The organism is Halorubrum lacusprofundi ATCC 49239, from assembly GCF_000022205.1.
Lineage (GTDB): Archaea > Halobacteriota > Halobacteria > Halobacteriales > Haloferacaceae > Halorubrum > Halorubrum lacusprofundi.
Genome location: NC_012029.1, coordinates 2,522,340 through 2,637,025 on the forward strand (window position 1 = coordinate 2,522,340; position 114,686 = coordinate 2,637,025).

Here is a 114,686-nt window from a genome sequence, read left to right on the forward strand (position 1 = left end):
CGCTCGAAGTAGCGACGAACGGATTCGACCGACTGGGTCTCGACCAGCTCGGTCGCACGCCGGAGCTTCATCACCTCGGCGTGGGTGGACATCCCTTTGTACCCGTCCGACTGGTCGTTGTCCATCATCTTCTTCAGCTTCCCGCGCATCTCGTTGAGGTCGCGCTGGGAGAGGTCGGGGCTTGTCTTGTTCGTCACGCCGAGCGACTTCAGCTTCTCCAGTCGGTCGGTTATCACCTCGTTGAGGGCGTCGCGGATCGCGATGACCTCGTCGGGGAGCGTGACCTGCTCCCACTGCACGTCGGTGTCGTGGGTGTACTCGTCGACGTCGGCGTCCTCCTCGGTCATCACTTCCACGTTCGAGAGCCCGAGGTTCTCACAGACCGTCTCGATCTCCTCGGTGTCGCCGCCGGGCGAGGCCGACATCCCGGTGACGAGCGGGTCGGCCGCGTCGGCGTGGTAGCGCTCGGCGATGTAGACGTACGCGTAGTCGCCGGTCGCGCGGTGACACTCGTCGAAGGTGCAGTGGGTCACGTCGCGCAGCGAGATCCGGTTGCCGACCAGATCGTTCTCGACGACCTGCGGAGTCGCGATCACGATCCGGGCGTCGTTCCAGAGCGCGGCGCGATCGTCGGGTTTCACGTCGCCGGTGAACACGACGATCTCGTCGTCCGGAATCGAGAGCGCCTCGCGGTAGAAGTCGGCGTGCTGCTGGACGAGGGGTTTTGTGGGGGCTAAAAAGAGCGCCTTCCCGCCGACTTCGTGGAGGCGCTCGGCGGTGACGAGCAGGCTGACCGTCGTCTTGCCGAGACCGGTCGGGAGACAGACGAGTGTGTGTTCGTCGGCCGCGGCGTCCGCGAGCTGGAGCTGGTAGCGGCGCCGCTGAAGGAAGTCGTCGACGAGCAGGGGTCTGTCGATGCCGGTGGCCTCAGTCGCCATCGGCGGGGCTTCGCCGCCGTCGGCCTAAAGCCTTCGCGAACCGGGGTGAAAGTTAACAGTCACCGGATCGCTCCTCTCGGAGCTTCTCCGGCACGTTCTCGTCGACCAGGTTCGCCCACTCGACGAGCCGGTCTTCGGATGGCGTTTGCGCACTCATCACACGACTGATCTCAGTGGTTCGTATTAACACTTACCCCGATTCCGCGCGAGTTGGGGGGCGTCGGGGGCGAGACGGGCCGGATCGAGGCGGGCGCCCTCGGGCCGACTCGCACGCTTTTTACGGTTCACGTGCGTCCGGCCGGCATGAGCAACCTCGACGAGTTCCTCGCGGGCGAGCGGCTCGACGACGTGGTCTTCTACCTGAGCGACGCGTATCTCGACGACGACTCCCGGCTCCGCAACGTCGGCACTGAGACTGACGGTGGGGTTCGGCTGATCCTCGACGGGGAGACCGGTCGGTCCGCGTTTCAGGCCGGAACCGGTATGGGCGCGATGGAGTTCGCGAAGACGGCGATGGGCGCCGAAGGCGAGATCGCGCGATTGCTCGACGACGGGGCGTGTCCGTTCACCGAGGAGAATCCCGACGACGATCACGAGATCCGGTTCATCTTCGCGTTCGCGGAGGCGCAAAATGAGGAAGTCGGCGGGCTCTACGCCGAGGGCGACGTGATCCACGCGTACGCCCACTGCACCTGTGGGGAGAGCTACTCGCACAAGTGGGTCATCGGCGACCGCGACGGCGAATAGACCACCCGCGGTCGACCCGTTAACGACCTACTCCTGTTCGGGCGCGTCGTTTTTCGGAACGGACCCCTCCACGAGCGACTGGTCGGCGTACTGTTCCCGGAGGTCCTTTTTCGAGAACTTACCGGTGGCGGTCTTGGGCACCTCGTCGATGAACTCCACCGCGTCCGGTACCCACCATTTCGGGTAGTCCTCGCGGAGTCCGGCCTCGATTTCCTCGACGAGCGCCTCGCGGTCGACACCGTCGGCCGCGACGACGAACGCGACCGGGCGCTCCTGCCAGCGCTCGTGCGGGACGCCGACCACGGTCGCCTCGCTGACGCCGTCGTAGGCCATAATCGCGTTCTCCAACTCGACACTGGAGATCCACTCGCCGCCCGACTTGATCACGTCTTTCGTCCGGTCAACGAGCTGGATGTAGCCGTCCTCGTCGACGGTGACCACGTCGCCAGTCTTCAGCCAGCCGTCTTCGAACCCCTCCTCGCTGGCGTCGGGGCGTGCGAAGTACTCTTGAGTGACCCACGGGCCGCGGATCCGGAGCTCGCCGAACGCCTCGCCGTCCCACGGAATCTCCTCGTCGTTCTCATCGATCACCTCGAACTCCAATCCGGGGACGACGAGTCCCTGTTTCGAGCGCTTGTCGACCTGCGTCTCGTAGTCGGCGTCGCGCAGGTCCGAGGTGAGGTGCGAGACGGTGCCGATCGGCGACAGCTCAGTCATCCCCCACGCGTGGAGCACCTCGACGCCCCGGTCGTCGTACCACTCGATCATCGACCGCGGCGCAGCCGCGCCGCCGACGATCACGGTGTCGAGCGTCGAGAGGTCCACGTCGTTGCCCCCCGTGATGTACTCCTGGAGGCCGAGCCACACCGTCGGGACGCCCGCGGAGACGGTCACGCCCTCTTCCTCGATCAGCGCCGCAAGGTCGGCCGGGTCCGGCGACGGCCCCGGATAGACGTGTTTCGCGCCCGCCGCGGTCGCGGTGAACGGCATCCCCCACGCGTTGACGTGGAACATGGGGACAACTGGCATGACCACGTCGGAGTCCTCCATCGGGATCCCCTGTGGCGTCTGGGAGGCCATCGTGTGGCTCCACAGCATCGACTGGGTGTACTCAACGCCCTTCGGCTTCCCCGTCGTCCCGGAGGTGTAACAGAGGCCGGCGGGCTGGTCGCTGTCGAGGTCGGGCCAGTCGTAGTCGGTCGGTTGGTCAGCGATGAACTCCTCGTACGGTGTGGCATCAAGCGCGTCGATCTCTGACGAGCCCATGGAGACGAAGTCGACGTCGTCGAACTCCGCGGCGCCATCGGCGGCGCCGGCGAGTTTCGGCGCCAGCGATGCGTCGACGAAGACAATCTCGTCGGCGGCGTCGTCGACGATGTACTGGATATGCTCGTCGGGTAGAAGCGGGTTGATCGTGTGGAGCTGCGCGCCGGTGCTCGGGACGCCGAAGTACGTCTCGAAGTGGCGGGTGTGGTTCCAGCAGAACGTCGCAACCCTGTCGCCGCGTTCGATCCCGTACTCGTCGAGCGCGTTCGCGAGCTGTGCGGTTCGGTCAGCGTACTCAGCGTACGTGTGCCGCGTCCGCCCCTCGTGAGTCCGGGAGACGATCTCGGTGTCGGGGTACAGTCGTTCGGCGCGCCACAGGAACGGTCGAAGCGTCTGGGAGTGTCCACCGGGCATACCTCACACACCACGGAGTCAAGAACTATGAACGTTGTCATGGTTGATCGTGTACGTATGAGGTGGGTGATTTTGACTGCTCAGAGGTGCACCGATAAGTATTGACACCGATCCGGCGGTGAACGCCTCCAAAGCCCCAGCTCGTCGCGGCCGTCGATGGCGACCGCTCGCAGGCGCGCCAACAGCACAGCAGCTATGGTTGTAAACCTCAACTACCCTTTAAAAAGGCTCGCGTGAACCGGCGCGTGGTCCCGCTCGGGCCGCGCGGAGTCGTTACCCCCACCGCCGCCGTCATCGGAGACCGCCCGACCTCCGACCCCCTCCACGAGGAAGTCACGCAGCGGCGGGCCGACATGTTCGGGCTCGACGAGGAACGCGTCGTGGCCGTGATCGGAGTCGATCACGTGGTGGGCGACGGGGACATCCCGATCGCGGAAGGCGGCCGCAAGCGACGACGACTGCTCGACGGTGAAGTGCCAGTCGGCGGTAAAGCTCATCAACAGCGCCTCGCCCTCGAAGGCGGCGAGCGCGTCGGCGTCGGTGCCGTGGCCGGCGGAGAGGTCGTACTCGTCCATCGCGCGCGTGAGGTAGAGGTAGCTGTTGGCGTCGAACCGCTCGCTGAACCCCTCCGCCTGATAGTCGAGGTACGACTCCACCTCGCGGTACGGGAAGAAGGCCGCCGTTGGCTCCGGCGGGAGACCCAAATCTCCCTCCTCGCGGGTCAGCGAGTCGCGGCCCGCCGAGCGACGACCGAACTTCCGCTCCATCGACGCCTTCGAGAGGTACATGATGTGCCCGATCTGACGGGCCAAGGCGAGCCCTTCGTCCGGCGAGGGGCGGCCCTCGCCGTAGTAGTTGCCCCCGTTCCAGTTCGGGTCCGCGCGGATCGCCCGCCGGGCGACCGCGTCGAGCGCGAGACACTGCGCGTCGAGGCGACCGGCGGTCGCGATGGCGACCACGCGGTCGACGTCGTCGGGGTAGCGCTTCGCCCACTCCAAGACGTTCATCCCGCCGACGCTCCCGCCGACGACGGCTCGGAGCCGGCCCACGCCGAGGTGGTCCAGCAGACGGCGCTGCGAGCGCGCCCAGTCCTCGACCTGCACCGGCGGGAAGGCGGTCCCCCACCGGTCGTGATCGGGTTCCTCGGGGAGGTCGAGGTCGGCTGGGCGCTCGCTCGCCGGCCCCGTGGTGCCGTAACAGGAACCGGGAACGTTCGCGCAGACGACGTAGTACTTCGTGGTGTCTATCGCCTTCCCCGGGCCGACGATGTCGTCCCACCACGCGCGGGCCTGTCCGGCCTGCCCGGCTCCGCGGGTCCCCTCGTTGCGCTCCGGCGCGGGCGACCGGGCGACGTTCTGGCTACCGGTGAGCGCGTGGCAGACCAACACCACGTTGTCGCCGTCGAACTCGCCGTGGGTCTCGTAGGCGACCTCCAGATCGGGGACCGACTGGCCGCACTCGAAGACGAACTCCCCGAGAGCGGCGACGCCGTGGTCGGTCGGAACGGTGCTCACGGCGTCACACCTCCGTGTCGGTCGCGGCGCGTTCGCCGGCGGTGAGCCCCTGATCGAGGTCGGCGATCACGTCGTCTGCGTCCTCGATTCCGACGGAGAGCCGGAGCATCTCCGGGTAGACCCCGGCGAGCCGCTGTTGCGTTTCGTCCATCTGCGCATGCGTGGTCGAGGCCGGGTGGATGACCAGCGTCTTCGCGTCCCCGATGTTCGCGAGGAAGCTCGTCAGGTCGACGGCCTCGCAGAAGGTCTTGGCGGCCTCGTAGCCGCCGTCGACGCCGAAGGTGACCATCCCGCCGTAGCCGTCGAGGTATTTGGCGGCGTTGTCGTGGCTCTGGTGGTCCTCGAAGCCGGGGTACGTCACCCAATCGACCCGGTCGTCGTCTTGGAGGAACTCGGCGACGGTCCGGGCGTTCTCGCAGTGGCGCTCCATCCGGAGCGGGAGCGTGTTGAGCCCCTGAATCGTCTGCCACGCGTCGAACGGCGACTGCTGGCCGCCGGTCGGCCGCACCCCGCGCTGCCGGGCGACGTTGCCGAAGGCGGCGTCGCCGAACCGCTCGACGAAGTCGATCGGGTAGGCGGGGGACTGCCCGTCGAGTTCGTCGTAGTCGGCGTCGGGGTGGTCCCACGGGAACTGGCCGCCGTCGACGACGATGCCGCCGACGGTCGTCCCGTTGCCCGTGATCCACTTCGTCGTCGACTCCCAAACGATGTCGGCGCCGTGCTCGAACGGCCGACAGAGGTAGGGGGTCGCGAACGTGTTGTCGACCACGAGCGGGACCGCATTCTCGTGGGCGATCTCCGCGAGCCGCTCGAAGTCGGGCGTGACGAGCGAAGGGTTCGCGACCGTTTCGACGTGGACGAACGCGGTGTCGTCGTCGATCGCGTCCGCGTACGCCTCGTCGTCGAGCGTGTCGACGAGTCGGGCCTCGACTCCGCGGCGGTTCGCGATGCTGGTGAGGTACGCGGCCGTGCCGCCGTACATCTCGGAACTGGCGACGACGTTGTCGCCCGCGCTCGCGAGCACGGTCGTTATCGCGTCGAACGCGGCCATCCCCGAGCCGGTCGCGACCGCGTCGGAGCCGCCCGACAGGTCGGCGATCCGGTCTTCGAGGACGCTCACGGTCGGGTTGGAGAGCCGGGAGTAGATGTGGCCCTCCGCCCGGAGCGCGTACATCTCCGCCGCCGTCTCCGCGTCGTCGAAGACGAACGAGGTCGTCTGGTGGATCGGGGTCGCGCGCGACCCGGTCGCCGGGTCGGCCTCGGCGCCGGCGTGGAGACTCCGGGTGTTGAACCCACGTGTCATGTGTGTAGTGCATATATCTACAAACATCTATAACCGTCAGTTACGGCAAGTGATGCCTCCGCCTGTGTCGGAGCGGAGACGGCGAGACGCGCAGTCGCTTCCCGCCGACCGGCCGAAGCGTGAGTTTATCCCCGATCGCGAGCCAACGAGTCGTAATGGCAGTCGCCGATCCTCCCGTGCCGGAGCTCACTGCGCGCGCGAACGCCTGCGCCGGCCGGCTCCGCGCAGCGGACCGCGTGCTACTCGCGTCCCACATCGACGCTGATGGGCTTACCAGCGGCGCAGTCGCCTCGACGGCGCTCGCGCGGGCCGGGATCGACCACGAGGTCGTCTTCGAAAAGCAGCTCGACGCCGAATCGATCGCGGGGATCGCCGCGCGTGAGTTCGACGTAGTGCTCTTTACCGACTTCGGCTCCGGACAGCTCGACGTGATCGTTGGCCACGAGGATCGCGGCGACTTCGTCCCCGTGATCGCCGACCACCATCAGCCAGCCGACCGTGACACGGATTTCCACCTCAACCCCCTCCTTGAGGGGCTAAACGGCGCGAGCGAGCTGTCGGGCGCGGGCGCGAGCTACGTGCTTGCCCGCGCGTTGGAGGGCCCCGACGGCGACAACCGTGACCTCGCCGCACTGGCGGTGGTGGGCGCGGTCGGCGACATGCAGGACTCCGACGGCGGGCTCATCGGCGCCAACGAGGCGATCGTCGCCGACGGCGTTGACGCCGGCGTCATCGAGACACGGACGGACTTGGACCTGTACGGCAGGCAGACGCGCCCGCTCCCGAAACTTCTTGAGTACGCCTCTGACGTGAAGATCCCGGGTGTCTCGAACGACGAGGCGGGTGCGATCTCCTTCCTCACCGACCTCGACATCGAGGTGAAACGCGACGGAGAGTGGCGGCGTTGGGTCGACCTCGATGCAGGGGAGCGACAGATTCTCGCGTCCGGACTGATGCGCCGCGCCGTCGCCTCCGGCGTCCCCGCCGACCGGATCGAGGCGCTCGTCGGTACCTCCTACACCCTCGTCGACGAGGAGCCCGGCACAGAGTTGCGGGACGTAAGCGAGTTTTCCACGCTCCTCAACGCCACCGCCCGGTATGAACGGGCCGACGTGGGACTCGCGGTGTGTCTCGGCGACCGGGGTGACGCACTCTCCGAGGCGCGCCGGCTCCTCCGGAACCACAGAAAGAACCTCTCTGAGGGGCTTCAGTGGGTGAAAAGCGAGGGCGTCACTGAGGAGCAGCACCTCCAGTGGTTCGACGCTGGCTCGCGGATCCGCGAGACGATCGTCGGGATCGTCGCGGGGATGGCGATCGGCTCGCCGGCGCTCGATCGCTCGAAGCCCGTAATCGCGTTCGCCGAGGAGAGCGCCGAGGAGCTGAAGGTGTCCTCGCGGGGATCACACTCCCTGGTTCGGCAGGGACTCGACCTCTCCGCAGTGATGCGAGAGGCGAGTCAGGCCGTCGGCGGCGACGGCGGCGGTCACGACGTGGCCGCGGGCGCGACGATCCCGATCGGCGAGCGCGATGCGTTCGTCGCCGAGGCGGACCGGCTGATCGGCGAACAGCTCTCGTAGCGACGTATCGAGGAGAACAGAAGCGTCAATCCGGCCGCGTCAGGCCTCACCGAGATCACGGAACATCGCGCGGTAGTCGTCGGAGGATAGCGACTCGCCGAGCTCGTCGATGTTGGCGTCGAGGTCTTCGAGCCGCTCGACCAGTTCGGCGTACGACTCGTTCCCTTCACGTTGGGCGGCCGGCTTCTGGGTGTTGAGCACCGCGCGCTTGCTCGCCAACGCCGCGGCCTCCTGGATCAGGCCGTCGTACTCGCTGCGGGTCAACAGCGTCTCGATCGCCGCCAGCAGCTTCGAGCGACTGACGGGCTTGGTGAGGTACAGATCGAACCCCATGTCGATGATGTCAAAGTCGGGCTCGACGGCGGTGACCATCGCGACCCGACAGTCGTAGCCGGCCTCACGGATGTGTTCGAGCACGTCGTCGCCGCTCCCGTCTGGGAGTCGACGGTCGAGCAACACCACGTCGACCGCGCCGTCGACCCGATCGATCGCCTCGGCGGCTGTCTCGGCGAGATCTACGTCGTATCGCTCTTCGAGGAAGCCGGCGTACAACGCGGCGATATCCGGCTCGTCCTCGACGACGAGGACCGATGGATTGCTCACCGCCGATCACCGCCGGGGTCGACGGGGGACGCTTCACCGGGCATACACGAAGGGGCGGCGTGTCGAGGAATAAACCTGTCGCCGTCCGTGCGGTCGGTCCGTCGGATCGTCTTTTATATACTCCCGCTGCTAAGAACGGGACGAATGTCAGAACTCGTCTCCACCGGGGTCGAGGGGCTCGACTCGATCCTCACCGGCGGAATCACGGAGCGATCGACGGTCCTCGTCTCCGGAAACCCCGGTACGGGCAAGAGTATCTTTGGGATCCAGTACCTCTACCACGGCGTCACCGAACACGACGAGCGCGGGGTGTACGTCTCCTTCGAGGAGGACGAAGCGGACATCCGCGGCGCCGCCGAGTCGATCGGGTTAGAGGGGTTCGGCGACCTCGTCGACAGCGGCGACATCGTTATCTTGGACAAGCGAGAGATGCTGCGCGAGACCGATTTCTCGACGGCAGTCGACAAGCTGCTCGACACGATCGAAGATGGAGAGTTCGATCGGCTGGTCCTCGACTCGCTATCGATGTTCCAGCTCTTCTTCGACGCCGAACAGGAGAAGCGGACGTACCTGCTGAAGTTCTCGGACATCCTCAAGGCCCCCGGGCTGACCTCGCTGCTCATCAACGAGCAGGGCGCGGTGTTCCCCGACACCGAGGTCGGACTGGAGAACTTCCTCACCGACGGGAATATCTACTTCATCCAGACGCCGACCGACTCCGGCGTCAACCGCTACGTCTGGGTGGCAAAGATGCGGAAGCAGGATATCGACACCGACATCTTCCCGATGGAGATCGGTGAGGGCGGGATCACCGTCCACGAGCGGGCCGGCGGATTCTCGATGATGGGGCGGTCAGAAGAGCCCTCGTTCTGACTTCAGCGAGGATACAAACGAACGCGGGCTGGCGGAGACGAACGCGATCTTCGGAGACAAACGCGGAGTGTTACTTACTCGACGAGAGATCACGCCACACGTCATCGAGCCGGTTCTTCACCGCGGAGCGCTCCTCGACCTCCACAGTGAGCCCGTCGCGGAAGTCGACTTCGACGCCGTCGACCTTCCGGCGGTACACCTTCACACGGCGGTGTTCGTCCGAGAGCGGTCGGTCATGGAGCTCAAGCAGGTCAGCTTCCTCGAGTTCGTTGATCCGACGGTAACACGTCGCGATCGGGACGTCAAGTTCGTCGCTGAGGTCCTGTGCGGACATCGCGTCGCCGGTCGCGGTCAGGATATCCGTGTTGTACTTGTTGCCGAGCACCGTGATCAGGTTGTCCCCCACCATTCACGTTATCGAAACTGATTTTTAGTCTTAAAAGGGTATCGGTAATCATTATCGGCCGAGATGCCGCTCCGGGACGCTGTCGAACAGTGTGCCGGGCGTTCGGCTTCTTCGGGTATTTCCGGGTGTTATCGCCGGTGATAGCCGCCACCGTGGGTTTATACGTCGACTCCGGTCACGGTGGGTATGGAGCTCATCGAGGGGCTGTATCTCGTGACGACTACCGTGCTGGCCGGCGCGAGCGTGACGCTGCTCGCGTTCGCGGTTTCGGCGTACCGATCGTCGGGCCGAACGGCGATGGCGTACCTCGCGGTCGGGTTCGGGCTCGTCGTCCTCGCCGCCGTGGCGACGCCCGTGGCCGCCTTCCGGACCTCGTTCGCGAACCCGCAGGCGCTGCTGCTCGTCAACACCGGCCTGCTGGCGGCGTCGATGGCGCTGGTCGCCGGGAGCCTCGCGGTGTACGAACCCGGGACGCGGGAGTTCGTGATCCCCGACTCGGAGCTGGCGCAGATCCAAGATCGCTGAGGCGGGTCGGAACTCCGCGGAGCGGCCGAAGCGATCGGCGGCGGACCAGCGGATTCGGGAAGCGACTGTCCGACGATCGCACGCGAGAGCGTCGCGGATCCGCGTGCCGACCGCGCTCGATCCGACCGTCGATACGGAACTCTCACAGATCCAACGCCGATAATCCGATCACGACTTTGTTGATATATTCAAAAATCATTCGCTAGAAAATAATCCGATAATCGCAACACTGCAGCGTTTTATCAATTTGGATAATCTGCACGGAGTCTTTAATAGGGAAATTACACTTCGTAGCGATAACGCCCGCCGGGCAGGCCGGGGGCCAACGCAACACACAATGTTCGAAACAATACTGAACGAGGAAGAGCGCGGTCAGGTTGGCATCGGTACGCTCATCGTGTTCATCGCGATGGTACTGGTGGCGGCGATCGCCGCCGGTGTCCTGATCAACACGGCCGGCTTCCTCCAGTCGCAGGCGGAAGCAACCGGACAGGAGAGTACGGATCTCGTCTCCGAACGGATCGACGTGACGAGCGAGGTCGGTATCGTCGGGAACAACAGCACCGGCGAACTTGAGTCGATCCGCGTCGCCGTTACCGGTGCGGCCGGGTCCGATCAGATCGACTTATCAGAGACGACGATCCAAGCGGTCGGTCCGAACGGACAGGCGAACCTCGTGTTCACCGACGAGGCTGCAAATGGTACATCTCTAGTCAATAACGAGAGCACATACAATGCGAGCAGCCTCAATGCGAGTGAGTTCGCTGTGCAAGATTCCCAAGGCGATTGGGTCAGCAGTGGCGGTGCAGTGCTGGACGACGAGAACGATTACACCATCGTCCTCAACCCTGGCGCAGAACCGTTCGGGAGCCTCACTGCGGACGGTACCGATGGCACAGCAGTCTACGGTGGAACGTGGACCTACGCTCACCAAACTGCAGACGAAGAGGCCTTCGGACAGAGCCAATCCTCGTCGCTCGAGATCGTCTCGCCCGCGTCGGCGACGACCTCACTCGAACTCACTTCGCCCGACCTCTACAGCGAAGACGGCGAAGCGGTCCGGCTCTAACGAGCCTCGAATAGCCCCCTAACTACCTTCCCGGCGGATCCCTCCGCCCGGAACACCTATTTTCTCGCACCACAACGGCTACGCCATGAGTGACCACGAGGCACCGCCGGCCGACCCCGACGAACTCGACTTCACCGACGACGAGAGCGTCGTCGAGATCGGGGAGAGCCGGTACGTCGTCGGGACGAACGGCCGGCCCAACGTCCGCCGGTCGCAGCCGGACCGGCGCCCCGCCGACGAGACGGGCTTTACGTCCGCCGACCCGTCGAACCCGGCGGAGCGGCGACCGCCGGACCCGGGCGGCGGCTCGGGGGGCGCAGAGGCTGGAGGTGGCGGAAACGCTGACGCGCCCCGCGATGCAGGCGGTCAGGCGCAGGGCGGCCACAGCGCTCCCGAGGTCGACCGCCAGTCGGTGAGCCGATGGCTGGCGAGTTCCTTCGACGACGACGGGTTCACCTACGGGATCGACGCGACGCTCCACGTCGACGGCGACACCACCCGCCAGCGGATGGTCTCGAACGACGTGACGGCGACGTTCGACTCGCTCGTGTCGTGGTTCGCGTCCAACGCGGGCCCGAGCTCGCCGACGCCGGAGGCGCTCGGACTCCTACTCGTCGCGAGCGAGACGACCGTCGACGTGCCGCCGGTGGCGATCAAGCGCTTCGCCGCGAGCCAGGGGCTCACGGCGAGCGACAGCATCGGCGATCTGGTGCGCGCGGCTGAGGAAGCCAACGGCTTCCGGATCGAGTAGCGAGTTCCTCTGGTAGCGATTTTCGAGGACGTGTTTATAAGAGAACGAGCAGCGCGACGCCGAGCAGCGCGAACACCGCGTACAGCCCGGCCATCACCTCGCGTTTCAGCGGGCTCCCGAGCGGCTCCGCGGTCAGACGACGGATCGGCGGGAGGATCGCGATCCCGCCGAGAATTAGGGGGAAGGCGCCGACCTGCGGGACCAGCGTGAGCGCGACGACAATCGTCCCGTAGCCGAACACGTAGCAGCCGCGGCGCCAGAGCTGCTCGCGGTCGGTGAGTTGCTCGGTCGGGACGAACCCGGACCCACCGCCGTCACTCTCGGCGTTCCCGGCGTTTCCGAAGTCCCCACCGCCTCCGCCGCCCGTCCCCCCGGACTCGGCGGCCACCTGCTGGGCCTGCCGCTGTACGTACTCGTCGAGTTCCTCGGCGGCGTCCTCCGTTTGAGGGGCGCCGCAGTCGACGCAGTAGCGGGCCTCGTCGTCGAGCGACGAGTCACATCGGGGGCAGGTCTTCATCCTCATCGAAACCGTACCGCGGGCGGACTTAACTCTTCGGAGCTTTGCTGACGGCCCGATCCCGCTTCGGTCCGTCGATTTACTTCGCGTTCCTCCTCGATGAGTCGATCTGGTTCTCCGACACGATAATCGGGAGGGTACGCTTTAGTCGCTGAGATCCCGAGGACGTACCAACCGACAGCGGGCCGGCGGAACGGCTCGGCCCGTCACGCGAAACGGACACCACGATGACCTCCAGATCTTCACCGAACGGCGCGGATCGGTCCGGCCGGACGACGACGGCCGACGGTCGAAGCGGACGGACCGATTTGGATACCGGGCGCGCCGGCTCGCACACGAAACCGGGCGAGGGGAATGCGGAGAGGGACATGGAAGCGACGCTCCGCGCCCGGCTCTCGGACCTCGGCGTCGTGCTGGTCGCGATCGCGGTACTCCTCTCGTTCCTCAGCGCGGCGGCCACGGGCCCCGCATCAGCGACTCTCATGGGAGGAGATGCGGCGACAGGCGGTGGAGACGAGGTCGCCCCGGCGATCGCGGCTGACGACGAAGCGGAACCGGGTGGCGCCGCCCGGCGGGAGATCAGCGGATCGTTTAGCCGACCGACATACACCGGGACGGCGGGGGATCCCGTGGAGATCAGACACGTCATCGGCGCGTCCGGAAACGATAGCGCGTACCTGCTGATCGGCGGCAACCGGCTTACCGACTCCGGCGGAACGGTCGGGTTCGTCGACGTTGTCAAGGCATCCGGCGGGTCAACGACAATTAACACGCGGCTTCTCGGGACGAACGAGAGCAACGTCGAGAGCTGTAGCGACCCCGCCACGAACTGCGACCTCGAGTTCAGAAACGGGGACGGCGACGTGATCGCGAAGAGCCTCGCGGAGCTGTCCGGCGCGGCTGGCGCAACCGGCGCGAGCGGCCTCGCACGCCCTCTCGCCCCGCAGCGATACCGGCTCGCGGTCACGAACGGGACGTTCATCGTCCGGAACTCCGGTGCGGTGGACCCCGTTAAGGTGGCCGCGGAGTCCGACCTCGTGTTAGAGAGCCCGACGTTCCACGACGACGTCGAGGTGTTCACGACCGCGGACAGCGACGTGATCACCGACGGCGAGGGCGAGACCGAGTCGCTCGGCGCGCTCAGGGAGAACGGGCTCGAGCGCACGGCGGTGACGAAGGGCGACCGCGTCGTGCTGGGCTTCGAGTCGACCGGAATCTGGGGCGCCCTGTCGTACTTCGCCGAGCGGCGGTCGACCGGGGCGATCGAGCCCGGGACCCAGATCGATCACCGAGTCCTCTCCGACCTCCTCGAGGCCGAGGAGGGCGTCTCGCTGCGAATCCGGCAGACGAACCCCGGACGAAACGAGCGGGGGGCGGAGTTCGACCTCGCAAATGCCGACCCGAAGGACGTCACGCTCTATCTCGCGGAGGGAGAGACGCTCGAACGCGGCGAGAGCGATCGGGCGCCCGGTCGGTTCTACCTCGCGATAGACACGAGCGACGGGGGCCCGTTCACCGACGACCCCGAACCGGGCGACGAGTTCGCGGTCGAGTTCGCTCTGGAGGGGACCGACGGCGAGCGGTACGCGTTCCGTGACGGCCAAGAGCCGCCGGCGGCGTTCGAACCGAAGTCGGAGGCGAACGACCGGGTGTCGGAGCAGTATCCGTACCACGAGAGCGCCGACGGTCGGGTGAGCACCGAGGCGTCGTTCAGCGTCAGTGAACGCTACCTCCGCTACGAGCACGTCACCGCCGACCGCGACCTCCTCATCGAGGCCGGCAACGAGAGTATCACCGGGACGACCTCGATCCTGCCCGCGACGGAGCTGTCGGCGACGATTGTCAGGGACGGCGACGAGGGACCGTCACGGACCGAGTCCGAGTTAACGATCGACAGAGGGAACTTCTCCGTGGACAGCGGGCTCGCCGACGCGGCGCCCGGGACGAAGGCGAGCTACCGGCTCTACCGGGGCCAGTCGCTGCAGGACAGCCGGACGGTCCTCGTCGTCTCGGACGCCGGAGATCCCGCCCGTCTGCGGCTGACAAATGGGACGACGACGAATCTCACGGTGACCCGGGGCGAGTCGCTGTCGAATCTCTCTGCGACTGTGCAAAACATCGGGCAGTTGCAGAGCCGGGAGCGGCTGTCACTCGACATCGACGACGGGACGATCGTCGAAGAGCGCCACGTGACGGTCGGGCCGGAAGCCTCGAAAAACGAGACGTTCGGCGAGATCAACGCCAGATTGGAGCCGGGTGAGTACCCGTACGTACTCGCGATCGACGGGCACAGCGTGAACGGAACGCTGACCGTGGAAGCGGACCCGTCGGTGACGCGCGTCGACGACGCTGGCGCCGACGGGGGCGACTCGGCGGCGATCGACGGAGCGGAAGGAGGAGACGGAGGAGACGGAGAGGGCGAGGCAGACGAGGCAGACGGCGACGGCTCGGACGATGGAGGCTCGGATGAAGGGACTTCGAGCGGTGGCGGTGGGGGAGACGCTCCCAACGAGGAACTCCCGGACGACGAGGCGCCAGACGGCGCGTCGCCGACGTTCCTTCCCTTCGGCATCGGGACGCGGGAGACGTTCGGTGGGACGCTCCTCGTCGGCGCGACGTATCTCCTCGGTCACTGGGTATGAGCGCGGTTGGTCTCGCTGTTTTCACCCTCCCGCGATCGGTTCTCAGCGCTGAGAACCGCGGGGGAGTCGTTAAGTGAACGCTGTCCCGCGTTCCGGATAACTATGGCAACGCGCGTGCTTATCGCGGACGATTCGGAGTTCATGCGGAACCTGCTCCGGGAGATACTCGAAGGGGAGTTCGAGATCGTCGGCGAGGCCGAAAACGGCGTTGAGGCGGTCAATATGTACGAGGAACACGGTCCCGATCTCGTGATGATGGACATCGTGATGCCGATCCGCGACGGCATCGAGGCGACGACGGAGATCCTCGAAACGAACCCGGAGGCGACGGTGATCATGTGCACCAGTGTCGGGCAAGAGGAGAAGATGAAGGCGGCCATCAAGGCCGGCGCCGAGGGGTACATCACGAAGCCGTTCCAGAAGCCGAACGTGCTCGACGCCATCGGATCGGCGGTATAATGCGCGTCGACGTTCGGGCGCTCGGCGCCTGTAACCGGTTGGCAGAGCGGGGGGCCAGACAGGCCGCCGGCGCGCTCACCGACCTGACAGGTACGGATCTCTCCGTGGAGGTCACGGGCGCCAGCGTCGCCAGCGGCGAGGACCTCGCCGAGGCGTTCGCCGGCCGGGAGTCGATCGGCGTGAGCGTCGGGCTCCGCGGCGGGCTGGAGGGCGAGGCAGTCCTCGCGTTCGACGCGGAGAACGTCGACGCTCTGCTCTCGCTGTTACCCGGTGGGGCGTCGATGGGACGCAGCGCGGTGACGGAGGTCGGGAACATCGCGCTCGGCGGCTTCCTGGACGGCTGGGCGAACTATCTCGGAGCGGCGATAGACATGACGCCGCCTCGGTACTTCGAGGCCGACGGCGCCGCCGTCCTGCCCGACGGGGCGCTGGCCGGCGACGGCGTGTTCCTCTTCGAGAGCCGGCTGGACGCGACGACGACGGATCTGGACTTCTCCATCTACATGCTTCCCGACTCCGGGAAGTTCCGCGACCTCGTCGTGGGCAAGACCGCGCCGGCCGCGGCGTCGGGCGCGGACGGCGGGGCGGGGACCGACGGCACCGAGAGCACCGCGATCCCGTACGAGTCGCTGTCGACGTTCGCGTCGCTGGCGAAGCGGGGCTCCGCGAACGCCGCCGACAACATCGCGATGATGACGGGCCTCGACACGAGCGTCGACGTGAGCCGACTCCGATTCGTCCCCCTCGCCGACGTACCCGCCGAAGTCGGCGTCGAGCCGCACGCGGGGACCGTCTTCGAACTGCAAGGGGAGCCGAGCGGCTACCTCGCGATCCTCTTCGAAGAGGAGTCCGCGGCGAAGATCGCCGCCTCGATGCTCCCCAGCGAGCCGGACGAGCCGCTCGGCGGGATGGCGGAGAACGCGCTCTGCGAGCTCGGTAACGTGATGACGAGCGGGTTCATCGACGGGTGGGCGAACGTGCTCGGCACGTCGATCACCCACTCGCCCCCGGAGTTCGTCCACGACATCGGCTCGGCGGCGATCAGCCCGCTGGTCGCCAAGCTGAGTCGGCGGCAGGACTACGGGTTCGTAATCGACGCCGCGATTCAGACGGAGGGCGTACAGGCGCGGTGCGACGTGTACGCGCTCCCGGATGAGCGCGAACTGGCGCGGGCGCTCGATCGGCTTTCGGAGCCGTGAGCCACCCCCCGTCGTCTCGCGATCGGACGCCCCGCGACGGGTCCGAAACCCAAGACGCCGGCCGGATCAAGGTCGGCGTCAGCGAGTTGGCGATCGCGACCGGCGGGGAGACGCTGACCACGAGCGGCCTCGGATCGTGCGTCGCCGTGGCGCTCGTCGATCGGTCGACCGGCATTCGGGGGCTGTTACACGCAATGTTGCCGAACGGTACCGGAACCGACACCGGGATCGAACGACCGGGGAAGTACGTCGACACCGGAATCGAGACGCTGCTCGCGGAGTTGGAGGCTGCGGGGGCGTCCACCAGCCGACTGGAAGCGCGCGTCGCCGGCGGCGCGGAGATGCTCGATCTCACGGATGCGGTCGGGCCGCGGAACGTCGCGCGCGTCGAGCAGTCCCTCGATGCGGTCGGGATTCCGGTGGTCGAGCGCGCCGTCGGCGACGGCGTCGGCCGGACCGTCCGGTTCAGGGCCGACGGACGACTCGTCGTTCGTGCCGCTGACGGGTTCGAGCGAACCCTATAAGGGATCGAGCTGACTCTCGGAACCCGCGCAGTCGTCCGATTTTCCGCCAAGTGAATGTCTTCTCACAGTTGATATTTTGAGGGGTGAATTGAAGTGTGTTCTGGGGGTGGTACTCGGTAATGGGCCTCGAACTACCGGTGTGGGGAGCTCCAACGGCCGCATGGATAGTCGCCACGCTGGGGCTCGTCGGTGCGAGCGTCCTCGACAGGTTCCTCGACGATGACGGCTCCGACGACGACGATTCCGGGGGCATGGGCGGCGGCGACGACCCCTTCGGCGGCGGCGGGATGGGCGGCGGTGGCGGCGGGATGGGTGGTGGCGGTGGCGGCGGAATGGGCGGCGGCGACGACTTCGACGACTTCGACGGAATGGACGAGTGGGACGACGACTTCGACGACGGCGGCGGTGGCGGATCGGACACCGACGAGCTGGAGAAACGGCTCGACGACCTGGAGAACGAGGTCTCCTCGCTCTCGTCGACCGTCTCGACCGTCCGTTCGGAGAACGAGGAGATCTCGGCCGCCGTCGACGACATCGAGGAGGACGTGCGGAACTTACTCGACATCTACGAGATGGTCACCCGCGGCATCAATCCGTTCGTCGACGACTCCAGCGGTTTCGACGGGGTCGACGACGGCAGTGAGGGGTCGTTCGGCCTCTTCGACGACGACGAAGAAGAGAACGAAGCCGACGACGATCTCGACGAGGACGTCGCGAACGCGGACGCCGACGGGTTCTTCGACGACGACCTGCTCGACGATGACCTTGAAGACGATGACGACGAGTTCGCCGAGCTGGACGAGGAACCGGACGACGAGCACACGGACGACGGCGACTCCGCCGACGCCGCGTCCGAGACCGCGGCGGCGGACGACGGAGACGACATGAACGACGATGGAAAGAGCTTCAGCGAGCTGAAAGAGGAGTACGACGCCGGGGAGGCCGACTGGGCCGACGAAGACGGCGCCGAAACGGACGCGGATGCGGCCGCGGACGAAGACCCGTTCGACGACGGGGGCGACTCGTTCGAAGACGATCTCGGCGGCGAGCCGGACCCGTTCGACGATGGTCCCGGCGACGATGGGCCCGCCGATGACGGCGTCGACTCGTTCGACGAGGGGATGGGCGCGTTCGACGATGGTCCCGTCGACGACGGTCCGGTGACGAACGGCCACGAGCCGGAGTCGGAACCCGACCCGGAGGCCGACCGCTCGCGCGGCCCACAGCCCGGCGGCGATCCCGCCGAGGCGAGCGGCGACGGCTTCGAGTACGTCCGCGAGGGCGATCTTTCTGGGACCCGCGGCAAGCCGTACCTCACGGAGCTGCCCGGCGACTACGTCGGCGACCTCCTCGTGATGGAGTGGCTGGAGTTCCTCGTCTCCGAGAGCGACGTCACCGACGCGGTACGCGCGATCAACTACTACGAGCGCATCGAGTGGGTCGGTCCCGAGGCCGCCGCGCGGCTCCGCGACTTCCTCTCCGGGTTCGGCACGATCGACCGCAACCTCGTCGACCGACCCGGGACCGACCGGCTGGTCCGTGAGCACCACACCCGCAGTCTCCGGTACGTGACCCAACTCAACGGGACGAGCGGTCATCTGCTGCTGCTCGACCGCTGGGACGATCTCGCCGGCGGTTCGCTGGTCGGGGGCGGCCCGCCACGGATCGGTTCGGGGGGTCGCAGGGGGCGAGGAGGTCACGGGGGGCGCGGTCGTCGCGAGGAACGTTCCCCACGCGAGGATCGCAGTAGCGACGGCCGCGACCGGCACGCGAGCGAGAACGGTCACGGCGGCGACGCGGAAAACCGAAACGGCCACGCGGAGAGACGGAACGGCCACGCGGAGAGACGGGACGACCACGCGGACCGTCACGGGTCCGAGGGCCGCGAGCGCAACGACGGCTCTCCACGGCCGATGAACGACCCGAACCCGCGTTCCGACCGCGCCGACCCGGCCGACGGAGGGTGGGGCGATGGGCGTTAGCGTCTCGGCGTCGACGGCCATCATCGTCGCGGGGCTGTTCTTCGCGTTCACGACGTTCTACCCCGTCGCGGCCAACGGCTTCGACCGCGTCAGCGACGCACAACACGGGATAAACGAGCGCGCGCTCGAACGACAGAACACGGACTTCGCGGTTTCGAACGCGACGTACGACGACACGACCGGCAACCTCACTGTCAACGCCACCAACGACGGCTCGATCGGGCTCGTCGCCGGCGATGCGACGCTGCTCGTCGACAACGAGTACGTCGACGTGGGCGGGGCAAACGCGACCACGACCGTCGACGGCGACGGCGACACCGAGCTGTGGCTCGGCGGCGAGACGCTGACTATCGAGGTCGACAAGAACGATCTCTCGACCGACGTGGTCGCGGGCGAGACCCGCGTCGTCCTCGTCGTCGAGTCCGGCGTCCGCGACACCGCGGAGGTGAGCGCGTAGATGGCCAGCGTTCCCGTCTCGCACCTCATCCTGTTCATCGCAAGTCTCGTGATCGCCGCCGGCGTGGTCGGCACGATCACCACGGGGGTCGATCGCGTGAGCGCGGCGGTCGAGGACGCCGGGCTCGATGCGACCGAACAGCTCCGGACCGACGTGACAATTATCTCCGACGCGAACGCGGGGGTGTACAACGCCAGCGGCCAGCAGAACGTCACGCTCTTGATCAAGAACACCGGCACCTATCGGCTCGCGCCCGACGGCTCGGGACTCGATGTCGTCTTCGACGGCCAGTACATCCCGCCGAGCGCGGCTGACGGCGAGCTCGTCTCTGCCGACAACGGCGCGGTCTGGAGCCGCGGCGACGTGTTGCGTCTCACGATCAACGTGAACGAGCTCGACGGGACGAACGGCGGGCTCGCCGACGGCGACCACCGGGTGTACGTCACCGCCAACGGCGACGAGGAGCTGTTCCAGTTCCGCGTGGAGGGGGGTAACTGACCATGCCGCACGACAACCTGCTCTCGCTCGGCCTCGGCGAGCGCGACCGGCTGAACAAGGAGCTTGGCGGGGGGATCCCCCGCGGGAGCATCGTCCTCATGGAGGGCGACTACGGCGCCGGCAAAAGCGCCATCTCCCAGCGGTTCGCCTACGGACTCGTCGAAGAGGGCGCGTCGGTGACGGTAATGTCGACGGAGCTCACCGTCCGCGGGTTCATCGACCAGATGCACTCGCTGGAGTACGACATGGTGAAGCCACTCCTTCAGGAGGAGCTGCTCTTCCTCCACGCCGACTTCGACTCCGGCGGAGCGTTCTCCGACGACGACGGGGAGCGCAAGGAGCTGCTCAAGCGGCTGATGAACGCAGAGGCGATGTGGAACTCCGATGTCATCTTCCTCGACACGTTCGACGCAATCTTCCGGAACGACCCAACCTTCGAGGCGCTGGTTCGGAAAAACGAGGAACGACAGGCCGCCCTTGAGATCATCTCCTTTTTCCGGGAGATAATCTCACAGGGGAAGGTGGTGGTGCTCACCGTCGATCCCTCGGCCGTCGACGACGACGCGATCGGCCCGTTCCGGTCGATCGCCGACGTGTTCCTCCAGTTGGAGATGATCGAGGTCGGCAACGACATCCGCCGGCAGATCAACGTGAAACGCTTCGCGGGGATGGGTGAACAGGTCGGCGACACGATCGGCTTTTCGGTCCGCTCGGGGACCGGAATCGTCATCGAGAGCCGCAGCGTCGCGTGAACGCATGCCCGAGTCGACGCACAGCCGTCCCGGCCGCCGGGACGCGACCGATCGGACAGGAGACACGGAGTAAGACATGACCGAACACGGAACAGCGAAACCGTCAGACGAACTCCGGAAAGCCGCCATGCGGCGGCCGCACCTCCGCGAGCACCTTCGGGAGTTCAAACAGATAACGGGGGAGTTCCCGCAGTTCATCGAGGAGCCGAAAGACGAGTACGAGTCGAACCGCCCCAACGTCATCTACCCCGTCGGCGGACCGATCTACAGCCACATCTACGGCGACCTCGGACAGGACACCAAGTACTACGCCATCGAGCCGGAGGTCTCCGGCCCGCAGGCGGAGGTCCTCAACGAGGTGAAAAACCGCCTCCTCACGGTGAGCGGCCAGCACAGCGCCCCCGACAGCGAATCCGAGTACGACGACCTCATCGAGGAGCTGTTAGAGGAGGTCACCCATGTCGACGAGCAGAACGGGGGGTTCCGTGGCAGCCTCTCGAAGGTGCTCAACATGGGGAAGCTGTCGGTCACCGAAGAGACCTACGAGAACATCCGCTACCGGCTCAACCGCGACATCGTGGGGCTCGGCCCGCTCGAACCGGTGATGCGCGACTCGGCCAACGAGGATATTCACGTCATCGGTCCCAAGGAGTGTCACGTCGATCACGGCACCTACGGCATGCTGGAGACGACCGTCGACTTCGGCACCCCGAAGGAGTTCGACAACTGGCTGCGCAACATGGGCGAGCGGATCGGCGACCCGCTCTCCGACTCCGACCCCATCGTCGACTCTACGCTCCCGGACGGGTCGCGTATCAACATCATCTACTCCGACGACGTGTCGCTGAAGGGCTCCTCGCTCACGATCCGGCAGGGCGAGGAGGTGCCGCTGTCGATCAACCAGATCACCAACTGGGGGACGCTCTCGCCCGAGCTGTCGGCGTACCTCTGGCTCTGTCTGGAGAACGAGCAGACGGTGTTCGTCGTCGGTGAGACGGCGTCCGGGAAGACGACGACGCTGAACGCCATCCTCTCGTACATCCCGAGCGACTCGAAGATCTACACCGCGGAAGACACCGCCGAGGTCATCCCGCCGCACAACACCTGGCAGCAGCTACTGACCCGTGAGGGCGGCGGCGAGGGCTCCTCCGACGTGGACATGTTCGACCTAGTCGCTGCCGCGCTCCGATCGCGTCCTGACTACATCATCGTGGGCGAGGTCCGGGGCGCCGAGGGGCGCATGGCGTTCCAGGCGGCCCAGACGGGGCACCCGGTCATGCTGACCTTCCACGCGTCCGACATCGTCTCGATGATCCAGCGGTTCACCTCCGAGCCGATCAACGTCCCCGAGACGTTCATGGACAACGCCGACGTGGCGCTGTTCCAGAACCGGGTGAAGCAGGGCGATCAGGTGTTGCGCCGGGTGACCAGCGTTCAGGAGATAGAGGGGTACTCCAAGGAGATGGAGGGCGTCGTCACCCGCGAGGTGTTCAGCTGGGACCCCGTCGAAGACGAGATCGTCTTCCAGGGAATGAACAACTCCTACGTGTTAGAAGAGCAGATCGCGACGCTTCTGGGGTACGCCGACACCCGTGACATCTACGACGACTTGGAGTTCCGCGCGGAGCTGATAGAGCGGATGATCCAAGAGGGGATCTTGGGCTACCACGAGGTGAACAACGCGATCGATTCCTTCCAACGCGACGGCGTCGAGGGGCTCCCCTTCGACATGCACCGGAACGTCAGATAGCCATGGCGGTGAAGGAGGTCGGCAACGGGCTCGCGACCGCGGCCGAGCTAACCTCGGCCGTGATGGAGTCGTACGACAAGCTCGACATCTCGAAGCGGAAGTACGTTGGGTTCGTGTTGATCCCGGCGATCCTCGTCTTCCTCGCGAGCGTCGTCGGTCTGTTCGTCCTCCCGCTCCCCTTCGCCGCGCGGGTTCCCGTCCCGATGTTCGGCGGGCTCGTGTTGGTGTCGGCGGTCATCTACCCGAAGATCTACCTCTCCAGTCTGGAGAACAAGATCGACAACCAACTGCATCTCGTGATGACCCACATGACCGTGCTGTCGACGACGAACATCGACCGCATGGAGGTGTTTAGAACCTTAGCGAAAGAAGAGGAGTACGGCGTCGCCGCCGAGGAGATCGCCCGCGTCGTCCACCTCGTCGACACGTGGAACCAGAGCCTCGACGACGCGTGTCGGCGGCGGGCTGAGGAGGTCCCCTCCGACGCGATGGCCGACTTCTTCGACCGGCTCGGCTACACGATGGGCGCCGGCCAGTCGTTAGAGGAGTTCCTCGTCTCCGAGCAGGACGTCATGCTCGCGAAGTACGAGACGCTGTACGAGTCCTCGCTGTCGAATCTGGAGGTGATGAAGGACCTGTACATGTCGATGATCCTCTCGATGACGTTCGCCTTGGTGTTCGCGATCGTCCTCCCGATCTTGACCGGGAACGACCCGACCGCGACGGTCGCGGCGGTCATCGTCCTCTTCGTCTTCGTCCAGCTCGGGTTCTACGCGATGATCCGGGCGACCTCGCCGTACGACCCGATCTGGTTTCACCCGGACGAGCGCGCGCCCGGCGACCTGAAGCTGTGGGCGTCGCTCGGGATCGGCGGCGGGCTCTCCTTCCTCATCATCGGGATCACGGCCGCCGGGATGTTCGGGTACGGCCCGGGGCTCCCCGGACTGCTCTGGTTCATCGACGACGTGCGGCTCCCGCTGTACCTCGCGGTGCCGATCTCACCACTCTTTATCACCGGCGTCGTCCTCCGCAGCGAAGAGCAGGCGATCACGGCCCGCGACGGCGAGTTCCCCTCCTTCATCCGGGCGCTCGGGGCGACCGAGAGCGCCAAACAGTCGACGACCACCGACGTGTTGACCACGCTGCGCGACAAGAACTTCGGCGACCTCTCGCCGTCGATCGAGCGGCTCTACCGCCGGCTCAACATGCGGATCAGCACCGAGGGCGCGTGGGAGCAGTTCACGTACGACACACGGTCGTACCTCATCCAGAAGTTCTCCGAGATGTACCTCGTCGGCCGGCAGATGGGCGGAGATCCGAAGATGCTCGGCGAACTGATCTCGAAGAACATGAACGCCGTGAACCAGCTCCGCGAGCAGCGCCGGCAGGCGGCGATGACCTTTATCGGCCTGCTGTACGGGATCACGGCGGCGGCGACGTTCGCCTTCTTCATCGGACTGGAGATCGTCGCCATCCTCGCGGACCTGACGGCCGATTTCCAGCTCGATGAGATGGATATCGGTCAGATCGTCTACCCCGGGGCGTACGACATCCCCCTCATCGAGTACCTGCTGCTCACGGTCGTCCTCTTTAACGCCTCGCTCTCCTCGCAGATGATCCGACGGATCGACGGCGGCAACCCCGCAAACGGGTACATCCACTTCGTGCTGTTGACGTGGTTGGGTGCGGCGACGGCGATCGCGACGCGGACGCTGGTCAACGCAATCTTGACGATTTAGCTGAATTGAGGCGCTAAGCCCCCTTCCTCAGCGAGCGGCGACCGAACGGGAGGCGCGAGCAGGGAGGGGATACAGCGCCGCACAGTTCTCATATACGATTCGGTGGCAGGCCAACAGATCCTCGTAATCACAATTTTTTTGCAGTAGGGTAGCATAGTATTTGTCGAACCTAATAGTGTACGACCTCGACTCGGGAGCGCATTCGACGTTTTCCCTGCACTACCACCTGATACTCACCACGAAGTATCGGCGCGGAGTGCTAACCGAGGAGCGAACCCAATTCATTCACGAGGTCATCGGCGGGTTCACGGACAACTACGGTGTCGAACTGACGAACCTCGACGGCGAGGACGACCACGTACACATCCTGTTCCGAGCGAAACCAACCACGGACCTCGTGAAGTTCATCAACACGGTCAAGGGCGCAACCGCTCGCCGTATCCGCAACGAGTACGCGGACGAACTGAAAACCGAACTGTGGGGCGACTCGTTCTGGAACGACTCGTACTGCCTCATCTCGACGGGGCAGGTGTCGCTGGATGTGTTGAAACAGTACGTCGAGGACCAACGCGAGTAGAATGTACTACGCCTACAAGTACCGTCTCAAACCGTCCGACGCCCACCGCGAGGCGTTGGACCGCCACCGAGACATTTGTAGGCAACTGTACAACCACACACTCAACCGCCTCAACGAGTACCAAGACGAGCACGGTGAACTGCCATCCATGACCACGCTTCGGTCGGAGCTACCCGACCTCAAGAAATGGTGGGACGGCCTCTCGGACGTGTACTCGAAGGTTCTCCAAACCGTCGTGGAACGGCTGTTTGACAACCTCAAAGGCCTCTCTGCGCTCAAGAAGAACGGCCACGGCGTCGGCCAACTCAAGTGGAAGCCGCCACGGGAGTTCCGCAGTTTCACGTACAGTCAGTCTGGCTTCAAGCTCGACAAGAAGGGCGGTCAGACTGTGCTGTCACTCTCGAAACTCGCGGACATACCGATTCGGCTTCACCGCGCCATCCCCGACGACGCCACGCTCAAGCAGGTCACGGTCAAGAAGGAACCGACGGGCGAGTGGTTCGCCACGTTCGGCGTCCAAATGGACCGTGAACCTCCTGAGCCACCTGAGAATCCCGAGAAGTGCGTCGGTATCGACGTGGGGATTCTCAAGTACGCTCACGACACCGACGGCACAGCAGTCGGGTCGCTCGATCTCACCGACAAACGTGAACGCTTGGAGCGCGAGCAACGGAAACTCTCGCGGAAGCAACACGGGTCGAACAACTACGAGAAGCAACGGCGACGAGTCGCGGAGTGTCACGCTAATCTCCGGCAGAAGCGCCGTGACTTCTTGCACAAACTCTCGGCGTATTACGCTCGGGAGTACGATCTCGTGGCGGTCGAAGACCTGAACGTGAAGGGGATGATGGAGTCGCCGGCGAACAGCCGCAACACCGCCTCCGCCGCGTGGCGGACGTTCCTCTCGTTGCTCGAATACAAGTGCGAACGGGAGGGGGCACACTTCGTGGCGGTTGATCCGAGAGGGACGACCAAGGAGTGTGCGTCATGTGGCGTCTCGACGGAGAAGCCGTTGTGGGTCCGTGAACACTCCTGTCCCGCCTGCGGGTTTGAGGCGGACAGGGACGCGAACGCGGCGTGGAACATTCTTTCTCGTGGCCTCGGAGATGTAGGAGTGGGACACTCCGAATCAACGCCTGTGGAGACTGCGCTCCCTGTGGATACAGCAGTATCTGCAAAGCGCGTCCTGGAAGCAGGAAGCCCTACTCTCAAGGAGCGAGCGGCGTCAGCCGTGAGCGAGTAGGGGAGGGTAGTTCACTTGACGGCCTTGGAGAGCTCGGCACCCGCCTTGAACTTGACCACGTTCTTCGCCGCGATCTGGATCTCTTTTCCGGTCTGAGGGTTTCGTCCGGTCCGGGCAGACCGCTTTGAGATGCTGAACGTGCCGAACCCCTTATTCTCGTCCTCTTCCTCACCCAACGACAGCCGATCACCTTTCTTCAGGGCCTTCGTCGTCGCGTTGATGAACGCCTCGAGCGCCCACTTCGCGTCGTCCTCCGATAACCCCTCGTGCGAGTTGCGTCTCGTTTCACTCGCGATGTACTTCGCGTCGATCACCACGTCGGCGTCCCGGCACTTGGCGCTGGCCTCGTCACCCTTGCCGGGGTTGAGATCGAGGGCGGCCGCGAACTCCGGGCAGGCGTCGAACGTCACCGGCGAGTCGTCTACAGGTCCGTTTCGGGAGCTCGGATTTCGCCCCGTCCGGGCGGAGCGCTTCGAGATACTGAACGATCCGAATCCGACCAGTACGGCGCTGTCGCCCTTCTCCAAGGCTTTCGTCGTCGCGTCGGTGAACGTGTCGAGCGCCCGCTTCGCGTCCGACTTGCTCAGTCCGGATTCACTCGCCATCGACTCGATCAGTTCCGCTTTGTTCATCGCCGCTGCCTGACCGGTCGTCGCTAACAGGGCTAGTCCGAGGGACGTCGAGAGGATAGCACCCCTCCGCAGTACGGTTCGCCGCGAGAGCTCGATTTGAGACCTGATATTTTTACTCACGGTACTCTATCGCTGGATTAATATATGAACCTATTGTTAATTTCATTTTTAATATATTCTCGTATGATAATTTTGATTAAAAGCGGATCCCGACCGCGAGAGGGTTGGAACCCGCGAGAGGGTTGGAACGTGTCTCCTGCTGCTGATAGGAACGGAGCCGAGGCGCATCCCCCGCGGCCTACCGCTCGAACAGCGTCGGCTCAGAAACGTCCTCGTTGGCCGCCTCGCGCCACGAGCGCGAGGGCGTCCACCCGAACAGTCGCTCGGCCTTCGCGATCGCGTACGCGCCGCGATCGTCGCCCTCGGCGAGCGCGCTCCCGTCGACCGCGCAGTCGTCGGGGACCTCGCCGTACGCCTCCCGCAACAGGTCGAGCAGGGGGCGACCGAGCGCGTTGTCGGCGGCGACGCAGTTGACCGCCTCGTGGGTTCCGGGCGCTACCGTCGGGTCCGATCCCGCCGTGTCCGCGAGCGCAGCGGCGACGAGGTCGGCCACGTCGCGGGCGTCGATGTACGACCAGAAGTTACCTGCGCCGGCGTCGAGGTCGTTCACGTACCCGTCGCTTCGGCAGGCGTACTCGCCCGGGAACTGGATCCACGAGGGGCGGATCGAGACGGCTGGGACGCCCTCGCGGCGCGCGACCGCGCCCGCGGCCGCCTCCGCGGTCACCTTCGAGAGGCCGTACGGGTCTTCTGGTTGGAGGGGATGGTCCTCGGTGATCGGCAGCTCGTCGGGGAACGGCGTCGGATCGGCGAAGAAGAACCCGTAGGCGCCGTCGCTCGACGCCTGTACGATCCGGGCGTCGGCGCGTCCGGCGGCGTCGAGGACGTTCTTCGCCGCGTGGACGTTCGTCTCGAACACGCGACCGTCGGGGTGGGTGCCCGCGACCGGGATCGCTGCCCAGTGGACGACCACGTCGGGGTCGACGGCGTGGACCACGTCGAGCGCCTCGCCGCGGTCGGCGAGGTCGGCTGCGCGGAACGAGACGTGGGAGGTCGGGTCGACTCCCGGACCGGGATGTTCGTAGTCAACGACGACGACCTCGTAGTCGCCCGCGAGTCGGTCGACGATCCAACGCCCGGAGGCGCCGCGACCGCCGGTGACGAGAACGGTTTCCATGCGTGCGGGTCGCCCGGGCGAGGGAAAAGCGCTACCGTCGCCGTCTCCGGCAGTCTTTAACCGACTGAGGGGTACAATACAGGTATGGAATGGAAGACGGATTGGGGATTACGTGGACGGATGGGGTTCACGATGTTCCTGCTCTTCGCCCTCTACGTCGTGTTCATCGGTGTCCTGATCGAGGTATTCAACGTCGAGATCATCTTCACCCTCGCGATGTTCGGCGCGTTCTCGTTCGCCCAGTACTTCTTCAGCGACAAGCTCGCCCTGCGGAGCATGGGCGCTCGCAAGGTGAGCCCCGAGGAGTATCCGGATCTGCACCGACGGGTCGAGCGCCTGAGCCAGCAGGCCGATCTCCCGAAGCCGACCGTCGCCGTCGCCGACACGCAGGTGCCGAACGCGTTCGCGACCGGCCGGAACAAGAAGAACGCGACCGTCGCCGTGACCACCGGCCTGCTCCGAGCGCTCGACGACGACGAGCTCGACGGCGTGCTCGCCCACGAGCTCGCGCACGTGAAGAACCGCGACGTGATGGTGATGACCATCGCGTCGTTCCTCTCGACGATCGCCTTCTTCATCGTGCGGTGGGGATGGCTGTTCAGCGGCGACAACCGGCAGGGCGCGCCCGTCATCGTCGCAATCGTCGTGTCGATCCTCGTCTGGATCGTCTCGTTCCTGCTCATTCGCGCGCTGTCGCGGTACCGCGAGTACTCGGCCGACCGTGGCGCGGCGCTCATCACGGGGAAGCCCGGCGCGCTCGCCTCGGCGCTGATGACGATCGACGGCCGGATGGACCGCGTACCCAAGGAGGACCTCCGCGAGGAGGCGGAGATGAACGCGTTCTTCATCATCCCGATCAAGGCGGGGTTCGTCGGCAAGATCGCCTCGACGCACCCCCCGACGGAGAGCCGGATCGAGCGGCTCCGCGACCTCGAACGGGAGATGGAGACGGCCTGAGCCGGAACCGTCGCGACGACCGCCCGCCGGACAGACCGCACCTCCCGAGTCCCTTTTTGCGAGCTGAAGGCGAAACACGCCGAAGCATCGCCCGCATCGACCCCCGTCTCGTATTCGACTCCGTCGAACGAAGTCGATCGACGCGGTCGGCACCGGAGCCCGATCGATCACGGACGGAGTACCGGTGGTGAGCGCGGAAGCCGCGCGTTCCCCATTCGGCGTCGGTAACGCTGTCGTATCAGAAATACATACAGATATGGAATAATATAAGACTCATATAGAATCTCACATTGCACGCCGAGCGTCAGGGGGAGGACTTCGAGCAGACCGATGAGCAATACGAGACGATCCGCGAGATCCTTTTAAAACCACAGTCGTACGACGGTTTATAAGCTAAGATGTCGTTTTATCCGTGAATTATCACGATCGGAGAGTCACGGTCGGGTCACTCACAACTCGGTGTCCGGAGATGGATCGTCGAGTGACGGTCCGAGAGCGACCGAAACGGCCGAGCGAATATCAGTTAAAATATCAACTAGAAATCGAGAGTGTTCGAGAATTTTATATGAGTAGGTCGGAGCGGACAACGCCGGACAGAGAGTCCGAACCGCTCGGCAGGGATGACTCGCCGTCTGAACGACGATTCTCTCGGCCGATTCAAATAACAACAGTACTCGTGTTATTTGAATCGACGACACCGACTTCCCTTCGAGCCAGTGACGGCGTCTCTGTTCGATGTCGTCGAACGAACTGTCGGCGGCGGGGAGGGGTTCGATCGCTCGACGGCGTCAGGAGTGCGCGATGTTGAGTTCGAGTTCGTTGGCCGCCCCGAGCAGCAGGTCGGGGAGGTCGGATTCGAGCCGCTCCCCGTTCAGGCGGTGAGAGGGACCGGTCACGCTGATCCCGCCGATCACGTCGCCGTCCGGGCCGCAGATCGCGACGCCGACGGCGTGAGTCCCGCGGAGCGACTCCTCCCGGTTGAAGTAGTATCCCCGCTCCCGCCCCGCTTCGATTTCCGCGCGAAGCTCCTCCGGGTCGGTGATCGTGTGCTCCGTTACCGGATCGAACGACATGCGTTCGAACATATCGGACAGTTCCGGCTCCGGCAGCTCCGCGAGGATTGCTTTCCCGGCCGACGCCGCGTACAGGGGGATGCGGCTGCCGATGCCGGGGTCGGTGCGAACCGCCTGGTTGCCGACGGCCCGGGAGAGGTACACCACCTTTCCGTGTTCCTCGACGAAGAACTGCGCGCGCTCGCCGGTCACCTCGGCGATCTCCTCGACTTTCCGTCGCACGAGGTCGTACCCGCGGTAGCTGCTCCGAGCGGTGACCCCGACCTCGAGGAATCGGAGCCCGACGTGGTAGCCGTCGTCGCGGTGGACGACATAGCCGAGTTCCTCCAAGGTGTGGAGGTGCCGGTGGACCGTACTCTTCGCGTAATCGAGCTCGCTCGCCAGCTCCGCCAGGGACGCGCCGTCGTCGTCAACGAGGCGTTGCACGATGTCGAACATCGTCTCTGCGGTCCGAACCGTGTCGGCTCCGGTCCCGTTCTCGGCGTCGATCGATGGTTCGGTCATAGTCGATACTTGATGTCCTCGCATATAAGCGTTCGAGTATGTCGAACGGTTCTAAACCGGCGATCCGGCCTCGTCTGTCGTAACACGTAGGTTTAATTCGGGAGACCGTGTGCGGACAGGCGTGGTATCACTCTCGTCGATCGCGGGAGCCGACTCGGGGATCGTTCGGGAACGACCCTTCCAGTTGCTGCTGCTCATCAACGTGCTCCCGCCGCTCGGCACCGCTCTCCTGTCGCCGGTGCTCGGCTCGTTGGTCGAGCCGCTCGGCGCGTCGACGGCGAACATCGGCCTCATGATGTCGGCGTTCACCGCGCCCTCTATCTTCGTCATCCCGATCGCGGGCGTCATCTCCGATCGGTACGGGCGGCGGCCGGTGCTGATCTTCGGACTGTGCTGGTTCGGACTCACCGGCACCGCGATCGCGTTCGTCTCCACGTTCGGCGCAGCGCTCGCGTTGCGCGCGCTCCAGGGAATCGGGTTCGCCGCGCTCACGCCGATCATCATCACCAGCCTCGGCGACCTGTACGCGGGGACGAAGGAGGCGACCGCGCAGGGGCTCCGATTCACCGGCTCCGGGCTCTCGCAGACGGCGTTCCCGCTGGCCGCAGGCGTCCTCGTCGGGGTGGCGTGGCAGTACCCGTTCCTGCTGTACGCCGTCGCGTTCCCGATCGCGGCCGTCGTCTACGTCTACTTCGAGGAGCCACTCGACGAGGCGCCTGACGAGGAGTCCGAGGCAGGGATCCGAGAGCAGTTAGACGACATGCGGACGCTCGTCGCGCATCGCCGCGCGTGGGCGATGGTCGCCGCCCGCGGAACGGCGAACATCGCGTGGTTCGGCTTTCTCACTTACAATTCGATCCTCGTCGTCAACGTCCTCGGCTACACGCCGACGGAGGCGGGGATCCTCGCGGCGCTCGCGAGCCTCACGTACGCGCTCGCGGCGTCGCAGGCGGGCCGCATCGCCGACCTCTTCGACGACCGGCTCTACCCGCTCGTCGCGACGAACCTGTCGATGGGCGCCGGTCTCGCGCTCACTTTCCTCGCCCCGTCGCTCGCGGTCGCCGCCGTCGGCGTCGTGTTCATGGGAGCCGGGTTCGGGCTCGTGCTCTCCATCTACCGGAGCGTCATCACGACGCTCCCGCCCGCGGACCTGCGCGGCGGACTCGTCAGCCTCGGCGAGGGCAGCGGGCGCGCGGCGGCGACGGCAACTCCGGTTGTCATGGGTGTTGCCGTCGCGGTCGCGACCTCCGCACTCGGGTTCGAGACCGCGGTTCGCGCGGTGGGAGTGGGAACCGGTGTCGTCAGCGCCGGCGTCGGAATCGCCTGTCTCCTCCTGATGAGCACGTCGCCGCCGATCCGGATGGGCGAGTGAGTCGATAACGCGCCGTCCGCTCGACGCGGCTCGCCCGCGCCGGCTACCGCCACCCCGAGAACTTTGTCGGCCGGCCGCGTCGCGAGGATCATGTCCACCATCGATATCGCGGTACTCGATCACGATGCACACGGTATTCCGGCGGCCGACTACGCGGAGATACTCACCCGACGACTCCCCGACCGCGAAGTCCGTCTCGCCGCGACGCCCGACGAACACCGACGCTACCTGCGGGAGGCGACCGTCGTCGCCGGGAAGTATATCGACGCGGAGGAGGCGGCGACCGCCGAGAACCTGCGGCTGTTCGCGTGCAACGCCGCCGGCGTCGACCACCTCCCGCTGGACGCGCTCGCCGAGCGCGGCGTCGCGGTGACGAACGCGTCAGGCGTCCACGGCCCGAACATCGCCGAGCACGTGCTCGGTTGGGTGCTGACGTTCGCGCGGCGGCTCGACGAGGGGCGACGCCGACAGCGGCGCCGAGAGTGGCGCCGCTTCCAGTCGTTCACCGAACTCGCCGGCAGCACCGTCACCGTCGTCGGGCTCGGGTCCATCGGCGAGACGCTCGTCGAGCGGTTCGAGGGATTCGACGTCGACACGGTCGGCGTCCGCTACTCGCCGGAGAAGGGCGGGCCGACGGACGAGGTGGTCGGCTACGACGACCTCCCTGAGGTGTTGCCGGGGACGGACGTGCTCGTCCTCGCATGCCCGCTGACGGAGACGACGGAGGGATTGATCGGCGAGGGCGAACTCGACGCGCTGCCGACGGACGCGATCGTCGTCAACGCCGCGCGCGGCGGCGTGATCGACACGCCGGCGCTCGTGGACGCGCTGCGGTCGAACGCGCTCCACGGGGCCGCCCTCGACGTCACCGACCCGGAGCCGCTCCCGAGCGACCACGACCTGTGGGGGTTCGAGAACGTCTTCCTGACTCCCCACGTCGCGGGCCACACGCCGAAGTACTGGGAGCGGCGCGCGGACATTCTCGTCGAGAACCTTGAGCGGGTCGACGAGACCGGCGAGTACGACGGGCTGCGAAATCAGGTGGCCTGACAGAGCGGTCGAAAAGTGAAACGAGCCGTCGGTGCTACTGGTACGCCGGGATCCCGGTGAGGTCCTCACCGATGATCAGGGTGTGGATGTCGTGGGTGCCCTCGTAGGTGTACACCGTCTCCATGTTCGTCATGTGACGCATCGGCGAGTAGTCGGCGGTGATCCCGTTACCGCCGAGCATCTCGCGGGCGATCCGCGACTGGTCGCGGGCGGTGCGAACGTTGTTGCGCTTGGCCATCGAGACGTGTTGCGGCCGCATCTCGCCCGCCTCCTTGAGGTCGGCGAGCCGGTGGGCGAGCAGTTGCGCGAGCGTGATCTGCGTCGCCATCTCCGCGAGTTTCTGCTGTTGCATCTGGAAGCCGCCGATCGGCTTGCCGAACTGCTCGCGGTCGGTGGCGTACTCGCGGGCGACCTCGAAGCAGTCCATGGCGGCGCCGACCGCGCCCCACGCGATGCCGTAGCGGGCCTGGGTCAGACACGACAGCGGCCCCTTCATCCCTGTCACCTCGGGGAGGACGTTCTCGGCGGGGACGTGCACGTCCTGAAGGCTGATCTCGCCCGTGATCGACGCACGGAGGCTGAGCTTCTCGTCGATCTTGTTCGTCGTGACCCCGTCGCGGTCGGTCTCGACGAGGAACCCGCGAACCGGCGTCCCCTCCTCGGTGTGGTCTTTCGCCCAGACGACGGCGACGTCCGCGATCGGGGAGTTCGTGATCCACGTCTTCGAGCCGTTCAGCACGTAGTCGTCGCCGTCGGCCTCGGCGCGCGTCTCCATCGCGGAGGGGTTCGAGCCGTGCTCCGGCTCGGTGAGTCCGAAGCAGCCGACGGCCTCGCCGGTGCCGAGCTTCGGTAACCACTCCTCCTTCTGCGCGTCGCTGCCGAACGCGTGGATGGGGTACATCACCAGCGCCCCCTGCACGCTCGCCATCGAGCGGAGCCCGGAGTCGCACGCCTCCAGTTCGCGCATCAGCAGGCCGTAGGCCGTCTCGCTGACGCCCGGCAGGCCGTAGCCTTCGAGGTTCGGCGCGTAAAAGCCCATCTCGCCCATCTTCGGGATGAGATCCATGGGGAACGTGCCGTCGATCCAGTGTTGACCGATGTCCTCGACCTCGCCGTCGATGAACGACCGGGCAGAGTCGACGAGCATCCGCTCCTCCTCGGACAGGGTCGACTCCATGTCGAAGTAATCGAGCATACGATCGCTAGCGATCGCAGAGATAAATAACCATAGTCTCCGGCGGTCGGGACGCCGGGGTCGCGAGTCGGTGCGAGTTCCGGCGGCCCGGTCCGGGACCTCCGGCGGCCCGCCTCAGAACCCGTCGGTTCCCTCGAGCAGGTGCTCTTCGACGACGGCCTCGTCGAGTTCGATCCCGAGCCCGGGCGCCTCCGGCACCGCGATTCGACCGTCCTCGATCAGCGGCTCGTCGCGCACCAGCAGGTCGTCCCACCAGTCGACCTCCAGGGCGTGGTACTCCAAGAGGTCGAAGTTCGGGGTGGCCGCGCCGAGGTGGACGCAGGCCATCGTCCCCACCGGGCTGCAGACGTTGTGCGGGGACATCGGCATGTAGTTCTCCTCGGCGCGGTCGGCGATCCGCATCGTCTCCGTGAGCCCGCCGACCGTCGCCGGGTCGGGGGTGACGATGTCGACGCCGTGGTCGTAGATCAGGTCCGACAGCTCGAACACGCGGAACCGGTTCTCGCCGGTCGCGACAGGCGTCCGCGTCGCCTTCGTCACCTCCTTCTGGGCGTCCATGTTCTCCGGCGGGATCAGGTCCTCAAGCCACATCAGGTCGAACTCCTCTAGCTCGTGGGCGAGCCGCTTCGCACTCTCGACGGAGTAGTCCCAGTGGCAGTCGAAGGCGAGGTCGATGTCGTAGCCGATCTCCTCGCGGACGGCCGCGACGATCTCCTTCTTTTCCCGGATCGCGGCGTTGTTCAGGCGCCCGTTGTACGGGTCGTTCTCGTTGTCGGCCGGGAGGTCGAGGTCGAACTTTAGCGCCGAAAAGCCCATGTCGGTGACGCGGGCGGCCTCGGCGGCGTACGCCTCGGGAGAGTACGCCTCGGCCCCGGCGTAGGCGGTCGCGCCGTCCTCGACCGCGTACGCTTCGCCGGCGTGGCAGTCGCAGTAGAGCCGGACCTCGTCGCGGTACTTCGAGCCGAGCAGTTGGTAGACGGGGAGCCCGAGGATCTTCCCGGCGGCGTCCAACAGCGCGATTTCGATGCCGGACGCCGCGGTGACGACCTTCCCGGTCGTGCCGCCGTGACCCGACATCTCCTGGAAGATGTAGCGAACGAGCCGCTCGACGTCGAGCGGGTTCTCGCCGACGAGGAACCGGTTCGTGTACTCGACGAGTTCCGGGACGCCGCCGCCCCGGTACGCCTCGCCGATGCCGGTGACGCCGGCGTCCGTCTCCACTTTGATCAGGTTCCACTCGAAGTTCCCCTCGACGACGCAGGCGTCGAGGCTGGTGATCTGTACGTCTCGGTCCGGGTCGCGGGTGTCGATCTGGTCTGAGTAGTCTCTCATGTGTGTCTAAATTGTGTCTGTCGGGGATCAGTCGTCGGCGAATTTCGCGAGCGCGTCTTTATCGAGCGGGACGCCGTGACCGGGGCGGTCTGGTAGCTCGATACTGCCGTCGTTGCCCGGCTTCACCGGATCGGCGACGACGTCGTCGAACGCCTTCACGTCCATGTCGCGGTAGAAGTACTCCACCCAGAGGCCGTTCTCGATGGCGCCTAACAGCGACGCGTGGATGTTCCAGTTGTAGTGGGGCGCGATCTGCACGTCGTACGCCGACGCGTAGTGAGCGATCTTCAGCCACTCCGTGATCCCGCCGCAGACGGTGACGTCGGGCTGGAGGATCGTCGCCGCGCCGGAGTCGACGAGCCGCGCGAAGTTGTGTCGGGTCCCCTCCAGTTCGCCGGTGGCGACGGGGTAGTCGATCCCGTCGTTCACCTCGGCCATCGTGTCGACGCGGTCGATCATCACGGGCTCCTCGATGAAGTACGGGTCGTAGGGCTCGAACGCCCGACAGTTGCGGAGCGCCTCCGTGGAGGACCCCCAGACGCCGTTGGCATCAAGCAGGAGGGTGCGCTCGTCACCGATCTCGTCGCGCACCGCGGCGACGCGCTCGACCTCCTCGGCGGCCGACAGGCGACCGACCTTCATCTTCACGATGTCGTGGCCCTCGTCGAGGTACCGTCGCATCTCGCCGCGAAGCGCTTCGTGGCCCTTCTCGTCGCGGTAGTAGCCGCCGCTGGCGTACGACGGCACCGACTCCGAGTGGCCGCCGAGCAGCTTGTGGAGCGGCATCTCCGCGGCCTTCGCCTTCACGTCCCAGAGCGCGATGTCGACGGTCGAAATCGCGCGCAAGAAGAGGCCGGTGCGGCCGATCTGGACGTTGCCGTCGTACATCTTGTGCCACAATCGCTCGGTGTCGCGGGGGTCCTCACCGACGAGCAGCGGTTCGAGCATCGACTCGACCGCGTCGGCGATGAGGCCGGCTCCCTCGTACCCGAGCGAGTAGCCGACCCCCTCGTGGCCGGTGTCAGTCCTGACGTACGTGATCGCGTGATCCCGATAGGTGAGCGTCCGGTTGGAGAACGACACCGGCGACTCCAGCGGGAGCTTGATCGGAAATGACTCGACTTCGGTTATTTCCATGTGTGCAGCGGCGTCACACGGGTACAAGTAGACCCCTGTATCGGCAAGCCTCTCACCGGCTGTCGTCGCGACAGCATGCTTACAACTGGCAGTCTCACCCGCAGCTTTTGTACTGGCGCCGCGAGGGACCCCACATGGAGTTCCCCGACCGACGTGACGTCGACCACCTCATCGATCCGCAGCCGCTCCCGGAGTTCGCGCGGGTGCGGTACGAGCCGCGGACGGAGCGCCTCGACGACCCGGTCGCGGCGACCCGCGACGAACTCGACGCGCTCGACCTCGACGCCCTCCCCGAGGGCGCGACGGTGGCGGTCGGCGTCGGCAGCCGTGGGATCGACCGCATCGACGAAGTCGCGGCGGCGGTCGTCGCCCGGCTCGCCGAGCGCGGCTTCGACCCGGTCGTCGTGCCGGCGATGGGGAGCCACGGCGGCGCGACGCCCGAAGGGCAGCGCGAGGTGCTGGCGGCGCTCGGGGTCACCGAGGAGACCGTAGGCGCGCCGATCGACGCGCGAATGACGGCCAGAGCGTTAGCGACGGTGTCCGTCGGCGACGCGGAGACGCCCGTGTACTTCTCCGAGGCGGCGCTGGAAGCCGACACCGTGCTCGTGATAAACCGCGTGAAGGCCCACACCAACTTTACCGGGCCGATCGAGAGCGGGCTCGCGAAGATGACCGTCGTCGGCCTCGGCAAGCAGCGCGGCGCGAAGTCGTTCCACTCGACGGCGATCGCCGAGGGATACGTCGAGACGCTGACGGCAGCTCTCGACGTCATCGAGCGCGAGACACCGCTGATCGGCGGGATCGCGCTGGTCGAGAACTTCGAGGAGGAGATCGGCCACCTAGAGGCGGTGCCCGCCGGCTCGTTCCTCGACCGCGAGCCGGAGCTACTGGAGCGCGCGTACGAGGAGATGCCGACGCTCCCGGTCGACGACATCGATCTGCTGGTCATCGACGAGATCGGTAAGGAGATTTCGGGCGCCGGGATGGACACGAACGTCATCGGCCGCTACCGCGTCCTCAACGCGCCCGATCCCGAAACGCCGGCCATCGACCTCATCTACGTCCGGGGACTGACAGAGGCGACGAAGGGGAACGGAAACGGGATCGGGCTCGCCGACCTCACCCGGCAGGCCGCGGTCGATCAGCTCGACATGAAGAAGACGTACGCGAACGCGCTCACCAGCGGGTCGCTCTCGAAGTCGAAGCTCCCCGTCGTGGCGCCCGACGACGAGTTCGCGCTCCGGACCGGGGCGGCGGCGCTCGGCGGCTACGACTCCGAGACGGTTCGGATCGTCTGGATCCGGAACACGGAGGACCTCGGCGAGCTTCGCGTCTCCGATGCCGTCGTCGACGACCTCCCCGAAGCGGCGCGGGTAGTGGGACGCGAGACGGTGGCGTTCGACGACGGAACGGCGCGCTTCGAGGCGGCGACGGACGACGATCCGGACGCGTAGCGGTCCGACACGGCTCGGGCGCGTAGCGGTCCAATTTCCGCCCGGCGCGGGCGCCGCGCAGTCGGGGGGTCGCGTCTCCAGTGCGAGATCAGTTGCCTTGCCTATAGGGAAACGTTTTCACGGACCACTCGGAATGAGTGAGACATGGACCTACAGATCGACGGGAACGCGGCCCTCGTCACGGCATCGTCCAGCGGACTCGGAAAGGCATCGGCGAAAGCGCTGGCCCGCGAGGGCGTCAACGTCGTCATTAACGGCCGCGACGAGGAGCGGCTGGCGGCCGCCAAGGAGGAGATCGAGGCGGTCGCGACCGGCGAGGTCGTCGCACAGCCCGCCGACCTGACCGACGCGGACGAGGTCGCGGCGCTCGTGGAAGCGACCGTCGACGAGTTCGGCACGATCGACCACCTCGTGACGAGCGCGGGCGGACCGCCCTCGGGCGCGTTCCTCGACACCGACGACGAGGACTGGCAGCACGCCTTCGACCTGCTCGTGATGAGCGTCGTCCGGCTGGCGCGGGAGGCGTATCCGCACCTCAAGGAGGGCGACGGCGGCACCATCGTCAACATCACCTCCCGCAGCGTGAAGGAGGCCATCGACAGCCTCGTGCTGTCGAACTCCGTCCGGATGGGCGTCATCGGGCTGGAGAAGACCCTCTCGAAGGAGTTCGCTCCGGAGATCCGCGCGAACGCCGTCCTGCCGGGCCCCCACGAGACGAGCCGGATCCGTGACCTCGTCGAGGCCGCCGTCGAGCGCGGCGACTACGACTCCTACGAGGAAGGGCTCGACGACTGGGCGCAGAACCCGCTCGGCCGCATCGGTGACCCGATGGAGCTCGGCAACACCGTCGCGTTCCTCTCGTCGCCGAAGTCGGGGTACATCAACGGCACCGCACTCCCGATCGACGGCGGCTCGACCGGAGCGAACCTATGAAGCCGGTCGCGTTCGACGACGCCGAGACGTACGAGCCCGAGGACGGCTGGCGGCGCGTGTCGATGGCGGGCAGCGACCAGTTCTCCTTCGAGTGGTTCGAGAAGCCGCCGGGCCACAGCTCGCCGATGCACGACCACGAGAACGAGCAGGTGTGCCTCTGCTTAGAGGGCGAGCTCACGGTCGCCACCGAGGACGACTCGGTCACGCTCCAGAAGAACGATTCCGTCCTCTTAGAGTCCAACGAGACCCATAGAGTGGAAAACACCGGCGACGAGCTCGCGGTCGGGCTCGACGTGTTCGCGCCCGGGCGCTCGTTCGACTTCTGGACGGACCGCGAAGAGTGAGCGAACGATGAAGTACCTCGCACGCACGGCGACCGGCGACCCGCTGCTCGGCGACGACGAGGGGTACGTCCCCCTCGGCGCCGTCGAACCCGATCTGGGGAGCGTCCGGGAAGCACTCCCGCGCGCCGCCGCAGGCACGCTCGGCGATGTCGCCGACGCGACCGCCGACCCCGTCCCGGCGGCCGACATCTCGTTCGGCGCGCCGCTCGAATCGTTCGGGAAGCTCTGGGGAATCGGACTGAACTACGCGGAACACGCCGGAGACCTCGACGAGCAGCGCCCGGACGAGCCGGCGAGCTTCATGAAGCCGTCGTCGGTGCTGACGGGACCGAGCGGGCCGATCCGTCTGCCGCCGGAGTCACAGAGCGAGCGGGTGACCGCCGAGGCGGAGCTGGCCGTCGTGATGGGGCGCACGTGCCGGAACGTCGAAGAAGCCGCGTTCGAGGACGTGGTGGCCGGCTTCCTCCCCGTCATCGACATGACCGCCGAGGACGTTCTCCAGCGGAATCCCCGGTTCCTCACGCGGTCGAAGAGCTACGACACCTTCCTCGTACCCGGTGCCGCGCTCGCGGTCCCGGAGGAGCCGCTCGACCTCGACGCCCTCTCCGTGCAGACGGAGGTCAACGGCGAGATCGAGGCCGAAAACGAGATCCGGAACATGCTGTTTCCCCCGTCGGAGATCGTCTCGTTCCACTCCGACGTGATGACGCTGGAGCCCGGCGACCTGTTCAGCACGGGGACGCCCGGCGCCGCGCACATCGAGCCCGGCGACGAGGTGCGGGCGGTCGTCGAGTCGATCGGGACCGTCGAGGCGCCGGTCACGCGATAAGGGATCGACAGCCCCACCGGCAGGCACATTTATTACCCGCTGTTCAGTTAGGGTCTCGCATGTACCGCGTACTGCTCCCCGTCGGCGGGGACGTCGAGCACGTATTGTCCGCAGCCGACGCCGTAATATCGCTACCGAACGCCACGACCGAGGTCGAAGCAGAGATACTCAACGTCTACGAGGGGTTCGAGGCCAGCGGCGAGGGCGGTCGAGTCGACTCCGAGGACGTGTGGAACGAGGAGAACTACCCCGACAGCGTCGGCGTCGTCGAGGACCGGCTCACGGAGGCCGGCGTCTCCGTGTCTAAGCGGCGCGAGCACGGCGACCCGGCGGAAACGATCATCAGCGTCGCCGAGGAACTCGATGTCGACAACATCACCATGAGCGGGCGGCGACGGAGTCCAACCGGGAAGATGCTGTTCGGGAGCACGACCCAGTCGGTGTTGCTCGCGGCCGACCGGCCGGTGACGGTGATCCTCGACGATTAAATTGCGGTCGGAGCCCGTGAGATGGCTCGATCGGCATAGTATAGAATATCCGTCACAATCGGAAAACGTGTGAGGCGGCCGTCACGACAAGGAATATTCTCTGCGTTTAAACCGGAATAAACAGATACATTGTTAACGGTAGGCCGATTGGTCACGGTTGAGCATGACAGACGACTCAGTCAATCGACGGAAGTTCCTGTACGGTACCGGCGCGGTCGGCATCACCGGACTCGCTGGCTGTAGCGGCGGCGGCGACGGCGGCGACGGATCGGACGGCTCCGATGGTTCTGATGGATCGGATGGGTCGGACGGCTCCGACGGCGGCAGCGGGGATCTCTCGCTGCGCGTCGGGACGTCGGCCGGTGGGACGCAGGACGTTGGGCTCGCCGTCGAGCGCGCGGTGAGCCAGGAGAGCGACACCCTGAGCTACTCGACGATCGAGAGTCCGGGCTACGTCGGAACGATCCGCCGGATGGCCAACAACCAGTTCAACGCCGGCATCACCGACAACAACTCGCTGTCGAAGGCGATCGACGGCACCGGCGCGTTCGAGGAACAGGGCGTCGATCGCATCCCGCAGTACGGCTTCTACGCGTTCCCGTACAGCATCTACATCATCGCCCGCGACGGCACGGGGATCGAGACGTTCGACGACCTCGCCGGGAAGAACGTCTACCCCGCTGAGCCGGGGTACTCGACCCGCGCGACGACGCTCGACGTCTGGTCGCAGGAGCCGACGGCGGACATCTACGACCAGATGAACATCCAGAACATGGGTGTCGACTCCGCGCCCGGCGCGATGGAGGAGGGCAACATCGACGCCTGCATCGCGTACGGCACGCCCGGCGTGCGGTACACCGGCTTCGTCCAAGAGATCGCCTCCCGCATCGACATCCACTACGTCGAGCCGACGGACGCGCTCCGTCAGTCCGCCGAGTCGTACCCGGGTGCCGGGAGCGGCACGACGAGCTACGCCGACTGGCCCATCGCCGACGCCGACATCGGCACGGACGAGCTGTTCCACTGGAACCTCGAAGTGAACTACACGTTCAACCCCGAGGCGAACCCGGATGCCGTCTACGAGCTGTGCCGCGTCGTCGACGAGCACAACGACACGGTCAACGAGGGCGAAGCCCAGTTCAACGACTTCGAGTCCACCGAGGACATGCTCGGTTCGGCCCGTGAGAACATCCCGGTCCACCGCGGTGCCGTGCAGTACTACAAGGACAACGACGCGTGGGACGACAACCTGACCGAAGGCGACAGCGCCTGATCGCCCGGTAACCCGCTTTCCTCCCCGCTCTTCGGGACGTTCCGATCAGTAATTTAAAATCATCGAATGCGTAACCGACAACCCAGACACCAACCATGATACGACAAAACACGCCCGGGCGGACGAACATCCAATCTAACGTACGCTGGCGCCAATGAGCACAGAAACGGCCGCGACGGAACACGAATCCGGACTGCTGCGGGGGCTCGACGTGACCGTCACGGCGGCGGCGCTGCTGTTCTGGGCCGGCGTCCTCGGTTGGGCACACACGCAGGCGATCTCGCAGGTGCGGTTCGCCACCGCGTTCGTGGGCGGCATCCTGACCGTGTACGCGCTCAACGAGACGCGGCTCGCCATCTCGGACGGCGACTGGATCGACGGCGCCGTGTTGATCGCCTCGTCGGTGGCGCTGATGACCGCGTCGGCGTTCTTCGCGATCAACTTCCAGGACGTGTATCTCCAACGGCAGGGGTACGCGCTCGAACACGAGTACATGCTCGCGCGCCTCGTCATCATCTCGCTGATGTACCTCACGTGGCGCGAGTTCGGGAACGTATTCCTCGGACTCATCTTCGCCGTGTTCGGGTACGCGATGTACGGGAACCTCGTCCCGGGCGTGTTGGGTCACGCGGGAATGCAACAGGCGACGCTGCTGCAGGCGACGGTCACCGACCTGTACGGGTTTTACGGGAGCCTCACGCAGATCACGGCCTCGTGGATCGCACCGTTCCTGCTGTACGCCGGCCTGCTGTTCGCGTACGGCGCGTTCGACCTCATCCTGCGGGTCGCCATCGTGGCGGGGAAGTACATCGAGTCGGGAATCGCCCAGACCGCCGTGCTCTCCTCAGCGATCATCGGCTCGATCAACGGCTCGTACACCGCCAACGCGGCGATGACGGGCTCGTTCACCATCCCGACGATGCAGGAAGCCGGGATGAAAGGCCACCGCGCGGCTGGCATCGAAGCCGTCGCCTCGACCTCCGGACAGGTGCTCCCGCCCGTGATGGGGGCGTCCGCGTTCGTGATGGCGTCGTACCTCGGTGTTCCGTACCTCGACATCGTCGTCGCCGGCCTCGTACCGGCCGCGATCTTGGTCGTGTCCATCTCTGTCGCCGTCCACTACCTCGCCATCTCCGACACCAGTAGCCAGGAGATGGAGTTCTCCGAGTTCTTCGACGAAGAGCTCTCGACGGAAAAGAAGGTGTTCGAGGCGCTCCGCTTCGGCATCCCGTTCGCGCTACTCATCTACCTCCTCGGGATCGCCCAGTACACGGTGATGACGTCCGCGCTGTACACGGTAGTCGCGATGATGATCACCGGCGTACTCATGCCGCCGCTCCAGCGGATCGTGGACAACTCCGGGATCGGACCGGGAGGAGAGTTCGTCACGCAGGTGAAAAACACCGTCCACGGGATCCGGCGTGGTGCCGTCATCCTGGCACCGATCGCGATCATCCTGGTCGTCATCAGCGGCGTCGTGAATCTGTTCAGCACGACCGGCATCCCGGCGAAACTCGCACTGCTGCTCATCAGCATCTCGGGCGGCGTGCTGCTGTTCGCGGTGCTGCTCGGGATGGCCGTCGCCATCCTGATGGGCGTCGGCATGCCGACGGTCGCTGCGTACGTCATCGTGGCCATCCTGATCGTGCCGACCTTCGTCTCCGACTTCGGCGTCGAACCCATCACGGCCCACTACACGATGTTCTACGCGGCTATCCTCGCGGGGATCACGCCACCCGTGGCGACCGCAGCAGTGATAGCGGCGGGGATTGCGGAGGCGAACTTCTGGCGGACCTGTGGCGCTGCGATTCGGATCGCGGCGCCGCTTTTCGTCCTCCCGGTTGCGTTCGTCTACAACCCCGGTCTGATCTCGATGGATCCCGGACTCACCACGCTGTACGTCGGGCTGCTCGTGCTGCTCGGCGCGGTGGCGATCATCTACGGGCTGAACTACCCGTTCAAGATGCGCCCCGGGCGGAAGATCGGCACGCGCGCCCTGCTCGCGACGCTCGGTATCCTCATCATGGCGTACCCGAGCAACGTCGCGAAGATTGCGGGGATCGCCGTCTTCGCCGCCGTCTTCATCGCTGAGAAGGTGATGATCCGCGGTCTCTCACTGCCGTTCAGCAAGGGGGCAAGCCAATGAGCGACGACAGCTCTCCCGAGTCGATCGCAGAAGAGTCCATGCAGCAGGCGGGCGGCCTCGGCGAAATCGTGCCAGAACCGCTGCTGCCGGTGTGGAACCAGATCGAGAAAGTCCAAGCGTTCCGCCGGACGCACGGCGAGAAGTACGTCAGCGTTCTCGAGCTGCTCACCGCGCTCACGCTCACCGTCGGCTACGTCTGGTGGCTACTCCTCTTCCTCGAAGTGCTGTGAGGCCGTAGTCGGCATCGGACCGCCGTTTCTTTTTAAACCGCAGCGAGCGACTCGCCGAAGCTTGTCACTCGAACCACTCCGCCGCACGCTTGATGTCCTGCGGGATGTGATACTCTCGCTCGGAGACATCGTCGAGGTACGAGCGCAGCTCGGGCGCATACTCAGGATGCGCACAGCGCTCGACGACCAGCTCGGCGCGCTCGACCGGCGACAGTCCGCGCACGTCGGCGACGCCCTGCTCGGTGACGAAGATGTCGACGTCGTGTTCGGTGTGATCGACGTGGAAGGTCTGCGGGACGATCCGCGAGACTGCACCGTCGTTCAGCGTGGAGGGGAGCGCACAGACGGTGACGAGCGCGTTCCGGTTGTAGTCGGCCGAGCCGCCGACGCCGTTTATCATGCGCTCGCCATGGACGTGTGTGGAGTTGACGTTGCCGTAGATGTCGACCTCAATGGCGCTGTTGACGCCGACGACGCCGAATTGGTTGATAAGGCTGGGGTGGTTGGAGATATCGGCCGGCCGGAGCACCACGTCCTCGGCGTACCGCTCGACATCATCGAAGAGTCGCTGTTGCCCTTCGTCGGTAAGCGCGAGCGACGTGGCGCTGGCGGACTCCAGCCGTCCGGCATCGAGCATGTCGAAGAGCCCGTCTTGGATGAGCTCGCCGAAGTACACCACGTCGCGGCCGCCGAAGTCCATCTCCTTCAGCTCGCCCATCAGGGCGTTACCGAGCGATCCGACGCCGAACTGGAGGTGGATCGCGTCGTCGAACACCGGGGATCGGTCCATCTCGCGGCGGAGGAACGACCCGAGGTTGGCGGCGATGGCGAGGTCGTCGTCGGTCGGGTCGCGGAACGTGTACGTCGAATCGGCGAGATCCGTCTCGACGACGCCCGCGAGCTTCTCGGAGTCGAACTCGACGTGCGGGGTGCCGATGCGCTCGCCGGGGTCCGACAGCGGGATCGGCCCGCGGTTCGGGGGCGCATCGGGCCGGTACACGTCGTGGAGCGTCTGGAGTTCGAGCGGCTGGTGGCGGTTCAGCTCCACGAACAGCGTGTCGGCGGCCTCGACGAACGCGGGGACCTGCCCGAGCGACGTGGAGGGAATGAACCAGTCCTCGCCGACGGCGACTGCCTCGACGACGGCGACATCGGGATCGACGAGCCCTCCGTACTGGACCTCGTCGCCGATCGAGGAGGCGTTTCGGTCGCTGAAGGCGATCTCGCGGGTGTCGGTCTTCTCGCGGGCGACCCGCGAGGATTGGTAGGAAAAGCGCCGCTCGACCTGACCGGAGCCGACGAGCTCGACGTCGATCTTATCGCCGACCTTCCCACTGGCGACGAGGGTGAGCGACAGATCGCGGGGCGACGACGCCAGCGCGAGCGGGATCGCCTTCGGGTAGCCGACGCTGCCGAAGCCGCTCGTGAGCACCGTCGCTCCGGGATCGATCGCAGCGGCCGCCGACTCCGCGTCGACGATCGGCACGTCGTCGTGGAGACGGCTCTCGACGGGGCCGGGACTGGGACCGGGACTCATTGCGGTCCTCGGTCCGGCCGGCAGGAGCGTTCGCGAGTCGTGGTGCGATCTCGGGCGGCGAGAGGCACGCGGCCGCCGCGCGTCGGGGAGGACGTATGAGGTGACATGGTTGTGATGACGGAGCGAGTCGCACAGCGGAAGCGCGGGCGCTCCCCCGACTCGGCCCCGCGAGTGGTGGTCAAACCCTCGGACGGTCGGGACTTAAACCATGAGATTCGGCGGGGCGACCGGGAGGGAGTGGGACGGACGTGGCGGCGCTTACACCTTTGCCGCGAGCCGCTCCGCGATGTGGTCGCCGAACGGCAGCGAGGAGGTGAGCCCGGGGGAGACGGCGTTGAGGATGTGAACGGCGTCCTCGCGCTCGACGAACAGCGGGTCCTTGACCAGTTCGCCGTCCTCGCTGACGAGTTGGGCGCGGATCCCCGCGTAGCTCTTCTGGAGGTCCTCGGCGCGCACCTCGGGCACCAGCTTCTGGGAGGCGGCCGCGAACTTCTCCTTGCGGTAGGACTTGTTCAGCTCCGACCACGCGACTGCGAGCATCAGCGGCGAGGCGAGCAGCCGCTGGAACCCGCCGTAGGTGAGCGTCTCCAGCAGCTCTCGTGGGTTCACGTCCGTGTTGTCGTACGCCTCGCGGCCGAACGCGAGGACGGCGTTCGGGCCGACGATGACCTTCCCGTCGGTGCGGCGCGTGTAGTGGACGCCGAGGAACGGCAGTTCGGGATTCGGCGTCGGATAGATCATCGTTTCACAGAGTTCGGCGCGCTCGGGGCGCACCTCGTAGTACTCCCCCCGGAACGGGACCACCTGATACTCCTCGCCGACGCCGACCTGGTGGGCCAAGGTGTCGGCGTGGAGCCCCGCGGCGTTGACGAGATACGAGACCTCGAACCGACCGTTGCTCGTGTCGAGTCGGTACCCCTCGGCCGCCGCCTCGATCTGCGAGACCTCGTATCCCGTGTACACCGTGACACCCGCCTCTCGAACCTCTCTCGCGAGCGCGTAGACGTATTGCTCGGCGTCGACGGAGGCGGCCTCCGGAGCGTGGAGGGCGGCCTGCCCCTCCGCGTGAGGTTCGTGTTGACGGATCGCCTTGCGGGAGTCGAGCAGCTCGTAGGCGACGCCGTTGGCCTCGGCCTGCTCGGCGAGATCGTCGAGCCGCGCCTCCTCCTCGTCGTCCGTTGCCACGACGAGGACGCCGAGTTCCTCGCAGGGAACGTCGTGCTCCTCGCAGTACGCCTTCATCCGGGCGGTGCCCTCGGTGGCGAACCGCGCCTTCTTCGAGTCCGGCGGGTAGTTGAACCCCGGGTGGAGCACGCCGGAGTTCCGGCCGCTCTGGTGGGACGCGAGGTGGTGTTCTTTCTCCAAGACGGCGACGTCGAGGTCGGTGCGCTCGGTGAGGTGTTTGGCGACCGACAACCCGACGCAGCCGCCGCCGACGATGGCGACGTCGTGACGCATCATTGCTCGTCCATCGGATCCGAGGGTGGGGGCTTATAGGTGCTGTTCGGCGCAGACCGGCTGTGCCGCGGTCGGACCCCACGGCAACGCCTATGTCACTGCTCGACGGTGGTTGGGACGAATGACCGACACGGACGACGGGAGCGGTCGCCGAAACAAGGTGGCCCGCCTCGTCGACGAGTACGATCTAAGCGGCGTCAGCGACGAACTGGAGGCGCGGTGGACGGCGACCGGCGACGACCACTGGAGCCTGCGCGACCTCGCGGCGACATTCAACCGCGAGCTGATCGAGGCGCGGCTCGACGAGGTGGACGTGCGGCTGTCGGAACGAGAGATCGACGCAGTGGCGCGGTCGCTGACGGGCGACGAGGTGAGCGCGGCCGACCGGACGCAGCTCCATCGGCGGCTCGAACGCGACGGGGTCGACGTCGATGCGCTTGATCGCGACGTGGTCACCTACCAAGCCGTCCGCAGCTACCTCCGGGACCACCGCGGCGTCGAATACGAACGCGAGAGCGGCGATCGGACGACCACCGCCACCAAGGCGATCCAGAAGCTTCGCGGGCGGCTGGTCTCGGTGACCGAGACGAAACTGGAGGGACTCCGAAACACTGCGAACCTCACGCTCGGGGAGTTCCGCGTGACGATCGACGTACGGGTGCTCTGTACGGAGTGCGACTCGCGGTACGGCGTCGCAGAGCTGCTCTCGTCGGGCGGATGTGACTGCCCGGAGACGAGCGACGCGAAGGCGGATTCCGAGCCGGGAGAGTAAGGTCACGCGGGCCGTGCCGGTGTCGAGGGCATCAATATGACGTGATAAATATGTTTTTTGAGTCATGACTGATTCTATATAGTTCTAGCGAAGAGACGGACATCGATCGCATCAGCGGCGAGAACACCCTCAGATCACACAGAGACGGCTTATAAAGAAGATCGGTACAACAAGACACAGACAGCGATCGAAATAAAAATCCATTCATCAAATACCGGAAAATACTATGTAAGCGGGTTTGGCGGGTGTTTATATCATTTTCGACGAAACTCGATGCGATCCGGAGCGACGCAGAACTACATGCCCTACAGAATATATTTGAATTTGATATAAATAGACTCCTCCGGCCAACCGAGCACGCCGACGTTCCTACGCCGCGCGGTCGTCGGCGCCGTCGACCAGCTCTTCTGCGACCGTCTCGGGCCCCATTAGGGCCGGGTCGATCGCGAGGTCGGCGACACCGGCGACGAACTCCGGCAGCGACCGCTCCGCGTACGTCACCGCGAGCACGTCCGGATTCAGTTCCTTGGCGATCGGGATGCCGGTCGCCTCCTCCACGTCCGTGAGGACGAAGTAGGCGGCCTCGGCGATCCCGACCTCGGAGAGCGCGTCGGCGGTGACGAGCCCCTCGATCCGGCGGATTTCGACGCCGAGCGCTTCGAGTTCCTCGCCGAGCCCGTGCTCGTCGGGGCCGGCGACGACGGCGATAGGCTGGTCTGTCATCACTCGTACTCGATCGTCGCGGGCGGTTTATGCGTCACGTCGTAGACGACGCGCGCCACGTTCTCGTTCTCACCGGTGATCCGGCTCTGGATCCGCTGGAGCGTGCTCCAGTCGAGCTCCTGAGCACGCGCGGTCATCCCGTCGCGGCTCTCGACCGAGCGCACGGCGACGACCCAACCGTGGACGCGGTTGTCGCCCTTGACGCCGGTCGCTTTGCCGAGGACGGCGGCGAACGCCTGCCACGGGTCGTACTCTTCCAGTTCCTCTTCGACGACGTGGGTCGCCTCGCGGGCGACCGCGGCCTTCTCCGGGGTGACCTCGCCGACGATCCGGACGGCGAGTCCGGGGCCGGGGAACGGCATCCGCTCGGAGATGACCTCCTCTAAGCCGAGCGCGCGGGCGACCTCGCGGACCTCGTCCTTGTAGAGGTCCCGGACGGGTTCGACGATCCCCTCGAAGTCGACGATATCGGGAAGGCCACCGACGTTGTGATGCGATTTGATGTTCCCTTCCGACTCGATGCGGTCGGGGTAGATCGTCCCCTGTACGAGGTAGTCGGCGCCGACGTCGTTGGCGACCGTCTCGAACTCGTCGATGAACCCCTCGCCGATGACGTGGCGCTTCTCCTCGGGGTCGGTGACGCCCGCGAGGCGGTCGAAGAAGCGCTCCTGCGCCTCGATCACCCGCAGCGACTCCATGAAGGAGAACGTCTCGCGGATCTCTTCCGTCTCGCCTTTCCGCATCAGCCCCGTGTCGACGTACACCGGGGTGAGCTGATCGCCGACCGCCTCGTACGCGAGCGTCGCCGCCACCGAGGAGTCGACGCCTCCGGATAAGGCGATCACGGCGTTCGCGTCGCCGATCGCCTCCCGGATCTCCGCTTTCGCCTCCGCGATGAATTCCTCCGTCTCGACCATCTATAGCCTCACGTCCGCGTTCCGTTCGGTTGTGTCCGTCGATCCCAGCGCCGCCTCGACGAGGGCGACGAACGGCGGGCTCGCGCGGTCCGGCCGCGAGCGGAACTCGGGGTGCGCCTGCGTGCCGAGGAAGAACGGGTGGTCCGCGCGTTCGAGGATCTCCATCCGGTTGTCGGCGCGGCCCGAGAAGGTGAGCCCACCGGCCTCTAGCCGGTCGATATACTCGGGGTTCACCTCGTAGCGGTGGCGGTGGCGTTCGGTACACGAGTCGGCGTCGTACACCCGCGCCGCGAGCGTGCCGGGCTCGATATCGGTCTTGTGGGCGCCGAGCCGCATCGTCCCGCCCATGTCTTCCGTCTCGTACTGGTCGGGAAGGAGATCGATGACAGGGTGTGGGGTGTCCGGGTCGATCTCGGCTGAGTGCGCGCCCTCCAGCCCGAGCACGTTGCGCGCGTGCTCGACGACCGCCATCTGGAAGCCCAAGCAGAGCCCGAGGAAGGGCACGTCGTTCTCGCGGGCGTACCGAATCGCCTCGATCTTCCCGTCCGTTCCGCGGGAGCCGAACCCGCCGGGGACGACGACGGCGTCGGCCGACGCGAGCCGCTCCTCGTGGCGATCCGTGGTCTCGTCGGCGTCGACCCACAGCACGTTCACCTCCGTCTCGGTGTGGATTCCGGCGTGTTTCAGCGCCTCGTGAATCGACATGTACGCGTCCTCTAAGGCGTATTTTCCGACGAGCGCTACGTCGATCTCCTTGTCGCGGTCACGGGTGACCAGCTCGCGCCACTCGGTCGACCGCTCCGCCTTCGGGAGCGCCTCGTCAGCGAGTCCGAGCCGCTCCATCACGTACTCGTCTAACCCCTCGTCTTCGACCATCAGCGGGACGTGGTAGATGTCCTTGACGTCGGGGTTCGAGAAGACGGCGTCCGTCGGCACGTCACAGAACAGGGCGATTTTCTCTTTCGTCTCCGGGTCCAGCCGGTCCTCGGAGCGCCCGACCAGAATGTCGGGCTGGAGCCCGATCGAGCGCAGCTCCTTCACCGAGTGCTGGGTCGGCTTCGTCTTCTGCTCGCCGTTCTTCGAGTAGGGGACGAGCGTGACGTGGGTAAAGAGGATATCCTCGTCGTCCTCCTCGTGGGCGAACTGGCGGAGGGCTTCGAGGAAGGGCATCGACTCGATGTCGCCGACCGTCCCACCGATCTCGATCAGACAGACGTCGGAGCCCTCGGCGGCCTCCCGGATGCGCCGCTTGATGTCGTCGGTGACGTGCGGGATGATCTGGACGGTCTTGCCGAGGTAGTCGCCGGCGCGCTCGCGCTCGATGACGTGCTGGTAGGTCTTCCCCGTGGTGACGTTGTGGTCGAACGTCATGTCGGTGCCGAGGAAGCGCTCGTAGTTGCCCAAGTCGAGGTCGACCTCGCCGCCGTCCTTGAGGACGTACACCTCGCCGTGTTCGTACGGGTTCATCGTTCCGGCGTCGACGTTGAGATAGGGGTCCACCTTGACGGCGGTGACGTCGAAGCCCGCGTTCGCGAGAAGACGCCCGGTGCTGGCGGCGGTGATGCCCTTACCCAGTCCGGACATCACCCCGCCTGTGACGAACACGAACTTCCGACCCAGCGACGGGTCGTACCCTGTGTCGGGATCCGTTGGCATATCGACCGTCCGTCAGGGGTCGGCAAAACCGTTTCGGACCCTCCGTTTCGGGTGGACGTTCGTGATGTTTCGACGGCGACGCGCTCGGTACCGGAGCGACGGCGCCGGTGGCCAGCGCCGTCGGCGGGGTCGTGTACCTTGTTGTCACCGGCGCGGTGCTGCTGTGGGCGGGTCCCGAGCAGGGTTCGGTCGCCGCCGTCGGCGCGATCGGATCCGCAGTCGGCGTCGAACTGGCGGTCGTCGCGTTCGCCGGGCTCGCGCTGGGTCGATCGCTTATAAATGGTCGCTGACTATGGAACGGCGGTGAACACCGCCAAAGCCCCAACCGCGAGGGCGACGCCGCACAACACCGCACCTCTCACCTCCCCAGCCTCGTCGGTGCGGCGCTTATAAGCGCCGCACCGACTCCCTCGCACGCGCTCCTCGCGGGCCGATGGCCCGCTCGGAGGCGCGCGCCACCGCGTTAGATGGTGTAGCTCAGCAATCGAGGTGAGATATCGCTACCATCGATCACAGTTATAAATAGCCGACACTCGGTGAGTTCGAGTGAAGTTTTGCGAGGGAAGAGCGCTCCGAGAGCGTCTTCCGCATCACGGGGGTGTGCCCCGACGATGCGAGGGGAGGGATTTGAACCACGGTCGCGCCAGAGGCGCTCCCTGATTCAAATCCTCCCCCCTGGTGTGCATTCGCGCGTTGTGGACGCGCTCATGCGAGGGGAGGGATTTGAACCCACGGACCTCTACAGGAGCGGATCTTGAGTCCGCCGCCGTTTCCGGGCTTGGCTACCCTCGCACGCGGCCGAGAGTTCGGCGCCGCACCCCTTTATCCCGTCGGTTCCGCGCCGACGAGCCGCGCCTCGAAGCCGCCGTCGGCCGACTCGCCGATCTCCAGCGTCCAGCCGTGCGCGGCCGCGACGCGCTCGACGATGGCGAGCCCGATTCCCGTCCCGCCGTCGTTCGAGACGCCGAACTCGGTCACATCGCCGTGCTCGCTGCGCTCGTCGGCGGCGAGTCCCGGCCCGTCGTCAGCGACGTAGATCCCGCGGTCGTCGACGCCGACCCGAACCGCGGGCGCGTCGCCGGCGTGGTCGAACGCGTTCCCGAGCAGGTTCCCGATCGCCCGCCGGAGCAGGTCGCGGTCCGCCGCGATCGGACCGACCTCCTCGACGACGAGCGTCGCGTCAGCCGGCGGATCGCCGAAGTCACCGGACTCCCAGCAGTCGGTCGCGAGCGCGTCGAGGTCGATCGGAGCGAGATCGACCTCGATCACCGCGGGCTCTCTGGCCATCACGAGCGCCTCGTCGATCAGCGTCTCGATCCGGTCGAGCGCGTCATCTGCGGGGTCGAGACGGTCGAGGTCCCCGGTATCACGGGCCACATCCAGATACCCGCGCGCGACGGCGAGGGGGTTCTTGAGGTCGTGCGAGAGGAACCCGGAAAGGCGTTCGAGTCGCTCGTTGAGCCGTGCGAGTTCGTTTTCTCGCTCGACGCGCTCTGTCACGTCGCGGATCACACCGACGAGGCCGACCACCTCGGTGGGACCTTCCGAACCGCCGGCGGCCTCTTCGGTCAGCGGCGTGAGCCGCGTCTCGGTCGTGACCGTCGACCCGTCGCTGAGCGTCGTCGTCAACTGAACGCGCTCGTCGTCGGACTCGCCCGCGAGCACGCGCTCCGTGGCGACGCGGAAGCGCTCGCCGGTCGCTTCGTCCCAGTACCCCTCGGCGACGATACGCTCCGGGTGTTTCCCGTGGAGCACCTCGTCGGAGAACCCCGTCACCTCCCGGAGCCGGTCGTTGACGAACACGCGGTTCCGGTCCGCGTCGAGGACGTACGCGCCGTCGCCGAGCGCGGCGACGATCGACTCGGCGTATCCCGATCCGGATCCCTCGTCGCGGTTCATATGTTGCCTTCGAGCCCCGGCGTGACGTGTTTTGCGGGTCGCGTGTCACGGACCGTCACTCGTAGCGACATCTCTCGCAGCAGCGTCACTCGCAGCGGCCACCCTCACAACGCGATCATCCCGACGCCGACGACGGCGAGGAGGGCAGCGACGAGTCGGATGCGAAAGTAGCGCTCGCCGAGGACGATCCCACCGAGCACGACGGCGATGATCGCCTGCGTGTTGATCACCGGGGAGGCGACGCTCGCGGGCAGCGCCGCGAACGCGACCGTGGTCAGGTGCTCACCGAGCGCGACGAGGGCACCGCCAGCGAGGAACTTCGGCGCGTCACGGCGCGTCACGCTCGGCGGATTCCGGATCGCGCTCGGGAGCAACACGAGCCCGGCGCCCGCGAGCAGTAGCGGCACCCACAGCGTCCCCGGGATCGCGAGCTCCTGAAGCCCCACCCGCTTCCCGAGGTCGGCGACCGCGTAACACGCCGCGCTCACTAACGCGAGCTGGGCCGGCCGTGAGTGGACCGCACTCGCGATCGGGGCGAGCAGGTCCCCCGGCTCGTAGTTCGCGACGTACACGGCCGCCGTGGCGACGACGACCCCGGCCACCTGCACCGGCGCGAGAACCTCGCCGAGCAGCAGCACCTCCATCGGCAGCACGAACATCGGGACGACCTTGTTGATCGGAGTCACGTACGAGACGTCGCCGTCCTCGATCGCCCGGAGAAACAGCACGAACGCGGCCGCCGTCGCCGTCGCGGTTCCGGCAACGACGGCGACGGCAGCGGGGTCCACGCCGGCCACCGCCCGGAGAACTCCCCCCGTCCCGTCGACAGCGAGGTCGGTCGTCGCGACGGTGACCGGGAGGAACCACGCGATCGCCGAGGCGTTGATCAGCACCGTGAGCCCGGCGGGCGGATATCCCGAGAAGAAGCGCTTGAGCACGAGGATGTACGTCCCCCAGACGACCGCGGCGCCGATCGCGGAGAGGAGGCCGGCGTCCATTGCCCGACTCGACGCTTGGCGGGGGAAAGAACCGTTCGATCCGGTGGGGGGTCGAATTCCGCGAAACGGTTAGGTCGCTGCGGACGCGACGCGTCTCCATGGACGAGCACACCCGCGATCCCGGCGTCGCCCCGCCGCTCGGGAACCCGACCGGGTGGCACGCGGCTGGCGAGGGCGGCGCAGACGAGGGCGGCGCGGGCGACGGCGGCGCGGACGGTGGTGACCCGGACGCCGACGCGCGACTCGCCGGCGGCCACTGGGAGCACGCTACCCTCCGGCGGGCGACCGAGCACGGCGTCCGGCTGTTCAACGCCGGGGCGTACCACGAGTCGCACGACTGCTTCGAGGACGAGTGGTACAACTACGGCAGCGGCACCGCCGAGAGCGCCTTCCTTCACGGGATGGTGCAGGTCGCGGCGGGCGCGTACAAGCGCGTCGACTTCGAGAACGACGACGGGATGCGGTCGCTGTTCGAGACCGCACTGGAGTACCTCCGCGGGATCCCGGGCGACTTCTACGGCGTCGACCTCGACGAGGTCCGGGCGACGCTCCGGGCCGCGCTCGACGACCCGACCGCGATCGACGGGTGGAAGATTACCATCGACGGCGCCCGCCCGGAGGCGTACCCGGCCGACTACGAGTACGCGGAGCGGCTCGACGAGGGGCACTGAGTCGGCGAGAGGAACTGCGTCGAGAGGGATCTAAGCCCCGCCCGCGATCCGAACATCACTTATCAGCGGGCCTCTTCTCGGAGGTATGGACGTACACGATCTGGGCGAGGGGGAGCCGGAGGTCGCGGTCGTCGGCGCGATCCACGGCGACGAGCCCTGCGGCGCCCGCGCGGTCCGACGGCTCCTCGACGCCGACCTCGACCTCGAGCGCCCCGTGCGGCTGATCGTCGCCAACGAGGCGGCGCTCGACGCCGGGGTCCGCTACCTCGATGCCGACCTGAACCGGTCGTTCCCCGGCGACCCGGACGCGGAGTCACACGAAGCGCGACTCGCCGACGAACTGCTCGACGCGCTCGACGGCTGTTCGACGCTCGCGATCCACTCGACGCAGTCGTACGCCGAACCCTTCGCCGTCGTCGATTCGATGGATGAGGTTGCCCGCGCGGTCGCCCCGCACCTCCCGGTCGACGTGGTGATCCAGACCGACGCGTTCACCGAGGGGCGACTCATCGAACACCCGCACACCCTCGAAGTGGAGGCCGGTCTGCAGGGCTCCGACGGCGCCGCCGACAACGCCTACTGGCTCGCGCGGGCGTTCCTGGCTGCGACTGGCGTCGTTCCGGCGCCCGGCGCCGAGGACGTAGTCGACGCCGGCGGACGCGAGGACGTGGAGGTGTTCCGGCTCCGCGACCGGATCCCCAAGCCGGACGCCGAGGCGTACGAGGTGTTCGCGCGCAACTTCGAGCGCGTCGAGGTCGGCGAGGCCTTCGCGGCCGCCGACGACGAGCAGCTCCGCGCCGACGAGCCCTTCTACCCCGTGTTGCTGTCGCCGTACGGCTACCGCGACCAGTTCGGCTACGTCGCGGACCGCGTCGGGACGATCGAGTGAGGGGCCGAGTCGTCCCCGTTACTCGACCAGTTCGATCTCGTCGTCCCCGTTCGGCACCACGCAGATGAACGCTCCCGGCTCCTCGCTCTCGTTCCGGTACCAGTGCTCGACGCCCGCCGGAATCAGGAGGGCGTCACCGGGCTCGACAGCGTGCTCTTCCTCGCCGATACCGACGACGTACTCGCCCGCGAGCACGTACTGCTCGTGTTCGACCGCGTTCGTGTGACGCGGGACCGCGGCGCCGGCCGCGAGCTCGAACCGCCGCATCGCGAAGTTCGGGGCGCCGTCCGACTCGTCGAGGAGGACGCCCTTCCGGAGCCCCTCGGCGGCGTCGACCGCTTCGTAGCTGATCTCGCCGCTGCGCTTCACGACAGGAGCCGGCTCGCCAGCCGCCGGCACGTCGTCAGTGGTGTTGCTCATACCCGCCGATCGGCGGCTAGCGGCTTATAAACGACGGCGTCCGGTCGCGGGTCCGTCGCCGCCCTGCTGCTTCCCCGCTGTCGCCCAGACGTTTAACCACCCACCCGCCCAACTCGCGGGTATGCGTGGAATCAAGATCGGGACGGTGCTGGGGATCCCGGTCAGGCTCAACTGGACGTTTCTGATCGTACTGCCGCTTTTCGCCTACCTCATCGGCTCGCAGGTCGGGATGATCGCCGAGGTGATGAACGAGGCGTTCAGCGCCGGCATCGACCCCGCCGCGCTCGGTGCGGGGCTCACGCCGTGGGCACTCGGGTTGGCGGCCGCACTCGGGCTGTTCGGCGGCGTCCTCCTCCACGAGTTCGGCCACTCGATCGTCGCCATGCGGTACGGGTACGAGATCGAGTCGATCACCCTGTGGCTGCTCGGCGGGATCGCCAGCTTCACCGAGTTCCCCGAGGACTGGAAACACGAGTTCTGGATCGCGATCGCGGGACCGGTCGTCAGCGTCGCCGTCGGGCTCGTCTGTTACGGCGTGTTCGTGCTCGCGCCGCTCGGCTCGAACGCCGTGTTGTTCGTCTTCGGCTACCTCGCGCTGTTGAACATCGTGCTCGCGGTGTTCAACATGCTTCCCGCCTTCCCGATGGACGGCGGGCGCGTCCTTCGGGCGCTCCTCGCGCGGAACCAGCCGCACGCGCAGGCGACCCAGCGCGCAGCCGCGATCGGGAAGGTGTTCGCCTTCTTCATGGGACTGATCGGACTGTTCACCTTCCAGCTCCTGCTGATCGTGTTGGCCTTCTTCATCTACATCGCCGCCTCCGGCGAGGCCCAGCAGACGACGCTGAAGGCCGCCTTCGAGGACGTCACCGTCGCCGACGTGATGACCCGCCGCGAGGACCTCCACACCGTCACCGGAGACACCTCTGTCGCGGATCTGATGAGCCGGATGTTCGAGGAGCGCCACACCGGCTACCCCGTGCTCCACGGCGGCAACCTCGTCGGGATGGTGACCTTAGAGGACGCCCGATCGGTCCGGGATGTCGAGCGGGACGCCTACCAGGTCGCAGACGTGATGGAGACCGAAGTGGTCGGCGTCGGTCCCGAGGCCGACGCGATGACCGCGCTCCAGACGATGCAGGAGAACGGCGTCGGCCGGCTCCCGGTCGTCGATCGGAGCGACGAGCTGGTCGGACTCATCTCCCGTTCGGACCTGATGACCGCGTTCAACATCATCCAGACGGGTGGCACTCCGAGCCTCATCAGCGGACGCCGACAGGGGGCCGAAGGCGGCCCCGGCGTGTTCTGAGAGCGTCCGTCGCGTTTTAAACCAGTAACAGTTCGCGGAACTCACTCACCCTCGGCGCTCGCGAAGAACGCCACGTCACCAGCGATGACGGCGCTCGCGATCACCGCCGCCCCGACGAGCACCGCGACGACGAGCGTCGTCAGCATCACGCCGAGGGTGGTCCCACCGACGGCGACGCCGACGAACGCGCCGACGGACCCGCCCACGCCGCCCGCGATGATCGCGAGCGTCTTCGCTTCGCTCATAGGTGTCGCTTTCCAGATAGGCCCAATAAACGTTCGCGTCGGGTTCTCTCGGGTGATAACGGGTCGTCACGGCCGGCCGTGTCGCGCCTGACCCGCGACCGCCTCAACGAGGGTACTGCCGACCGAGATCAATATCCGTCCCGTCGCTGTCCGTGTCATCATCCTTCTCTTCGCCCCCGTTACCGCCCGGGCTCACGCTCCCGGTGCGGTAGCCCGCCATGTCGAGGGTGACGTACTCGAACCCGACATCGGTGAGGTGTTCGTGGACCGCGTCGGCGAACGCCGGGTCAAGCGCGCGCTCAAGTTCGTCGGGCGCGATCTCGACGCGCGCGAGCCCGTCGTGGTCGCGGACGCGAAACCCTTCGAATCCCCACTCGCGGAGCACCCGCTCGGCCTTCTCGACGCGGGTCAGCCGCTCCTCGGTCACCTCCAGTCCGGTCGGGATCCGCGAGGAGAGACACGCCATCGAGGGCTTGTCGGCGACCGACAGATCGTACGCCTCGGCGATTTCGCGGACCTCGTCTTTCGTAATCTCGGCGTCCAAAAGCGGCGAGAACACGTCCAGCTCCTCGACTGCACGCAGGCCGGGACGGTGGCCCTCGCCGGGGTCGTCGGCGTTCGTCCCGTCGCAAACAGTGCCGATACCGAGATCTTGGGCCGTTTCGTACATCTGCCCGAGCCGCATCGTTCGGCAGTGGTAACAGCGGTCGCCGTCGTTGGCGACGAAGTTCGGATCGTCGAGTTCGGAGAAGGTGACCGTCTCGTGGCGGATTCCGATCTCGCCGGCGACTCGCTCGGCGTCGTCGAGCTCCGCGGCCGGCAGCGTCTCGCTCCGTGCGGTGCACGCGACCGCGTCGTCGCCGAGCGCGTCGCACGCGAGCGCCGCGACGACCGAGGAGTCGACGCCGCCGGAAAAGGCGACGAGAACATCGTCGCGCTCGGCGAGCGCGTCGCGGGCAGTCGCCGCTTTCGCCGCCGTCTCCGGGGCGAGATCGCTCCCGTCGGCGGCGAGGGTGTGGTGGCTCATGCCCTTGGGTTCGCGGTCGCCGGGAAAAAGCGCATCGTCCGCGGCGAGACGGTCGAGTGCGGGCGAGAGAGTCGGGCTCACGGATCGGGACCCCCTATCCTTTTGCGCGTTGCCGCGATACTCGGAGTGAATGGAGTTGGAGGCGATCCCCGGCGTCGGCGCGAAGACGGCCGCGGCGTTGCACGAGCTCGACGACCCGGTCGCGACCGTCGAGTCCGGCGACGTCGCCGCGATCGCCCGCGCGCCCGGTGTCAACGAGGCGCGCGCGGCCCGCATCGCTCGCGGAGCGATCCGTCGCCGACACGACGACGACGGGCGCGTGCTGGCGACCGACCGCGCCCGCGAGGTGTACCGCTCGGCGATCGACCTGCTGCGCGAGCGCACCGTCACCGACTACGCCGCCAAGCGGCTGGAGACGTTCTACCCGAGCGAATCGACCTCGCGGATCGCGGAGGCGCAGGCGTTCGTCGAGGGGGCGATGGAGCGCGAGCCCGATCCCGCCGTCCACGAGGCGCTCGCCGGGGTCAAACCCCTGATCGACCCGCCGACGGTTCGAGTGCGCGACCGCTGTCTCGCGACGGCCGACGCCGAGGCGCTCGCCCGCGCCGAGTCGGCGGTGCCGGAGCTGTCGGTCGAGACCGTCGAGAACGCCCGTGACATCTCGGAACTCGCGCGGTCGTACGCGACCGTGATCGTCTTAGACGAATCGTTCGCCGGACTCGACGTCGAGGGTGACGTACACGTCCGCCCGGATGCGTTGGACAAGCCCGCGGAGACCGTCCCCGAGCGTCTGCTCGCCTTCTTCGCGGCGAACCGCGAGCGACTGGAAGCGGCCGCGGCGGTCCACGAGACGGCGAACCTCTCCCCCGCGGCCGACCTCGACCGCCTCCGCGACGCCCTCGCGCGGCTCGACGACGACGGGACGGTCGTCGGCGACGGGGAGCTCGAACGACTGACCGCCGCCGTCGACGACCTCGATGCCGCGGTGTCGACGGCGGAGTCAGTGGCCGACGACCGGCTCAGAGAGGCGATCCGCGAGCGCGACGTGACCATCGAGGGGACCGACTTCCTCTCGCTGGTCGAGCAGGGCGCCCGGGTCGACTCGCTCTTAGACCGCGAGCTGGCCGACGAGTACGACGCGGCGATGGCCCGCGCTCGCGAGCACCTCGCGGACGCGCTCCGCTTGGAGCCCGAGGAGGCGGAACTCGCCGACCGGGTGTTCGGCGACGACCCCTCTTTCCCGGTCGAGCACGATGAGAGCGCGGTCTCGCGGCTCCGCACCGAGCTTGCGGCGGCGCGCGACCGCCGGGCTGCCCGCCTGAAGGCGGAACTCGCGAGCGACCTCGGCGACCTGCGGGAGCCCGTGGAGGAACTCGTCCGGGACGCCCTCGAACTCGACGTGGAACTGGCGATCGCGCGATTCGCGCGCGACTTCGACTGCGTCATGCCCGAGGTGGTTGATTCGGACGGGGACGGCTCTCCCGGACCCTCCGGCTTTCGGATTGTGGGCGGCCGCTCCTCACTTCTCGACGTTGATTTCGAGAACGTGGAGCCGATCGACTACGCGGTGTCGGGCGCGACGCTCCTCTCGGGAGTCAACTCCGGCGGGAAGACCTCGACCCTCGATCTCGTGGCGCTCGTCGTCGTCCTCGCGCAGATGGGGATGCCCGTCCCCGCCGAGTCCGCCACCGTCGAGCGCTTCGAGGAGATCCACTACTACGCCAAATCGCAGGGAACCCTCGACGCGGGCGCGTTCGAGGCGACCCTGCGGGACTTCGGCGACCTCGTCGAGGGCGCGGACGGGCGGCTCGTCTTGGTCGACGAGCTTGAGTCGATCACGGAGCCGGGCGCCTCCGCGAAGATCATCGCGGGCATCCTCGAAGCGCTCGACGAGCAGGACGCCACCGCCGTCTTCGTCTCCCACCTGGCCCGCGAGATCCGGGACGCGGCCGACTTCGAAGTCGCCGTCGACGGAATCGAGGCCGCCGGGCTCGTCGACGGCGAGCTACGGGTGAATCGCTCACCGCGGAAGGGTCACCTCGCGCGGTCGACCCCGGAGCTCATCGTCGAGAAGCTCGCGGGCGACCGCGACACCGACTTCTACGGGGACTTACTGGAGAAGTTCTGAGCCGGGAGCATTCCCGCCCGGTGGCTCGTTCGGCCTCAGTCGTCGTTGAGCTCGGCTGTGACCGTGATCTCGACGTCGAGCGGTGCGGGGAGCCGGGACACCTCGACGCACGTCCTGGCCGGGTACGGCTCCGAGAGAAACGACCGGTACGCCTCGTTCACCGCGTCGTAGTCGTCCATGTCGGTGATATAGACGGTCGCCGTCACGATCGCGTTCGCGGTCGTACCGGCCGCCTTCAGTACCGTGGCGACGTTCGCGAGCGTCTGTGTCGTCTGTTCGGCCACCGACTCCGGGGCCTCGCCGGTGTCGGGATCCACACCCGTCTTCCCCGAGACGTGGACCGTGTCACCAGAGACGATCCCCTGCGAGTACGGCCCGAGGGCCTCCGGCACGTCGTCGGTCGTGATCTCTTGCATCGGTCTGAGCGACGGCGCGTCACGGCATCAAGATGCGGGTCGCGAGGGGACCCGTCGGTCGGGTTCCTGCCCTGGCTGCAGCGATCCGCCGAGAACGCTCAGATCAACACCGCCCGGGCCAGTCCGAGGAAGACGACGAAGCCCAACACGTCGGTCGCGGTCGTGATGAAGATGGTCGCTGAGGTCGCCGGATCGTACCCGAGCTTGTCGAGGATGAGGGGTGTGAGGGCGCCGAAGAACCCCGCGATGACGAGGTTCGCGACCATCGAGACGCCGATAACGGCGCCGAGGAGGATCCCGAACGCGCCGTACGAGAAGGCGGTCGCGATGACCGCGACGAGCGCCCCGGTGATGAGTCCGTTCGCCGCGCCGGCGATCGCCTCGTTCGCGATGACGCGTTTCCCGGTCGACAGCGACACCTGTCCGAGCGAGATGCCCCGGACGGTGACCGCCATCGACTGCGTGCCCGCGTTCCCCCCCATCCCGGCCACGACCGGCATGTAGGCGGCGAGGATGGCGACGGCAGCGATCGTCGACTCGAACAGTCCGACGACCGCCGCAGCCATGAACGCGGTGGCGAGGTTGAGGATGAGCCACTTGTACCGCCGTCGGATCTTCACGACGGCCCCGTCGAGGACGCTCTCCTCTTCGGCGACGCCCGTGAACTCATAGAGCGTCTCCCCGGCGGCTTCGTCGATCAGTTGCAGGAGGTCTCTCGCGTGAATCACACCGAGGATGTCGCCGTCCTCGTCGAGCACCGCGACGGTCCGCTCGCTGTTCTGACGGAACACCGCGAGCACCTCCTCGTCGGCGCGGTCGTACCGGACCGACGGCGTCTCCCGGAGGTGGTCCGTGATCCGTTCGGTCTCCGGGTCCGCCACCGAGAGCGCCGTGCCGGGAAGCTCGCCGAGGAACTCCTCGCGGTCGGTGACGAAGATGGTCGGGACGCGCCCCGTTCGCTCCTCGAAGCGGCGGACGCGCTCGGCCACCTCGTCGAACCCCCGGCTTCGGTCGACGGTGACGTAATCGAGGTTCATCAGCCCGGCCGCGCTCTCGGGATCGAACGACAGCAGGAAGTCGATCTTCTCGCGCCGCTCGGCGTCGAGGGTTCCGAGCACCGCTTCGCGGGTTTCCGCGTTGGCGTACCCGAGCACGTCGGTCACCTCGTCCGGGTCGAGCCGGTCGGTGAACCGCTCCAGCTGCGACCGGCTCATGTCCGCGACGAGCGCCCCCCGGGCGGGCTCCGAGAGCCCGAAGAACACGTCGCGCCGCTCGTCTCGCGGCAACTCCGCGAACGGTACCGACGGCTCCGACGACATCGAGATGGTCTCCCCCACGTCCTCCGCCTGAATAGCCATACGCGCAACGGACGGACCGTCCGGTGAATTACTTTCCCCTGCTCGGTATCGTTCGCTTTTAAAACTGAACGCGAGGCCGCAGAACCCGAGGCCTCAGTCGTCGTCCGCGACCGCGGGCTTCCGCCGGTCGTCGCGCGGTCCCGCGATGTCGACAGCCGGGAGCATGTCCCGCAGGTATCGCCCGGTGTGGGAGTCCTCCTCGCGAGCCACGTCCTCCGGAGTCCCGTTCGCGACCAGTTCGCCGCCGCCGTCGCCGCCCTCGGGGCCCAGATCGATCACGCGGTCGGCGTTTTTCACTAAGTCCAGTTCGTGTTCGATGACGACGACCGTGTTGCCGGCGTCGACGAGCCGGTGGAGCACGTCGATCAGCTTGCGCTCGTCCTCCTTGTGAAGCCCCGTTGTCGGCTCGTCGAGCAGGTAGAGGGTGTCGCCCGTCGCCTTCTTCCCCAGTTCCTCGGCGAGCTTCACGCGCTGGGCCTCGCCGCCGGAGAGCGTGGTAGAGGGCTGACCCAGCTCCATGTAGCCGAGCCCCACGTCTTTTAAGAGCTTCAGGCGGCGCTGGAGCCCCTGGTGGCTCTCGAAGAAGTCGTACGCCTCGTCGACGCTCATGTCGAGCACGTCCGAGATGGTCGCGTCCTTGTACGTGACTTCGAGCGTCTCGTCGTTGTAGCGCGCGCCGCCGCACTCCTCACAGGGGACGTACACGTCCGAGAGGAAGTTCATCTCGATTTTTACCGTTCCCTGACCGCCGCACTCCTCGCAGCGTCCGCCCTTCACGTTGAAGGAGAACCGGCCCTTCTCGTAGCCGCGACGCTTGGAGAGCTTGGTCTCTGCGAACAGCTCACGGACGTAGTCGAACACGTCGGTGTACGTCGCGGGGTTCGAACGCGGCGTCCGACCGATCGGTGACTGGTCGATGAGCCGCACCGTCTCGATTTGGTCCATTCCGTCGATCGCGTCGTGCTCGCCGGGGTCGACCGAGGTGTTGTCGTTCATCTCGCGGACGATTCCCTTATAAAGAACGTCGTGGATCAGCGTCGACTTCCCGGATCCGGAGACGCCGGTGACGGTCGTCAAGGTGCCGAGCGGGAGCGACACGTCGAGATTTTTGAGGTTGTGCTGGCGGGCGCCTCGGACCGTCAACTCGCCGTCCGGGTCGCGACGCTCCTCGGGTACCGGAATATCCTTGCGTCCGGAGAGGTAGTCGGCGGTGATCGAGTCGTCGGCCGCGACGATGTCGTCGAAGTCGCCCTGTGCGACCACTTCGCCGCCGCGCTTGCCGGGACCCGGCCCCATGTCGATGATTTCGTCGGCGCGGCGCATCGTCTCCTCGTCGTGCTCGACGACGACGAGGGTGTTGCCGAGGTCGCGGAGCCCCGCCAAGGTGTTCAGCAGGCGGTCGTTGTCGCGCTGGTGGAGCCCGATCGACGGCTCGTCGAGGACGTAGAGCACGCCGACGAGCCCGGAGCCGACCTGCGTCGCGAGCCGGATGCGCTGGCTCTCACCGCCCGAGAGCGTCGAGGCCTCGCGGTCGAGCGTGATGTACTCCAAGCCGACCTCCTCCATGAAGCCGAGCCGCGAGCGGATCTCTTTGAAGATTTCCGTCGCGATCGTCGTCTCGCGCTCGTTCAGCGCACCTTCCATCCCCTCGAAGTGCTCGCGCGCCTCGGCGATCGACATCTCGTTCACCTCGGTGATCGCGGTGTCCGCCACGAGGACGTGTCGCGACTGCTCTTTGAGCCGGGTTCCCTCGCACTCGGGGCAGGTCGTCACGGCCATGTACTCCTCGATGTGGTCGCGGGCGCGCTCGGAGTCGGTCTCGACGTGGCGGCGCTCCAAGTTCGGGATGACGCCCTCGAAGCGCTCGGTCTTCTCGCGGGTGCCGTTTTTCGTGGTCCACTCGAAGTGAACCAGATCGTCGGTGCCGTAGAGGAACTGCCGCTGAATCGTCTCGTCCAGCTCCTCGAAGGGGGTCGAAAGCGAGACGCCGAAGTGGTCGGCGACGTTGTCGAGCTGGCGGGAGTAGTAGGTGCGGTCGTAGCTCCACGGTTCGAAGACGTGTTTCAGGGGCTTCGAGGAGTCGTCGATCACGAGCCCCTCGTCGACTTCCTTCGTCGAGCCGATCCCTTCACACTCCGGACAGGCACCGTACGGGCTGTTGAAGGAGAACGAGCGCGTCTCGATCGCAGAGAACTGCACGTCGGAGTTGGGGTTGCCGAGCTCCTCGGAGAACTCGACGACGAGCCGGTCGTCGCCGTCGGCGTCCTCGGCCAGCGATCCGGTCGAACGCGCGTTCGAGGCGAAGGGCACGTCCGCGGGCGGGTCCGGGACGATCAGCTTGAGGGCGCCGTCTGCTTCTTCTAAGGCGGTCTCCACAGAGTCTGTGATCCGCGAGCGGGCGTCGGGGGAGACGGTCACCCGGTCGACGATCACGTCGATCGTGTGGTCGTAGTTCTGGTCGAGTTCGGGGTCGTCCAAAGTCAGATCGATCGGTTCACCGTCGACCTCGACGCGGGCGTACCCGTCGCTTACAAGCTCCTCGAACAGGTCCTCGAACGCGCCCTTCTGGTCGCGGATGACCGGCGCGGCGATCTTCGCGCGGGTCCCCTCGGGCAGTTCGAGGATCTGGTTCACCATGTCCTGTGCGGACTGTTCGCCGACCTCCTCGCCGGTGACGGGGTCGTACTGGGTCCCGATCCGGGCGTACAGCAGTCGGAGGTAGTCGTGCAGTTCGGTGACAGTCCCTACGGTCGATCGGGGGTTGTTCGCGGCGTTCTTCTGGTCGATGGAGATCGCGGGCGAGAGCCCCTCGACCGACTCCACCTGCGGTTTGTCCATCTGTCCGAGGAAGTTGCGGGCGTACGCCGACAGCGACTCAATGTACCGGCGCTGTCCCTCGGCGTAGACGGTGTCGAACGCGAGCGACGACTTACCCGACCCGGAGAGCCCGGTGACGACGGTGAACTCTTCGCGCGGGATCCGGACGTCGAGGTCCTTGAGGTTGTGCTCCTCGGCGCCGCGGACCTCGATGTAGTCCTTGCTCATCTTGTCCGCTCATAACGTACGAGCGCGGGAATACCCGTCGGTCTCGGCGGTCTGACGCGCTATCAGTGATGTAAGTGGATGGCAAGCGGGCCAAGAATGGACGAGGTGCGGTGACCCTCTCAGCGCCCGACGAACTCCGAGGGCGGCGAGAGGTCCCGCCGGCCGCCGAGCGTGACGAGGAACAGGACGCCGATGCCGACGCCGTACGCCGCCATCAGCGGGAGCGTCGCGAGGAACATCGTGATCACGTCGGCAGGGGTGAACACCGCCGCGAACAGCATGATCCCGACGGTGACCTCGCGCCAGCGGTTCCGGAAGACATCGTACGGGATCCCGGCGTTGTTCAGCAGGATCATCGCGATCGGGATGTCCGCGAGGAAGCCGATCCCGACGGTGGTGTAGACGACGAGCCAGAGGAAGTCGCTCACCTGATAGGTGATGATCATGTTCGCCAGCTCGGCGTCGGTGACGAGCCACCCGATGATACCGGGTGCGATGTAGGCGTACCCGAGCGCGAAGCCGCCGAGCAGCCCGCCGAGCAGCGCGCCCGCCCAGAGATACACCTTGTAGATCCGCCCGGCGACGAAGCCACGCTCGCGGAGGGCGGGCCACGCGTAGTAGAGCGCGACCGGGAACACGGCCACGATCCCGAGCAGCACCGAGAACTTCACCATGAAGATCAGCGCCTCGACCGGGTGGAGCGTGATGATGTTGATCCCGCCCTCGATCTCGGCCGGAACGCGCGACTCCAAGTCGTTGCGCACCGTCGCGAGTCCGCCGAGGTACAGCCACGTGAACACGGCCGCCATCACACCGCCGAAGACGGCGACGAGCCGGAACGACCGTGACCGCAACGAGTCGAAGATGAACTTGAGGTCCTTGTAGTAGCCGCCGATGTCGTCTTCGGCCTCCTCTTCGTCGCCGTCAGTGAGCTCGGAGAGGAACGTGGAGCTGGCTCGGGACGTGCGGTCCTGAACGGTTCCCATCAGGCCGTCGTCGCCGCCGGAGCCGCCCGAGCCGCCAGAGCCGCCCGAGCCGCCGGAACGACCCGCCCCGTCTCCGCTCCCCGTCGCAGAGCCGTCCGCTCCATCGTCGCCGTCGCCCTCGCCGTGTACCGCGTCGAACCGGTCGAGGATCGCCTGCGCCTTCTCAGGGTCGTCGTCGTCGATCGCGGCCTGCGCGAGCGCGAGCGACTCTTCCTCGTCCATCTCCGCGAAGGCGTTGTCCGGGGCGGCACGGACGCCGGCCGCGTCGAGTTCGCCCACGTCGATGGCGGCCGGGTCGCCGTACTGGTAGCCCGCGCTCGTCGTGTCGAGGTCGGCGAACACGGCCCACAGCGTCGCGACAGCGACGAATGCGAGCGCCCATCCGGCGGCGTAGATCGCGGTCGCAGTCGCTGGGTTGACGCCGAGACTCGCACCGGGTTCGAGGAAGCGCCAGTCGCTGTTGGCGAGTCGGAGGAGATCGTTGAAGCCGGTCCGTCCGCCGTACTCGTAGAAGGCGTACACGAGCCCGCTGCCGAGGACGGCCGCGCCGCCCACGATGTTCCAGTGGTTGCGGGCCGCGCCGAGCACGTCGATGCGGTCGGAGCTCCGCTGGGCCGTGACGACGAGCTTCGCGAGGTAGAGGCTGAATCCGTACAGGACGATGAGCGGGAATGCCCACATCAGCTGGGTGAACGGGTCCGGCGGGGAGAACACGGCGCCGAAGACGAAGATGGCGACGACCGCGTAGCGCCACTTGTCGCGGAACGTCTCGTACTGGACGATGCCCGAGTAGGAGAGCCCGGTGATGAGAAGCGGCATCTGTCCGGCAAGTCCGAACGAAAGCGAGAGGAAGACGATGAACTCCGTCCACATCACGATCCCGTAGGTGGGCTGGAGCCCGGCCTCCAGCCCGAAGCCGGCCAGGAAGGAGAACATGATCGGGAAGAAGGCGTAGACCCCGTAGGCGACGCCGACCACGAACAGGCCGACACCGAGGAGCCCCATTCCCGCGAGCTTCCAGCGCGCAACCGGTGACTGCGGCCATGCCCCGCGAGCGCGAAGCTCGTCGCGGGCGACGTAGATGAAGGGCGGAATTGCGAAGATCACACCGACGATTAGCCCGATCTTCGCCTGCAGGAGGATCACCTCGAACGGGGTGGTGGCGATTACGTCGGCCTCAGCGGCGACCTCGGGCGACATGTTCGACTGTGTAATGTTGTAGAGGGAGTCCCAGATGAACACGCGGAGCGCCCAGAACGTCGCGAGAAAGCCCAACAGGAAGACGACGAACACCTTCTGAAGGTCCTTCTGGATCGACCGGAGGAACGCCTTCGCCGACTCGCGTCCTTCCGCGAGCGACTGCTGGGTATCCTCGTCGAGGGCACTCGCCATACGGGCCCTGAGGCCCGTCGCCGTTATCAACCTTTTCGACCGCGTTCGCATCCGCGCACCGGGGCGCCGCTCGTCGCCATCCGAAAAGGCCTATAGTCACCCGGTTGCGTAGAAGAAGTGAATGGACGACTCGGACCGGTCGCGTGACGAGCCCTCAGCCCCCGAGGACGACTCGGTCGACGGCGACGGGACGGTCGACAGCGCCGATGCTACATCGGACGAAGCGGTCGGAATGCCCGGCGGTACGTCCGAGAATCGCCGATCCGCTGGCGACGAGAACGGTGACGACACCGGACCGGAATCCGTCGAGCCGGAGGTGTCTCCTGAAGTCACGTCGGAGATCGGCGCGGACGCGGGCGACGCCGACAATTCGGACTCGTCGACCGTCGAGGATGCGCCGACCGTTGAGGACGGCGGCGTCGCGAGCGAAAGGACCGCGATCGAAGGGACCGCCGAAAGCGACGAGGAGTTCGCGGGCCTCGAGGCGCCCGAGACGGACGAGGAGATGCCGCTTGCGGCCCACATCGAGGAGATGATGCGGCGGCTCGCCGTCGTCTTCGTCTTCGGCGGGCTGGCGACGCTGGTCGTCGTCACCGAGTCGACGGAGCTCATCAACTACTTCTGGGGCTACCACATCCCCGCGCCCTTGGAGAACCGACCGCGGCTGTACGGCCCCCTCGAACTCCCGCTCACGCGGCTGAAGGTCGCCGGCCTCGCCGGCGTCGTGGTCGGACTGCCGGCGTTCGTCTACCAGACGTACCGGTTCATGAAGCCGGGGTTGTACGAGAACGAGCGACGCTACTACCTCGCGGCGGTCCCCACGAGTCTCATCCTCGGCGGGATCGGCATCGCGTTCGCGCACTTCCTCGTGTTGCCCGCGATCTTCTCGTACTTCACCACCTACACGTCCGACGCCGCGACGATCGCGTTCGGCCTCGCAGAGACGTTCAACCTGATCGTCATCATGCTCGCGTTCATGGCGATCGTCTTCCAGATCCCGCTGTTCATCATGCTCGCGATCATGATGAACCTCGTCACCCGGCAGTGGCTGGAGGCGAAGCGGCTCATCTTCTGGGGGTCGTTCCTCGGGATCGCGTTCCTCTTCAGCCCCGACCCGACCGGGATGGCGCCGATTATCGTGACGCTCACCATGATCGTGCTGTACGAGGGAACGTTGGCGGTGCTGCGCTGGACCGGGAACTAGATCCGGTCGCTGTCGTTTATAAATGATCGTGGGTCAGAGTGAGGTGTTCAGGAGGGATCTTCAGGAAATCCGCATCCGTCACGATCGCCCGTTTATAAGTCGTGGAGAGCAGATCGACGGTGAACACCTCCAAAGCCTCACCGCTCGCGCTTAAAATCGCTCGCGGCATCCCTCGCGCGTGCGACTCGCGCCCTCGGGGCGCTCGTCGGCACGCGCCACCGCATATCTACTTATAAATAGCGTCGCTGCTCAACCAATCTCGATCCGCACTCACTCCCCGCCGAGCAACTCGACGAGCAGCGCGTTCTGCGCGTGCATCCGGTTTTCGGCCTGGTCCCAGACGAGCGCGCGGTCCGACTCCAACACGCCGTCCGTGATCTCCTCGCCGCGGTGCGCGGGCAGACAGTGCATCACCTTCGCGTCGGTGCCGGCCAGCAGGTCGGCGTTCACTTGGAACCCCTCGAATGCGGCGAGCTTCTCCGCGCGCTGGTCCTCCTGCCCCATCGAGATCCACACGTCGGTGTAGACGACGTCGGCGCCGTCGATCGCCGCTTCGGGGTCCGTCGTCGGCTCCACGTCGGCGCCGAACTCCGCGGCGCGGTCGAAGACGTGAGGGTCCATTCCGTACTCCGCGGGGGTGGCGACCTGTACGTCGATCCCGGTCATCGCCGCGCCGACGACGAACGACTGCCCGACGTTGTTGCCGTCGCCGACCCACGCGACCGTGGCGTCCTCGCCGACCGTCTCCCGGATGGTGAGGAGGTCGGCGAGCGTCTGGCAGGGGTGCGCCTCGTCGGTCAGCCCGTTGATGACCGGGCAGTCGGCGTACTCGGCGAGGACCTCGACGTCTTCGTGATCGAAGAGTCTGGCCATCACGCCGTCGACGTAGCGGCCGAGCACCCGCGCGGTGTCGCGCAGCGGCTCGCCGTGGCCCAGTTGGATGTCGTCCGGCCCGAGGAACATCGCGTGGCCGCCGAGTCGGGTCATTCCCGTCTCGAAGGAGACGCGGGTGCGCGTCGAGGGCTTCTCGAAGATCATCCCGAGCGTCGCGTCCCCGAGTCGGGGGTCGGTCTCGCCCGCCTTCATCGCGGCGGCGCGGTCGAGCAGGGCGTCCAGTTCGGCTGGCGTTACGTCGTCGATGTCGAGGAAGTCGTCGGTGGCGAGTGGCATGGGTGGATCGTGAGTGTCGGTGGTGGTGATGCTGTGACAGCGGCGAGGTCAGTCGTCGGAAGCGAAGCGCGACGGTTTAAAAGGAGACGGCGTCACGGTCGGTGCCGTGACGCCTACGGTCGGTCCCGGCAGACGTCACTCAACACCGCCGTCGCGCGGTCCAACTCGGAGAGGGGGAGCCGCTCGTCGGGCGCGTGGTCGAGGTCCGAGTTCCCGGGGCCGTAGGTGACCATCGGGCAGTCCCACGCGGCCGCAAACAGGTTCATGTCGCTCGTCCCGGTCTTGCGCAGCAGGCGGACGTCGCCGCCGGCGCCGCGGATCGCGACGCGGAACGCCCGGGCCAGCTCCGTCCGCGGACTCTCCATCACCGGGGGAATCGGCTCCTTCCAGTGGACCGAGCCGGTCGACAGCTCCGTCTCGGCCAGCTCGTGGATCTCGTCGACCGTCCGGTTCGGCGGGACGCGGAGCTGCACGTCCATCGACGCCTCGACGGCGAGCCCGTCGTCGGTGAGTCCGCCGTCGAACGAGACGGGCTTGGTCGTCACCTGCTCGAAGACGGGCGTGTCCGGATCGGTCGGTTCGAACGTCTCCTCGACCCCGTGCCACCAGTCGATCGCGTGCTGGATCGCGTTCGGCTCCGGACGCGAGGTGTGGCCGGACTCGCTCGTGTTCACGTACGTCCCCGCGAGGAAGCCGCGGTAGCCGAGGGTAACGCCGTCCCAGCCGGAGGGCTCGCCGTTCACCACGGCCTCCGGCGCGTCGCGGTCCTCGACGAGGAATCGTGCGCCCCGCGAGTTTGTCTCCTCGCCGGCGACGCCGACGAACGAGACGCCCGTCTGGACCGCCGCGACTGCCATCGCGACGAGCGGGCCGGTCGCGTCCACAGTCCCGCGCCCCCAGAGGACGGGCTCGCCCGGCTTGCCGACTTCGTCGTCTTCTGCCGCCGGTTGCACCTCGACCGGGATATCGCCCGGGACGGTGTCGATGTGCGAGGTCAGCAGGACGGCGTCGCTGGCGGGCGCGCGGACGTTCCCGACCTCGTCGATCCACGCCTCCCGGCCGTTCGCCTCGAAGAAGTCGACGAGGCGCTTCGCGGCCTGCTCCTCCTCGCCCGAGGGAGAGGGGATCGACACCATGTCGAACAGCAGCTTCCGGGCCGGCGTGTCGCAGGCCTCGGGGTAGCCGCCGCCAGCGACCACGTCGGTTCCAGCCGCGGACGAGTCGTCAGCCGTCGACTCGGTCGAATCGTCCGATTCGCACTCCGTCCCGGTGGACATCAGCCGATCACCTCCGCGAGCGCGTCGATCACGGCGTCGGCGTGCTCGCGCTCGATCGTCAGCGGCGGGAGCAGGCGCAACACGGTGCGGCCCGCCGGCAGCGCGAGCACCTGGTGGTTGATCGCCAAGTCGCGCAGCAGCCGGTTCGAGCCGCGCTTCACCTCGATGCCGATCATCAGGCCGTCGCCCCGCACGTCGCGAACGCCGTCGCCGAGGCGCTCGTCGATCTGTCCGCGGATGTACGCCCCCATCTCGTCGGCGTGCGCGGGGAGGTCCTCGTGTTCGATCACGTCGAGGGTCGCTCCTGCGGCCGCGGAGACGACGGGCCCGCCCGAGAACGTCGAACCGTGATTCCCGGCGTCCTCGGCGACCCAGTCGCGACACAGCGTCGCGCCGATCGGGAGCCCGCTGGCGAGCCCCTTCGCAGTCGTGAGCACGTCCGGGACGATGTCGTGCTTCTCGGTCGCCCACAGCGATCCGGTACGGCCGAGCCCGGTCTGGATCTCGTCGAGGACCATCGCGGCCCCCGCCTCTTCCGTCGCCTCCCGGACCGCCTGCAGGTACTCGGTGGCGGCGGGGTTGATCCCGCCTTCGCCCTGGAGGGGTTCCAAGATCACCGCGGCGGTCTCGTCGTCGATCGCCTCGCGCATCGCGTCGGCGTCGCCGTACTCGACGAACTCGACGCCGCCGGCGAGCGGCTCGAACCCCTGCTTGTACTTCTGCTTCCACGTGGTCGCGAGCGCGCCCATCGTCCGACCGTGAAAGCCCTGTGTCGTCGCAACAATCTTCTCGCGACCGGTGGCGTGTCGGGCGAACTTCAGGGCGGCCTCGTTGGCCTCGGTGCCGGAGTTACAGAGCCAGACGTTGTCGACGTCGCCCGGCCCGGCCTCGGAAAGCTGCTCGTACAGCGCCGTCCGCGCCGCGTGCGGGTACGACGCCTGCACGTACATCAGCTCCTCAATCTGGCTCGTCGCGGCGTCGACGACTTCGGGGTGACAGTGGCCGACGGGCGTACACGCGTAGCTCGCGCCGAAGTCGAGGTACTCGGTCCCGTTCGTGTCGGTGAGCGTCACGCCGTCGCCCGAAGCAATCTCGATCGGCTTCTCGGAGAAGACGAAGCCGCTCATGCGGTCTCACCCTCCGTTTCGGCCTGTTCTGCGATCGCCGATCGTTCGATCGTCGTCCCCGCGCCGCCGAGCGCGGCGACGATGGGGTCGTTGACGTTGGCACCGGCGACGATCACGCGCCCGGAGCCGCCAGAGAGCGCCTCTTTGGCGGCCATCACCTTCTTGCCCATGAACCCCTCGGCGGCGGCTTCGACCGCCGCCAGTTCGTCGGGCGTCGCCGCCGACTCGATCAGCGTGTCCGGGTCGTCGGGGTCCGCGTACACGCCGGCCACGTCCGTCAGCAGGACGAGATCCGCGTCTAGCGCGCCGGCGACCGCGGCGGCCGCCCGGTCCGCGTCGGTGTTGACGGGCGTGACGCCGCCGTCTCCCTCTTTCCCCTCCATCGGGGGCGAGACGACGGGGGTGTACCCGTCGGCGAGGAGCCCGTCCAGCAGGTCGGCGTTCACCGACTCGATCCGGCCGGAGTGCTCGCCGCGGCGGATCTTCTTTTTGCCGTCTTCAACCACCCGGACCGCCGACTTGCGCGGCCCCGAGAGGAGCCCGCCGTCGACGCCCGAGAGGCCGACCGCGTCGACGCCGGCCTCGCGGAACAGCGCCGTCAGTTCGGTGTTGAGCTTGCCCGCCATCGCCATCGTGAACGCCTCCATCGTCTCCGCGTCGGTGAATCGACCGGTGACGCCGGAGGCGGACTCGACGTACTCGGGCTCCATGCCGAGCCGCTCGATGACCTCGTCGACGACCGTCGAGCCGCCGTGGACGACCACGACCCGCCGCCCGTTGGCGGCGAGGTGGGCCACGTCGCCGACCGCGCCGGCCGGATCGACCGCCTTCGCGCCGCCGATCTTGACGACGACGGGTGGCTCCTCTGCGGTGGTGGACTGCTCGTCGGTCATGGCGACCCCACGGGATGGAGCCCCTGGAACTCCAGACCGGCGTCTTCGGGCAGCCCTAAGGCGATGTTCGCCGCGTGGACCGCCTGCCCGGCGGAGCCTTTCATCATGTTATCGATCGCCGAGAAGACGACGATGCGCCGGTTACCGGGATCGAGTTCGAAGCCGACCTCGCCGTAGTTCGTGCCGGCGACCGCCTTCGGCTCGGGGTAGCGGTAGACGCCGCCCCCGCCGGAGACGATTCGCATGAACGGTTCGTCGGCGTAGGCGCCGCGGTACGCCTGCCACAGGTCCGCCTTCGAGACGGGCTCGTCGGGGAAGACGTGGCAGGTCGCGCTCGCGCCGCGGATCATCTCGACCGCGTGGACGGTAAAGGAGACGTCGAGCCCGAGGTACGCCTCGATCTCCGCCTCGTGGCGGTGACCGGTGGGCGCGTACGGGCGGACGACGCCCGAGCGCTCCGGATGTGAGGAGGCCGCGCCGCCGCCGGCGCCGCCCTCCGAGGAGCCCACCTTCACGTCGACGACGACCTCACCGGTGTCGGGACCGAGCGCGCCCGCGTCGACGAGGGGCTTGAGCCCGAGCATCGTCGCGGTCGCGTTACAGCCGCCGCCGGCGATCAGGTCGGCGCCGGAGAGGTTCTCGCGGTTGATCTCGGGGAGCGCGTACTCCGCGCGCTCCAAGTACTCGGGCGACGTGTGCCCGTCGTACCACTCGTCGTACAGCGCCGCCTCGGGCAGGCGGAAGTCCGCCGAGAGGTCGACGACCGTGTCGGCGGCCTCGAAGTACTCGTCGACCTGTCCCATCGAGACGCCGTGCGGCGTCGCCGAGAACAGCACGTCGACCGATTCCAGATCGTCGGGGTCCGAGAAGCGCAGGTCGAGCCCGCGCAGATTCGGGTGGGAGCGACCGACGGTCATGTTGTCGGCCGACCGCGACGTGGCCTGCACGACCTCGAAGTCGGGATGTCCCGAGAGGATCCGCAACAGCTCGCCGCCGGTGAAGCCCGTGCCGCCGACGATGCTCGCGGTGTAGGTCTCGTCGGTCATGCCGTGACCTCCTCGCCGTCGGCCGCCGCGACCTTCGCCTCCAGCCAGTCGACGACCTTCGCGGGAACGTCGACGTCGGTGGCAGCGTCGAGTGCCTTGAACTCAACTGTGTGGTTCACCTCGTGAACGGTGTACTCGCCGGAGCCGGTACCACCGACCTCCATCAGGTCGACGCCGAGCATGCCGCCGCCGACCGCCTCCGAGGCGCGCTCGACCAGATCCAGCGCGCGGTCGTCGAGATCAAAGGATTTCGTCTCGCCGCCCTTCGCGGCGTTCGTGAGCCAGTGATCGGACGACCGAGTCATCGCAGCGATCGGCTCGCCGTCGACCGCCAGCGCGCGGATGTCGCGGCCGGGCTTGTCGACGAACTCCTGGATGTAGAACACCTTGTGCTCGTAGTGGCCGAGCGTCTCCTTGTGCTCTAAGATCGCCTCTGCGGCGTTCCGCGTGTCGATCTTCGCCATCAGCCGGCCCCACGAGCCGACGACGGGCTTGAGCACGCAGGGGTAGCCGAACTCCTCGATCGACTCCATCGCGGCCTCCTTCGTGAACGTGACCTCCGTCGCCGGGGTGGGAATATCCGCCTCGGCGAGCGCGAGCGAGTTCTTCGCCTTGTCGGCGCAGATGTCGCCCGTTTCGGGGGAGTTCACCACCGGGACGCCGTAGCTGTCGAGGAACTTGGTCGCGTACAGCGACCGACTCGTCGACAGACAGCGGTCGACGACGATATCGAGGTCCTCGACGTTCGCGGTCGTCGATTCGAGTCCGAACCGCTCTTTCCGGACGTCGATCTTTTCGACTTCGTGGCCGCGGTCGCGAAGCTCGCCGAGCAGCAGCTTCTCGTCTTTCCGGATCCGCGAGTAGAGGATCCCTATTTGCATGTCGACCACTCGCGTGTCGCGGTCGTGGCGGTCGTCGCCATCTACTCGCCCCAATCCTCCTCAAGTTCGGGGGCCTCTTCCAACACGACGGGGTCCAGCGAGATGACCTCCAGTTCGGTCCCGGTGACCGGACTGTCGATGATCTCGCCGACTTCCACGTCGGCCGGAAGCTCGATCTCTTCGCCCGTGATCGGGTCCTCTGCCATCACTGGATCAGTGTCGCTCGTCATCGTACCACCTACTCGGCCGTGAACCCGCATAAATCCTTCGAACTTGTAATTTAGTTTACAATAAATAGACTACCCGCTAACGGATGATAATCGGTCGTACAACCGCCGTGTGAAATCTAATATCAGATTTCAATGATTAGTGTGTCCCCTCGCGGGGACGGCGGCGTCGTCGGCGGTCGCGGATCGACCGTCGACGGCGCCGGTCGCGGTCGGGCTCGCGGTCGTCGCAGTCCGGTCGGTTGCTCCGACTCGGCCGCCGGCACGGCGTCAGACATGCTCGGCCACCTCCGTGTCCAACAGCTCCGCTGCCGCCGCGAGCGATTCCCGCTCGTCGGCCAGCGCCGCGGAATCAGTCTCGATCCGTGTCTCGACAGCCGCGAGTTCGTCGGCGACCGCCTCGGGGGCGGGCCCCCCGGCGGAGTCGCGGCTCGCGACGCTGGCGGCGGGGTCGAGCGCCGATTCCACGTCGTCGCGGCTCACGTGCGTCGAGAGGGGCTCGCCCGTCACCTTTCGAGTGGCCTCGTCAACTTTTGCGGCCGCGGCGGCCGACGAGTCGTCGTCCGAGACGGTCTCGGCGGCGGTCGCGACGATCTCGTGAGCGGTCCGGAAGGGCATCCCGCTCATCGCGAGTAAGTCGGCCACGCCGGTCGCCGTCGAGAAGCCCTCGCCCGCGGCGTCTGCGAGCGTCACCTCGTCCCAGTCCGCGGTCGCGACCGCGCCCGCGGCGACCTCGGTCGCCTCACGTACGTCGTCCGCGATCTCGAACACGCCCGCGTGGGCGCGCTGGAGGTCGCGGTTGTACGCGCGCGGGAGCCCCTTGAGGAGGCTCAGCGTGCCCGTCGCCTCGCCGATCGCGTCGCCGGCGACGCCGCGAGTCAGCTCCAGCGTGTCCGGGTTCTTCTTCTGGGGCATGATCGAGGACGTGGAGGAGTACGCGTCCGACAGCTCCACGAACCCCTTGTTCGAGAAGAGAATCAGATCTTCCGCGAGCCCCGACAGCGTCGTCGCGAGCGTCGCGCACGCGGTCGCGCCCTCCGCGAGGAAGTCGCGGGCGGACGCCGCGTCCGTCGAGTTGCGAACGGTCCCGTCGAACCCGAGCAGCTCGGCAGTCCGATCGCGGTCGATATCGAACGGCGTCCCCGCGAACGCGGCCGCACCGAGCGGCGACCGGTTGACCCGGTCGTACGCGTCGAGCAGGCGCTCGGTGTCGCGGGCGACCCCGCCCTCGTACGACAGCAGGTAGTGCGCGACCGTCGTCGGCTGGGCCGGCTGGAGGTGCGTGTAGCCGGGCATCACCGTCTCCGTGTGCTCGCTCGCGACATCGACGAGCGCCTCGCGGAGCGCGATCGTTGCCTCGGCGGCGGCGAGCAGGTCCTCGCGCAGGCGGTACCGGATGCAGGTCGCCACCTCGTCGTTGCGCGAGCGGGCGGTGTGCATCCGACCGCCGTCCGAGCCGATTCGGTCGATGACCGCCGTCTCGATCGCCTCGTGAACGTCCTCGCCGTCCGGGAGCGCGTCGTGGCCCGCCGCCTCCACGTCGTCGAGGGAGGTGAGGATCTCGCCCGCCACCGTGTCGTCGACGATCCCCTGCTCGGCGAGCATCACCGTGTGCGCGCGGTCGACCGCGAGGTCGGCCTCGAAGATCGCCGCGTCGGCGGCGAGGCTCGACAGGAACTCGCGGGCGGGGCCGCCGCTGAAGCGATCGCGGCGGACGGCGGTACCGCTCTCACCCGTCGCGTTTGCGTCTGCCGCCGTGCCGGGATCGTCGTCGGTCATTTAGTTCTCGTCGTCGATCTCGTCCGCGGCGCCACTCCCGTCCGTCGCGAGCTCGGGCTTTTCCACGCCCGCCTTCACGTCGTTGGCGAGGCGCTCCTGCAGCCCGTGGTACTTCGCGACGCCCGTGGCGTCCTCCTGCGCGATGCCGGCCACGTCCTCGGTGTTGAACGAGGCCATCTCCTCAGAGTAGACGGCGTACTCGGAGTCGCGGGCGACGACGCGGCAGTTGCCACCGGAAACCTTCACCGTCGCGGTGCCCGTCACCACGTCCTGCGTCTCGTCGACGAACGCGTCGAGCGCGTCGACGACGGGGGCAAACACGAGCCCCTGGTACGCCTTCTCGGACCACTCCTGCTCGATCCCCTTCTTGAAGGAGCGCTCGTTCTTGGTGAGGACGAGGTCTTCGAGGGCCTGGTGGGCCGTGAGCAGGACGGTCGCGGCCGGGTGCTCGTAGTTCTCGCGCACCTTCAGCCCGAGCATGCGGTCCTCCATCACGTCGGTGCGACCGATGCCGTAGCCGCCGGCGTACTTGTTGAGGTACTGGATGAGCGGGACGGGGTCCATCGCCTCACCGTCGATGGCGACCGGAACGCCCTCCTCGAACGTCACCTCGATGGTGGTCTCGCCTTCCGGCCCCGCGGTCCACTCGTAGATGTCCTCCGGCGGCTCGTAGCTCGGGTCCTCCAGCTTGCCGCCCTCGACCGCACGCGACCAGATGTTCTCGTCGATGGACCAGACGCCGCCGTCGCCGGCCTCGACGGGCAGGTCTTTCTCGGCCGCGTAGTCGATCTCCCACTCACGGGTGAGTCCGAGTTCGCGGACGGGCGCGATAACTTCCAGATCGGAGCCGCGCCAGACGGCCTCGAACCGGAGCTGGTCGTTCCCCTTCCCCGTGCAGCCGTGCGCGATGGCGTCACAGCCCTGCTCCTCGGCGACGCCCAGAATCGCCTCGGCGATGACGGGGCGCGCGAGGGCGGTGCCGAGCGGGTAGCCCTGGTACGTCGCGTTCGTCTTCACCGCATCGTAACACAGGTCCGCGAACTCCTCTTTGGCGTCGACGACGTGGAGGTCGAGCCCCAGCGCGTCGGCGGTCTCCTCTGCCTCGTCGAACTCCTCGGTCGGCTGCCCGACGTCGACGTTGACGCCGATGACCTCGTCGTAGCCGTACTCTTCTTTCAAAAGCGGTACGCAGACAGTCGTGTCGAGTCCCCCACTGAACGCGAGTGCAACGGTTGCCATTACCGGAGTAGAATAGACTCTATCCCTTAAATTCGTCGCTTTAGATATTGTAAGAAATTAGTGGCGGCGACGCTACCCGACGACGTAGCTGTCACTCTACGGAACGAAACGGCGCGAACGCGACGAGGGAGGAAGATTACTGGCCCGAGGGGGCCGGTCGTCGCGCCGCGCCGGAAGCCGGTCGCGGCGGTCGGACGCCTCGTCGCGGTCGCGGGGCTCGTCGGCCTCGGATAAGGGCGACGTCGAGACGAGCCTCCGCGCGCATTAGCTGAATCTATTCCGATTGCAGTATAAAAACATTCCGCAACACCGCCGCGAGCGCACGCTGACACCGCTTCGCCGAACGGACTTCTCACCTGTTCATAGGAACCAGAGAGTTCTCGGTTAGTCACCTCTCAGGCGAACTCTCCGAGCGCCAGTGGACGACCACGTTCCCGATGGCGAACTCATCGTCGCTCTCGCCATCCCGGACGATCTGAACGGTGTTCTCGCCCTGTTGTAGCATCGCGCCCGTGATGGTATCCATCCACAGTTGCCAGCCGTCCGAGGGTGGGAGGTCGAACCCCGTCAGCGGTTCGCCGTTGACATGGACTTCGTGTCCGAACGTCCCCACGTCGTAGACCTGAACCTCAAAGTACGCGTCGAGTGGATCTGTGGTCGTGACCTCGAACGTGTGAAGAGTCGAGGCATCGCCAACGAACTCGGCCCACTCTACATTCAGTGCGTCCGGGTCTTCGCCCAGGTGTTCGAGGACGGTGACGAGTGCGTAGTCGGTGTGTGGTGGCATATCATATCTTTCACGGACAGGAACCTTGTACGTACCGTCTGATTAGGTAGCGGGCTACAAGAACGGTTCTCTGACACGCTTTCACCGTCTATCCAATTCGTGTGAGCGGTTCGTTCGCCCAAAGGCATGGAAACGAACGCTGAGTCGCTGCTGAATACAGCCCCGAAGCGACTCGCTGCCTTCCGGCTGGGGCTTTGGAAGTGTTCACCGCGAGATTCTCGATCACGTATAAACAGCCACCAGCAACATCCAAACTCGACTTGTAAGCTACCACGCCCTGAAGGACGTGGCATTCAGCGTGGACTCTCGTTCTAACCGTTAATCACGGTAGGCGAATATTCGCCATTCACGTTCAACGTCCCGCTGTTCAAGCGCACGCCTACGGGTGCGCCTCCACGTCCAGACTTTTGCTGGTCGCGGAGATACTTCAGGCCGATATTCTTCGCCGCGTTGTAATCCGCGTGAACATCATACCCGCACTTCAGACAACCGAACTCGTCCTGTCCGTTATTGTGTGGACGATTGTCCTCGTGGGTAAAGCCACATTTTGAGCAACGTTGACTCGTGTACGCCGGATTAATCTGTCTCACCACAAGCCCTTCCGACTCGGCTTTGTACGTGACGTACTCGCACAGGCGATGGAACGCCCACTTGTGAACCGCCTTCGCGTGCGGTAGGCGTTCGCGGATGCCGTTGAGTTGCTCGAACACCATATGGGTGCAGTCGTTTTCGAGAGCTTCCTCCACCAGTTCGTTCGAGATCGTGTGAAGTATCTGTTCGAAACGTCCGGTTTGCTTGCGACCGACTCGCTGAACGTTCTCGTGTGCCCATCGAGTCCCAGTTTGTTGGAGATCGCCACGGCGCTTTTCGTATTCTCGATGCCAGTGGTTGAGTTCGCCGCCGCTCCAGAACGTTCCAGTTGAAGTGGTTGCAATGTTTGTGATGCCGAGGTCGACACCAAGGACGGAAACGTGCTTGGCATCGCCTGTGCCGGCGTCATCATTCTCCACGGTGGGCTTTGTCCGCACGTGGAGGTAGAAACAGTCCTCAACTGTATCGTAATGGAGTGTGGCTCCTTTCACATCATAGTCGTCGTTGAACAGATACGCCGAGTGTGGCGTGTCACGCTGTCCGTCCGGTAGAACGAACTCTGCGGTGACTCGTCCGTCGATGGTGGCGAGTGTGCAGTGGTCGTCGTTGACGGTGACGGTTCGTGCGTCGTAGCTGGCAAACCGTGACGTGAAGTGTGGTCTCGAGGCTTTCTTGCCGTCTTTCCAGCGTTCAACGACACCTTTGACGGCTTCTGCGGCTCGGTTTCGTGCGGCTTGCACGAGGTTGGCCGGGAGCGGTGAGTCATCTCGAACGTCGTAGTACGTGAGATCGTGGAGTTTGGTTTTGCTGGTGATTTTCCAGTCGGGTTCCCACGCTACGTTGACGACGTAGTTGGCGGCGTCGAGGAAGTAGTCGGTTGTCTGGTGGAGGAGACCAGCAGCACTCTCGTCCACATCGAGTTTGATGGGGACGGTTCGAGTGGCTGAGTCTTCCACCATCTGTACTTCATATGTAACGCTATGTGTTTATAAAATTTGGATTGGCGTGGGGGAGTCGGCCAGCCATCGAGCGTGGTTTGTGTCCATGTTGTCGGCTTCCTCCCGCGCCTAAAGTCGCGGGTTTCCGCCTTGTGGTCATTATGAACACCCGATCAACCGCATCGATCGACCCACTCCCGCTATCGATCAGATCGCTTCCCGGTACGCCGCAAGCGTCTCCTCGACGTCTTCCTCCGTGTGCGCATAAGAGGTGAACTGACACTCGAACTGGTTGGCCGTGAGGAACACGCCCTGCTCTTTCATCTCCTGCCAGAACACGCGCTCCCAGCGGTCGGTGGCGGCGCGGGCGACGTCGGCGCCGTTCTTCGGACAGGTGTCGTAGCGGTCGCAGTCGGGGTTCTGTCGGCATCCACCGGCACAGCAAGCGTCCGGGTCGTCGGGCGCGTCTCGGGTGAAAATCGTCTTGAACATCGAATCGGTGCCGACGACGGTGTACTCGGGCGCGCGCTCCGTGCAGATCTCGGTGATTCCCTCGCGGAGTTTGCGGCCGAGGCGGTTGACGTGCTCGTACACGTCGTTCTCGGCGGCGTACTCCAACGACGCCTTGCCGGCGGCCATCGTCACGGGGTGCCCGGAGAACGTGCCGGACTGGAACACGTCGCCCGCGGGCGTGAACTCCTCGATGATCTCCGCTTGCCCCCCGATCGCGCCGACCGGGAATCCGCCGCCGATGATCTTGCCGAACGTCGTCACGTCGGGGGTGACGCCGAACTTCGACTGCGCGCAGCCGAGGCCGCCGACGCGGAACCCGGTGATCACCTCGTCGAAGACGAGGAGGGAGTCGTGGTCGTCACAGAGGTCCCGGAGCGTCTCGTGGTAGCCGTCGATCGGTGTGACGATACCCATGTTGGCGAGGATCGGCTCGACGAGGACGGCGGCGATGTCATCGCCGTGTTCCGCGAACACCTTCTTCGCCGCCTGCGGGTCGTTAAAGGGGATCGGGAGGGTGTGTTCGGCGAACGATTCCGGGATCCCCTTCGTTGAGGGATGGGCGTCCCCCGGCGACCCCTCCACGAGCGTCGACTCCTGCGCGCCGTGGTAGCCGCCCTGCATCACGACGATCTTGTCGCGGCCGGTATGGCCGCGCGCGAGTCGCACCGCCGAGACGGTCGCCTCCGTCCCCGAGTTGACGAACCGGATCGACTCCACGCTCGGGACGTGCCGCGCCACGAACTCGGCGTGTTCGACCTCGATCTCGGTGGGAGCGCCGTACATCGGGCCCGCGGCGACGTGCGACTGGATCGCCGCTTGGACCGGGTCGGGCAGGTCGTGGCCGTATAACAGCGGCCCGTACCCCATCACCCAGTCGACGTACCGGTTGCCGTCGGCGTCGATGACGTGGCCGCCGTCTCCGCGCTCGATGAAGAATGGGTGCGGCATCGTCGCCCGGACGGAGGAATTGACGCCGCCGGGCATGACCGACAGCGCGCGGTCGTACAGCCCGCGGGAGCGCTCGTGGTTCATGTCCGAGGGTTGGATCGGCAGCGTGAAAGTTGTTGCCGAACCGGGCAACGAGGGGCGGACGAATCGCCGAAGCCGCGCGCCGGCGACGCAGGCGACGCCACCGCTGGGGGTCGTAGCGTCATCGAAAAGCGTCGATTAAAATCCGCGGTCCGCGTCCGCCGTATCTTCGCCGTCGATTCGCCGCCGATTCGTTGTCGCTCCGTCGTCGGTCCGGCTTTATACCGCCCCCGGGCCGGTCGCGCCCGTCCGGACCTGCAGGGCGTCTTCGACGGGCAGGATGAACACCTTGCCGTCACCGGGCTCGCCGGTCTTGGCGGCCTCGCTGATGGCCTCCGCGACCTCGTCGGCCGGGATATCGGCGACCACGACCTCGATTTTTACCTTCTGGTGGAGGTCGACGGTGAACTCCTCGCCGCGCCACTGGCCCGTTTTGGCCGGCTGACTGCCGCGGCCCGAGACGTTCGTGACGGTGAGCGAGGGCGCGTTGATCTCCGCGAGCGCCTGCTTGATGGCCCCGAGCTTGTCGGGACGGACGACCGCGGTGACCATCTTGATCTCCGAGCCGGCCTCCTCGCCGCCGTCGGCGCGCGGAGAGTTCTCGACCGTGTCAGTGGTGTCGACGATCGAGGAGCCGCCGTCGGTCGCGACGTTCGCCTTACCGAACTCGGGGTACGTCTCGACGCCGTGCTCGCTGACGTCGAGCCCGTCGCGCTCGTGTTCGGAGGTGACGCGGGCCTGACCGAGAGCCTTGAACGCGCCGAACACCACGGCGGTCGCGACGATCGTCCACGCGGTGATGACGACGACGCCGATCACCTGCGAGACGAGCACGTCGACCGAGAAGCCGTTGACGCTGACGAACGGCAGCGCGAGCACACCGATGACGCCCGCGGAGCCGTGCACCGGGAAGACCGCGCACACGTCGTCGATCTTCATCTTGTCCGAGACGAACTCGAACACGAGCGGGAGCTGGAGGCCGCAGACGAGCGCGACCAGGATGGCGCCCCACCAAGTGGCCAGGTTCGCGATCCCGGTGACGGCGACCAGCCCGGCGAGTACGCCGTTGGCGACGTACAGGGTGTCGACCTTCTTCGTGAGGTACATCGAACCGAGCGCCGCACCGACCGCGCCGGCGCCCATGCCGAGCGTCGTCGTCAGGGCGACGCGACCGACCGCGGCGTAGCCGCCGAGCGCGAGTTCGCCGGACTCCGTGACCGAGAAGACGGTCGCGGTCGTGCCGACGTTGAAGCCGTACCAGCCGAACGCCAGGATGAGGGTGCCGAGCACCGCGAACGTCATCGAGTGGCCGGGAATGACGTTCGTGGAGCCGTCCTTCGCGTAGCGGTCCATACGCGGTCCGAGCATGTACGCCGCCGTGAGGCCGGCGATGCCGCCGACGCCGTGGACGATCATCCCGCCCGCGAAGTCGGTGAACCCGAGCCCGCTCCCGCCGAGGAAGCCGCCGCCCCAAGTGACGCCCGCGACGACCGGGTAGATGACCGCGGAGATGGCGATCGTGTACGCCACGTACGCGCGGAGCTTCGCGCGACCGGCGACCGCGCCGGAGACGATGGTCGCCGCTGTCATCGCGAAGACGGCACCGAACAGCCAGCTGTTGATCCAATCGCCGTCGCTGAGAGCCGACGCCGGAGAGAACCCGCCGCCGCCCGCCACGCCTTCGATCCCGAAGCCGATCAGGAAGTACACGAGAACGCCGACCCCCCACGTGAGGAGGTTCTTCGTGAGCTGGTTCGCGACGTTCTTCGCGCGCACCTGCCCGGCCTCCAACATCGCGAAGCCGGCGTGCATGAAGAAGATCAGGAAACAGACCATCGCGACCCACATCAGGTTCACGCCCTCCGCGAGGACGCTCGGGTCGATGCTCGCGAGTACGCCGGTCGTCACGCGAGAGTCACCCCGAGTGAACGTTCGTCCGATAGACAGCGCGTTTCGTCCGTGTTCATGTTCTGAATCACGTTTCCACAGCGGGGAACGAGAATACATAAACGTTTGAGTTGACTTTCACAAGAAATAGGATTGATTATACGAGAGTCGTTAAATATAAGACCAAATAGATGTTATATAAGGACATATATTCCGGACTTCGTTGGCAATCTTTGCGTTCGAAGCGGACGAATGTTTTGTCAGCTTATTGTTAATATCTGCCGGATCGGGCGTTTTCGGGCCTCGAAGTGCCGTGCGCGGTGCTGGGTGGAAATACTTGCCGCCCCGACGATCGTCGTGATACACACGAGACGACCAGATCGGGACGGTATCGGGCGTCTCTGCCGGGTTCTTGAGAAAATGACGTTTGTCAACCCGGGCGGGAGTTCGTCGACCGACCCGGTCACCCGCGCCACGAACACACCTGGTTCGCCGCGTGTTCCCGAGAAACAGGTTCGAAACGGTATCGAGTGCGGCCGGACACGCGGTAGTGAACTCGGCCGATCGATCTCCGGGGAGGTGGCCCGTTACTCCGGCTTCAGTCCTTCGCCTTGGACGCGCATCACGGCCTCGCCGTCGGCGAGGTTCGGCGCGTCGACGAGCCGGACGATCCGCTTGTTGCCCTTCGACTTACGGAGGTACATTCGGAACGTGGAGGCGTGACCGAGGATGTTACCGCCGATCGCTTGCGTCGGATCGCCGAAGTAGGAGTCGGGGTTCGACGCGACCTGGTTGGTGACGAGGATGGCAGTGTTGAACAGGTCGCCGATCCGCATCAGGTCGTGGAGGTGCTTGTTGAGCTTCTGCTGGCGGTCGGCGAGCTCCCCCCGACCGACGTACTCGGCGCGGAAGTGGGCGGTCAGCGAGTCGACGCAGACGATTCGGATGGGCCACTCGCTCTCTTCGAGTTCGCCGGCGAGCTCCTTGGCCTTCTCTGCGAGCAGGATCTGGTGGTTGGAGTTGAACGCCTTGGCGACGTGGATCTGGTCCAAGAACGCCGCGATCAGCTCCTCCATCGCCTCCTCGTCGTTCGGCGTGCCCTCAATCTCACGGCGCTCCATCTCGTCGGCGAGAATATCGTCGTCAAGCCCACGGACCATGTCGTCGATCCGCTCCGGGCGGAACGTGTCCTCGGAGTCGACGAAGATACAACCGCCGTCGAGGCCGCCGTGCTCCGCCGGGAGCTGAACGTTGACGGCCATCTGGTGGGTCACCTGTGACTTCCCGGAAGCGAACTCGCCGTACACCTCGGTGATCGACTGCGTCTCGATGCCGCCCCCGAGCAGGTCGTCGACCTCGTCGATCTGCCAGGAGAGCTTCCCGATCTCTTCGCGGCGCTCGAGTACGGTCGCGCCCGTCTCGAAGCCACCCACGTCGGCGGCGTCGCGGGCGGCGTTGATGATGTCGCTGGCGGATGATTCGCCGATGTCGGCGGTGTTCGACATCTCGCCGGGGCTCGCGACGGCGATCGACTGGTAGCTCTCGAATCCGTTCTCGACGAGCTTGTCTGCGGTGGCGGGGCCGACTCCGGGGAGGTCCTCGAGTTCGTCTTCAGGCATGTACACGACCCTTGTTCGCCATCCCGTATAAAGGCTGGTTTACACCCGAGTGAAAGTAAAGATTGGGTGGAAACCGCGCTCCGGAATGGCTCGACACCGTATATAAGGCTCCGGGCGGAATCACTGGAGCGGCGTCGCGGCGAAACTGGTCAAAATGAGAGCGGTCGGTCGATGGTGATCGCCTCGTTCCGTACCGTCCCGCCGCTTCAGAACCCGACGCGCCGGACGTACTCCAAATCGCGGATCTCGACGAGCAGATCGCCGGAGAGGTCGGTATCGGTGATCACGTACAGCTTCGGGTCGTCGGTGAATTCGGGGTCCTCGCTCAACACCTGGCGGATCGAGATGCCGTGGTCGGCCAGGATGCCGGTCACTTCGGCGACGATCCCGGCCTCGCCGGCGGCCGCGACCTCGATCGTGAGCACCGTGAGGTCCAGCACCGGGGCCAGATCCATCAGGCTCGGCACCGACGAGATGTTCGTGAAGATGCGCTTCAGTTCGGGGTCGGCCAGTATCGCGTCCGTCGTCGAGTCGACGACGCGGCGGTCGACGTCGAGCTCGCGCGCGATCCCGGTGTAGGGGATCTCGATCCCGCCGGAGACGACCCGTCCCTCCTCGTTGACGGAGAAGCCGCGCTCCAAGAACAGCCGGATCACGGCCTGCTGGCTGGGCGACCCCTCGAACTTCTCGAGGATCTCGTCGAACATTCGTTGCTACGGTGCTCGTCGCCGAGGGGTTAAAAAGCGGGGTACTGCGAAATCTCAGTTCGAGAGCGCCGAGTAGACGCCACCGAGAACCGTTCCGTAGACGACGTGGCCGACGAGGCTCTCGACGCCGATGTTCGGCAGCGGCGGCGCGCCCGGGAACCCGACGGCGCCCAGCCAGATCGGCATCACGATCACCGCGAGCGCGAGCCAGACGAGGAGACCGTAGCCCGCACCGACGCCGAGGCTCGTTCCGATCGAGTCGTCGAGGTCCGGCTTCAGAATCGCGATCGCGGCGAATCCGAGACCGATGACCGCGCCGTGGGACATGTGGATCGCCCAGCCGACGGCGCCGGCGGGCCCCTCGATGCCGTACATCGCCGGGATCGCCATCTCCAGTACACCGGGAGTCATCACCGACATCATCGCGCCGAAGACGAGGCCGCCGGCCAGTCCGCCGGCCACGCCGGCCCTCCAGTCACCGTGTTCTATCGAGACGTTCGTCGCTGTCGCGGTTTCGGTTGCCATAGCAGATTCTGTATCGGCGGATAACCGGTAATAACTGCCGGTAAAGTGTGTGCACAGTGCACACACCCCAAACAGATATGTTTACTGAAACGACTGTATCGGAAGGACGGTCACCCGGTCGACCACTTCCACCGCGCCACCCAACCCCTTTTAGCCGGTGGCGACGAATCACGTCCCGTGTCAGAAGCGCCGCATCTGCGGTTCTTCCCGTACGAGGAGCCGTACCCGAACCAGCGCGAGGCGATGGACAGGGTCGCCAACGCGCTGGACCGCGGGCAGGACGTGCTGTTCGAGGGCGCACCCGGGACGGGGAAGACCCTCTCCGCACTCGTGCCCGCCTTGGAACACGCCCGTGAACACGACCGCACGGTCGTCATTACGACCAACGTCCACCAGCAGATGCGGCAGTTCGTCGAGGACGCCCGCGCGATCACCCGCGAAACGCCCATCCGCGCGGTCGTATTTAAAGGGAAGTCGTCGATGTGCCACATCGACGTCGACTACCAGGAGTGTCAAACTCTCCGGGACACCACCCGCGAGATGGTGGAGACCGAGAGCGAGGTCCGCGAGCTGGAGACCCGCCAGCGCGAGCTGCTGGCCGAGAGCCGCGAGGGCGACGCGGGGGCGGCCGAGGCTCGCGAGTCGGTGATGGACGAGCTCGACGAGCTGGAGGCCGATATCGACGAGTACGACGCCGCAAACGTCTGTGCCCACTACCGAAATAACCTCGTCGAGGACACCGACGAGTTCTTCGGGTGGCTCTTCGAGGACGTTCGCACCCCAGAGGACGTGTACGCGTACGCGGACGAGCGTGAACTCTGCGGCTACGAGCTGCTGAAGGAGGGGATGGAGGGCGTCGATCTGGTGGTCTGTAACTACCACCACCTGCTGGATCCCAACATCCGCGAGCAGTTCTTCCGGTGGATCGACCGCGACCCCTCCGAGATAATCACCGTCTTCGACGAAGCCCACAACGTCGAGGACGCCGCCCGCGACCACGCCACCCGGACTCTCACCGAGAATACGCTCGACGCCGCCCTCGACGAACTCACGGAGAGCGACGACTCCCGCGCCGAGGCAGCCGAAAACGTCGTTCGCGCGTTCCGCGATGCCTTAGTCGAGACGCGCGACGATGCGCTCGGCGTCGGCAAGCACGAGTCGATCGGCGAGAATTGGGAGGATATCTCGATCGCCAACGACGACCGCCGTGACGACCTCACGCTTGCGTTCCTCCGCAACTACGAGGGGAAGGGGATCGACACGGAGACCGAGCTCGCCGTCCAGCTCGGACAGGCGCTCGACGAGGAGTACGAGCGCCGCTACCGCGACGGCGAGACCACGACCCGCACCGAGTGCCAGATCCTGCAGGCCGCCCGGTTCGTCTCGACGTGGATGGAGGAGGGCACGGAGCTCGGCCAGTACCCGGTCGTCTCCGTGCGCCGCGACGGCGCCACCGAGGAGGTGTACGGCCGCGCGGAGCTGTACACCTGCATCCCCCGTCGCGTCACCGAAGAGCTGTTCGACGAGGTCGCCGCCTCGGTGCTGATGAGCGCGACACTTCGTCCCTTCGACGTTACCAAGGACGTGCTCGGGCTGGAGGACGTGGCGTCGCTCGCGTACGGGATGGGATATCCCGAGGAGAACCGACGGACGTTCGCGGTCGATACGCCCCCGCTTTTCGCCTCCGAGCGTAACGACCCGGAGACGCAGGAGACGGTGGCGTCGCTGCTGCGCGACGCGATCCGCTTCACCCCGGGGAACACGCTCGCCTTCTTCCCCTCCTACGCCGAGGCCGAGCGCTACTACGAGCGGCTCGGAGGCGCCGACCTCGGCTCCCTCTACCTCGACGGTCCCGGCGAGGACGAGGAGAAACTTCGCCGGCGATTCGTCGAGAGCGACGACGCGACCCTCTTCACCTCCCTCTGGGGAACGCTCGCAGAGGGTGTGAGCTTCGACGGCGACGACGCTCGGACGGTCGTGGTCGTCGGGGTCCCCTATCCGCACCTCTCGGATCGGATGGAGGCGGTCCAGGATGCGTACAATCGGGTGTTCGCCGACCGCGACCGCTCTCGGGACCCCGGCTGGGCGTACGCGGTCGAGATCCCGACGATCCGTAAGACCCGACAGGCGATCGGTCGCGTGGTCCGCGGCCCGGACGACTTCGGCGTCCGGATCCTCGCGGACCGTCGATACACGTCCGCAGACATGGGGAAGTACTCGGTCCGCGGCGCGTTCCCGCCGGAGGAACGCGAGGAGCTACTCGATCTCGACCCGGAGAAGCTGAAGTTCGCGATGCTGAACTTCTACGGCGATCACGACGCCTACGACGGGGCGCCGCCGGAGCCGTGAGTCGGTGGCGGGTGAGAGTTGCCGACGGCGACCACTTCTCTACCCCGGCCGCGCCGCGAGCAGCACCGCGATCCCGAGCAGGACGATTCCGAGCAGCGTCGTGATCACCGCGTGGATCACGGTCATCCCGACCACGAGTCGGCGGGGCTGGTCGTAGCTCCACGCGAACATGGCGGCGTCGACGAGGAGCGCAGCTGCGACGATCAGCGCCTCGGGGAGGCCAAAAGCACCCCCGACGACGCCGATAACCGCGGGGAGCGGGCCGACGTAGAGAGCGCGACGCGGGTCGACGTCGCCGAGGACATTCCGGGCGGCGAGGTGGGCCGTCACGGAGAGGAACAGCGCGAACAGGACGATCGTCCCCAGCACCGACACCGGCGTCACCGTCTGGAGAAGCATGGGCGACCTACGGGGCGGCAGGTAAAAGTGGTCGCGGAATCGGAACGGGACCGCGGAAATAGGGAGGCCGTCGACCGCTTACGCCAACAGCCCGAGACCGTCGAGCTTCTCGACGATCACGTCGACGGCGGCCGCAGCGTCGTCGGGGCTCGTTCCGCCGGTGATGACGAGCTTCCCGCTGCCGAACAAAAGCGCCACCACGTCGGGCTCGTCGATCCGGTAGACGAGCCCGGGGAACTGCTCCGGCTCGTACTCGATGTGTTCGAGCCCGAGCCCGATCGCGATCGCGTTGAGGTTGAGGCTCTCACCGAGATCTGCGGAAGTAACGATATTCTGGACCGTGATCTCGGGGTCATCGATCGGGATCTGGAGCCCGCGGAGCTCGTCGAACACGATGGCGAGGCTTTCGTGGACGGCGTCGATGGAGTTGGCACCCGTACACACGATCTTCCCGGACCGGAAGATCAGCGCGGCCGATTTCGGGTCCGTGGTGCGGTAGACGAGCCCGGGGAACTGCTCCGGGTCGTAGTCGGCGCCTTCGAGATCCATCGCGACGCTCTGGAGGTCGAGCTCCTGCCCGATCCCCGTGGAGGCAACGACGTTCTCTATCGTGATCGTCTCCTTCGGATCGGTCATTACTACCTCGGTACAGACTTGAAACACGTAAAAAGGTGGCTGGTCGGAACCGCTATCCTCTTGCGACCGGCGGCCCGACTCGGCGGCGTGTACTGGCTCGAACTCGCCGGCGAGGAAGACGCGTTCGCCGCCCGTGAGGCCGCCGTCGCGGCGACCGACGTGGAGCTGCTCGCGCCGGGAGTCGCGAGCGCCGGCAGCGTCGGTCTCGCTCGCGGCGAAGCAGTAGAGGCCGACGGCACCGCGATCCGCCGGCTCGCCTACACCCGCGCCGCCCACGAGGCGATCGCCCGGACCGAGGCCGATCTCGCCGCCGCTGCAGCCGCTCTCGACGCGGCGCCGCTCGACCGGTCGGGCACGGTCGCGGTCCGCGCCCGCAACGTCCGGAACACGACCGACATCTCGACGAGCGCGGCCGAACGGGAACTAGGCGGCGTCCTCGTCGACCGCGGCTTCGACGTCGACCTCGACGACCCCGACCACGTCCTGCGCGCGCTGTTTGCGGCCGGCGAGCGCGACGACCACGAGGCGGTCCCGGGCGCTGACGGCGGCGATTCCGCGGTCTGCGCGCTGGGCTGGGTCGCCGTGGAGGCCGCCCGCGACTTCGCGCCAAAGCCGACCGACCGCCCCTTCTTCCAGCCGGGGAGCATGTCGCCGACCGACGCCCGCGCGTACGCTAACCTCGCCGGCGCGGCGCCCGGACGGACCCTCCTCGACCCGATGTGCGGCACCGGCGGGCTCCCGCTGGAGGCCGGGATCGTCGGGAGCGACGTGATCGCGTGCGATGCTCAGACGAAGATGGTCCGTGGGACGCGCGAGAACCTCCGAGAGTACCTGAACACCGCTTTAGACGATTCCGGTCCTGACTGGCACGTCGCTCGCGGCGACGCCACGGCCCTCCCCCTGCGCGACGACGCGGTCGACGGGGTCGCGTTCGACGCCCCGTACGGCCGTCAGTCGAAGATCGCGCGCCACGAACTCGCGGACCTCGTGGGGGGCGCGCTCGCGGAGGCCGCCCGGGTCGCGTCCCGAGCCGTCGTGGTCGCCGATCGCGACTGGCGCCGCGAGGCGCGCGCGGCCGGCTGGGCGGTCGACGCCGCCTTCGAGCGTCGAGTTCACCGATCGCTCACCCGGCACGTTCTCGTGCTTGATCGCGAGTGAGCGGCGCGGGAACGGCGGCCCGAGAGCGACACCGACCCGAGGCAGTTCCGGGGCAATTGTGACGCGACATCACCGTCCCGAGAGTGAACGATCGGTCGGCGATACCCGGAGGATGAGCGTCGCAGACGACAAGTTTCAGTTTCACTCTCCCCGCGGGTAACGGTTAAGTGGACGGCCTGTCGTGGTGTGCACATGACCGGGGACGCCGGCGGCGACATGCTCTCGTGGGACGAGTCGGTGTTCCGCGACGAGTCGGTGTTCGAGATTGACCACGTCCCCGAGACGTTCCGCCACCGCGAGAGTCAACTGGAGAGCCTGAAGTACGCGCTCCGCCCCGCCGTCCGTGGCTCCCGACCGCTTAACACGATCGTGCGCGGCCCACCCGGCACCGGGAAGACGACCGCGGTCCAGAAGCTCTTCGGCGAGCTCAGCGCCCGGACAGACGTGCGAACGGTCCGGGTGAACTGTCAGGTGGACTCGACGCGGTACGCCGTCTTCTCGCGGCTGTTCGAGGGAATCTTCGACTACGAGCCTCCCTCCTCCGGGATCTCCTTCAAGAAGCTGTTCGGGCAGATCACCGACCGGCTCGTCGAGGAGGACGACGTGCTCGTCGTCGCCTTGGACGACGTGAACTACCTCTTCTACGAGAACGAGGCGTCAGACACCCTCTACTCGCTGTTACGCGCCCACGAGGCGCACTCGGGCGCGAAGATCGGCGTCATCGTCGTCTCCTCCGATCTGGGCCTCGACGTGATCGACGACCTCGACACCCGCGTCCAGTCCGTGTTTCGCCCGGAGGAGGTGTACTTCCCTGTCTACGGCGCAGCCGAGATCTACGACATCCTCTTCGAGCGCGCGAAGCGCGGGTTTCACGACGGCGTCATCGGCGACGCCGAGCTGGAGCGCATCGCGGACTTGACCGCCGAGAGCGGCGACCTCCGGGTCGGGATCGATCTCCTGCGCCGGGCGGGGCTAAACGCGGAGATGCGCGCCTCGAAGACGATCGACGAGGAGGACGTGGAGTCGGCGTACGACAAATCCAAACACGTCCACCTCTCGCGCTCGCTCCGCGGGCTCTCGGAGTCCGAGCGCGCCCTCGTCCGCGTGCTTGCGGAGAACGACGGCGAGCGCGCCGGGACGGTGTACGAGGCGTTTCACGAGGAGACGGACCTCGGCTACACCCGCTATTCGGAGATCATCAACAAGCTCGACCAGCTCGGCGTGATCGACGCCGAGTACGCCGACGTGGAGGGGCGCGGGCGCTCCCGGGAACTCTCCTTAGCCTACGAGGCCGAGACGGTGTTAGACCGGCTGGAGTGAACTCGGCGGCCGCCGACCCTCCTGCGACCCCGACGCCTTTTCAACGGCTCCGCACGCACTCGACTTCATGAAAACGAGCGGCGGGAGCGATGCGGCGAAGCGACGCGCCGGCGAGTCGGCGGCCGAGACGGTCACTGACGGCGAGGTGGTCGGACTCGGCACCGGGTCGACGGCGGCCCACGCGATCCGGCGGCTCGGCGATCGGGTCGACTCCGGCCTCGATATCCGAGGCGTGGCGACCTCCTTCGCGAGCCGGGAACTCGCGGCAGAGTGCGGGATTCCCCTGCTCGACCTCGACGAGGCGGTGGGTTCGGATGCGACCGGGATCGACATCGCGATCGACGGGGCGGATCAGGTCGCGGTCGGCGAAGGGGAGAGTGAGGTCGGTCCCCTCATAAAGGGCGGCGGCGCCGCCCACGCTCGCGAGAAGCTGGTCGACGCGTCGGCCGACCGCTTTCTCGTCGTCGCCGATCCCTCGAAGGAGACGCCGGTCCTCAATCGGTCCGTTCCGGTTGAGGTGCTCCCCGCCGGCCGCTCCGCCGTCGCCGAGGCGGTGCGAGCGGCCGGCGGCGAGCCGACCCTGCGGCGCGCGGAGCGAAAGGACGGGCCGGTCGTCACGGACAACGGGAACCTCGTGCTCGACTGCGCGTTCGGCGAGATCGCCGACCCGGACGCGCTGTCGACGACGCTGTCGACGACGCCCGGGGTCGTCGAACACGGGATCTTCGTCGGCCTCGCGGACGAGGTTCACGTCGGGACGGAGACGGGCGTGCGGGTCGCGAGACGGTGACGGCGGTCCGGTAGATTTTGATCGCGTCCAGATCGACAGACGCGTCGCTCACCGATCAGCGGTCCTGCAAAAAATGAAGAACTGAAAGCGCGTCCGTCTTAGAGGTCGCGAGGCTGGACCGTCTTCCGGTCGTTGGCCTCGGCGCGGCGCGCGGCGTCTTCGAGCAGCTCGTCCACTTCGTCGTCCAGCGCGTCGTAGAAGTCCGAAGCGACGTTCTTGTCGTCCAGCGCTTCCTTGACGGCCGCTTTGACAATAAGGTCTGCCATGCGCTCGACGCTATCCGTCGATAGTTAATAAGAGTTCCTGAATTCGACCGCGAGGTACGCCGTGCCGGCGGTTCGCGGCGGTGTCCCGAAGCGCTCGCTTATAAACCTTGTGAGAGCGGAAGGCGAGCGACGACCGGGACCGCACCAAATCGATAGGTACGACACCGTTCGGCCCGGACGAGCGACCATGCGCGACACGCTTGAGGCGCTCGACGCCGGGGAGATCGGCGTCGCGGAGGCGGAGTCACGGCTCGCGGGCTACGCGACAACGGCGGCGGGACGATTCGACGCCGCCCGCGAGAGACGACGCGGCATCCCCGAGGCGATCCTCGCAGAGGGGAAGACGCCCGCGGAGGTCGCGGCGCTGACGACGACCGCGGTGGAGACGACGGGTCGCGCGCTCGTCACGCGGGCGGACGCGGACGACGCGGCCGCGGTCCGGACGGCGTTCACAGAGGGCCCCGACACCGACGACGAACTGAGCGCGGCCGTCGACCACGACGAGCGGACCGGCACCGTCGTCGTTCACGCGGACGACTTCGAGCGCCCGGACCTCAACGCGACCGTCGCGGTCGTCGCGGCCGGCACCGCGGACGCGGCGGTCGCGGGAGAAGCGGCGGTCGTCGCCCGCGAGATCGGCGCGACGATCGATCGGATCGACGACGTGGGCGTTGCGAACCTCGACCGGATCCTGGACCAGCGCGACCGGATCCGAGAGGCGGACGTGGTCGTGGTCGCCGCCGGTCGCGAGGGGGCGCTCCCGACGGTCGTCGCCGGACTCGTCGCCGCACCGGTGATCGCGCTCCCGGTCTCGACCGGGTACGGCGTCGGCGGCGAGGGGGTCGCAGCGCTAGAGGGCGCGCTCCAGTCCTGCTCGGTGCTCACGGCGGTGAACGTCGACGCCGGCTTCGTCGCCGGCGCGCAGGCGGGCCTGATCGCCCGGGCGGTCGACGCGGCGGGAGACGACTGACCGCCGAGTCCGACGCCCGACTCGTGACGAGCGTTTATAAGTGGATCTCCGGAAGATGATGGGGGTGAGGAAGGGTATTTGCTCGTCGAATCCCTACGATCGATCGCCGGTGAACACCGGTACCAAATGCCACGCTGTGACCACTGCGGGTCGCACGTCTCGGACCGTTTCGCGCGCGTCTTCACGGACGAGCACGGCGACCTGAACGCCTGTCCGGACTGTTCCGCGAACGCCGGGATCGCCGAGGTCTCCCGGGAACGCACCCACACCGGAGACTGACTCGTCGATCTCGCCGCAACGTCGCGTTAAGACCGGCAACTATTCGTTTCGACCGCGCCGATCCGGTGTCGTGTCGACGCCGAGTCAGAACTCGTCTCACCACGTGTACGTCATCGAGTGCGCCGACGGCACGCTCTACACCGGTTACACAACCGACGTGGAGCGGCGCGTCGCCGAACACGACGCCGGCGAGGGCGCCAAGTACACCCGTGGCCGGACCCCCGTGACGCTGTGCCACGTCGAGTCGTTCGACTCGAAGTCGGCCGCGATGTCGCGCGAATATGCGATAAAATCGCTCACGCGCGCCGAGAAGGAGCGACTGATCGGCGACACGTAGGGCTCTCTTGCTTTCTCCCGATCTCACCCGACGAGCCGCTCGATCTTCGTGACGAGGATCCCGGTCGCGCCGACCGACTTCAGCTCCGAGATCGTCGCGAACACGTCGCGCTCCTCGACGACGGCGTGGACCGCGACCATGCCGTTCCCGTTCTCGTCGGCCTCCACGTCCATCACGGTCGGGCCGCCGAGCCCGGGGATCACGTCTTTTACCTCGTCGAGCCGCTCTTTGGGAGCGTTCATCATCAGGTACCGGCGCCCGTCGGCCGCAAGCACGGACTCGAAGGCGGTCAGCACCTGCTTGACCTTCGCGTCGTCGACCATGTCGGGGCGGGCGAACAGCCGCACCGAGGAGTCGAGCACGTCGTCGATCACAGCGAGGCGGTTCACCTTCAGCGTCGTTCCCGTGGAGGTGATATCAACGATGGCGTCCGCCATGTCGACGTGGGGAGTCAGCTCAGTCGCGCCCGTCACAGTGACCACGTCGGCGTCGACATCAACCCGGTCGAGGTAGTCGCGGGTGATGTTCGGGAACTCGGTGGCGACTGTCCCACCGGCGAGGTCCGCGACGACGGAGATGTCGCCGTCCTCCGGTGCCGCGAGGACGAGCTTGCAGGAGCCGTAGCCTAAATCGAGCAGGTCGACGAGGTCGTCGTCGCCCGCTGCGCTCGCGGAGTCGGCGACGCCGCCGGACTCCGCGGCCTGATCGAGGCCCGTGATCCCCACGTCGGCCGCGCCGTCGCGGACGTACTCGGGGATGTCGGCCGCGCGTGCGAAGAGGATCGACACGTCGGGGTCGACGGTGTCGGCGTACAGTTGGCGGTCGGCGGTCTCCTCGGTGTGGAGTCCCGCGCGCTCTAACAGCGAGAGCGTCGGGTCGTGTAGGCGGCCCTTGTTGGGGACGGCGATGCGCATACGGAGAGCCTCGCGGGGAGACGGGGAAACGTTTTCGTCCGGCGAGCGACGGCGGACGCCGGCGGGCGAGCGATATTGAAGAACAGTGCGGTGGCGTCGCCGGCGGCTTTGCCGCCGGCTGCAAGCGAGAGCTTCGCTCTCGCCCTGCTCGGAGCCCGCGAGGGAGGCGGCGGCCCGGCGTGGGCGGAGCCGCGCCGGGCCGTCCGCCGAGGCTGGGGAGGCGTGAGGCTGCGGTTGCGGTCCCGCGAGCAACGCGAGCGACTGAAGCGCGTGGTTCAAGAGCGAAGCTCTCTCGTCATCGCCGGAAATTTCCGATGTCCGGCTAGCAGTCAGAATCCGACGGATTCTGACGGCATCACGAGACGCCGAAGGCGTCTCGAACGACAGCGAGCGTGCGTCGTCCTCCCGGCTGGGGCTTTGGCGGTGTTCGCCGCCGATCTACCATTGACCATTATAAACGATCGAGTAGACGAACGAGAACTCCGGCACCACCAACGACTCCGTATCGGCGCGCCGCTCAAGTGTCTCCGCCGCCAACGGTACGTATAGTGAGTGATGCCGATTCCCCTCTCTCTGAGGATCGCCCGACCGTCGACCGCCCCCTCCGCGTCGACGCCCCGTTCGAGCCCGCGGGCGACCAGCCCGAGGCGATAGCGGAACTCGTGGAGGGATTTGAGTCGGGCGCCGACAAGCAGACCCTCCTCGGAGTCACCGGCTCCGGGAAGACCAACACCGTCTCGTGGGTCGCCGAGGAGCTGAACCAGCCGACGCTCGTGCTCGCCCACAACAAGACGCTCGCGGCCCAGCTGTACGAGGAGTTTCGCGAGCTGTTCCCGGACAACGCCGTCGAGTACTTCGTCTCGTACTACGACTACTACCAGCCCGAGGCGTACGTCGAGCAGACGGACACGTTCATCGACAAGGAGATGTCTATCAACGAGGAGATCGACCGCCTGCGCCACTCCGCGACGCGTTCCCTCCTGACGCGCAACGACGTGATCGTCGTCGCCAGCGTCTCCGCCATCTACGGCCTCGGCGACCCGCAGAACTATCGCGACATGGCGCTCCGCTTAGAGGTCGGCGAGGAGGTGGGCCGCGAGGAGTTGCTCGCCCGGCTCGTCGACCTGAACTACGAGCGCAACGACGTGGACTTCACGCAGGGCACGTTCCGCGTGCGCGGCGACACCGTCGAGATCTACCCGATGTACGGGCGCTACGCGGTGCGCGTCGAGCTGTGGGGCGAGGAGATCGACCGCATGCTCAAGGTGGACCCGATGAAAGGCGAGGTCGTCTCGGAGGAGCCGGCCGTCATGCTCCACCCGGCGGAGCACTACTCCATCCCCGACGACAAACTGGAGCAGGCGATCGCGGAGATCCAAGGCCTGATGGAAAAGCGAGTCGGGTACTTCGAGCGACAGGGCGATCTGGTCGCCGCCCAGCGCATCGAGGAGCGCACCACCTTCGACATCGAGATGCTCCGCGAGGCGGGCTACTGCTCGGGGATCGAGAACTACTCGGTCCACATGGACGACCGCGAGTCCGGCGACGCTCCCTACACCCTGATGGACTACTTCCCCGACGACTTCCTCACCGTGATCGACGAGTCCCACCAGACGATCCCGCAGATAAAGGGACAGTACGAGGGCGACAAATCGCGAAAGGATTCGCTGGTCGAGAACGGGTTCCGGCTCCCGACCGCGTACGACAACCGCCCGCTCACCTTCGAGGAGTTCGAGGAGAAGTCGGACCGCACGCTCTACGTTTCGGCGACGCCGAGCGACTACGAGCGCGAGACCTCCGACCGGATCGCCGAACAGATCGTTCGCCCGACCCACCTCGTCGACCCGAAGGTGGAGGTGACGGAGGCAACGGGACAGGTCGAGGACCTCCTCGAACGGGTCAACGAGCGGATCGAGCGCGACGAGCGCGTCTTGGTCACCACGCTCACTAAGCGGATGGCCGAGGATCTCACGGAGTACTTCGAGGAAGCCGGAATCGACGTGGCGTACATGCACGACGAGACGGATACCCTCGAACGACACGAGATCATTCGCGACCTCCGCTTGGGCAACATCGACGTACTCGTCGGCATCAACCTGCTCCGCGAGGGGCTCGACATCCCGGAAGTGAGTCTCGTCGCCATTCTCGACGCCGACCAAGAGGGGTTCCTCCGCTCCACCACGACTCTCGTCCAGACGATGGGGCGGGCCGCGCGCAACGTCAACGGCGAGGTCGTCCTCTACGCCGACCGGATGACCGACTCGATGGAGGCCGCCATCGAGGAGACCCAGCGTCGGCGCGAGATCCAGCTCAAACACAACGAGGAACACGGCTACGAGGCGGCCACTATCGACAAGCCGGTCAGCGAGACGAATCTACCCGGGTCGAAGACGGACACCTCGAACGTCAGCGTCGGCGACGTGGAGAGCGCTGAGGAGGCAAAGGCACAGATCGAGGCGCTCGAAGACCGGATGGACGAGGCCGCGAGCAACTTGGAGTTCGAGCTGGCGGCCGACATCCGCGACCGGATCGCGAAGCTCCGCCGCGCGTTCGAGCTCGACGGCGGCGACGACGGCGTTCCGGCGCCGATGATCGACGATTGATATTTCCCGTCCTCTCGCCAGCGCCGATTCTCGCACCGCGAAACTCGCGACGCCGGGGTTTTTATTCGCGACTGTCGGAACGCGTCACATGAAGCGCCGCGCGGTGGTGGCTGGTCTTGTTGCCGTCGCTAGCGCGGGCTGTACCGATCGGCTTCACGACCTCGCGGCGTCGACGCCGCGGGATATCGCGGTTCGGAGCCGCTACGTCGACGGAAACCCGCTCGTCGAGGGACAGAGCGTGCGCTCGTTGCCCGAGGAGCTTCTGACGCACGCCGCCTCCTTCCGGTCGAAATCCGCCGCGAAGGCAGCGGTCCTCCCCGACCAGCCGGAGACGCTGGCGTTCGTCGAGACGACTTCGTTCATCGATGACGGCGGTGAGTCGATCCTCGTCGCCGCCCAACGACTCACCGCGCCCGAGGTGGAGCTCAGACTCGGTTCGATCAGCCGCACTGGGGAGCAATCTCTCCGGATTGCCGTCGATATCGCGGGCGTTCGCGGCGAGGTCGAAACCGATGATCCCGTGGTCAAGACCCTCCTCCTGCGGCTGACGGACGAGCAGGGGATGCCCGAGCGCGTCGTCGTCTCGATCGAGAGTGACCGCGCCGGCGTGACGATCTGAGGCGGGGCGGCTCCGGATCGTGAATTCTCCGGCTGCAACCCGTCCGAGTCCCGCGATCATTTAGTGGCTCGGCGGTCTCCCGCCGGTATGGCATCCCTTCGTCGCCGCCTTGTCGGATTCTCGCTGCTCGCCGTCGCCGCGACCGCGTTCGCCTTCGCGGCCGCCGTCGCGCCCGTGATCGTTCCGGGATCGGCGACCGCTTCCGGTACCCCCGATCTCGTCGTACCCTCTCCGATCTCACTGCTGGCCGCACCCGCGCTCCTCGCGGCCGGATCGGTGCTACTTGCCTCCGGGGTGGCTGCGGTCGTCGACGCTGACCTCTCCGCACGCACCGCCCTCCTCGCACCCGCATTCGGCGCCGTCGGCGCACTCATACTCGGCACCGGCATCAGCACCGATTTCGGGGCGCCACTCGCCGCATTCGCCGCGTCGGACGCGCTCACGACACTGAGCTCCGGACCACCCGGCGTGATCGCGGCCGGTGCCGTCGCCGGGGCGGCGATCGCACCCGTGGTCCGCGCCGCGACCACGGAGGACACGATCACGCTACTCGCCGGCGCATCCCTGCTACTCGCGTCGGTCGCAGCTGCGTCGGACGCTCCGCTCTCGCTCACCGCTGGCGGCGTCGCCGGCGCGCTCGCAGTGGGGGCGCTTTGGGCGGTTGATCCGGCCACGTGGCGGCCCTGACTGGCCGGCTCGGTCTGGGACCGACCTCAGTTCCCCGGCCGCTCGCTTTCGGCCTCCAGCTCGATATCGCGGTCTGCCTCGCGCGTTTCCTCCTCTTGGCGAGCGAGGTCGACGTCGCGGGCCGTGTCCGCGTCGCGCGTCTCGTCGGTCCGGAGATCGCTGTCGGCCACCGTATCGAGCTGTTCGAGGGCGCTCTCGATATCCTCCAGTCCGAGCATCTTCTCCGTCTCCTCGTCGAACTCCTTGCTCTCTAACCCCTCCATCTGTTGCACGTCGGAGCCTGAGAGGGCCTTGCCGTAGCGGCCGACGAGGCTGGTGAGCTCCTGCGGGAGCACGAACGTGGTGGATTCGCCTTTGCCAATTTCTTCTAAGGTCTCCATGCCGCGCTCGATGATGGCGCGCTCGCCCATCGACTCGGCGGACCGGGCGCGGAGGACGGTGGAAATCGCGTCACCCTGCGCTTCGAGGATCTGGCTCTGCTTTTCACCCTGTGCGCGAATGATGTTGGACTGCTTGTCCCCTTCCGCCTGCTCGATCGCGGAGCGGCGTTCCCCCTGGGCTTCGAGGATCATTGCCCGACGGCGACGCTCGGCGCCGGTCTGTTGTTCCATCGCGCGCTGGACCTCCTGTGAGGGGCTCACCTCGCGGACCTCGACCGCCTCGACGCGGATCCCCCACTCGTCGGTCGGCTCGTCTAACTCTTCGTTGATGCGGTCGTTGATCTGATCGCGTCGGGAGAGCGTGTCGTCGAGTTCCATGTCGCCGAGGACGGCGCGGAGGGTGGTCTGTGCGAGGTTCGAGACGGCGTTTTTGTAGTCGTCCACTTCGAGGAACGCCTTCTTGGCGTCCATCACCTTGATGTAGACGACCGCGTCCGCCGTCACCGGCGAGTTGTCCCGCGTGATCGCCTCTTGCTGCGGGACGTCGAGTGTCTGGGTCCGCATGTCGAACGCGTAGGTGCGGGAGACGAACGGCGGAATGAGGTGGACGCCCGGTTCGAGCAGCTTCCGAAACTCGCCGAACACCGTGAGCGCCTCCTTGTCGTAGGCGTCGACGATCTCGACCGCACTAACGATCGTAACCGCCACTACCAACACCGCGAGCGCCGCGACGCCGTAGACGAGGCTCTGGCTGAGGAGGGCGAAGCCGACGACGAGCGCACCAGCGAGCGCGGTGTACTGCCAGACGGCGTCCGGGATCGACCCCGTCGCCTTCCCGATCTCGAAGGCGTCGCCGCGCGGACCTTGTGTTCCCATAGCCGACCTTACGGGCCGACGCTGTTAACGGTTGTCACGAGGGGACCTCTTCACCGACGTATCGCCGAGGCTCGTCTCCGAGATACCGGAAACGCCCGTGACGGTCGGGCGGCTTTAAGCGCTCGGCGCGCGCACACCGAGGTATGCCAGCCGACGACGACGTCGACCACGAGTTCCGCACGCGAAGCGTTCACGCCGGATCGAGCCCGGACCCGGCGACCGGCGCGCGCGCCACACCCATCTACCAGACCACCTCCTACGAGTTCGAGAACGCCGATCACGCCGCTCGGCTGTTCGCGTTAGAGGAGGCCGGCAACGTCTACTCGCGGATCATGAACCCGACGAACGCCGCCCTCGAAGAGCGGATCGCCTCGCTCGAGAACGGCGTGGGCGCGGTCGCCACCTCCTCGGGGATGGCGGCGTTCGACCTGGCGACATTCATGCTTGCGTCCGCGGGCGACAACATCGTCTCCTCGTCCGCGCTGTACGGCGGCACCTACACCTACCTCACGCACTCGGTCGAGCGGCGGGGGGTCTCGACGCGGTTCGTCGACCCGCTCGACTACGAGGGGTACGCCGACGCGATCGACGAGGACACCGCCTACGTCCACCTCGAAACCATCGGCAACCCCGCACTCGTCACCCCGGACATCGAACGGATCGCCGACATCGCTCACGACCACGGCGTCCCGCTGTTCGTCGACAACACGTTCGCGACCCCCTACCTCTGCCGCCCGCTCGACCACGGCGCCGACCTCGTCTGGGAGTCGACGACGAAGTGGCTCACGGGCAACGGCACCACCGTCGGCGGCGTCCTCGTCGACGGCGGCTCGTTCCCGTGGAGCGAGTACGCTGAGAAGTATCCAGAGATCGCGCAGGACAACCCCGCGTACCACGGGATCAACTACGTCGAGGCGTTCGGCGACGCGGCGTTCACGTTCGCCGCGGTCACCCGCGGCCTGCGTGACTTGGGCGACCAGCAGTCGCCGTTCGACGCGTGGAACACCCTCCAGCAGACCGAGTCGCTCCCCCTCCGGATGGAGCGCCACTGCGAGAACGCCGGGATCGTCGCCGAGTACCTCGACGAGCACGACGACGTGGCGTGGGTGAACTACCCGGGCCTGGAGAGCCACGAGACCCACGATGAGGCCAGCGAGTACCTAGAGGGCGGCTACGGCGGCATGATCACGTTCGGGCTGGAGGGCGGCTACGAGGCCGCGAAGGGGACGGTCGAGAACGCCGATCTCGCCTCCCTGCTCGCGAACGTCGGCGACGCGAAGACGCTCGTTATCCACCCGGCGTCGACGACCCACCAGCAGTTGACGGAGGAAGAACAGGAGGCCGCCGGCGTCACCGGCGACATGGTGCGGCTCTCGGTCGGTATCGAGGACCCCGCCGATATCGTCGCCGACCTCGAAGCGGCGATCGAGCGCGCGTCGGCGTAGTCGGCCGCGAGGCAGCCGTTTTCCCTTATAAATCGTCGGTGTCGAACTTCCAGAGCCCGGCCAGCGGCGGTGCGATCGTCCAGAACACGAGCATCGACACCGCCGAGATCTGCTGGTTGACGGCCTCGCCCGAGAGTAGCTGGCCGCTAAGGAACGCGTTGGACAGCAGTTCGACCCCGGTTATCGGGTTCGCGACCTGTAGGAACACGCTGACCTGCTGTTGGGAGACCGGCAAGGGGTTGATCAGCCCCGCGTCGGCCGCGGCACCGAGGAACTGTCCGGTGATGGCGCCCCACAGCATCACGAACAGGACGTAGATCGCGACCCCGCCGATGAGCGCCTGTCGCTGTGTCGTCGCCGCGGCCGAGCAGCCGACCGCAATCGCGACGAAGACGACGCCGAGGACCGCGGCGAAGACGGTGTACCCGAGGTACGAACCGACGTTGAACGCCTCGATGTATCCGAGCTGAGAGAGTGCAAGCAACACGAGTGCCGGGAGAAGGAAGCCGGAGAACACCGCGAGCGACAGCGCGGCGCCCCGCCCGACCACCTTTCCGAAGACCACGTCAGCGCGGGAGTGCGGCAGCGACAAGAGTAGCTTCAGCGAGCCCGACTCGCGCTCGCCGCTGACGGCGTTGTACCCGACGACGACGCCCACGAGCGGGACGAGCGTCGTCACCAGGAAGGGGCCAACGGCGGCGCTCAACAGGAACTCCGTCGCGAACTGCTCTCCGGGCGGCGCGAAGACGTACGCGAAGACGGCGACGAGCAGCGAGAACAGCGCCACGAGGATCAACATCCCCCGAGAGCGCACGGTGTCTTGGAAGTCCTTCTCCGCGATGGCGGGGAGGCTCATCGGTCCACCTCCTCGGGCTCTTCACCGGCACGTTCATCCGGATCGCCACCGTCCGCACCCGGCGCGTCGCCCTCCGTGTACGCCAAGAAGAGGTCCTCCAGCGACGCCTCGCGGGTATGGAAGTCGGCGACGGCGATGCCGGCGTCCTCTAAGGCGCCGATGACCCGCGTCTTCGCGCCGTCGGCACAGCTCACGACGAGCGTGTCGCCGTCGCGGTTGACGCGGCTCACGCCGTCGAGATCGCGGATCGCCTCGATGGCCGCGTTGCCCGTGTTGTCCGCATCGTCCGCGTCGTCCGCGCCGCCGCCACTGATCGCGATCTCCAGCGTCTCCTCGCCGCCGACGGCCTCGCGGAGGCCCTCCACGGAGTCTTCGGTTACGAGCTCCCCCTCGCGGAGAATGCCGACGCGGTCGCAGACCGCCTCGACCTGTTCGAGGATGTGCGAGGAGAAGAAGACGGTCGCGCCGCGGTCGGCCTCGGCCCGAACGATCTCGCGCATCTCCTTCGCGCCCGCCGGATCCAGTCCGGAGGAGGGCTCGTCGAGGATGAGCAGGTCGGGATCGCCCGCGAGCGCCATCGCGAGCGCGAGCCGCTGGCGCATCCCCTTCGAGTAGCCGCCGGCCTTGCGGTCGGCGTCGTCGAGGAGGCCCACGCGGTCGAGGAGGGCGTCCGGGTCGTCGTCCGCCTCCTTCGAGCGGACCGCGAACTCGACGTGTTGCCGCCCCGTGAGTCGGTCGTACACCGCGAATCCGTCGGGGAGCACGCCGGTCCGCTTGCGGATCGCCACGCCGTCGGTCGTGGCGTCCTGTTCGAGTACGCGCACCGTTCCCTCGGTCGGCCGGACCAAGTCGAGCACCATGTCGATGGTCGTCGACTTGCCGGCGCCGTTCGGGCCGAGGAAGCCGTACACCTCCCCCTCCTCGACGGTGAGATCGAGGCCCCGAACGGCCGTGACATCGGCGAACTCCTTGGTCACGCCCCGCAGTTCGATGGCGGTCATACCGCCCCGTTGCCGCGTCGTCCGATAAAGGGTTGCGGGTTCGCTACTCCTCGGGCGGCCACGCGACCCCGCGCTCGGCGAGGAGACCGGCGAACTCCTCCTCATCGACCACGGGCACGCCCTCCGCGTCGGCGTCGTCGCGCTTCGAGCGTCCCGGACTCTCGCCGGCGACGAGGTAGTCGGTGTTCCCCGAGACGCTCGACGTGGCGTCGGCGCCGTGCGCCTCCACGTGCGCCTGCGCCTCGCCCCGGGTCGTCGACAGCGACCCGGTAAACACGAAAGTCAGTCCGTCGAGCGCGTCGCCGGTTTCGACGTCGACCGATTCGGGATCGACCCCGCGCTCGCGGAGCCCATCGATCGCCACCCGATTCTCCGCGTTGTCGAGGAACGTCCGGATGGATTCGGCCACTTCGGGCCCCACGTCGTCGACCGCGCGAAGCGCGTCCTCGTCGGCGTCGAGAATCGCGTCGAGGTCGCCGAAGTGCGCCGCCAACGCCCGGGCGGTCGTCGCGCCCACGTCCGGGATCCCGAGGCCGGCGAGGAAGTCGTCGAGCGGCGGGTCGCGGGTCGCCGCGAGCTCCGCGATCAGGTTCTCGGCGCTCGTCTCGCCCCACCCCTCCAGCGCGGCGAGGTCGTCGACGGCCAGATCGTACAGGTCCGGCAGCGACTCGACGAGGCCGGCCTCCCGGAGCTGTTGGACGCGCTCCGGGCCGAGCCCCTCGATGTCGAGCGCGTCCCGTCGCGCCCAGTGTTCGACCGCCCGTTCCAGCTGTGCCGGACAGACGAGCCCGCCGGTACAGAACGCGAGCGGCCCGTCGCGCTCGACGGGGGCGTCACAGATCGGACACGTCTCGGGGAAGACGTAGGTCCCCTCGGAGCGCTTCTCGACCACCTCGGGGACGTAGGGGATCACGTCGCCGGCGCGGTAGATCCGAACGCAGTCGCCGACGTTCACGCCGAGCGCCTCGATCTCGGCGGGGTTGTGCAGAGTTGCCCGCGAGACGGTGACGCCACCCACGTCGATCGGGTCCAGCTCCGCGACGGGAGTGAGCCGGCCCGTCCGACCCACCTGCACCGTGATCCCCTCGACGATCGTCGTCGCAGTCCGGGGCGGGAACTTGTACGCGAACGCCCAGCGCGGCGCCCGCGCGGTCGCCCCGAGCGCCTCGCGGTTCGCGCGGTCGTCGACGGCGATCACGACCCCGTCGATCGCGAAGTTCAGGTCCTCGCGGTCGGCCATGAGTCGGTCGCGGTAGTCGAGCGCGCCCTCGATGTCGTCGACGCGCTCGACCCGGTTGGCGCGTCGAAGTCCGAACGCGTCGAACGTGTCGAACTCTTCCCAGTGGGTGGCGGGACGGTTGGGGGAGTCTCCCTCTGCGTCGTTTTCCCACCCCAACACGTCGAAGAAGAAGATATCGAGGGGACGCTCTGCGACGACCGACGGGTCGAGTTGGCGGAGGGTGCCGGCGGCGGCGTTGCGTGGGTTCGCGAACGGCTCCTCGCCGCGCTCCATCAACGCCTCGTTGTACGCCTTGAAGGCGTCGCGGGGCATGTAGGCCTCGCCGCGGACCGCGAGCCGGCTCGGTGGGTCACCCCGAAGCTTCCCGGGGACAGATCGGATGGTCCGGACCTGCTCGGTCACGTCGTCGCCTGCGGTCCCGTCGCCACGAGTGGCGGCGCGAACGTATTCGCCGTCCTCGTAAATCACCTCGACGGAGAGGCCGTCGAACTTCGGCTCGCAGACGTACTCGACCGCGTCCGAGTCGAACCCCTCGGCGTCGAGCCCCTTCCGGACGCGCCCGTCGAACTCGCGGACGGCGTCGGCCTCGGTCGCGTTGTCGATGGAGCGCATCGGCGCGACGTGTTCGACAGTCGCCAGTTCGTCGAGCGGCTCGCCGCCGACCCGGCGCGTGGGGGAGTTCTGGGTCGGGAGGTCGAACTCGTTCTCCAGTTCTTGCAACCGCGTGAACAGCCGGTCGTACGTCTCGTCGGGAATCAGGGGGTCGGCCTCCAGGTAGTACCGGTGGTCGTGCTCGCGGATCGCCGCCCGGAGCAGCGACGCCTGCTCTGTGGCTTCGTCTTCGGAGAGCGCTCCGACCGGTTCGAAGTCGGTCGGCGGCGCCTCGACGTAGGGGTTCTCGTCCGGATCCGCGTGCCGGGGCGACGAACTCGTCATCGGCCTACCCTTGCAGCGGCTCGGGTTAAAAACGACCGTTCGGGGTCGTCCGCGCGCAAGCGGTCACAGGCGGCGTGTGCCCCCTTACGCGACCCGCTCGCCGGCGGCGAACACTGCCTCCGGCTCCTGCCACGCCGCCACGTCCTCGGTGGGGTCGGCCTCGAGGACGACGAGGTCGGCGCGGTACCCCTCCCCGATTCGGCCCACGTCGTCGAGCCCGAGCAGATCCGCGGCGTTGACGGTGGCGGCCTCGAGCGCCCGCTCCGGCGAGAGTCCGTGCTCGACCATGTACGCAAGCTCCCGCGGGATGTCCCCGAAGAAGTTGAACGGGGTGCCGGCGTCCGTGCCCATTGCGATCGGCACGTCGGCCTCCAGCGCGTGGCCCCACGCGTCGTCGAAGCGGTCGGCGGCGTCTTCGGCCTTTTCGACGGCGTCCTCCGGGATCCCGGACTCGACGCCGTGATCAACGATTCCGCGGAGCGCACTCGCGGTCGGCACCCAATAGGTCCCTCGATCGGCCATCATCTCGGCGGCCTCGCGGTCCATGAAGGTGCCGTGCTCGATACTCGAAATCCCGGCCTCGACCGCGTTCTTGATCCCTGTCTCGCCGTGGGCGTGAGCCGCGGTAGGAGTGTTCGTCGGAGCGGCGGCATCGGTGAACGCCGCGAGTTCTTCGGGAGTCAGCTCCGGGGCGCCGGTCACCGCGCCCTCGGTAAGGACGCCGCCCGTCGCCATGCACTTGAGCACGTCCGCGCCCGCCTTCAGCTGCTCGCGGGCCGCCTTTCGGACCTCGGCCGGACCGTCGGCCTCGCGGCCGAACCAGTTGCCGTGGCCGCCGGTCATGATCACGTTGCGGCCGCAGGCGAGGACGCGCGGACCGTCGATGTCGCCGGCGGCGACCGCCTCGCCCGCGTCGAGCGCGAGCGTCCCGCGGCCCCCCAGATCGCGGACCGTCGTGACCCCCGCTTCGAGGGCGTCTCGGAGGTTGCCGGCGGTCCGGTAGCTCGCGGTGTAGTCGCTGTCGGAGACCGCGGTGGCGACATCTGGTCGCCCGTCCATCATGACGTGGACGTGCGCGTCGATCAGCCCCGATGCGACCACCGAGCCGCTCGCGTCGGTCTCGGCGTCGACCGCGTCCTCACCGCCGATCTCGTCGACCGCGTCCGGCCCGACCGCGACGATCTCGCCGTCTGCGACCGCGACATCGGCCTCGCGAGTCCCGTCGACGTCAGCCACTTGTCCGCCTCGAATCACGTGCATATCTCCACGAGGGAGCGTTCGACTCGTAAACACTCGGGTCGCGGTAGTCCATTACAACTGCGTTTGTGTCACACACCCATACCTATAACCGGAGGGCCGCCGATTTTCCCGCCATGGCAAACGACAGACAATCAGGCTCTCCCGGCGGGCTGTACGAGCAACGCATCGGGACGCCGACGACAGACGACGAGGTGAACGGGTTCTGGCTGTTCGGGTTCGGTGTGCTGCTCGGACTGGCCGGAGTCCTCCTGTTTTTCCTCACCGAGTCGGCGACGACCGCTCGCGGGATCGCGTACGCGCTCGCGGCGCTGGCTCCGCCGTTCATCATGCTCGGCGCGGTGATCCGCTTCCCGCTGCGGCGGGCGGGAACGTTCATCGGATACCTCGGGACGACGGTCAGCGTCCTCGGCGTCGTTTGGTTCGTGAACATCTTCCCGGACGGCTGGTCTACCGCCTCCGGCGAGCCAGCCGTGATCGCCGTGTACGGAATCGGCCTCACGCTCATCGGGCTCGCGGGGACGATCGTCCCGCTCCTGTCCGACCCGGTCTACGAGGACTACGAGCGGATGCAGGGCGAGGCGGCGGCCGCGACGGCCGAGCGCGACGAGACGAGCGCGGAGTTGGCGTCGACCCGCGAGGAGTTGGATGCGACCGAATCGGAGCTTTCGGCGACGAACGAGGAGCTGTCGGAGACGGAGTCGGCGCTCGAAGCGGCCCGCGCGGAGACGGCGGCGCTGCGGGGGAGCAAGGCGCGGTTCGAGCTGTTCGAGGACGCGGGCGGAAAGCCGCGCTGGCGGCTCCGCCACCGCAACGGCAACGTCATCGCGACCGCCGGGCAGGGGTACAGCAGCCGCGGAAAGGCACAAAAGGGCCTCCACAGTGTCAGGCGGAACGCGCTCGGCGCCGGGATCCTTCGGATCGAGACCCCGGTCGCGGAGGCCGAGGCGATCGCCGTCGACGACGGTCCCGAGCCCGCGGACGCCGCGGACCCGAACGTGGCCGTCCCGAGCGACGACGAGGCGATCGCGAGCAAGGCGACCTTCGAGCTGTTCGAGGACGCGGGCGGGGAATGGCGCTGGCGACTCCGCCACGACAACGGGAACATCATCTCGGACTCCGGCGAGGGGTACGCCTCCAAGTCGAACGCGAAGCGCGCGCTCGGCCGGGTCCGCGAGCACGTCGCCGCCGCGGACTACCTCCGGGTCGACCCGACCGCCTTCGAGGTGTTCCGGAACGCCGGCGGCGAGTGGCGCTGGCGGCTCATCCACGAGAACGGGAACGTGCTCGCCGACTCCGGCGAGGGGTACTCCTCCCGGTCGAAGGCCCGGCAAGGGCTCGACAGCGTGCAGTCGAACGCCGCCGAGGCGGCCCTCGAAGCGGTCGGCGACGACGGCGTGGCCGGTGACGCCGACGGGAACCCGAACGCGACCTTCGAGCTGTACGAGGACGCGGCCGAGGAGTACCGCTGGCGACTCCGCCACCGCAACGGGAACATCATCGCGGACTCCGGCGAGGGGTACGCCTCCGAGTCGAACGCGCGGGACGCGATCGGGCGCGTCCGCGAGTACGCCCCCGACGCCGACGTGTTGGAGGTCGGCAACGCCGCCTTCGAGATCTACGAGGACGCCGCCGACGAGTGGCGCTGGCGGCTCCGCCACCGCAACGGGAACATCATCGCGGACTCCGGCGAAGGGTACGCCTCCCGGTCGAACGCGGTCGAGGGGGTCACGGGCGTGAAGGCGAACGCCCCCGGCGCGGAGGCGGAGACGGTCGAGGCGGAGGAGTAGGTCGGCGCTGACCCGGACGTTTTTCCGGGGTTCTTTTAAATAGTCGATCAGGACGCCGCCAAGAGCTTCAGCCGTAGCTCTCGCTCGTCGATCTCGTACTTGAACGCGGGGTGGCCGTCGACGAGTACGTAGGGGACGCGCTCGCCGTACTCTTCGGCCAGTTCGGGATCCTCGTCGACGTCGACCATGTCGAGGTCGATCGTCACGTCGAGGCCCTCGGCGACCGCCTCGATGGTCTCGCGGGCCGCGACGCACAGCGAGCAGTCCTCGCGGGTGTACACCGTGACGGGGACGGTCTCCGAGGCGTCCGTCTCGCTCATAGGCGGGCGTTCGGTCGGTGGCGCCGAGTCGTTTTCGATCAATCGGGTTCGTGATCGTGGGTGTCAGTACGATCACTCTCGTCGACGCACGACTGCTCGCTTATAAATGGCTGATTGCCGATTGGTGGTGAACACCTCCAAAGCCCCAGCCGCGAGGATTCGCGTGACTCGCTCGTTCGCTTCGCTTACGCGATTTTCTCGTACTGCTCGGAGAGCTTCTCGGCGGCCTCGTCGAGCAGGTCCGACTCGTACTCGTCGAGTTCCCACTCGACCACTTCCTCGACGCCGTTCGAGCCGAGCTTCGCGGGGACGCCGAACGCGGTGTCCTCGTAGCCGAACTCGCCGTCGAGTACGACGGAGCAGGGGAGCACCTCGCCGGTGTCGTTCAGGACCGCCTCGACGGTGTGCGCGACGCCGGTGGCGGGGCCCCACTGCGTGGCGCCCTTGCGACTGATCACGTCCATCGCGGACTCTTGGAGGTCTTCGACGATCTCCTCCTTCTCGTCGGCGTCGAAGCTCGGGTCGCGACCGTCAACGCGCACCTTCGAGAAGACGGGCGCCTGCGCGTCACCGTGCTCGCCGAGAATCGTCGCCTCGACGTTCTTCACGGGCGCGTCGAAGCGCTGGGAGAGGACGTACCGGAAGCGTGCGGAGTCGAGCCGCCCGCCGAACCCGATCACCTGACCGCGGTCGCGGTCGCCCGCCTCGTACAGGTGCCGGTTGAGCAGGTCGACGGGGTTCGACGTGGTGACGGTGACGAAGTCGTCGTTGTGCTCGGCGAGCGACGAGCCGATGTCCTCCATGATCGGCGCGTTGTTGCCCGCCAGATCGATGCGGGTCTGGCCCTCCTTGCGCGGGATGCCGGCCGTGATCACGACCACGTCCGAGCCGGCGGTGTCCTCGTAGTCGCCCTGCCGGACGGCCGTGTTCGAGTCGTAGGCGACGCCGTGGTTCGTGTCGGCCGCCTGCCCGATCGTCGTCTCGCGCTGGTCCGGGATGTCGACGAAGACCAACTCGTCGACCACGTCCCGCAGCGCGAGATTGTACCCGGCCGCGGCCCCGACGGTCCCCGCCGCACCGATGACGCTCACTTTTGTCATACCGTGTGAAGTCGTGTCGGGCGGCGAGTAAACGTTTCGGAGCCTCACGAACGGATACCAAAGTCTCGACGGATCGCGTCGCGAAACCCCTAACTCCGACGGCCGCACACACCCACTCAGTGCCGACGTTCCGCTACCCGTGCCCCGGCTGTCGGACGACCAACAGCCTCCACGACGCCGACTGCGACTTCGAGGGCGTGAGCTGGCCGACCATCGAGAAGGCGTACACGGATCTCCTGACCGTTCTCACCGCCGAGCCGGACGGAATGGCCGAGTCCACGCTCCGCGAGGCGATTCACAGCGAGTGGAGCGGGCTCCACAAGGCCGCGCTCGGCGCCTTGGAACGCGAGCAGCGCGTCGTCGAGGATGGCGACCGGCTCCGGCTGCTCACCGCCGCCGAGTTCAAGGAACTCGTCTCCGAGCCGACCCGGGACCCCATGCGAACCGTCTACGAGTACGGCTCCGTCCCGGGCTGCCACGACAACGCCGTCTTCGCGATGGTCGCGTGGTACGAGATGGTCGGGCTCTCGTGGCCCGAGACCCGCGAGAACGTCGTCGAGTGGCTCCGCGAGTCCGGCGCGTGGGACCGCGGTGGCTTCGAGGAGTCGACGCCCGAGGAGCTCGTCGACGCCAAGCGCCACGTGTACGACGAGGGCTACGGCTGGAAGGAGAAGGGACAGGCCGCGAAGCGCGTGATCGAGCGGCACGTGTAGGCCGCCCGCGAGGCCGCCGGGCGCGTGGCCCGCGTCTGCCCGGCTTTTTAAGTTCGCGCGCGGCGTCTCGCCACCGTGACGCATCCGGAGGCGGGCGCGGCGTCGATCGAGGGCGACGATCCCCCCCGATCCCCGGCCGTCGCCAACCCCCGCCGCGCGCTCGCCGTAGTGATCGGCGTCGTGTTCATCGATCTGGTCGGTTTCGGAATCGTGATCCCGATCCTCCCCTTCTACGTGCGCTCGTTCGGCGTCAGCGACGCCTTCATCGGGTTGCTCGCGGCGTCGTACTCGCTCGCGCAGTTCCTCGCGGCGCCTACGCTCGGCCGACTCTCCGATCGGATCGGGCGCCGACCCGTCCTGCTCGCGTCGCTCGCGACCGCCGGCGTCGCGTGGGTGACGTTCGGCTACGCCGGGGAGTCGGGCGCGCGCTTCGGGACCGCCGCCGCGCTGGCGACGCTGTTCGCCTCCCGGACGCTCGCCGGGGCAATGGGCGGCAACATCGCCGCCGCGCAGGCGTACGTCGCCGACATCACGCCGAGAGATCGGCGAGCGGGCGCGCTGGGGCTCGTCGGTGCATCGTTCGCGCTCGGCTTCGTCTTCGGTCCGGCGATCGGCGGCCTGCTCGCCGCCGACGCCGTGGTCGCCCGCGCCGACGCCCTCCTCCCGGCGTTCGTCCCGGCGACGGCGTACTCGCTCCCCAGCTTCGCGGCGGCGGGAATGAGCTTCCTCGCGGTCGGCGTCGGGTTCGTGTTCTTAGAGGAGCCGAAGCGGACGCGCCCGACGGAGGAGGTCGAGGGGCGACACACGACCGCGATCGGTCAGTTCCGCAATGCGCTCTCCTCGGTGACGCTCCGGCCGCTGACGGTCGCGTACTTCGTCGTCGCCGTCGCGTTCGCGGGCGTACAGGTCATGTTCATCCCGTACGTCGCCGACGCCTTCGGCTACGACGCGACCGCCGCGGCGTTCCTGCTCACCTACGTCGGCGTCCTCGGCGCGGTGAATCAGGGCGTTCTCGTCGGGCGGCTCTCGCGGGTCGTCCCCTCGCGAACGCTCGTCGCGGCCGGTTCCGTGATCCTCGCCGGCGCGCTCGTCGCGATCCCCGCGACCGGACTCGTCGACCGGGCGGCCGGCGACGTCGCTCTCGGCGGCCCAGCGTGGCTCACACTCCCGCTTGTCGCGCTCCTCATCGCGCTCGCGGCGCTTTCGCTCGGGAACGCCCTCGTGAACGTCTCGCTTGCGACACTCGTCTCCGCGTCGGCCGGCGACGCCGAGCAGGGTGCCGCCTTCGGCGTCACGCAGGGCGCGTCGAGCCTCGGCCGGACCGTCGGCCCGCCCCTAATGGCCGTCCTCTACACCGTCGCCGTCGCGTCGCCGTTCCTCGTCGGCGCGCTCCTTCTCGTTCCTGTGGCCGCGGCGTTCGGACGCCGAACCGGGTGACCGCCGGGCGAATCGCCGCCGCACGATAGCTTTACGCCGCGCGTGTCCTTCGTGACCGACACATGCTCTCCGATCTCGTCCCGGCGTGGCCCGTCATCGGCTCGCTCGCCGGCGGGGCGGGGGCAGTCGGGCTCGCATGGGCGATCCGCGAACACCGGGGCCGCCCTGGCGTTGACTGGTTCCTCGGTGTGTTCGCTGCGCAGGCGACGTGGTGC

The 114,686-nt window shown here is 66.9% G+C and carries 105 protein-coding genes and 1 tRNA gene (2 of these 106 cut by a window edge); 51 read left to right on the top strand and 55 right to left on the bottom strand.

The features are described 5' to 3' along the window. Window positions 1–938 carry the start of a DEAD/DEAH box helicase gene (locus tag HLAC_RS12640; protein ID WP_015911230.1) on the bottom strand. 1,573 nt of this gene lie to the left of the window's left edge, so the window shows 938 of its 2,511 coding nt (coding positions 1–938); its start codon is at window positions 936–938; its stop codon lies beyond the left edge, outside the window. Between the two features lie 303 nt (window positions 939–1,241). On the opposite strand from HLAC_RS12640, the gene HLAC_RS12645 reads away from it, so the two are divergent. Further along, window positions 1,242–1,685 (top strand): DUF5807 family protein, encoded by a 444-nt coding sequence (locus HLAC_RS12645; RefSeq protein WP_015911232.1) that lies wholly within the window; start codon window positions 1,242–1,244, stop codon window positions 1,683–1,685. 27 nt (window positions 1,686–1,712) lie between these two features. Here the strand turns inward: HLAC_RS12645 and HLAC_RS12650 are convergent, their stop codons facing one another. The 3 genes from HLAC_RS12650 to HLAC_RS12660 form a co-directional block, all read right to left on the bottom strand. Further along, window positions 1,713–3,365, bottom strand: coding sequence for a long-chain fatty acid--CoA ligase (locus HLAC_RS12650; RefSeq protein WP_015911233.1), 1,653 nt, complete (start codon window positions 3,363–3,365; stop codon window positions 1,713–1,715). A 212-nt stretch (window positions 3,366–3,577) separates the two neighbouring features. After that, complete coding sequence (gene metX, locus HLAC_RS12655) at window positions 3,578–4,879, bottom strand: homoserine O-acetyltransferase MetX (RefSeq protein WP_015911234.1); 1,302 nt, start codon at window positions 4,877–4,879, stop codon at window positions 3,578–3,580. 4 nt (window positions 4,880–4,883) lie between these two features. Beyond that, the gene (locus tag HLAC_RS12660; RefSeq protein ID WP_015911235.1) at window positions 4,884–6,182 is read right to left on the bottom strand and encodes an O-acetylhomoserine aminocarboxypropyltransferase/cysteine synthase family protein; all 1,299 of its coding nucleotides are present in this window, start codon (window positions 6,180–6,182) and stop codon (window positions 4,884–4,886) included. Between the two features lie 155 nt (window positions 6,183–6,337). Here HLAC_RS12660 and recJ point away from each other — a divergent pair, with 155 nt between their 5' ends. Next, entirely contained in the window at window positions 6,338–7,759 is a 1,422-nt protein-coding gene (gene recJ / locus HLAC_RS12665; protein WP_015911236.1) for a RecJ family nuclease, read from the top strand. Window positions 7,760–7,798: 39 nt separating this feature from the next. Here recJ and HLAC_RS12670 read toward each other — a convergent pair whose 3' ends face one another. Beyond that, window positions 7,799–8,362: a response regulator transcription factor gene (locus HLAC_RS12670; RefSeq protein WP_015911237.1), complete on the bottom strand. Its 564-nt coding sequence runs from the start codon at window positions 8,360–8,362 to the stop codon at window positions 7,799–7,801. 144 nt (window positions 8,363–8,506) lie between these two features. Between HLAC_RS12670 and HLAC_RS12675 the strand changes: the two genes are divergently transcribed. Beyond that, window positions 8,507–9,235 carry an RAD55 family ATPase gene (locus HLAC_RS12675; protein ID WP_015911238.1) on the top strand — a complete coding sequence of 243 codons (729 nt, stop codon included), beginning with the start codon at window positions 8,507–8,509 and terminating at the stop codon, window positions 9,233–9,235. Between the two features lie 70 nt (window positions 9,236–9,305). Here HLAC_RS12675 and HLAC_RS12680 read toward each other — a convergent pair whose 3' ends face one another. Then, window positions 9,306–9,644 carry a helix-turn-helix domain-containing protein gene (locus HLAC_RS12680; RefSeq protein WP_015911239.1) on the bottom strand — a complete coding sequence of 113 codons (339 nt, stop codon included), beginning with the start codon at window positions 9,642–9,644 and terminating at the stop codon, window positions 9,306–9,308. Window positions 9,645–9,827: 183 nt separating this feature from the next. Here HLAC_RS12680 and HLAC_RS12685 point away from each other — a divergent pair, with 183 nt between their 5' ends. From HLAC_RS12685 to HLAC_RS12695, 3 genes are all read left to right on the top strand, one after another. Continuing rightward, entirely contained in the window at window positions 9,828–10,166 is a 339-nt protein-coding gene (locus HLAC_RS12685; protein WP_015911240.1) for a DUF7521 family protein, read from the top strand. Window positions 10,167–10,503: 337 nt separating this feature from the next. Continuing rightward, a complete protein-coding gene (locus HLAC_RS12690; protein ID WP_015911241.1) occupies window positions 10,504–11,235 on the top strand; it encodes an archaellin/type IV pilin N-terminal domain-containing protein in 732 nt (243 codons plus the stop codon). Between the two features lie 85 nt (window positions 11,236–11,320). Further along, entirely contained in the window at window positions 11,321–11,986 is a 666-nt protein-coding gene (locus HLAC_RS12695; protein WP_015911242.1) for a DUF7500 family protein, read from the top strand. A 34-nt stretch (window positions 11,987–12,020) separates the two neighbouring features. Here the strand turns inward: HLAC_RS12695 and HLAC_RS12700 are convergent, their stop codons facing one another. After that, complete coding sequence (locus HLAC_RS12700) at window positions 12,021–12,503, bottom strand: zinc ribbon domain-containing protein (protein WP_015911243.1); 483 nt, start codon at window positions 12,501–12,503, stop codon at window positions 12,021–12,023. Between the two features lie 227 nt (window positions 12,504–12,730). On the opposite strand from HLAC_RS12700, the gene HLAC_RS12705 reads away from it, so the two are divergent. The 12 genes from HLAC_RS12705 to HLAC_RS12760 all read left to right on the top strand — a co-directional run bounded on the left by HLAC_RS12705 (window position 12,731) and on the right by HLAC_RS12760 (window position 26,325). After that, window positions 12,731–15,145, top strand: a complete 2,415-nt coding sequence (locus HLAC_RS12705) for a BGTF surface domain-containing protein (protein ID WP_015911244.1) — start codon at window positions 12,731–12,733, stop codon at window positions 15,143–15,145. Window positions 15,146–15,247: 102 nt separating this feature from the next. Continuing rightward, on the top strand, window positions 15,248–15,604 hold the full coding sequence (gene cheY, locus HLAC_RS12710) for a chemotaxis protein CheY (RefSeq protein ID WP_015911245.1): 357 nt from the start codon (window positions 15,248–15,250) through the stop codon (window positions 15,602–15,604). Next, the gene (locus HLAC_RS12715) at window positions 15,604–16,803 is read left to right on the top strand and encodes a chemotaxis protein CheC (protein WP_015911246.1); all 1,200 of its coding nucleotides are present in this window, start codon (window positions 15,604–15,606) and stop codon (window positions 16,801–16,803) included. The genes cheY and HLAC_RS12715 overlap by 1 nt, the downstream gene beginning before the upstream one ends. Beyond that, window positions 16,800–17,327 carry a chemotaxis protein CheD gene (locus HLAC_RS12720; protein WP_015911247.1) on the top strand — a complete coding sequence of 176 codons (528 nt, stop codon included), beginning with the start codon at window positions 16,800–16,802 and terminating at the stop codon, window positions 17,325–17,327. Before HLAC_RS12715 ends, HLAC_RS12720 begins: the two co-directional genes overlap by 4 nt. Window positions 17,328–17,446: 119 nt before the next feature. Continuing rightward, window positions 17,447–19,309 (top strand): FlaD/FlaE family flagellar protein, encoded by a 1,863-nt coding sequence (locus HLAC_RS12725; RefSeq protein WP_015911248.1) that lies wholly within the window; start codon window positions 17,447–17,449, stop codon window positions 19,307–19,309. Continuing rightward, window positions 19,299–19,766, top strand: coding sequence for an archaellum stator protein ArlF (gene arlF, locus HLAC_RS12730; protein WP_015911249.1), 468 nt, complete (start codon window positions 19,299–19,301; stop codon window positions 19,764–19,766). The genes HLAC_RS12725 and arlF overlap by 11 nt, the downstream gene beginning before the upstream one ends. Further along, window positions 19,767–20,264: an archaellum stator protein ArlG gene (arlG, locus tag HLAC_RS12735; protein ID WP_015911250.1), complete on the top strand. Its 498-nt coding sequence runs from the start codon at window positions 19,767–19,769 to the stop codon at window positions 20,262–20,264. Window positions 20,265–20,266: 2 nt separating this feature from the next. Next, entirely contained in the window at window positions 20,267–21,016 is a 750-nt protein-coding gene (gene arlH, locus HLAC_RS12740) for an archaellum protein ArlH (RefSeq protein WP_015911251.1), read from the top strand. 76 nt (window positions 21,017–21,092) lie between these two features. Then, complete coding sequence (locus HLAC_RS12745; RefSeq protein ID WP_015911252.1) at window positions 21,093–22,766, top strand: type II/IV secretion system ATPase subunit; 1,674 nt, start codon at window positions 21,093–21,095, stop codon at window positions 22,764–22,766. Between the two features lie 2 nt (window positions 22,767–22,768). Further along, complete coding sequence (gene flaJ / locus HLAC_RS12750) at window positions 22,769–24,505, top strand: archaellar assembly protein FlaJ (protein WP_015911253.1); 1,737 nt, start codon at window positions 22,769–22,771, stop codon at window positions 24,503–24,505. 172 nt (window positions 24,506–24,677) lie between these two features. Then, on the top strand, window positions 24,678–25,082 hold the full coding sequence (gene tnpA, locus HLAC_RS12755) for an IS200/IS605-like element ISHla15 family transposase (RefSeq protein WP_049933764.1): 405 nt from the start codon (window positions 24,678–24,680) through the stop codon (window positions 25,080–25,082). A 1-nt stretch (window position 25,083) separates the two neighbouring features. Further along, the gene (locus HLAC_RS12760) at window positions 25,084–26,325 is read left to right on the top strand and encodes an RNA-guided endonuclease InsQ/TnpB family protein (RefSeq protein ID WP_015911255.1); all 1,242 of its coding nucleotides are present in this window, start codon (window positions 25,084–25,086) and stop codon (window positions 26,323–26,325) included. A gap of 11 nt (window positions 26,326–26,336) precedes the next feature. Here the strand turns inward: HLAC_RS12760 and HLAC_RS19985 are convergent, their stop codons facing one another. Then, entirely contained in the window at window positions 26,337–26,957 is a 621-nt protein-coding gene (locus tag HLAC_RS19985; protein WP_015911256.1) for an HU family DNA-binding protein, read from the bottom strand. Between the two features lie 298 nt (window positions 26,958–27,255). Beyond that, on the bottom strand, window positions 27,256–28,194 hold the full coding sequence (locus HLAC_RS12775) for an NAD-dependent epimerase/dehydratase family protein (protein ID WP_015911257.1): 939 nt from the start codon (window positions 28,192–28,194) through the stop codon (window positions 27,256–27,258). An 84-nt stretch (window positions 28,195–28,278) separates the two neighbouring features. Between HLAC_RS12775 and htpX the strand changes: the two genes are divergently transcribed. Continuing rightward, entirely contained in the window at window positions 28,279–29,151 is an 873-nt protein-coding gene (htpX, locus tag HLAC_RS12780; RefSeq protein WP_015911258.1) for a zinc metalloprotease HtpX, read from the top strand. A gap of 788 nt (window positions 29,152–29,939) precedes the next feature. Here the strand turns inward: htpX and HLAC_RS12785 are convergent. After that, window positions 29,940–30,728: an IclR family transcriptional regulator gene (locus HLAC_RS12785; RefSeq protein WP_015911259.1), complete on the bottom strand. Its 789-nt coding sequence runs from the start codon at window positions 30,726–30,728 to the stop codon at window positions 29,940–29,942. A gap of 121 nt (window positions 30,729–30,849) precedes the next feature. On the opposite strand from HLAC_RS12785, the gene HLAC_RS12790 reads away from it, so the two are divergent. Together HLAC_RS12790 and HLAC_RS12795 are read left to right on the top strand one after the other, a co-directional pair. After that, on the top strand, window positions 30,850–32,100 hold the full coding sequence (locus HLAC_RS12790; RefSeq protein WP_049933603.1) for an MFS transporter: 1,251 nt from the start codon (window positions 30,850–30,852) through the stop codon (window positions 32,098–32,100). Window positions 32,101–32,190: 90 nt separating this feature from the next. Then, entirely contained in the window at window positions 32,191–33,150 is a 960-nt protein-coding gene (locus tag HLAC_RS12795) for a D-2-hydroxyacid dehydrogenase (protein ID WP_015911261.1), read from the top strand. Between the two features lie 34 nt (window positions 33,151–33,184). Here the strand turns inward: HLAC_RS12795 and HLAC_RS12800 are convergent, their stop codons facing one another. The 3 genes from HLAC_RS12800 to HLAC_RS12810 form a co-directional block, all read right to left on the bottom strand. Beyond that, entirely contained in the window at window positions 33,185–34,345 is a 1,161-nt protein-coding gene (locus HLAC_RS12800) for an acyl-CoA dehydrogenase family protein (protein WP_015911262.1), read from the bottom strand. 114 nt (window positions 34,346–34,459) lie between these two features. Then, a complete protein-coding gene (locus tag HLAC_RS12805; RefSeq protein ID WP_015911263.1) occupies window positions 34,460–35,677 on the bottom strand; it encodes a mandelate racemase/muconate lactonizing enzyme family protein in 1,218 nt (405 codons plus the stop codon). A 27-nt stretch (window positions 35,678–35,704) separates the two neighbouring features. Continuing rightward, entirely contained in the window at window positions 35,705–36,814 is a 1,110-nt protein-coding gene (locus HLAC_RS12810; RefSeq protein ID WP_015911264.1) for a mandelate racemase/muconate lactonizing enzyme family protein, read from the bottom strand. Window positions 36,815–36,948: 134 nt separating this feature from the next. Between HLAC_RS12810 and HLAC_RS12815 the strand changes: the two genes are divergently transcribed. The 8 genes from HLAC_RS12815 to HLAC_RS12850 all read left to right on the top strand — a co-directional run bounded on the left by HLAC_RS12815 (window position 36,949) and on the right by HLAC_RS12850 (window position 44,511). Then, on the top strand, window positions 36,949–38,268 hold the full coding sequence (locus HLAC_RS12815) for a nickel pincer cofactor-dependent isomerase, group 22 (protein ID WP_015911265.1): 1,320 nt from the start codon (window positions 36,949–36,951) through the stop codon (window positions 38,266–38,268). 144 nt (window positions 38,269–38,412) lie between these two features. After that, a complete protein-coding gene (locus HLAC_RS12820; protein WP_015911266.1) occupies window positions 38,413–39,201 on the top strand; it encodes an SDR family oxidoreductase in 789 nt (262 codons plus the stop codon). Further along, complete coding sequence (locus HLAC_RS12825) at window positions 39,198–39,545, top strand: cupin domain-containing protein (RefSeq protein WP_015911267.1); 348 nt, start codon at window positions 39,198–39,200, stop codon at window positions 39,543–39,545. Before HLAC_RS12820 ends, HLAC_RS12825 begins: the two co-directional genes overlap by 4 nt. A gap of 7 nt (window positions 39,546–39,552) precedes the next feature. After that, complete coding sequence (locus HLAC_RS12830) at window positions 39,553–40,374, top strand: fumarylacetoacetate hydrolase family protein (RefSeq protein WP_015911268.1); 822 nt, start codon at window positions 39,553–39,555, stop codon at window positions 40,372–40,374. 59 nt (window positions 40,375–40,433) lie between these two features. Next, on the top strand, window positions 40,434–40,862 hold the full coding sequence (locus HLAC_RS12835; RefSeq protein WP_015911269.1) for a universal stress protein: 429 nt from the start codon (window positions 40,434–40,436) through the stop codon (window positions 40,860–40,862). 163 nt (window positions 40,863–41,025) lie between these two features. Continuing rightward, window positions 41,026–42,135: a TAXI family TRAP transporter solute-binding subunit gene (locus tag HLAC_RS12840; protein WP_015911270.1), complete on the top strand. Its 1,110-nt coding sequence runs from the start codon at window positions 41,026–41,028 to the stop codon at window positions 42,133–42,135. 154 nt (window positions 42,136–42,289) lie between these two features. After that, entirely contained in the window at window positions 42,290–44,281 is a 1,992-nt protein-coding gene (locus HLAC_RS12845; protein ID WP_015911271.1) for a TRAP transporter permease, read from the top strand. After that, the gene (locus tag HLAC_RS12850) at window positions 44,278–44,511 is read left to right on the top strand and encodes a hypothetical protein (RefSeq protein ID WP_015911272.1); all 234 of its coding nucleotides are present in this window, start codon (window positions 44,278–44,280) and stop codon (window positions 44,509–44,511) included. Before HLAC_RS12845 ends, HLAC_RS12850 begins: the two co-directional genes overlap by 4 nt. Before the next feature lie 64 nt (window positions 44,512–44,575). On the opposite strand, the gene HLAC_RS12855 is transcribed toward HLAC_RS12850, so the two are convergent. Beyond that, window positions 44,576–46,048, bottom strand: coding sequence for an acetyl-CoA hydrolase/transferase C-terminal domain-containing protein (locus tag HLAC_RS12855; RefSeq protein ID WP_015911273.1), 1,473 nt, complete (start codon window positions 46,046–46,048; stop codon window positions 44,576–44,578). A 258-nt stretch (window positions 46,049–46,306) separates the two neighbouring features. Beyond that, window positions 46,307–47,509 (bottom strand): L-2-hydroxyglutarate oxidase, encoded by a 1,203-nt coding sequence (gene lhgO / locus HLAC_RS12860; RefSeq protein ID WP_015911274.1) that lies wholly within the window; start codon window positions 47,507–47,509, stop codon window positions 46,307–46,309. A gap of 118 nt (window positions 47,510–47,627) precedes the next feature. Here lhgO and rdfA point away from each other — a divergent pair, with 118 nt between their 5' ends. Continuing rightward, complete coding sequence (gene rdfA, locus HLAC_RS12865; protein ID WP_015911275.1) at window positions 47,628–48,278, top strand: rod-determining factor RdfA; 651 nt, start codon at window positions 47,628–47,630, stop codon at window positions 48,276–48,278. Window positions 48,279–48,647: 369 nt separating this feature from the next. Here rdfA and HLAC_RS12870 read toward each other — a convergent pair whose 3' ends face one another. The 3 genes from HLAC_RS12870 to HLAC_RS12880 are packed head-to-tail and all read right to left on the bottom strand — an operon-like array spanning window position 48,648 to window position 51,574. Next, entirely contained in the window at window positions 48,648–49,001 is a 354-nt protein-coding gene (locus HLAC_RS12870; protein WP_015911276.1) for a DUF7126 family protein, read from the bottom strand. Continuing rightward, a complete protein-coding gene (gene guaA / locus HLAC_RS12875) occupies window positions 49,001–49,918 on the bottom strand; it encodes a glutamine-hydrolyzing GMP synthase (protein ID WP_015911277.1) in 918 nt (305 codons plus the stop codon). The genes HLAC_RS12870 and guaA overlap by 1 nt, the downstream gene beginning before the upstream one ends. Beyond that, the gene (locus tag HLAC_RS12880) at window positions 49,919–51,574 is read right to left on the bottom strand and encodes a CTP synthase (protein WP_015911278.1); all 1,656 of its coding nucleotides are present in this window, start codon (window positions 51,572–51,574) and stop codon (window positions 49,919–49,921) included. It lies immediately after the preceding gene. A 107-nt stretch (window positions 51,575–51,681) separates the two neighbouring features. Here HLAC_RS12880 and HLAC_RS12885 point away from each other — a divergent pair, with 107 nt between their 5' ends. Then, window positions 51,682–51,864 carry a hypothetical protein gene (locus HLAC_RS12885; protein WP_015911279.1) on the top strand — a complete coding sequence of 61 codons (183 nt, stop codon included), beginning with the start codon at window positions 51,682–51,684 and terminating at the stop codon, window positions 51,862–51,864. Between the two features lie 418 nt (window positions 51,865–52,282). On the opposite strand, the gene HLAC_RS12890 is transcribed toward HLAC_RS12885, so the two are convergent. From HLAC_RS12890 to HLAC_RS12900, 3 genes are all read right to left on the bottom strand, one after another. After that, window positions 52,283–52,366, bottom strand: a tRNA-Leu gene (locus HLAC_RS12890). 30 nt (window positions 52,367–52,396) lie between these two features. After that, the gene (locus HLAC_RS12895; RefSeq protein ID WP_015911280.1) at window positions 52,397–53,473 is read right to left on the bottom strand and encodes a PAS domain-containing sensor histidine kinase; all 1,077 of its coding nucleotides are present in this window, start codon (window positions 53,471–53,473) and stop codon (window positions 52,397–52,399) included. Between the two features lie 104 nt (window positions 53,474–53,577). Then, window positions 53,578–54,471: an EamA family transporter gene (locus HLAC_RS12900; RefSeq protein ID WP_015911281.1), complete on the bottom strand. Its 894-nt coding sequence runs from the start codon at window positions 54,469–54,471 to the stop codon at window positions 53,578–53,580. 98 nt (window positions 54,472–54,569) lie between these two features. Between HLAC_RS12900 and HLAC_RS12905 the strand changes: the two genes are divergently transcribed. Continuing rightward, window positions 54,570–55,142 (top strand): DUF309 domain-containing protein, encoded by a 573-nt coding sequence (locus HLAC_RS12905; protein ID WP_015911282.1) that lies wholly within the window; start codon window positions 54,570–54,572, stop codon window positions 55,140–55,142. Window positions 55,143–55,227: 85 nt separating this feature from the next. Further along, window positions 55,228–56,031, top strand: a complete 804-nt coding sequence (locus HLAC_RS12910) for a M14 family metallopeptidase (protein WP_015911283.1) — start codon at window positions 55,228–55,230, stop codon at window positions 56,029–56,031. Window positions 56,032–56,049: 18 nt separating this feature from the next. Here HLAC_RS12910 and HLAC_RS12915 read toward each other — a convergent pair whose 3' ends face one another. Next, the gene (locus HLAC_RS12915) at window positions 56,050–56,451 is read right to left on the bottom strand and encodes a cupin domain-containing protein (RefSeq protein WP_015911284.1); all 402 of its coding nucleotides are present in this window, start codon (window positions 56,449–56,451) and stop codon (window positions 56,050–56,052) included. A gap of 121 nt (window positions 56,452–56,572) precedes the next feature. Between HLAC_RS12915 and HLAC_RS12920 the strand changes: the two genes are divergently transcribed. Then, window positions 56,573–57,757 (top strand): CBS domain-containing protein, encoded by a 1,185-nt coding sequence (locus HLAC_RS12920; RefSeq protein ID WP_015911285.1) that lies wholly within the window; start codon window positions 56,573–56,575, stop codon window positions 57,755–57,757. A gap of 41 nt (window positions 57,758–57,798) precedes the next feature. Here the strand turns inward: HLAC_RS12920 and HLAC_RS12925 are convergent, their stop codons facing one another. Beyond that, the gene (locus tag HLAC_RS12925) at window positions 57,799–58,002 is read right to left on the bottom strand and encodes a hypothetical protein (RefSeq protein WP_049933604.1); all 204 of its coding nucleotides are present in this window, start codon (window positions 58,000–58,002) and stop codon (window positions 57,799–57,801) included. Between the two features lie 103 nt (window positions 58,003–58,105). Next, entirely contained in the window at window positions 58,106–59,029 is a 924-nt protein-coding gene (gene larE, locus HLAC_RS12930) for an ATP-dependent sacrificial sulfur transferase LarE (RefSeq protein ID WP_049933768.1), read from the bottom strand. A gap of 130 nt (window positions 59,030–59,159) precedes the next feature. On the opposite strand from larE, the gene HLAC_RS12935 reads away from it, so the two are divergent. After that, complete coding sequence (locus HLAC_RS12935; RefSeq protein ID WP_015911287.1) at window positions 59,160–61,157, top strand: MutS-related protein; 1,998 nt, start codon at window positions 59,160–59,162, stop codon at window positions 61,155–61,157. 35 nt (window positions 61,158–61,192) lie between these two features. On the opposite strand, the gene HLAC_RS12940 is transcribed toward HLAC_RS12935, so the two are convergent. The 4 genes from HLAC_RS12940 to tatC (HLAC_RS12955) all read right to left on the bottom strand — a co-directional run bounded on the left by HLAC_RS12940 (window position 61,193) and on the right by tatC (HLAC_RS12955) (window position 68,354). Further along, the gene (locus HLAC_RS12940) at window positions 61,193–61,573 is read right to left on the bottom strand and encodes a RidA family protein (protein ID WP_015911288.1); all 381 of its coding nucleotides are present in this window, start codon (window positions 61,571–61,573) and stop codon (window positions 61,193–61,195) included. Window positions 61,574–61,671: 98 nt separating this feature from the next. Next, on the bottom strand, window positions 61,672–62,931 hold the full coding sequence (locus HLAC_RS12945; protein WP_015911289.1) for a magnesium transporter: 1,260 nt from the start codon (window positions 62,929–62,931) through the stop codon (window positions 61,672–61,674). 93 nt (window positions 62,932–63,024) lie between these two features. Continuing rightward, a complete protein-coding gene (gene uvrA, locus HLAC_RS12950; RefSeq protein ID WP_015911290.1) occupies window positions 63,025–65,976 on the bottom strand; it encodes an excinuclease ABC subunit UvrA in 2,952 nt (983 codons plus the stop codon). A 119-nt stretch (window positions 65,977–66,095) separates the two neighbouring features. Next, the gene (tatC, locus tag HLAC_RS12955) at window positions 66,096–68,354 is read right to left on the bottom strand and encodes a twin-arginine translocase subunit TatC (protein ID WP_015911291.1); all 2,259 of its coding nucleotides are present in this window, start codon (window positions 68,352–68,354) and stop codon (window positions 66,096–66,098) included. A 121-nt stretch (window positions 68,355–68,475) separates the two neighbouring features. Between tatC (HLAC_RS12955) and tatC (HLAC_RS12960) the strand changes: the two genes are divergently transcribed. Further along, window positions 68,476–69,558, top strand: coding sequence for a twin-arginine translocase subunit TatC (tatC, locus tag HLAC_RS12960; protein ID WP_015911292.1), 1,083 nt, complete (start codon window positions 68,476–68,478; stop codon window positions 69,556–69,558). A 270-nt stretch (window positions 69,559–69,828) separates the two neighbouring features. Here tatC (HLAC_RS12960) and argF read toward each other — a convergent pair whose 3' ends face one another. From argF to HLAC_RS13040, 16 genes are all read right to left on the bottom strand, one after another. Further along, on the bottom strand, window positions 69,829–70,728 hold the full coding sequence (argF, locus tag HLAC_RS12965) for an ornithine carbamoyltransferase (protein WP_015911294.1): 900 nt from the start codon (window positions 70,726–70,728) through the stop codon (window positions 69,829–69,831). A 113-nt stretch (window positions 70,729–70,841) separates the two neighbouring features. Beyond that, window positions 70,842–72,005 (bottom strand): [LysW]-lysine hydrolase, encoded by a 1,164-nt coding sequence (locus HLAC_RS12970; protein ID WP_015911295.1) that lies wholly within the window; start codon window positions 72,003–72,005, stop codon window positions 70,842–70,844. Continuing rightward, window positions 72,005–73,132 carry an aspartate aminotransferase family protein gene (locus HLAC_RS12975; protein WP_015911296.1) on the bottom strand — a complete coding sequence of 376 codons (1,128 nt, stop codon included), beginning with the start codon at window positions 73,130–73,132 and terminating at the stop codon, window positions 72,005–72,007. The genes HLAC_RS12970 and HLAC_RS12975 overlap by 1 nt, the downstream gene beginning before the upstream one ends. Then, entirely contained in the window at window positions 73,129–74,025 is an 897-nt protein-coding gene (locus tag HLAC_RS12980; protein WP_015911297.1) for an acetylglutamate/acetylaminoadipate kinase, read from the bottom strand. Before HLAC_RS12980 ends, HLAC_RS12975 begins: the two co-directional genes overlap by 4 nt. Further along, complete coding sequence (gene argC, locus HLAC_RS12985) at window positions 74,022–75,071, bottom strand: N-acetyl-gamma-glutamyl-phosphate reductase (protein WP_015911298.1); 1,050 nt, start codon at window positions 75,069–75,071, stop codon at window positions 74,022–74,024. The genes HLAC_RS12980 and argC overlap by 4 nt, the downstream gene beginning before the upstream one ends. After that, on the bottom strand, window positions 75,068–75,952 hold the full coding sequence (gene lysX, locus HLAC_RS12990; protein ID WP_015911299.1) for a lysine biosynthesis protein LysX: 885 nt from the start codon (window positions 75,950–75,952) through the stop codon (window positions 75,068–75,070). The genes argC and lysX overlap by 4 nt, the downstream gene beginning before the upstream one ends. A 41-nt stretch (window positions 75,953–75,993) precedes the next feature. Then, entirely contained in the window at window positions 75,994–76,182 is a 189-nt protein-coding gene (gene lysW / locus HLAC_RS12995) for a lysine biosynthesis protein LysW (protein ID WP_004047516.1), read from the bottom strand. Between the two features lie 267 nt (window positions 76,183–76,449). Beyond that, the gene (gene argH, locus HLAC_RS13000; RefSeq protein WP_015911300.1) at window positions 76,450–77,958 is read right to left on the bottom strand and encodes an argininosuccinate lyase; all 1,509 of its coding nucleotides are present in this window, start codon (window positions 77,956–77,958) and stop codon (window positions 76,450–76,452) included. Beyond that, the gene (locus tag HLAC_RS13005; RefSeq protein ID WP_015911301.1) at window positions 77,959–79,197 is read right to left on the bottom strand and encodes an argininosuccinate synthase; all 1,239 of its coding nucleotides are present in this window, start codon (window positions 79,195–79,197) and stop codon (window positions 77,959–77,961) included. 388 nt (window positions 79,198–79,585) lie between these two features. Then, complete coding sequence (locus HLAC_RS13010; RefSeq protein WP_015911302.1) at window positions 79,586–79,984, bottom strand: DUF7383 domain-containing protein; 399 nt, start codon at window positions 79,982–79,984, stop codon at window positions 79,586–79,588. 311 nt (window positions 79,985–80,295) lie between these two features. After that, the gene (locus tag HLAC_RS13015; protein ID WP_015911303.1) at window positions 80,296–81,534 is read right to left on the bottom strand and encodes an RNA-guided endonuclease InsQ/TnpB family protein; all 1,239 of its coding nucleotides are present in this window, start codon (window positions 81,532–81,534) and stop codon (window positions 80,296–80,298) included. A gap of 186 nt (window positions 81,535–81,720) precedes the next feature. Then, window positions 81,721–83,058: a glutamate-1-semialdehyde 2,1-aminomutase gene (hemL, locus tag HLAC_RS13020; protein ID WP_015911304.1), complete on the bottom strand. Its 1,338-nt coding sequence runs from the start codon at window positions 83,056–83,058 to the stop codon at window positions 81,721–81,723. A gap of 216 nt (window positions 83,059–83,274) precedes the next feature. After that, entirely contained in the window at window positions 83,275–84,963 is a 1,689-nt protein-coding gene (locus tag HLAC_RS13025) for an ammonium transporter (protein WP_015911305.1), read from the bottom strand. A 566-nt stretch (window positions 84,964–85,529) separates the two neighbouring features. Then, entirely contained in the window at window positions 85,530–86,561 is a 1,032-nt protein-coding gene (gene radA / locus HLAC_RS13030) for a DNA repair and recombination protein RadA (RefSeq protein WP_015911306.1), read from the bottom strand. A 206-nt stretch (window positions 86,562–86,767) separates the two neighbouring features. Further along, entirely contained in the window at window positions 86,768–87,268 is a 501-nt protein-coding gene (locus HLAC_RS13035; RefSeq protein WP_015911307.1) for a TrpY family transcription regulator, read from the bottom strand. Between the two features lie 54 nt (window positions 87,269–87,322). After that, the gene (locus HLAC_RS13040) at window positions 87,323–87,793 is read right to left on the bottom strand and encodes a hypothetical protein (protein ID WP_015911308.1); all 471 of its coding nucleotides are present in this window, start codon (window positions 87,791–87,793) and stop codon (window positions 87,323–87,325) included. Window positions 87,794–87,970: 177 nt separating this feature from the next. Between HLAC_RS13040 and HLAC_RS13045 the strand changes: the two genes are divergently transcribed. Beyond that, window positions 87,971–90,142: an ATP-dependent DNA helicase gene (locus HLAC_RS13045; RefSeq protein ID WP_015911309.1), complete on the top strand. Its 2,172-nt coding sequence runs from the start codon at window positions 87,971–87,973 to the stop codon at window positions 90,140–90,142. A gap of 39 nt (window positions 90,143–90,181) precedes the next feature. On the opposite strand, the gene HLAC_RS13050 is transcribed toward HLAC_RS13045, so the two are convergent. Both HLAC_RS13050 and HLAC_RS13055 read right to left on the bottom strand, forming a co-directional pair. Beyond that, on the bottom strand, window positions 90,182–90,541 hold the full coding sequence (locus tag HLAC_RS13050; RefSeq protein ID WP_015911310.1) for a DUF7473 family protein: 360 nt from the start codon (window positions 90,539–90,541) through the stop codon (window positions 90,182–90,184). Window positions 90,542–90,619: 78 nt separating this feature from the next. Further along, on the bottom strand, window positions 90,620–91,177 hold the full coding sequence (locus tag HLAC_RS13055; protein WP_015911311.1) for a TATA-box-binding protein: 558 nt from the start codon (window positions 91,175–91,177) through the stop codon (window positions 90,620–90,622). Window positions 91,178–91,264: 87 nt separating this feature from the next. Between HLAC_RS13055 and HLAC_RS13060 the strand changes: the two genes are divergently transcribed. From HLAC_RS13060 to rpiA, 3 genes are all read left to right on the top strand, one after another. Beyond that, window positions 91,265–92,335, top strand: coding sequence for a THUMP domain-containing protein (locus HLAC_RS13060; protein ID WP_015911312.1), 1,071 nt, complete (start codon window positions 91,265–91,267; stop codon window positions 92,333–92,335). A 192-nt stretch (window positions 92,336–92,527) separates the two neighbouring features. Then, a complete protein-coding gene (locus tag HLAC_RS13065; protein ID WP_015911313.1) occupies window positions 92,528–93,655 on the top strand; it encodes an ORC1-type DNA replication protein in 1,128 nt (375 codons plus the stop codon). A 67-nt stretch (window positions 93,656–93,722) separates the two neighbouring features. Continuing rightward, window positions 93,723–94,445, top strand: a complete 723-nt coding sequence (gene rpiA, locus HLAC_RS13070) for a ribose-5-phosphate isomerase RpiA (protein WP_015911314.1) — start codon at window positions 93,723–93,725, stop codon at window positions 94,443–94,445. 98 nt (window positions 94,446–94,543) lie between these two features. Here rpiA and HLAC_RS13075 read toward each other — a convergent pair whose 3' ends face one another. Next, complete coding sequence (locus HLAC_RS13075) at window positions 94,544–94,711, bottom strand: DUF1931 family protein (protein WP_004047560.1); 168 nt, start codon at window positions 94,709–94,711, stop codon at window positions 94,544–94,546. A gap of 187 nt (window positions 94,712–94,898) precedes the next feature. On the opposite strand from HLAC_RS13075, the gene larB reads away from it, so the two are divergent. From larB to HLAC_RS13085, 3 genes are all read left to right on the top strand, one after another. Beyond that, window positions 94,899–95,681, top strand: coding sequence for a nickel pincer cofactor biosynthesis protein LarB (gene larB / locus HLAC_RS13080; protein WP_015911315.1), 783 nt, complete (start codon window positions 94,899–94,901; stop codon window positions 95,679–95,681). A gap of 126 nt (window positions 95,682–95,807) precedes the next feature. Continuing rightward, entirely contained in the window at window positions 95,808–95,960 is a 153-nt protein-coding gene (locus HLAC_RS19325) for a DUF7563 family protein (protein WP_015911316.1), read from the top strand. Between the two features lie 70 nt (window positions 95,961–96,030). Next, window positions 96,031–96,297 (top strand): GIY-YIG nuclease family protein, encoded by a 267-nt coding sequence (locus tag HLAC_RS13085; protein ID WP_049933605.1) that lies wholly within the window; start codon window positions 96,031–96,033, stop codon window positions 96,295–96,297. Window positions 96,298–96,320: 23 nt separating this feature from the next. On the opposite strand, the gene hisG is transcribed toward HLAC_RS13085, so the two are convergent. Next, the gene (hisG, locus tag HLAC_RS13090; protein ID WP_015911318.1) at window positions 96,321–97,211 is read right to left on the bottom strand and encodes an ATP phosphoribosyltransferase; all 891 of its coding nucleotides are present in this window, start codon (window positions 97,209–97,211) and stop codon (window positions 96,321–96,323) included. Window positions 97,212–97,759: 548 nt separating this feature from the next. Here hisG and uvrB point away from each other — a divergent pair. The 3 genes from uvrB to HLAC_RS13105 all read left to right on the top strand — a co-directional run bounded on the left by uvrB (window position 97,760) and on the right by HLAC_RS13105 (window position 101,120). Then, window positions 97,760–99,814, top strand: a complete 2,055-nt coding sequence (gene uvrB / locus HLAC_RS13095; RefSeq protein ID WP_015911319.1) for an excinuclease ABC subunit UvrB — start codon at window positions 97,760–97,762, stop codon at window positions 99,812–99,814. Between the two features lie 88 nt (window positions 99,815–99,902). Continuing rightward, entirely contained in the window at window positions 99,903–100,433 is a 531-nt protein-coding gene (locus HLAC_RS13100) for a hypothetical protein (protein ID WP_015911320.1), read from the top strand. Window positions 100,434–100,520: 87 nt separating this feature from the next. Next, a complete protein-coding gene (locus HLAC_RS13105) occupies window positions 100,521–101,120 on the top strand; it encodes a hypothetical protein (protein WP_015911321.1) in 600 nt (199 codons plus the stop codon). 26 nt (window positions 101,121–101,146) lie between these two features. On the opposite strand, the gene HLAC_RS13110 is transcribed toward HLAC_RS13105, so the two are convergent. Continuing rightward, window positions 101,147–102,376 (bottom strand): SPFH domain-containing protein, encoded by a 1,230-nt coding sequence (locus tag HLAC_RS13110; protein WP_015911322.1) that lies wholly within the window; start codon window positions 102,374–102,376, stop codon window positions 101,147–101,149. 143 nt (window positions 102,377–102,519) lie between these two features. On the opposite strand from HLAC_RS13110, the gene HLAC_RS13115 reads away from it, so the two are divergent. Beyond that, window positions 102,520–103,821 (top strand): O-acetylhomoserine aminocarboxypropyltransferase/cysteine synthase family protein, encoded by a 1,302-nt coding sequence (locus tag HLAC_RS13115; protein ID WP_015911323.1) that lies wholly within the window; start codon window positions 102,520–102,522, stop codon window positions 103,819–103,821. A 25-nt stretch (window positions 103,822–103,846) separates the two neighbouring features. On the opposite strand, the gene HLAC_RS13120 is transcribed toward HLAC_RS13115, so the two are convergent. The 4 genes from HLAC_RS13120 to HLAC_RS13135 all read right to left on the bottom strand — a co-directional run bounded on the left by HLAC_RS13120 (window position 103,847) and on the right by HLAC_RS13135 (window position 109,114). Continuing rightward, entirely contained in the window at window positions 103,847–104,677 is an 831-nt protein-coding gene (locus tag HLAC_RS13120; RefSeq protein WP_015911324.1) for an ABC transporter permease, read from the bottom strand. Then, a complete protein-coding gene (locus tag HLAC_RS13125) occupies window positions 104,674–105,678 on the bottom strand; it encodes an ABC transporter ATP-binding protein (RefSeq protein WP_015911325.1) in 1,005 nt (334 codons plus the stop codon). Before HLAC_RS13125 ends, HLAC_RS13120 begins: the two co-directional genes overlap by 4 nt. A gap of 43 nt (window positions 105,679–105,721) precedes the next feature. Next, complete coding sequence (gene ligA / locus HLAC_RS13130; RefSeq protein WP_015911326.1) at window positions 105,722–107,854, bottom strand: NAD-dependent DNA ligase LigA; 2,133 nt, start codon at window positions 107,852–107,854, stop codon at window positions 105,722–105,724. A gap of 84 nt (window positions 107,855–107,938) precedes the next feature. Continuing rightward, complete coding sequence (locus HLAC_RS13135) at window positions 107,939–109,114, bottom strand: metal-dependent hydrolase family protein (RefSeq protein WP_015911327.1); 1,176 nt, start codon at window positions 109,112–109,114, stop codon at window positions 107,939–107,941. 113 nt (window positions 109,115–109,227) lie between these two features. On the opposite strand from HLAC_RS13135, the gene HLAC_RS13140 reads away from it, so the two are divergent. Then, entirely contained in the window at window positions 109,228–110,901 is a 1,674-nt protein-coding gene (locus HLAC_RS13140) for an HVO_2922 family protein (RefSeq protein ID WP_015911328.1), read from the top strand. Window positions 110,902–110,948: 47 nt separating this feature from the next. On the opposite strand, the gene HLAC_RS13145 is transcribed toward HLAC_RS13140, so the two are convergent. Both HLAC_RS13145 and mdh read right to left on the bottom strand, forming a co-directional pair. Continuing rightward, complete coding sequence (locus tag HLAC_RS13145) at window positions 110,949–111,221, bottom strand: glutaredoxin family protein (RefSeq protein ID WP_015911329.1); 273 nt, start codon at window positions 111,219–111,221, stop codon at window positions 110,949–110,951. A 185-nt stretch (window positions 111,222–111,406) separates the two neighbouring features. Continuing rightward, entirely contained in the window at window positions 111,407–112,321 is a 915-nt protein-coding gene (gene mdh, locus HLAC_RS13150) for a malate dehydrogenase (RefSeq protein ID WP_015911330.1), read from the bottom strand. Window positions 112,322–112,440: 119 nt separating this feature from the next. On the opposite strand from mdh, the gene HLAC_RS13155 reads away from it, so the two are divergent. The 3 genes from HLAC_RS13155 to HLAC_RS13165 form a co-directional block, all read left to right on the top strand. After that, the gene (locus tag HLAC_RS13155) at window positions 112,441–113,034 is read left to right on the top strand and encodes a DUF7474 family protein (RefSeq protein WP_015911331.1); all 594 of its coding nucleotides are present in this window, start codon (window positions 112,441–112,443) and stop codon (window positions 113,032–113,034) included. A 75-nt stretch (window positions 113,035–113,109) separates the two neighbouring features. Beyond that, window positions 113,110–114,471 carry an MFS transporter gene (locus tag HLAC_RS13160; RefSeq protein WP_015911332.1) on the top strand — a complete coding sequence of 454 codons (1,362 nt, stop codon included), beginning with the start codon at window positions 113,110–113,112 and terminating at the stop codon, window positions 114,469–114,471. Between the two features lie 62 nt (window positions 114,472–114,533). Next, window positions 114,534–114,686: the 5' end (the start) of a histidine kinase N-terminal 7TM domain-containing protein gene (locus tag HLAC_RS13165; RefSeq protein ID WP_015911333.1), read on the top strand. The gene runs 1,644 nt beyond the window's last position; the window shows 153 of its 1,797 coding nt (coding positions 1–153); the start codon lies at window positions 114,534–114,536; its stop codon lies off the right edge, out of view.

Coding starts and splice junctions, on each gene's coding strand:
- HLAC_RS12645 (WP_015911232.1), top strand. CDS start 1,242: ATGAGCAACCTCGACGAGTTCCTCGCGGGCGAGCGGCTCGACGACGTG.
- HLAC_RS12650 (WP_015911233.1), bottom strand. CDS start 3,365: ATGCCCGGTGGACACTCCCAGACGCTTCGACCGTTCCTGTGGCGCGCC.
- HLAC_RS12660 (WP_015911235.1), bottom strand. CDS start 6,182: ATGACACGTGGGTTCAACACCCGGAGTCTCCACGCCGGCGCCGAGGCC.
- recJ (WP_015911236.1), top strand. CDS start 6,338: ATGGCAGTCGCCGATCCTCCCGTGCCGGAGCTCACTGCGCGCGCGAAC.
- HLAC_RS12675 (WP_015911238.1), top strand. CDS start 8,507: ATGTCAGAACTCGTCTCCACCGGGGTCGAGGGGCTCGACTCGATCCTC.
- HLAC_RS12680 (WP_015911239.1), bottom strand. CDS start 9,644: ATGGTGGGGGACAACCTGATCACGGTGCTCGGCAACAAGTACAACACG.
- HLAC_RS12685 (WP_015911240.1), top strand. CDS start 9,828: ATGGAGCTCATCGAGGGGCTGTATCTCGTGACGACTACCGTGCTGGCC.
- HLAC_RS12690 (WP_015911241.1), top strand. CDS start 10,504: ATGTTCGAAACAATACTGAACGAGGAAGAGCGCGGTCAGGTTGGCATC.
- HLAC_RS12695 (WP_015911242.1), top strand. CDS start 11,321: ATGAGTGACCACGAGGCACCGCCGGCCGACCCCGACGAACTCGACTTC.
- HLAC_RS12700 (WP_015911243.1), bottom strand. CDS start 12,503: ATGAAGACCTGCCCCCGATGTGACTCGTCGCTCGACGACGAGGCCCGC.
- HLAC_RS12705 (WP_015911244.1), top strand. CDS start 12,731: ATGACCTCCAGATCTTCACCGAACGGCGCGGATCGGTCCGGCCGGACG.
- cheY (WP_015911245.1), top strand. CDS start 15,248: ATGGCAACGCGCGTGCTTATCGCGGACGATTCGGAGTTCATGCGGAAC.
- HLAC_RS12715 (WP_015911246.1), top strand. CDS start 15,604: ATGCGCGTCGACGTTCGGGCGCTCGGCGCCTGTAACCGGTTGGCAGAG.
- HLAC_RS12725 (WP_015911248.1), top strand. CDS start 17,447: ATGGGCCTCGAACTACCGGTGTGGGGAGCTCCAACGGCCGCATGGATA.
- arlF (WP_015911249.1), top strand. CDS start 19,299: ATGGGCGTTAGCGTCTCGGCGTCGACGGCCATCATCGTCGCGGGGCTG.
- arlG (WP_015911250.1), top strand. CDS start 19,767: ATGGCCAGCGTTCCCGTCTCGCACCTCATCCTGTTCATCGCAAGTCTC.
- arlH (WP_015911251.1), top strand. CDS start 20,267: ATGCCGCACGACAACCTGCTCTCGCTCGGCCTCGGCGAGCGCGACCGG.
- HLAC_RS12745 (WP_015911252.1), top strand. CDS start 21,093: ATGACCGAACACGGAACAGCGAAACCGTCAGACGAACTCCGGAAAGCC.
- flaJ (WP_015911253.1), top strand. CDS start 22,769: ATGGCGGTGAAGGAGGTCGGCAACGGGCTCGCGACCGCGGCCGAGCTA.
- HLAC_RS12760 (WP_015911255.1), top strand. CDS start 25,084: ATGTACTACGCCTACAAGTACCGTCTCAAACCGTCCGACGCCCACCGC.
- HLAC_RS19985 (WP_015911256.1), bottom strand. CDS start 26,957: ATGAACAAAGCGGAACTGATCGAGTCGATGGCGAGTGAATCCGGACTG.
- HLAC_RS12775 (WP_015911257.1), bottom strand. CDS start 28,194: ATGGAAACCGTTCTCGTCACCGGCGGTCGCGGCGCCTCCGGGCGTTGG.
- htpX (WP_015911258.1), top strand. CDS start 28,279: ATGGAATGGAAGACGGATTGGGGATTACGTGGACGGATGGGGTTCACG.
- HLAC_RS12785 (WP_015911259.1), bottom strand. CDS start 30,728: ATGACCGAACCATCGATCGACGCCGAGAACGGGACCGGAGCCGACACG.
- HLAC_RS12795 (WP_015911261.1), top strand. CDS start 32,191: ATGTCCACCATCGATATCGCGGTACTCGATCACGATGCACACGGTATT.
- HLAC_RS12800 (WP_015911262.1), bottom strand. CDS start 34,345: ATGCTCGATTACTTCGACATGGAGTCGACCCTGTCCGAGGAGGAGCGG.
- HLAC_RS12805 (WP_015911263.1), bottom strand. CDS start 35,677: ATGAGAGACTACTCAGACCAGATCGACACCCGCGACCCGGACCGAGAC.
- HLAC_RS12810 (WP_015911264.1), bottom strand. CDS start 36,814: ATGGAAATAACCGAAGTCGAGTCATTTCCGATCAAGCTCCCGCTGGAG.
- HLAC_RS12815 (WP_015911265.1), top strand. CDS start 36,949: ATGGAGTTCCCCGACCGACGTGACGTCGACCACCTCATCGATCCGCAG.
- HLAC_RS12820 (WP_015911266.1), top strand. CDS start 38,413: ATGGACCTACAGATCGACGGGAACGCGGCCCTCGTCACGGCATCGTCC.
- HLAC_RS12825 (WP_015911267.1), top strand. CDS start 39,198: ATGAAGCCGGTCGCGTTCGACGACGCCGAGACGTACGAGCCCGAGGAC.
- HLAC_RS12830 (WP_015911268.1), top strand. CDS start 39,553: ATGAAGTACCTCGCACGCACGGCGACCGGCGACCCGCTGCTCGGCGAC.
- HLAC_RS12835 (WP_015911269.1), top strand. CDS start 40,434: ATGTACCGCGTACTGCTCCCCGTCGGCGGGGACGTCGAGCACGTATTG.
- HLAC_RS12840 (WP_015911270.1), top strand. CDS start 41,026: ATGACAGACGACTCAGTCAATCGACGGAAGTTCCTGTACGGTACCGGC.
- HLAC_RS12845 (WP_015911271.1), top strand. CDS start 42,290: ATGAGCACAGAAACGGCCGCGACGGAACACGAATCCGGACTGCTGCGG.
- HLAC_RS12850 (WP_015911272.1), top strand. CDS start 44,278: ATGAGCGACGACAGCTCTCCCGAGTCGATCGCAGAAGAGTCCATGCAG.
- HLAC_RS12855 (WP_015911273.1), bottom strand. CDS start 46,048: ATGAGTCCCGGTCCCAGTCCCGGCCCCGTCGAGAGCCGTCTCCACGAC.
- lhgO (WP_015911274.1), bottom strand. CDS start 47,509: ATGATGCGTCACGACGTCGCCATCGTCGGCGGCGGCTGCGTCGGGTTG.
- rdfA (WP_015911275.1), top strand. CDS start 47,628: ATGACCGACACGGACGACGGGAGCGGTCGCCGAAACAAGGTGGCCCGC.
- HLAC_RS12870 (WP_015911276.1), bottom strand. CDS start 49,001: ATGACAGACCAGCCTATCGCCGTCGTCGCCGGCCCCGACGAGCACGGG.
- guaA (WP_015911277.1), bottom strand. CDS start 49,918: ATGGTCGAGACGGAGGAATTCATCGCGGAGGCGAAAGCGGAGATCCGG.
- HLAC_RS12880 (WP_015911278.1), bottom strand. CDS start 51,574: ATGCCAACGGATCCCGACACAGGGTACGACCCGTCGCTGGGTCGGAAG.
- HLAC_RS12895 (WP_015911280.1), bottom strand. CDS start 53,473: ATGAACCGCGACGAGGGATCCGGATCGGGATACGCCGAGTCGATCGTC.
- HLAC_RS12900 (WP_015911281.1), bottom strand. CDS start 54,471: ATGGACGCCGGCCTCCTCTCCGCGATCGGCGCCGCGGTCGTCTGGGGG.
- HLAC_RS12905 (WP_015911282.1), top strand. CDS start 54,570: ATGGACGAGCACACCCGCGATCCCGGCGTCGCCCCGCCGCTCGGGAAC.
- HLAC_RS12910 (WP_015911283.1), top strand. CDS start 55,228: ATGGACGTACACGATCTGGGCGAGGGGGAGCCGGAGGTCGCGGTCGTC.
- HLAC_RS12915 (WP_015911284.1), bottom strand. CDS start 56,451: ATGAGCAACACCACTGACGACGTGCCGGCGGCTGGCGAGCCGGCTCCT.
- HLAC_RS12920 (WP_015911285.1), top strand. CDS start 56,573: ATGCGTGGAATCAAGATCGGGACGGTGCTGGGGATCCCGGTCAGGCTC.
- HLAC_RS12925 (WP_049933604.1), bottom strand. CDS start 58,002: ATGAGCGAAGCGAAGACGCTCGCGATCATCGCGGGCGGCGTGGGCGGG.
- larE (WP_049933768.1), bottom strand. CDS start 59,029: ATGAGCCACCACACCCTCGCCGCCGACGGGAGCGATCTCGCCCCGGAG.
- HLAC_RS12935 (WP_015911287.1), top strand. CDS start 59,160: ATGGAGTTGGAGGCGATCCCCGGCGTCGGCGCGAAGACGGCCGCGGCG.
- HLAC_RS12940 (WP_015911288.1), bottom strand. CDS start 61,573: ATGCAAGAGATCACGACCGACGACGTGCCGGAGGCCCTCGGGCCGTAC.
- HLAC_RS12945 (WP_015911289.1), bottom strand. CDS start 62,931: ATGGCTATTCAGGCGGAGGACGTGGGGGAGACCATCTCGATGTCGTCG.
- uvrA (WP_015911290.1), bottom strand. CDS start 65,976: ATGAGCAAGGACTACATCGAGGTCCGCGGCGCCGAGGAGCACAACCTC.
- tatC (WP_015911291.1), bottom strand. CDS start 68,354: ATGGCGAGTGCCCTCGACGAGGATACCCAGCAGTCGCTCGCGGAAGGA.
- tatC (WP_015911292.1), top strand. CDS start 68,476: ATGGACGACTCGGACCGGTCGCGTGACGAGCCCTCAGCCCCCGAGGAC.
- argF (WP_015911294.1), bottom strand. CDS start 70,728: ATGCCACTCGCCACCGACGACTTCCTCGACATCGACGACGTAACGCCA.
- HLAC_RS12970 (WP_015911295.1), bottom strand. CDS start 72,005: ATGTCCACCGGGACGGAGTGCGAATCGGACGATTCGACCGAGTCGACG.
- HLAC_RS12975 (WP_015911296.1), bottom strand. CDS start 73,132: ATGAGCGGCTTCGTCTTCTCCGAGAAGCCGATCGAGATTGCTTCGGGC.
- HLAC_RS12980 (WP_015911297.1), bottom strand. CDS start 74,025: ATGACCGACGAGCAGTCCACCACCGCAGAGGAGCCACCCGTCGTCGTC.
- argC (WP_015911298.1), bottom strand. CDS start 75,071: ATGACCGACGAGACCTACACCGCGAGCATCGTCGGCGGCACGGGCTTC.
- lysX (WP_015911299.1), bottom strand. CDS start 75,952: ATGCAAATAGGGATCCTCTACTCGCGGATCCGGAAAGACGAGAAGCTG.
- lysW (WP_004047516.1), bottom strand. CDS start 76,182: ATGACGAGCGACACTGATCCAGTGATGGCAGAGGACCCGATCACGGGC.
- argH (WP_015911300.1), bottom strand. CDS start 77,958: ATGACCGACGACGATCCCGGCACGGCGGCAGACGCAAACGCGACGGGT.
- HLAC_RS13005 (WP_015911301.1), bottom strand. CDS start 79,197: ATGGCAACCGTTGCACTCGCGTTCAGTGGGGGACTCGACACGACTGTC.
- HLAC_RS13010 (WP_015911302.1), bottom strand. CDS start 79,984: ATGCCACCACACACCGACTACGCACTCGTCACCGTCCTCGAACACCTG.
- HLAC_RS13015 (WP_015911303.1), bottom strand. CDS start 81,534: ATGGTGGAAGACTCAGCCACTCGAACCGTCCCCATCAAACTCGATGTG.
- hemL (WP_015911304.1), bottom strand. CDS start 83,058: ATGAACCACGAGCGCTCCCGCGGGCTGTACGACCGCGCGCTGTCGGTC.
- radA (WP_015911306.1), bottom strand. CDS start 86,561: ATGCCTGAAGACGAACTCGAGGACCTCCCCGGAGTCGGCCCCGCCACC.
- HLAC_RS13035 (WP_015911307.1), bottom strand. CDS start 87,268: ATGTTCGACGAGATCCTCGAGAAGTTCGAGGGGTCGCCCAGCCAGCAG.
- HLAC_RS13040 (WP_015911308.1), bottom strand. CDS start 87,793: ATGGCAACCGAAACCGCGACAGCGACGAACGTCTCGATAGAACACGGT.
- HLAC_RS13050 (WP_015911310.1), bottom strand. CDS start 90,541: ATGCTTCTCCAGACGGTGACGCCGGTGTCGGTGCTGGGGACGATCGTC.
- HLAC_RS13055 (WP_015911311.1), bottom strand. CDS start 91,177: ATGACCGATCCGAAGGAGACGATCACGATAGAGAACGTCGTTGCCTCC.
- HLAC_RS13065 (WP_015911313.1), top strand. CDS start 92,528: ATGACCGGGGACGCCGGCGGCGACATGCTCTCGTGGGACGAGTCGGTG.
- rpiA (WP_015911314.1), top strand. CDS start 93,723: ATGAAAACGAGCGGCGGGAGCGATGCGGCGAAGCGACGCGCCGGCGAG.
- HLAC_RS13075 (WP_004047560.1), bottom strand. CDS start 94,711: ATGGCAGACCTTATTGTCAAAGCGGCCGTCAAGGAAGCGCTGGACGAC.
- larB (WP_015911315.1), top strand. CDS start 94,899: ATGCGCGACACGCTTGAGGCGCTCGACGCCGGGGAGATCGGCGTCGCG.
- HLAC_RS19325 (WP_015911316.1), top strand. CDS start 95,808: ATGCCACGCTGTGACCACTGCGGGTCGCACGTCTCGGACCGTTTCGCG.
- hisG (WP_015911318.1), bottom strand. CDS start 97,211: ATGCGCATCGCCGTCCCCAACAAGGGCCGCCTACACGACCCGACGCTC.
- HLAC_RS13100 (WP_015911320.1), top strand. CDS start 99,903: ATGAAGCGCCGCGCGGTGGTGGCTGGTCTTGTTGCCGTCGCTAGCGCG.
- HLAC_RS13105 (WP_015911321.1), top strand. CDS start 100,521: ATGGCATCCCTTCGTCGCCGCCTTGTCGGATTCTCGCTGCTCGCCGTC.
- HLAC_RS13110 (WP_015911322.1), bottom strand. CDS start 102,376: ATGGGAACACAAGGTCCGCGCGGCGACGCCTTCGAGATCGGGAAGGCG.
- HLAC_RS13115 (WP_015911323.1), top strand. CDS start 102,520: ATGCCAGCCGACGACGACGTCGACCACGAGTTCCGCACGCGAAGCGTT.
- HLAC_RS13120 (WP_015911324.1), bottom strand. CDS start 104,677: ATGAGCCTCCCCGCCATCGCGGAGAAGGACTTCCAAGACACCGTGCGC.
- HLAC_RS13125 (WP_015911325.1), bottom strand. CDS start 105,678: ATGACCGCCATCGAACTGCGGGGCGTGACCAAGGAGTTCGCCGATGTC.
- ligA (WP_015911326.1), bottom strand. CDS start 107,854: ATGACGAGTTCGTCGCCCCGGCACGCGGATCCGGACGAGAACCCCTAC.
- HLAC_RS13135 (WP_015911327.1), bottom strand. CDS start 109,114: ATGCACGTGATTCGAGGCGGACAAGTGGCTGACGTCGACGGGACTCGC.
- HLAC_RS13140 (WP_015911328.1), top strand. CDS start 109,228: ATGGCAAACGACAGACAATCAGGCTCTCCCGGCGGGCTGTACGAGCAA.
- HLAC_RS13145 (WP_015911329.1), bottom strand. CDS start 111,221: ATGAGCGAGACGGACGCCTCGGAGACCGTCCCCGTCACGGTGTACACC.
- mdh (WP_015911330.1), bottom strand. CDS start 112,321: ATGACAAAAGTGAGCGTCATCGGTGCGGCGGGGACCGTCGGGGCCGCG.